This window comes from Pseudomonas sp. Hz4, assembly GCF_054898165.1.
Map to the genome: position 1 here is coordinate 4,185,687 of NZ_CM142719.1, position 115,343 is coordinate 4,301,029.

A 115,343-nucleotide genomic window follows, 5' to 3' on the forward strand; every position below is an offset into this window, starting at 1 on the left:
CGGTGAAACGAGTATCGGCGATGCGTTGATTCATTTGCAGCAATGGCCGCTGCCGCCAGCACTGAAACCGGGTCAACCATTCGAGGGCTGGCAAGTCGAAGGCATACTCGCTCAGAGCCAGCAGTCGTTGCTCTATCGGGTACGCGACGGGCAACAGCAACCCTGGCTGCTGAAAACCTTGCCCGGCGCTCTGCGCGACGATCACTTGGCCGGACAGGCGTTGCTGTCGGAGGAATGGTTTCTCAAACGCGTGGCCGGCCGGCATTTCCCGGAAGTCCATGCCGCCAGTCTGCGTCAGCATTTGTACTACGTGATGCGCGAATATTCCGGATCTACGTTGGCTGCGTTGCACGCAGATGTCGGACCGCTACCTTTGCCGCAATGGCAGGATCTGGCCGAACGTCTGCTGCGAGCCGTTGGCATGCTGCATCGACGGCAGATTCTCCATCGCGACATTAAACCGGAAAACCTGCTGCTGGGGGACGACGGCGAATTACGCCTACTGGACTTCGGCCTCGCCTACTGCCCCGGCCTGTCCGAAGATCAGCCTTCTGCCCTGCCCGGAACGCCCAGCTATATCGCGCCGGAAGCCTTTCGCGGGGAAACACCGACACCGCAACAGGACCTGTATGCCGTCGGCGTGACCTTGTACTTCCTGCTCACCGGGCATTATCCCTACGGCGAAATCGAAGCCTTCCAACGCCCGCGGTTTGGAATTCCTGTCAGCGCCAATCGCTATCGACCCGACCTGCCGGAATGGATCGCGCAAAGTCTGGAGCGCGCCGTGACGGTGGATCCGGGTCAACGATTTGAAACGGCGGAAGAATGGTTGTTGCTGCTGGAACAGGGTGAGCGACACAGTTTGAGCGTGCGACCCAGGCCGTTGCTTGAGCGCGAGCCATTGAAGGTCTGGCGGACTTTGGCGCTGGTGTCATTGCTGATGAATCTGGTGCTGCTGGTTGTGGCGCTCCATTAACGGGCAAGGCGCTTTGATTCGGTGCAATAAATCACACCCTTCGCTTTGAGACCGCGACCAAACCCAACAAACTCGGGGCTCTGAGGAACTTGGCACAACCACTGCATTACCTCTCTCATCAACTATAAAGCCCAGCCTTCAACGACGAAGGATGCGCTTCCCGAGAGAACGGGACCAGGACAAAGGCGTCCTCGCTAGGCAACTAGCGGGACGCCTTTTTTTGTTTGCGCAAAATGTGTCGAGCAAGACCTGAAAGCCCTGATGAGGCGGGTCTGAGCTCCCCGGAGAACCTGATGAAAAAACTAAAACTGGTGATGATCGGCAACGGCATGGCCGGGGTTCGTACCCTGGAAGAGCTGCTCAAGCTGAGCAATGAGCTGTACGACATCACGGTCTTCGGCGCCGAACCCCATACCAACTACAACCGCATCCTGCTGTCGCCCGTGCTGGCCGGTGAACAGTCCTTTGAAGACATCGTGCTGAACGATCTGGACTGGTACCTGGACAACAACATCAAGCTGATGTTGAACCGCAAAGTGGTGGAGATCGATCGGGTCAAACGCCGGGTCGTCGCCGAAGACGGCAGCGAGGCCGAATACGATCGCCTGCTGATCGCCACCGGCTCGACCCCGTTCATCCTGCCGATCCCCGGTAACACCTTGCACGGTGTGATCGGCTACCGCGACATCGCCGATACCCAGGCAATGATCGACACCGCGAAAACCCACAAGCACGCCGTTGTGATCGGTGGCGGCCTGCTCGGCCTGGAAGCCGCCAACGGCCTGATGCTGCGCGGCATGCACGTCACCGTCGTGCACATCGGCGAATGGTTGCTGGAACGGCAACTGGACAAAACCAGCGGCCAGTTACTGCAAACCGCCCTGGAAGCGCGCGGCCTGCACTTTCGTCTTTGCGAGCAAACCCAAGCCCTGCACGATGCCGGCAATGGCCGGGTCGGGTCGGTTGAGTTCAAGAATGGCGACATCATTCCCGCCGACCTGGTGGTAATGGCTGCCGGCATTCGCCCCAACACCGAACTCGCGGAAAAATCCGGCATCCCTTGCAACCGCGGAATTCTGGTCAACGACACCCTGCAAACCTACGACCCACGCATCTACGCCATCGGCGAATGCGCCAGCCACCGCGGCATCGCCTACGGCCTGGTGGCGCCGCTGTTCGAACAGGCCAAGGTCTGCGCCAACCACCTCGCCCAACTGGGCTTCGCCACCTACAAGGGCTCGGTGACGTCGACCAAATTAAAAGTCACCGGCATCGACCTGTTCTCCGCCGGCGACTTCATGGGCGGTGAAGGCACCGAAACCATCACCCTCTCCGACCCGATCGGCGGGGTCTACAAAAAATTGGTGATCAAGGATGACGTGCTGGTCGGGGCCTGTCTGTACGGCGATACGGCAGACGGTGGCTGGTATTTCCGGCAGATCCGTGAGAATCACGACATCGCGCAGATCCGCGATCACTTGATGTTCGGCGGCTCTTCATCCATGGAGCTGGCTTTAGGCGACGTAGGACATCAAGGCCAGGACAAAGCCATGAGCATGGCCGACACCGCCGAAGTCTGCGGCTGCAACGGCGTGTGCAAAGGCACCATCGTCAAGGCGATTCAGGAACACGGATTGTTCAGCGTCGACGACGTCAAGAAACACACCAAGGCGGCCAGCTCCTGCGGTTCCTGCGCAGGGCTGGTGGAACAGATTCTGATCAACACCGTGGGCGGCGCGGCGGACGTTAAACCGAAAAGCGAAAAAGCCATCTGCGGTTGCAGCGACCTGAACCACGGGCACATTCGCCAGGCCATCCGCGAGCAGCATTTGCTGACCATCGCTGGCACCCTGAGCTATCTGAACTGGCGCACCCCGAACGGCTGCGCCACGTGCCGCCCGGCGCTCAACTATTACCTGATTTCCACTTGGCCCGGCGAAGCCAAGGACGACCCGCAATCGCGCCTGATCAACGAACGGGCCCACGCCAACATTCAGAAAGACGGCACTTACTCTGTAGTCCCACGGATGTGGGGCGGTGTGACCAATCCCTCGGAACTGCGGCGCATTGCCGACGTAGCCGACAAATACAACGTGCCAATGGTCAAGGTTACCGGTGGCCAGCGTATCGATTTGCTGGGGATCAAAAAGCACGACCTGCCGGGCGTCTGGAAGGATCTCGACATGCCGTCCGGCCACGCCTACGGCAAATCCATCCGCACCGTGAAGACTTGCGTCGGCAGTGAGTTCTGCCGCTTTGGCACCCAGAATTCCACGCAATTGGGCATCGAGCTTGAGCACGACCTGTTCAACATGTGGTCGCCGCACAAAGTGAAGCTGGCCGTCTCCGGTTGCCCACGCAACTGTTCGGAAGCAGGTATCAAGGACGTCGGAATTATCGGCGTGGATTCCGGCTGGGAGATGTACATCGGCGGCAACGGAGGGATCAAAACCGAAGTCGCGGAATTCTTCGTCAAGCTCAAGACTGCCGAAGAAGTGCGCGAGTACAACGGCGCCTTCCTGCAGCTCTATCGCGAAGAAGCCTTCTACCTCGAACGCACCGTGCATTACCTGCAACGGGTCGGCATGGAGCACATCAAGAAAGCCGTGCTGGAAGACCCGGAGCGGCGCAAGGCGCTCAACGATCGCCTGCAATTCTCCCTGTCGTTCGAACAGGATCCGTGGAAGGAACGCCTGGAGCAGCCGCTGCTGAAAAAAGAATTCGACGTCATCTCGGTGAAGAATCTGGAGGTGCCGGCATGAACTGGCTGGATATCTGCGCACTGGAAGAAATCAATGCCCTCGGCTCGCGGATCATCGCGGGGCCGACAGGTGACATCGCGATTTTTCGTACAAGCGACGATGAGGTTTTCGCACTCGACGACCGCTGCCCGCACAAGGGCGGCCCGCTGTCCCAGGGTTTGATCTACGGCAAACGGGTCGCCTGCCCGCTGCATAATTGGCAGATCGATCTGGAAACCGGCGAAGCACAGGCTCCGGACATCGGTTGCGCTCACCACCATTGCGCACGGGTCGAAAATGGCCGGGTGCTGCTGGCTCTGCGGGAAGCAAGCTGATGAACAGCCAGATCACCGCTTCCACCTGCTGCTACTGCGGGGTCGGCTGCGGCGTGCTGATCGAGCATGACGGCGAGCGCATTCTCGGCGTCAGCGGCGATCCGGCCCACCCGGCCAACTTCGGCAAACTGTGCAGCAAAGGATCGACCCTGCACCTGACCGGTGACCTGACGGCTCGGGCGCTATACCCCGAACTGCGCCTCGGCAAAGGCTTGGCCCGCAGCCGCACCGATTGGGACACCGCCCTCGATCACGCCGCCAGCGTTTTTGCCGAGACCATCGCCGAACACGGCCCGGACAGCGTGGCGTTCTACATCTCCGGGCAATTGCTGACCGAGGATTACTACGCGTTCAACAAACTGGCACGAGCGCTGGTGGGCACCAACAACATCGACAGCAATTCGCGCCTGTGCATGTCTTCGGCAGTGGTCGGCTACAAGCGCAGTCTGGGTGCCGACGCACCGCCGTGCAACTACGAAGACTTGGAGCTGAGCGATTGCGTGATGATCGTCGGCAGTAACATGGCCTACGCCCACCCGATACTTTTCCGTCGACTGGAGGAAGCTAAATCCCGTCGGCCGCAGATGAAAGTCATCGTCATCGACCCGCGTCGTACCGACACCTGCGATTTGGCTGACCTGCACCTGGCCCTTCTGCCGGGTACCGATGTCGCGTTGTTCCATGGGATTTTGCACCTGCTGTTGTGGGAAGACTGGGTCGACCGCGACTTCATCAAGGCCCACACCGAAGGCTTGGCCGAACTGAAAAACCTGGTGCGCGATTACACGCCGCAGATGGTTTCGCAGCTCTGTGGAATCAGCGTCGGGCAACTGCAGCAATGCGCCAAATGGGTCGGCACCTCGAAGAGTTTTCTATCGCTGTGGTGCATGGGGCTTAACCAGTCCACCGCTGGCAGCGCAAAGAACAGTGCACTGATCAACCTGCACCTGGCCACTGGGCAAATCGGCCGCGCCGGTGCAGGACCTTTCTCACTGACCGGTCAGCCGAATGCCATGGGGGGACGGGAAACCGGCAGTTTGTCGAACCTGCTGCCAGGTCATCGCGAAGCCGCCAATGCTGAACATCGCGCGGAAGTGGCCGCCTATTGGGGCGTTGAACAACTTCCCGAGAACACCGGATTAACCGCCATTGAACTGTTCGAGCAGGTGCGTAGCGGGAAAATCAAGGCGCTGTGGATCGCATGCACCAACCCCGCGCAGTCAATGCCGGATCAAACCGCCGTGCGCGCGGCACTGCAAGCCTGCCCGTTCGTGGTGTTGCAAGAAGCTTTCCGCACCACCGAAACCGCAGCGTTCGCTGACCTGTTACTGCCGGCCGCCAGTTGGGGTGAAAAGGACGGCACGGTGACGAACTCCGAGCGGCGCATTTCCCACGTCCGTCGAGCCATCGTCGCACCGGGCGAAGCCCGCTCCGACTGGGAGATCACCGTAGATTTCGCACAACGCCTGGAAAAAAATCTGCGTCCGGGGCAAACCAGCCTGTTTACCTTTGAAACGCCGGCACAAATCTTCGATGAGTACAAACAACTGACCCGCGGGCGTGATCTGGACTTGTCCGGCATCAGTCACGAGGTGATCGACCGCCTCGGCCCTCAGCAATGGCCCTTCCCCACGGGCGCCAGTGAAGGCACGGCTCGGCTGTACCTGGACGGGATTTTCCCGACTGCCAGTGGACGTGCGCAATTCGTGGCCGACCCGTATCGCGCCGCCAAGGAACAACGCGACGCACGCTTCCCGCTGACCCTGATCACCGGCCGCCTGCGGGATCAATGGCACGGCATGAGCCGCACTGGCACAGCCGCGCAGTTATTCGGCCACGTCAGCGAAGCACTGTTGAGTTTGCACCCGGATGAACTGCGTCGGCATCGGCTGCAATCGGGCGACCTGGTCAGCCTGAAAAGTCGCCGTGGCGCGGTGATTGTCGCCGTCGGCAGCGACGCCAGCGTGCGCCCGGGCCAGGCCTTTCTGCCGATGCATTGGGGTGACCGCTTCCTCAAGGGTGGCGTAAATGCGCTCACCCAACCGGCTTTCGACCCGTTGTCGAAACAACCCGAACTCAAGCACAGCGGCGTGCGCCTCGAACCTGTGCAACTGCCGTGGAACCTATTCGCCCTGATAGAGGGCAATGTTCAACAGCATTTTGAGACGCTACGACCGCTCTGTGAGGCGTTTTCCTACATCAGCCTCAGCTTGGCCGGCCGTGAACGTCCCGCGCTGCTGATACGCGCTGCCAGCGCCAGCGCGCCAGATCCACAATTGCTGCGTGATATCGATCATTGCCTGGGGCTCAACGACGGCCCGGTTTTGGCTTACGACGACCCACGACGCTCCATCGGCAAACGCGTGCGGATCGAGAACGGTCGGATCACCGCGATTCGTCTGGCCGGCGAAACCCTCGCCCAACACTGGCTGCAAAGTCTGTGGCTCGAGGGTCGCGCCGATGAACAACTGCGGCGCTGGCTGCTGGCACCGCTGAGCGCACCACCGGGCGCCAATACACCGGCCGTCGGTAACAAAATCCTGTGCAACTGCAAAAACGTCAGCCAGAGCGCGGTCTGCGCAGGCATTAGTCGCGGCCTGGATCTGCAGGGTTTGAAACAAGAATTGGGCTGCGGCACGCAATGCGGCTCCTGCGTCCCGGAAATCAAGCGTTTGCTGGCCGCCACTGCGCAGCCGGTCGCCGTCATCTCGTGAGGAAAACACTATGAGCGCAAAAGTCTGGCTGGTGGGTGCAGGCCCGGGGGATCCGGAATTGTTGACCCTCAAGGCAGTGCGAGCGTTGAGAGAGGCGGATGTGGTGCTGATTGATGACCTGGTCAACGGCGCGGTGCTGGAGCATTGCCCGCAGGCGCGGATCATTCCCGTGGGCAAGCGCGGCGGGTGTCGCTCTACGCCTCAGGCGTTCATTCATCGCCTGATGCTGCGTTATACCCGCCACGGTAAATGCGTGGTGCGGTTAAAGGGCGGTGATCCGTGCATTTTCGGCCGTGGCGGTGAAGAGGCACAGTGGCTGCGTGAACGCGGTGTCGAGGTTGAGCTGGTCAACGGCATCACAGCCGGGCTTGCCGGCGCTACGCAATGCGATATTCCCTTGACCCTGCGGGGCGTCGCGCGTGGCGTGACGCTGGTCACCGCCCACACTCAGGATGGCAGCAGTTTGAACTGGCAAGCCCTGGCGCAAGGTGGCACGACGCTGGTGGTGTATATGGGTGTCGCAAAACTGAGCGAGATTCGTGAGCAACTGCTGGCCGGTGGAATGGCGGCGGATACACCGGTGGCGATGATTGAAAATGCTTCCCTGCCACACCAACGGGAATGTCGGAGCGATCTGACAGCGATGGAAGAAGATGCCTACGCCTTTGAGTTGAAGAGTCCGGCAATCCTGGTTATCGGCGCGGTCGTGGCCTGTACAGAAGTATCCCTGTCGACAGCTGATTTCCCCGCGAATGCAGTCAATCAGTCAGCCTGACCCTCCCTGCTTCAACCTTGCCCTCACCAAATCGTAGACAAAGAAAAGCCCGGCCTAAGCCGGGCTTTTCAGAGCTGCGAGCTAATTACTTAGCGTTAGCTTCAACCTGCGCTTCTACGCGACGGTTTACAGCTTGGCCAGCTTTAGTAGCGTTGTCCGCAACTGGGCGGGATTCGCCGTAGCCAACAGACTGAACGCGGGTCGATTCAACACCGTACTGGTTGGTCAGAACTTGCTTAACGGCGTTTGCACGACGCTCGGACAGTTTCTGGTTGTAAGCGTCAGGACCGACGGAGTCAGTGTGACCTTCAACAGTAGTGCTGGTGGATGGGTACTGCTTCATGAAGTCAGCGAGGTTTTTGATGTCGCCGTAGCTGTTAGGCTTGACTACCGACTTGTCGAAGTCGAATTTCACGTCCAGCTCAACACGAACAACTTCAGCAACTGCTGGGCAGCCATCAGCGTCAACAGTTACGTTGGCTGGGGTGTCCGGGCACTTGTCAACGTTGTCGCACACGCCATCGTTGTCGCTGTCGGAGCAGACTTCAGCTGGTGCTGGAACTGGAGCAGCAGCAGGCTTGGAGCCGCCACCGAAGTTCACACCGATACCGACGCTTGGAGCCCACTCGGTGTCGCCCTGGTCAATGTTGTACTGAGCTTCAACGCCAGCACGGGCGTAGAAGTTCTCGGTGAAGTACAACTTGGCACCGCCGCCAACGTTGGCGAAGGTGGAACGGTCACGACCGCCGGAGCCGTTCTGACCGATGCTCTGATCGGAGAAGCCAGCCGATACGTACGGACGCAACATGTCGCCCGGGTTGTTGAAGTGGTACAGAGCGTCCAGAGCGGTGTTAGCGCCCTTGATGTTACGACCGTCGTCGGAACGCACGTTGTGCACTTCGTCGTAAGCCAGACGCAGTTCAACGTCGTCGGTCAGGAAGTAACCAACCGAACCACCGAACAGGTTGCCGTTGTTCTTGAAGTTACGAGCGCTGTCGAATTGTTCTTTCTTTGCGAAGCCTTCGATTTCAACTGCGCCTTGGCCTTGTGCCAGAGCGCCGAAAGAAGTGGCGGCAATCAAAGAACCAATGGCCAAGCCCAAGGTGTTTTTCAGTTTCATCCGTTAAATCCCCATCTGGTGATTGTGAAGCAGTCCCGCAAACCGGGGGACAACTCGGCGGCAAGTCTATCAGAACTTGCCTACACGTAAGAGATATTTGCGCCGAACTAAGTTTCAGCAATGCCTGCAAATTTCTCACGCAATTTATCTAGAGCACGTTTGTATCGCATTTTTGTCGCACTCAAACCCATGTGCATGATGTCTGCGATCTCCTGAAACTCCAGCTCTGCGACAAATCGTAGCACCAGAATTTCACGGTCAATCGGGTTCACATACACCAACCAGCGATCAAGTCCACCCGCTTCCTCAGGTTTCGGCGTCTTTTCTTCAGACGCTTCCTCGAGGGGGTCCAGACTCAAAGCATCCATCAAGCGACGCTTTCGCCGTTCTTTCCGATACTGCGTGATGCATTCGTTGTACGTGATGCTGTATAGCCACGTCTTGAACTTCGATTTACCTTCGAAGTTCTTCAGGCCATACAGCACCTTCAACATCACTTCCTGACAGACATCGTCTGCGTCACGATCGTTCCCAAGATATCGCGCACAGACGTTAAATAATGTTCGCTGGTAACGCCGCATCAGTTCTTCATAGGCGCGCGTTACGTGAAACAGCTCGGTATGCGAGCGCGCGACCAACTCCTCATCAGAGAGCTCGCGGGGGTCGTAGCGCGTGGACAGCGATTGAGCTTTATTCAAAACAAGTCGGGCCGACAGTCAGGTCAATGTCCGCCGCGCCCTTTCAGGGCACTTTGCGGCGGCATACATTAGCAGGGTTTGCCGGATTAGCGGCTACTCACATGCTGCTCCAGGAGAATCCGATTGGAGAGAGAGACTAGCTCACCCTCATCGGTCAGCAATGTGGTTTTAACCGTGCCGATCTCTTCGATCTGACCTTCGACCTCGCCAACACGCACTTGTTGCCCAACCTGATATAACTCACGCACATAGATTCCCGCAAGAATCTGACCGGCAATTTCCCGGCTTCCCAACCCCATGGCCAGCGCAACCGCCAGACCAACGGTAATCAATACGATCACAATCACATGGTTGAGCAGGTCAGTCTTGACCTCCAACTGGCTGATTGCGACCGAAATACTGATGATAATCACCAGGCCCTGGGCAATTCGCCCCAGACCCGCAGCGTAATCCAGCCCTACGCCCTCTGCCGCCCCACGTACCAGCCCATTGGCCAGTTGCGCGAGCAGGACACCCACCAGCAGCACCAGCGCGGCGCCGAATACTTTCGGCAAATACAGCGCAAGCATGTCAAGCGTAGCCGAAACTCGCTCAAGTCCAAGGGATTCTGCGGCAGAAACCAGAAAAATCAGCAGCACGAACCAATAGACGATCTTGCCGATCAATGTCGAGATCGGCACTTGAAGGCCGGCCCGGGACAGCAATTTAGTCAGACCGGTGCCACCCATCAGGCGATCAAGTCCCAGCTTGGCGAGCAACTTGGACAACAAAGTATCCAAAAGTTTCGCCACGACGAAACCCAACAGCAGCACAACCAGTGCGCCGAACAGGTTCGGGATGAAATTCGCAACCTTGGTCCATAACGCAGTCATTGCAGTGACGAGGCTCTGAGTCCAGAGATCAAGTTCCATATTCAATCAGCCTTATCAGCAGTGCGAACGGTAGATTTACGGTGGCGGGATACCGGCGAGACGTGGGCCGAGCCGTTGTTGAGGGCAATCATCAGCGCGGGCAGCCAACGGCCCAGCAGACTGAACAGATCACCGGCGCCGACCTGACGGTTGGCGGTTTTCAGTACACGCCCCAGGCACGCATCGTCGTCCCGGGTAGACGGTGATGCCTTGAGCATGTCACGCAAAGACTGTTCAAACGGATCGTGCATACGCACCTCTCGTGATGTCTGTGAAAGACGCGATCAAATTTGGTCGGGTCACATGACTCACCATCAGACCCAGCGCAAACGTCGGAATAACCACCACTGCCCCAGTGCCACCGAGACCATCATCAGGCAGGCAATCGGGAAGCCATAAGGGCTTGCGGAGAACGGAATCCCGCCGACGTTGATACCCAAGAGACCTGCCAGAAAACTCATCGGCAAGAAGATCCCGGTGATGATCCCGAAGCGGTACATCGTGCGGTTCATGCGCACGCTCAAACGTCTATCTTCGGCCTCTAGGACCAACCCCACCCGCTCTCGGGTCAATTCAAGCTCCTCGAGATACCGGGTCAGGCTATTGTTCAATTCGTTCCAGTAATCGCCATCGTCTTCGACGAACCAGGGCAGTTTTATCCGTGTCAGCTGATCGAAAATATCCCGCTGCGGCGCAAGAAAACGTTTCAGCGCGGCAGCCCTGCGACGGATCTGCAAAACGGCTCCGTGCTCGGGTGTATACCGTTCGTCGGTATCCAGTTTTTCTTCTTCCTCATCGACCACTTCCGAGAGGCAACTGACCAGATCCTGCACCTTGTTGGTCAGGTATTGCGCCATATAAAGGATGAGTTCTGACGCAGTTTTCGGTCCTTTACCTTCGGAGAGCTGCACCAGCAACTCATCGGTGGCGCGCAACGGACGCAAACGCAGAGAAATAACCCGCTGGGCCGACGCAAAAATCCGTACTGAGACCATGTCTTCCGGCTCGGCGCCCGGGTTCAGATTGACTCCACGCAAAAATAGCAGCAGTTCGCTGTCCGAAAGCTGTACAAGACGCGGCCGGGTGTTTTCTTCAAGCAACAGGTCACAGCTGAATTCACTCAGACCGCTGGATTTGCGCAGCCAGGTCTGGGTTTGTGGGTGACTTCGATCCCAGTGCAGCCACAGGCTTTCATGGGCCAGCAGCTGCAAGTCATCGAGTTCAGTCCGGGCTATCGAACGCGCACCGCCTTTACCGTCCAGTACCAGGGCATGCACCAGGCCCCACTGCGCGTTTTCTTCCTCGAACATCCTTACCCCTAGTCTTGAAACAAAAAGCCAGCAGTGCTTTATTCAGGCATCTCAAGCGGGCTCGGCGAAATGATCACGCCGTTGTTGTCCGCATAGATGTAGTGCCCTGGATGGAAGGTCACGCCAGCAAAGGTCACGGCCACGTTGAGATCACCGATACCGCGCTTGTCGGTTTTCATCGGGTGACTGGCCAGGGCCTGAACCCCCAGATCGGTTTGCGCGATGACGTCGACGTCGCGGATACAACCGTAGACCACCAGCCCTTCCCAACCGTTTTTCGCGGCTTTCTCGGCCAGCATGTCGCCCAGCAGCGCGCGGCGCAGGGAACCGCCGCCGTCGACCACCAGCACCTTGCCATTACCTTTGAGCTCGACCTGCTCCTTGACCAACGAGTTGTCTTCGAAGCACTTGATGGTCACGATTTCGCCGCCGAAGGAATCTCGACCGCCGAAATTGCTGAACATCGGTTCAAGCACCTGCACCAGTTCCGGATAGGCGTCGCACAGGTCAGGCGTGAGGTAATGGTTCATCGAGAAACTCCTGTAAAGAGGAAGACAACACGAACATCACTGATAGCTCAGCAACCGAAAATGACCAGAACAGCTCAATGCGTCGTATCTTAGCCGCAAGCCGAACGGAGCGAAATGCCCTTGTTAGAGCATCAGGCTCAGACCGTCCTGGCCAGATCCGGTTTTTCACCCAGCAATGGCGTCTGCTGATCTACCAACCAGCGCGCCACCAACGGCCAGACTTCAGTCTGGGCGGCTTTGCTGACGAGCATTTCCACATGACCGAAATTTTCGCCAAAGCCCTGGTCGCGACCCAGGTTGATAAATTGCTTCTGCTCGGAACCGAGCTGATCGAACAGTTTGCGACAGGCCCAGGTCGGGTCCTGATGGTCGCCCACTGCGCTCACGGCCAATACCGGCAAACGAACCTCGGCCAATCCGGCCCACCAATCCTTGTCGGCATCACCAAAGCGCCCGAACAGGCCATACCAGCGCATGCTTTCCAGGGCCAGGCCAATCGGCTCGTCCTCCGGGCCGCGCTTAAGCCGTGAACCGGACAACTGGGCAAAGCGTTTAAGAATGAAGCGCCCGCTCCACTCCACCGGCGGAATCTTCAACGGCCAATAGGTGCGACTGACTTGCGTACCAAAAAACGCCGCGGAAGCCACGACCGGCTCGCCGATGTACTCGCCACCCAGCGCCGCCGCCAGCGTAATCCCGCCCAGTGAATGACCGATCCAGTGCGGGACCTGGCCGCTCTGCTCACGCACGAACGCGCCAATGGCCGGCAGATCGTAACGCGCGTAGTCGGCGACGCGGTTCTTGCGGTAGTTCTGGTTGCGCTGGGACAGGCCATGGCCGCGCATTTCCGCAATCCATACGTCGAATCCCAGGCGCGCCAGATAGGCGCCCAGACCGAGGCCTTTTGGCGAAAACCAGAACCGGCGATTGGAAAAGCTGCCGTGCAACAGGATTACCGGCACGCCACGCACCGCCGGCTCGTCGGCCATGCCGAGACGTGTCACAGCCAGTTCGACGGTGCCATCAGGGCTGTTGCCGGGTTTCAGACGATAGACGTCTTCGCTCAGATCGCCGCGCCGCTCGGCGCTGATCAGGGCGACAGGAAATAGGTTGCTGCTGCTTTGCATAATGCTCTTGCACAAAAAAGGGCGGCTTCCAGAGGAGCCCGCCCTACTTGATTCTTAAAGCCTCGGCCACTTGACCGAGGCTTCATTCACATCAGGCCGGAGCTTGACCTTCAGCCAGGAAGAACCAAGTTTCCAGTACGGAATCGGGGTTCAACGAAACGCTTTCAATGCCCTGTTCCATCAGCCATTTGGCCAGATCAGGGTGGTCCGAAGGGCCCTGACCGCAAATGCCGATGTACTTGCCAGCCTTGTTGCACGCCTGAATCGCGTTGGCCAACAGCTTCTTGACCGCCGGATTACGCTCGTCGAACAAGTGAGCGATGATCCCGGAGTCACGGTCCAGACCCAGCGTGAGCTGAGTCAGGTCGTTGGAGCCGATGGAGAAACCGTCGAAGAACTCGAGGAACTCTTCAGCCAGAATCGCGTTGGACGGCAGTTCGCACATCATGATGATGCGCAGGCCGTTTTCGCCGCGCTTCAGACCGTTCTCCGCCAACAGATCGATGACCTGACTGGCTTCGCCCAGGGTGCGGACGAATGGCACCATGATTTCGACGTTGGTCAGACCCATCTCGTTGCGCACGCGCTTGAGGGCACGGCATTCGAGTTCGAAGCAGTCACGGAACGCTTCGCTGATGTAACGCGAGGCGCCACGGAAGCCCAGCATCGGGTTTTCTTCTTCCGGCTCGTAGAGCTTGCCGCCGATCAGGTTCGCGTATTCGTTGGACTTGAAGTCCGACAGACGCACGATGACCTTTTTCGGCGTGAACGCAGCGGCCAGGGTGCTGATGCCTTCAACCAGCTTCTCAACATAGAAACCGACCGGATCGTCGTAGCCGGCAATGCGCTTGTCGACGCTGTCTTTGATTTCCTGCGGCAGCCCGGCGTAGTTTAGCAGCGCCTTAGGGTGAACACCGATCATGCGGTTGATGATGAACTCCAGACGGGCGAGGCCCACACCAGCGTTCGGCAGTTGCGCGAAGTCGAAGGCGCGGTCCGGGTTGCCGACGTTCATCATGATCTTGAACGGCAGATCAGGCATGGCGTCCACGGAGTTTTTCTTGATGTCGAAGCCCAGTTCGCCTTCGAAGATGTAACCGGTGTCGCCTTCAGCGCAGGAAACGGTCACGCCCTGGCCGTCTTTCAACAGCTGGGTGGCGTTGCCGCAACCGACCACGGCCGGGATGCCCAGCTCGCGAGCGATGATCGCCGCGTGGCAGGTACGACCGCCACGGTTGGTGACGATGGCACTGGCGCGCTTCATGACCGGTTCCCAGTCCGGGTCGGTCATGTCGGAGACCAGAACGTCGCCTGGCTGGACTTTGTCCATCTCGGACACGTCCTTGATGATCCGCACCTTGCCGGCGCCGATGCGCTGGCCGATGGCGCGACCTTCAACCAGCACGGTGCCGGTTTCTTTCAACAGGTAGCGTTCCATGACGTTGGCCGAGGTACGGCTCTTCACGGTTTCAGGACGGGCCTGAACGATGTAGAGCTTGCCGTCGTCGCCGTCTTTGGCCCATTCGATGTCCATCGGGCACTTGTAGTGCTTCTCGATGATCATCGCTTGCTTGGCCAGTTCGCTGACTTCGGCGTCGCTCAGGCAGAAACGTGCGCGATCAGCTTTGTCCACGTCGATGGTCTTGACCGACTTGCCGGCCGTGGCCACTTCGCCGTAGATCATCTTAATGGCCTTGCTGCCCAGGTTGCGACGCAGGATGGCCGGACGACCGGCTGCCAGCGTGCCTTTGTGGACGTAGAACTCATCCGGGTTCACCGCGCCTTGTACGACGGTTTCACCCAGGCCATAGGCGCCGGTGATGAACACCACGTCACGGAAGCCCGACTCGGTATCGAGGGTAAACATCACGCCGGCGGTGCCGGTTTCGGAGCGGACCATGCGCTGCACGCCGGCCGACAGGGCCACCAGCTTGTGGTCGAAGCCCTGGTGCACGCGATAGGAAATGGCGCGGTCGTTAAACAGGGACGCGAACACCTCTTTGGCGGCGCGAATAACGTTTTCGACACCACGGATGTTCAGGAAGGTTTCCTGCTGACCGGCGAAGGAAGCATCCGGCAAGTCTTCGGCGGTAGCGGAAGAGCGCACGGCCACGGCCATGTCAGGGTTGCCGGCCGACAGCGTAGCGAACGCAGTGCGGATCTCGGCGTTGAGCTTCTCGGGAAATTCGGCTTCCATGATCCATTGGCGGATCTGGGCGCCGGTCTTGGCCAAGGCGTTGACATCATCGACGTCCAGGGCGTCGAGGGCGGCATGGATCTGACCGTTCAGGCCGCTCAGTTCCAGAAAATCACGATAAGCCTGAGCTGTCGTGGCGAAGCCACCGGGCACCGATACACCGGCACCTGCAAGGTTACTGATCATCTCGCCGAGGGATGCGTTCTTGCCCCCTACGTGCTCTACATCATGGACGCCGAGCTTATCGAGGGAAACTACGTACTCTACCAAGGTGATCTCTCCACTAACTGTGTTGGAAAAGCTCAGAAGCCGGCTGCTACAGGGAGCGTTTGCCGGCTGTATGGCCTGGACCTGGAAAATAAGTGAGAATGCGGGCCACTGGCGGCCGGCAAATCGCGCCTATCATATCCAAGAATGATCATTAGCTTAAGGCCCAAGGTGCAAATGAAACGATCTGCTTTCTTTATTTCCGACGGCACCGGCATCACAGCCGAGACCCTCGGCCAAAGCCTCCTGGCGCAGTTCGAAAACATTACCTTCAGCAAATTCACGCGGCCCTACATCGACAACGTGGATAAAGCGCGGGCCATGGTACAACAAATCAACAAAGCCGCCGAAAACGACGGCTTTCGGCCGATCATCTTCGACACCATTGTCAATCAGGACATTCGTGAGATCCTCGCAACGTCCAATGGTTTCATGATCGACATTTTCTCGACCTTTCTGGCGCCGCTTGAACAGGAATTGACCGAGCATTCTTCCTACACCGTCGGCAAGTCCCACTCGATTGGCAGCAACTCCAATTACATGGAGCGCATCGAGGCGGTGAACTTCGCCCTCGACAACGACGACGGTGCGCGCACGCATTATTACGACAAGGCGGACCTGATCCTAGTGGGCGTGTCGCGTTGTGGTAAGACGCCGACGTGCCTGTACATGGCCATGCAATTTGGCATCCGTGCGGCCAACTATCCGCTGACCGAAGACGACATGGAGCGCCTGCAACTGCCAGGTACCCTGCGCGCCCACCAGCACAAACTGTTCGGCCTGACCATCGACCCGGACCGCCTCACCGCGATCCGCAACGAGCGCAAGCCCAACAGCCGCTATTCGAGCTACGCCCAATGCGAATTCGAAGTGCGCGAGGTGGAAAATCTGTTCCGCCGCGAGAACATTCCGCACATCAATTCCACGCATTTTTCGGTGGAAGAGATTTCGGCGAAGATCCTGGTGGAGAAAGGTGTGGAGCGGCGGTTCAAGTAGTTCTTTAGCGGCTGCCAGACCAGCTTCGCGGGCAAGCCTCGCTCCTACAAGGGCACCTACATCCAAGGAGCGAGGCTTGCCCGCGAAGAACGATTACACGGTTTCAGTTAATGCCCCCACCAACGCCTCAAACCCGTTCAGCAACAACCGATCATCCCCCGCCGAATTGCAAACACTCGCCCGAACATACTGCGGCACCGCCCCCTGCCCGACCGCAAACGCCTCGGCGGTGGCGATCAGATAATTATTCTCCTTGAGCTCGGCCGCAATCTGCGATGCCCGCCAAGGCTCAGGCACTTCAATCCAGAAGTGCGGACTATGGGGATGGGTTTTGTACACCAAACCCTCCAACAGCCCACTGACCAACGCCTTGCGCCGACTGATCTCAACAATCTGCTGGCCCAGCAACTGCTTGGCAATCCCGTTTTCTATCCACAGACTCGCCACCTCCAGCGACAGCGGGCTGGCCATCCAGCACGTCCCGCGCACTGCTGCGCTCAAACGTCCGATCAACGGTTGCGGCGCATGCAGGTAACCGACCCGCAAACCCGCCGATACGGCCTTGCTCAAACTGCCGATCAGCACCGAGCGCTCCGGGGCGAAATGACTGAGCGGTAACGGGCGCTGTTGCGCCAGCACGGCATGGGCTTCGTCTTCAAAGATCAGCAAATTGTGCTGACGACACAGCTCTGCAATCGCCTCGCGTCGTGCGACGGACATCACTGCAGCCGTAGGATTCTGGATCGTCGGCGTGCAATACAGCGCTGAGACACGATGGTTGCGGCAAACCTCCTCCAGGGCATCGGGCATCAGCCCTTCATCATCCATCCCGACGCCGATGAGTTTTATCCCGAGTTGGCGTGCGACGCTGATCAGCCCCGGGTAGGTCAAGTGCTCCGTCACCAACGTATCGCCCGCCTTGAGCAACCCCATCAAGGCACACAACAGACCGTGCTGGCCGCCGTTCACGCAAACGATCTGCTCGGCGCTCGGGACAAACGCTTGATGCCTGAGCCATTTCGCGCCCGCCGCACGATAGCGTGGCAAACCGACATCGGCGGTGTAGCCGCTGATGTGTTGCAACGCCTCAGGATCAAGGGACAACGCTTGCAGGCTCTGACTCAAAAACAGCGCTTCCTGCCCCGGAATCGGTTGAATGCGGCTCATGTCGAAAAACGCCTGCGGTTCATCGCTGACATTACGAAAGCCACGGTCCCGCGGTCGTTCCATCCCGCGCTGACGCACATACGTGCCATCTCCTACGCGAGCGACTACCAAACCCACACGTTCGAGTTCCCCGTAAGCACGGCTGATGGTGCCGATGGTCACTTGGAGGCTGTCGGCCAACAGTCGATGAGGCGGCAATTTGCAGCCGGGCTCGATCAGCCCCTCGGCAATGCCTTTTTCGACAGCTTCAGCAAGGCGTTTGTATTTCACACCCAGACCGTTGACGAGGCCGTCGCGCAGGATTGACACCATGGCAATACTTGTTTTGACAGTCATTCAAGTCCCGAATAGCGTGCTTAAAACAGGTTCAATGAGGGATAGACCTTTTGCAGATGAAGGTCAATTTCGACAATAACAGGAGCTTGATCATGTCCATTGCCGTCAGCGCGCCTTCAAGTCTTTTAAAACCCTGGCTGGCCGCCCTGGTCACCAGCGTGTTGTTCCTGATCGTTTGCTTGAGCTGGGGCACGACGTGGCTCGGGATCAAGATTGCCGTTGAAAGTGTGCCGCCGCTAACCGCCGCCGGGCTGCGGTTCCTCATCGCCTTTCCGTTGTTCCTCAGCTTTGCCCTGCTGCGCCGCGAGCCGCTGCTGTTTCCGAGGGGAAGCCGCGGGTTCTTTGTCTTCGTCACGCTGTCGTACTTCAGCCTGCCGTACTACTTGCTCAACTACGGCGAGATGCACGTTTCGTCTGGCCTGACGGCGCTGCTGTTCAGCTGCATGCCGGTGTTCATCCTGATGTTTTCGGCGCTGTTTCTGCGGGAGAAAATCTACCCCTCACAACTGCTCGGCATCGCCATCGGGTTCGGCTCCCTGTTCATGATTATCCGCAGTCAGGGGCTGCATCTGGACCACGCCGAATTGTTCGGGGTGCTGGCGATTCTCTGTGCCGCAGTGATGCATGCGCTGTGTTACGTGGTGACCAAGAAACACGGCAGCGCGATCAGCGTGATCACCTACAACACCCTGCCGATCGGCATCGCCGGGTTGTTGCTGTTTAGCGCGGGATTGACTGTCGAAGCACCGGTGTTCGACGCCATCACCGCACGGTCGTGGAGCGCCCTGCTCTATCTGGGGCTGGTGGCGTCGGTGGGCGGGTTTATCGTTTACTTCCTGCTGCTCAAGCGACTGAGCCCGATCATTCTGTCGTTTGTGTTCATCATTTTTCCGGTGTTCGCGGTGATCCTCGGTGCCTGGTATGAGGGGCAGAGTCTTTCGCCGCAGCTGATGGTTTACTCGGCAGTTCTGCTGACAGGGTTTGCCATTACCAAGCTGCCGGTGGAGAAGTGGCTGGCGCCCGCCCTCGGACGTACGCCAGCGCCGTAGGCTCAGATCACAAACAAATCCACAAACCGATTCACCGGTGTCGCCTCAAGCGCCGCCTGGTCCTTGCACAACGCAAAGATCTCAGCGCTGCGCTGAGCGTTGAAGCGGGTCGCCAGGTTGCCCTTGAACTTGTCTTCCAGTAACGGAATGCCGTCGCTGCGGCGACGGCGATGGCCGATGGGGTACTCCACCAACACGTTCTCGGTACTGGAGCCATCCTTGAAGAACACCTGTATCGCGTTGGCAATGGAGCGCTTATCGGCCTCCAGGTATTCGCGGGTGTAGCGCGGGTCTTCGACGATGACCATTTTTTCGCGCAGCACGTCGATGATCGGATGCGCCGCGTGGAAGTCGTCCTCGTACTGCTCGGCCACCAGATTACCGAACGCCAGCGGCACGGCAGTCATGTACTGAAGGCAATGGTCACGGTCCGCAGCGTTGGCCAGCGGGCCGACCTTGGAGATGATGCGGATCGCCGATTCGTGGGTGGTGATGACGATTTTGTCGATTTCGTGCAGGCGATTTCTGACTTGCGGGTGCAGGGTCACCGCCGCTTCGCAAGCGGTTTGTGCGTGGAACTCGGCTGGAAAGCTGATCTTGAACAGTACGTTTTCCATTACGTAACTGCCGTACGGCCGGGAGAAGCTGAACACGCGTTTGTCTTCAGGCTTGAGCGCCAAGTCGTTGTTGGTGTGGCTGAACAGCACGTCGTAGAAACCCCATTGCCTGGCAGTCAGCACGCCGGGAATGCCCATCTCACCACGCATCGCAATGTCCGCCAGCCGCACGCCGCGACTGGACGCATCGCCTGCCGCCCAGGATTTACGCGATCCGGCATTCGGCGCATGACGGTAAGTGCGCAGCGCCTGACCGTCGGCAAAAGCGTGGGATAACGCTGACAACAACTGCTCGCGATTGGCGCCCATGAGTTTGGCGGTGACTGCCGTGGAGGCAACTTTCACCAGCAGCACATGATCGAGGCCTACGCGATTGAAGGAGTTTTCCAGCGCGATGACGCCCTGAATCTCATGGGCCAAGATCATCGCTTCGAGCACTGCGCGAATCGTCAGCGGCGCGTCGCCATTCGCTAGGTGTTTTTGCGACAGGTGATCGGCCACCGCGAGAATGCCGCCGAGGTTATCGGACGGATGGCCCCACTCGGCCGCAAGCCAAGTATCGTTGTAGTCGAGCCAGCGGACGATGCAACCGATGTCCCACGCAGCTTTGACTGGATCGAGACGGTAAGGGGTGCCGGGCACGCGAGCGCCGAACGGAACGACGGTGCCTTCGACGATCGGGCCAAGGTGTTTGGTGCATTCGGGGAAACGCAGGGCCAGGAGACCGCAGCCGAGGGTGTCCATCAGGCAGTTGCGGGCAGTGTCCAACGCTTCTTGGGATTCAATTTTGAAGGTCAGGACGTAATCGGCAATATCCTGCAGGACCGTGTCGTAGTCGGGGCGGTTGTTCAGGTCGACGTTGGCGCTCATGTTCGATTCACTCTTGAAGTGGTTCGTTGATGGGACCTCGGCTCAGGGATCAATCTCAGTCGGTTACAACATTCTTATTTTGGAGCGCGGTCCTGTAGGAGCCAGCGGTGCGGCGATCCGACTTGCCGGCGAAGGCGATCTTGAGGACGCCTTCGCCGGCAAGCCGTGCTCCTACAGGGGATAGGTGTGGGTCAGAAAGAATCGCCCGGCACACGGATGTAACCTTCCATCAACACCCGCGCACTGCGGCTCATGATGGCTTTGTTCACGGTCCATTCGCCGTTCACCTGGCTGGCTTCAGCACCCACGCGCAACGTGCCGGACGGATGCCCAAAGCGCACAGCATTGCGTTCGATGCCGCCCGCCGCAAGATTCACCAACGTGCCGGAAATCGCCGCCGCCGTACCGATCGCCACCGCCGCCGTGCCCATCATTGCGTGATGCAACTTACCCATCGACAACGCGCGCACCAGCAGGTCGACATCACCCGCCGCAATCGCCTTGCCACTGGAGGCAATGTAGTCTGCCGGCATGGCAACAAAGGCAACCTTCGGCGTGTGCTGACGCTTGGCCGCTTCGTCCAGATCCTTGATCAGGCCCATGCGCAACGCGCCGTAAGCCCGAATAGATTCGAACATCGCCAACGCTTTCGGATCGCTATTGATCGCGCCTTGCAGCTCAGTGCCGGTGTAGCCGATGTCTTCGGCGTTGACGAAGATGGTCGGAATACCGGCATTGATCATGGTCGCCTTGAAGGTCCCGACACCCGGCACCTCCAGGTCATCCACCAGGTTGCCGGTGGGAAACATCGAACCGCCACCGCCCTCTTCTTCCGCTGCCGGGCTCATGAATTCGACCTGCACTTCCGCGGCCGGAAAGGTCACGCCATCGAGTTCGAAGTCGCCGGTTTCCTGTACCTCACCCTGGGTGATCGGCACGTGGGCGATGATGGTCTTGCCAATGTTGACCTGCCACACGCGAACCACCGCAACGCCGTTCTGCGGAATGCGGCTGGCGTCCACCAGACCGTTGCTGATAGCGAACGAACCCACCGCTGCCGACAGGTTGCCGCAGTTGCCGCTCCAGTCGACGAAGGGCTTGTCGATGGAGACCTGACCGAACAGGTAATCGACGTCGTGATCGGCCTTGATGCTTTTCGACAGGATCACGGTTTTGCTGGTGCTGGAGGTCGCACCGCCCATGCCGTCGATTTGCTTGTCGTACGGGTCGGGGCTGCCGATCACCCGCAGCAATAAAGCATCGCGAGCCGGGCCGGGAATCTGTGCCGCTTCGGGCAGGTCTTTCAGGCTGAAAAACACGCCTTTGCTGGTGCCGCCACGCATGTAGGTGGCGGCGATTTTAATTTGAGGGGCGATCTGAGGTGCGTGAGCCATTGGTGCTCCTACTGCTTATCCTAAAAGCATGCAGACACGGGACTGAAATCCCGTGCCCGCACAGCATTCGTTAAACGGCAACCGCCGACTCTTCGAGGAAGTCCTGGGCGAAGCGTTGCAACACGCCGCCCGCCTCGTAGATCGACACTTCTTCGGCGGTGTCGAGGCGGCAGGTCACCGGCACTTCGACGCGCTCGCCGTTCTTGCGGTTGATCACCAGCGTCAGCTCGGCACGCGGGGTGCGCTCGCCAATCACGTCGTAGGTTTCGCTGCCATCGATGCCCAACGTCTTGCGGTCGGTGCCCGGTTTGAATTCCAGCGGCAACACGCCCATGCCCACCAGGTTGGTGCGGTGAATGCGCTCGAAGCCTTCGGCCGCAATCGCTTCCACACCCGCCAGACGCACACCTTTGGCTGCCCAGTCGCGGGACGAACCCTGACCGTAGTCGGCGCCGGCGATGATGATCAGCGGCTGCTTGCGTTCCATGTAGGTTTCGATGGCTTCCCACATGCGCATGACTTGGCCTTCCGGCTCGACGCGAGCCAAAGAACCCTGTTTGACCTTGCCGTTTTCCTGAACCATTTCGTTGAACAGTTTCGGGTTGGCGAAGGTGGCACGCTGTGCGGTCAAGTGGTCGCCTCGATGGGTCGCGTAAGAGTTGAAGTCCTCTTCCGGCAGGCCCATTTTCGCCAGGTATTCGCCGGCGGCGCTGTCGAGCATGATCGCGTTCGACGGCGACAGGTGATCGGTGGTGATGTTGTCCGGCAGCACTGCCAGCGGGCGCATGCCCTTGAGCGGACGAGCGCCAGCCAACGCGCCTTCCCAGTACGGCGGACGGCGGATGTAAGTGCTCATCTCGCGCCAGTCGTACAGCGGCGTCACTTTCGGACCGGTGTCTTCGTGGATGGCGAACATCGGGATGTAGACCTGACGGAACTGCTCCGGTTTGACCGACGCCTTGACCACTGCGTCGATTTCTTCGTCGCTCGGCCAGATGTCTTTCAGGCGGATTTCCTTGCCCTCGGCGTCCAGGCCCAGCACATCTTTTTCGATGTCGAAACGGATGGTCCCGGCGATGGCGTAAGCCACCACCAACGGCGGCGAAGCGAGGAACGCGTTCTTGGCGTACGGGTGAATCCGGCCGTCAAAGTTGCGGTTGCCGGACAAGACCGCCGTGGCGTACAGGTCGCGGTCGATGATCTCTTGCTGAATCACCGGGTCCAGCGCGCCGGACATGCCGTTGCACGTGGTGCAGGCAAAAGCGACGATGCCGAAACCGAGTTGCTCCAGCTCGCTGGTCAGGCCGGCCTCGTCAAGGTACAGCGCCACGGTTTTGGAACCCGGCGCCAGGGAAGATTTCACCCACGGTTTGCGGGTCAGCCCGAGCTTGTTGGCATTGCGCGCCAGCAGGCCGGCGGCGATGACGTTGCGCGGGTTGCTGGTGTTGGTGCAACTGGTGATGGCGGCGATGATCACCGCACCGTCCGGCATCTGGCCGGGTACTTCGGTCCACTGGCCGGAGATGCCTTGGGCGGCGAGGTCCGAGGTCGCAACGCGCGCGTGCGGGTTGCTCGGGCCGGCCATGTTGCGCACCACCGAGGACAGGTCGAAGCTCAACCCACGCTCGTATTGCGCATTCTTCAAGCTGTCAGCCCACAGACCTGTGGTCTTGGCATATTGCTCTACAAGCTGCACCTGCTCGTCTTCACGGCCGGTGAGTTTCAGGTAGTCGATGGTCTGCTGGTCGATGTAGAACATCGCCGCCGTGGCGCCGTATTCCGGGGCCATGTTGGAAATGGTCGCGCGGTCGCCGAGGGTCAAAGCGCAGGCGCCTTCGCCAAAGAACTCCAGCCACGCACCGACCACTTTTTGCTGACGCAGGAACTCGGTCAGCGCCAGCACCATGTCGGTGGCGGTGATGCCCGGCTGCAGCTTGCCGGTCAGTTCGACGCCGACGCTTTCCGGCAGACGCATCCACGACGCGCGGCCGAGCATCACGCTTTCAGCTTCCAGACCACCGACACCGATGGCGATCACGCCCAGTGCATCGACGTGCGGGGTGTGGCTGTCGGTACCGACGCAGGTGTCGGGGAACGCCACGCCGTCGCGCACCTGGATCACCGGAGACATTTTCTCCAGGTTGATCTGGTGCATGATCCCGTTGCCCGGCGGGATCACGTCGACGTTTTTGAACGCCTTCTTGGTCCAGTTGATGAAGTGGAAACGGTCTTCGTTGCGACGGTCTTCGATGGCGCGGTTTTTCTCGAACGCCTCCGGATCAAAACCACCGCGCTCGACGGCCAGGGAGTGGTCGACGATCAGTTGCGTCGGCACCACCGGGTTCACTTGCGCCGGATCGCCACCTTGCAGAGCGATAGCGTCACGCAGGCCGGCGAGATCGACCAACGCGGTCTGGCCAAGAATGTCGTGGCACACCACGCGGGCCGGGAACCACGGGAAATCGAGGTCGCGTTTGCGCTCGATGAATTGCTTCAGGGAATCGGTGAGCGTGGCCGGGTCGCAGCGACGCACCAGGTTTTCCGCCAGCACGCGGGAGGTGTACGGCAGAGTGTCGTAGGCGCCGGGCTGGATGGCCTCGACAGCCGCGCGGACGTCGAAGTAATCCAGATGGCTGCCGGGCAGCGGTTTGCGGAATTCAGTGTTCATCGTCAAGACTCGGTCACGGTGGTTACAAAAGGTGGGGCCTGGCGCTAGCTCTGAAATTCACACGATCCACTGTGGGAGCGAGCTTGCTCGCGATGACTGAGTCACATCCGACATTGATGTCGACTGACCCGACGCTATCGCGAGCAAGCTCGCTCCCACAGGGATCTTCATTCAATTCAGATCCCGGCTTCGGCCCCCACCGATCAGCGTTGTTCGATTGGCACGAACTTGCGCTGTTCGACGCCGACGTACTCGGCGCTCGGGCGGATGATGCGGTTGTTGGCACGTTGTTCGAACACGTGCGCCGCCCAGCCGGTCAGGCGCGAGCAGACGAAAATCGGTGTGAACAACTTGGTCGGAATGCCCATGAAGTGGTACGTCGATGCATGGTAGAAGTCGGCGTTCGGAAACAGTTTTTTCTGCTCCCACATGGTCTTGTCGATGGCTTCGGAGACCGGGAACAACACCGTGTCGCCCACTTCGTCAGCGAGTTTTTTCGACCAGCCCTTGATCACCTCGTTGCGCGGATCGTTGTCCTTATAGATCGCGTGGCCGAAGCCCATGATCTTGTCCTTGCGCTCAAGCATGCCGAGGGTGCCTTTGATCGCCTCTTCCGGCGAGCTGAAGCGCTCGATCATTTCCATTGCCGCTTCGTTGGCGCCGCCGTGCAGCGGACCACGCAGCGAGCCAATGGCCGCCGTGACGCAGGAATACATGTCCGACAGAGTCGAGGCGCACACCCGTGCGGTGAACGTCGACGCGTTGAACTCGTGTTCCGCGTAGAGGATCAGCGAAACGTTCATCACTTTGACGTGCAACTCGCTCGGCTTCTTGTCGTGCAGCAGGTGCAGGAAGTGGCCGCCGATGGATTGCTCGTCGCTCACGCAGCTGATGCGTTTGCCGTCGTGGCTGAAGCGATACCAGTAGCACATGATCGCCGGGAACGCGGCCAGCAGGCGGTCGGTAATGTCGTGTTGTTCGGAGAAGTCTTTCTCCGGCTCGATGTTGCCCAGGAACGAGCAACCGGTGCGCATCACGTCCATCGGATGGGCGTCGGCGGGGATGCGTTCCAGCACTTCTTTGAGCGCTTGCGGCAGGTCGCGCAGCTTGCTCAATTTGCTCACGTAAGCCGCGAGTTGTGTTTTGGTCGGCAGTTCGCCGTAAAGCAGCAGGTACGCCACTTCTTCGAACTGTGCGTCAGCCGCCAGGTCGCGAACGTCGTAGCCGCGATAGGTCAGGCCTGCGCCCGACTGGCCCACGGTGGACAGTGCGGTTTGCCCGGCAACCTGGCCACGGAGCCCGGCGCCACTGAGTACTTTTGCTTCGGCCATTGTCTTCTCCTTTCTTGAATTTATTAGGGACAGGCTATTTTCAGTAGCAGCGCCTTACTTCTTCGCGGCAAACAACGCATCGAGCTTCTGCTCGAAGATGTGGTAGTCGATGCGATCGTAAAGCTCCATGCGCGTCTGCATGGTGTCGATGACGTTCTGTTGCGTGCCGTCGCGGCGGATCGCGGTGTAGACGTTTTCCGCCGCCTTGTTCATCGCGCGGAACGCGGACAATGGGTATAGCACCAGGGACACATCGGCGGCGGCGAGCTGCTCGGTGGTGTACAGCGGCGTCGCGCCGAACTCGGTGATGTTGGCCAGGATCGGCGCTTTCACGCGGCTGGCGAACAGCTTGTACATGTCCAGTTCAGTGATGGCTTCCGGGAAGATCATGTCGGCGCCAGCCTCGATGCACGCCGCGGCGCGATCCAGCGCAGATTCCAGACCTTCCACCGCGAGGGCGTCGGTGCGGGCCATGATCACGAAGCTGTCATCGGTGCGCGCATCGACGGCAGCCTTGATGCGATCGACCATTTCCTGCAGGGACACGATCTCTTTATTAGGACGGTGACCGCAGCGCTTGGCGCCGACCTGATCTTCGATGTGAATCGCCGCCGCGCCGAACTTGATCATCGACTTGACGGTGCGCGCGACGTTGAACGCCGAGGAACCGAAGCCGGTGTCCACATCCACCAACAGCGGCAGGTCGCAGACGTCAGTGATGCGGCGCACGTCGGTCAGCACGTCGTCCAGGCCGGTGATGCCCAGGTCTGGCACGCCGAGGGAGCCAGCAGCCACCCCGCCACCGGACAGATAAATAGCCTTGAAACCGGCGCGCTTGGCCAGCAGTGCGTGGTTGGCGTTGATCGCGCCGACCACCTGCAAAGGATGCTCGCTGGCGACCGCATCGCGAAAACGCTGACCTGGAGTGCTCTTGTTGGAACTCATGACTCACCTCGTTGAGTGGCTGTCGGGTTAGCGCCGTCCTGGTAGTGACGGGCAATATTGCGTTTGGAGGCGCCGATATGACGGCGCATCAACAATTCGGCCAGTTCACCGTCACGGTCGGCAATGGCATCGAGAATTCGGTGGTGCTCGGCAAAGGCCTGACGCGGGCGATTGGGCGTGGTGGAAAACTGGATGCGGTACATGCGCACCAGTTGATAAAGCTCGCCGCAAAGCATCTGCGTCAGGGTGCGGTTGCCGCTGCCCTGGATAATTCGGTAGTGGAAGTCGAAATCGCCTTCCTGCTGGTAGTAACCGACACCGGCCTGAAACGCCGCATCACGCTCATGGGTTTCGAGGACTCGGCGCAGTTCGTCGATTTCTTCGAGGGTCATGCGCTCGGCCGCCAGACGGCAGGCCATGCCTTCGAGGGATTCGCGAATTTCGTAGAGTTCCAGCAGTTCGGCATGGCTCAACGAAACCACCCGCGCCCCGACGTGCGGCACGCGAACCAGCAGGCGCTGGCCTTCCAGACGGTGGATCGCCTCGCGCAGCGGCCCGCGGCTGATGCCATAGGTGCGCGCCAGCTCCGGCTCGGAGATCTTGCTGCCTGGGGCGATCTCGCCCTTGACGATGGCCGCCTGAATGCGTCGGAAGACGTTCTCGGAAAGTGTCTCGGAATCGTCTTGAGCAATGACCGGGGGATCGAGTTGATCCAGCATATTGTCGACACCTTGAAAGCCAATGCCGCAAAAACTAGCGAATACAGACCTATTAGTCAAAGGATAAATAGGTATTGTCGACAATCGTCTAATAACCAGGGCGAATTGCTGATCATTCCCACGCTCTGCGTGGGAATGCATCCCGTGACGCTCCGCGTCACCATTGCGCAGGACTCGAGCCTTGCGTCGTCAGCGGAACGCGGAGCGTCCCCGGCGGCATTCCCACGCAGAGCGTGGGAACGATCAGCGATCAGCGCAGGGTGTGCGGTGTGCGGCGTGCTTGAAGCCCAGGTCGGCTGGCAGGCCGCCTCGCCGTTGCTTTTGCGGTAGTCGCCCCCTCACGCCCTGAGCCTCTCCGTCAACCCGGCATGGATGACGGGTTAGCCGCCCCCGGCCATGGCCCACGGAGCAGGACCGGAGCGAGGGCATGCCGAGCCCCCAGCGCGTGAACACCAAACCCAAGCGCCCAGCGCTGGCGCCATAAAACCACCGTGCTAGAATGCCGGCCGCATTTGTTTGTAACATCTGCACTGCTTGTCATAAACAGTTGGTAGGCATACGAGGGAGCTTGCGCAGCGATGCCAGGACCTTGAATAGAAGTACGGACCGCTGCGCACCAGGATTTATGAGACTCAAGCCCTTCCCCACCTTCCTTTATCTTCTTTGCCTGCCAGGTGTCGCCGCGGCGGGGGAAAAGACCGTGTACGGCCTTAACGAGTACGCCTCCCTGGGGGGCATCGACCTGGAAGTCGCCGCCAAACTCGACACCGGGGCGAAAACCGCATCCCTGAGTGCCCGCGACATCAAACGCTTCAAACGCAATGGCGAGTCCTGGGTGCGCTTCTATCTGGCGATCGACGCGGCGCACTCGCATCCAATCGAACGGCCACTGGCCCGGGTCAGCAAGATCAAGCGCCGGGCCGGTGACTTCGACCCGGAAGAAGGCAAGAAGTACACCGCCCGTCCGGTAATCGAGCTGGATATCTGCATGGGCTCGGCTTTGCGCAGTATCGAAGTGAACCTGACCGACCGCAGCGCTTTCCAATATCCGCTCCTGATCGGCTCCGAAGCACTGAAACGCTTCGATGCGCTGGTCGACCCCAGTCTTAAATACGCTGCTGGCAAACCCGCCTGCGCCACCGACGCTCATACCGCAGAGTAATTCCAATGCGCTCTCTTACCCTCCATTTGAAATTCCTGATCGCCATCCTGGTGGTGCTGGGTATTTCAGTCACGGCCTATCAAATCTTCGTGCTCGGCATCCCCGTGACCGAAGACGCCACCGACGACTTATGGAACATCGACGCCAAAGTCGAGTTCGTCGCCAGCGCCAAGGACCCGGTCAAGATCCAGATGTTCGTGCCGCCGCTGAGCCGCGATTACGTGAGCCTCAACGAGAGTTTCATTTCCAATAACTACGGCGTGGCCGTGAACCGCGTCGACGGCAACCGCAAGGTCACCTGGTCGGCGCGCCGAGCCAAGGGCAATCAGACGCTTTATTACCGCTTGGTGCTGACCAAGCGTTACACCGGCGAAAAATCCAAGATCAAAGGCCCGACCTTCCGCGACAGCATTGCGGTTGAAGGCGCGGAAAAAGTCGCCGCCGAAGCCTTGCTCGCGCCGATTCGCCAACACTCGGCCGACGTCGAAACCTTCATCGGCGAAGCCATCAAGCGGGTGAATAACCTCAACGACGACAACGTTAAACTGCTGCTGGGCGGCGATCCGTCCGCGGGCCACAAGGCGAAAATCGTCGAGCTGGTGCTGTCCATCGCCCACGTGCCGGTGGAAAAGGTCCACACCATTCGTCTGGTGGCCGACCAGCCGCAAATGCCGGAACTCTGGCTGCGCAGTTTCAACGGCACCGACTGGCTGTATTTCAACCCGGAAACCGGTGAACAGGGCCTGCCGACCGACCGCCTGCTGTGGTGGACCGGTGACGAAAACCTGATCACTGTCGATGGCGGCAAGAAAGCCAACGTGACCTTCAGCCTGAACAACAGCGAGATGAATGCGATTCGCCTGGCCAAGCTGACCGACGAAAACACCGATGCCAACTTCCTCGAATACTCGCTGTACGGCCTGCCGCTACAAACCCAGCAGACCTTCATGATCATGGTGATGATCCCGATCGGCGTGCTGGTGATTTTGATCCTGCGCAACCTGATCGGTATTCAAACCCTCGGCACCTTTACTCCCGTGCTGATCGCCCTGGCGTTCCGGGAAACCCAGCTCGGCTTCGGTATCGTGCTGTTTACCATCATCACGGCGTTGGGCCTGTCGCTGCGGTCCTACCTTGAACACTTGAAGCTGCAAATGCTGCCGAGGCTGTCGGTGGTGCTGACCTTCGTGGTGGTGCTGATCGCGGCGATCAGCCTGCTCAGCCATAAACTCGGTCTGGAGCGCGGATTGTCGGTGGCATTGTTCCCGATGGTGATTCTGACCATGACCATCGAACGCCTGTCGATTACCTGGGAAGAACGCGGTTCCGGCCACGCCATGAAAGTGGCGATCGGTACGCTGTTCGCCGCGTCGTTGGCGCACCTGATCATGAGCGTTCCGGAGCTGGTTTACTTCGTGTTCACCTTCCCGGCGATCCTGCTGATCCTGGTCGGCTTCATGCTGGCGATGGGTCGCTATCGCGGCTACCGCCTGACCGAACTGGTGCGTTTCAAGGCTTTCCTGAAGAAGGCTGACGCCTGATGTTCGGCTTCTGGAAGACCTGGAAGGCCCTGGAAGCCCGAGGCATCATGGGGATCAATCGGCGTAACGCCGACTACGTGCTCAAGTACAACAAGCGCAGCCTGTACCCGATCGTCGATGACAAGATCATCACCAAGGAGCGCGCCATTGCCGCCGGCATTCATGTGCCGGAACTGTATGGCGTGATCTCCACCGAGAAAGAAATCGACAACCTCGGCAACATCATTGGCGGGCGCAACGACTTCGTGATCAAACCGGCCCAGGGCGCGGGCGGTGACGGCATCATTGTGATTGCCGACCGTTTTGAGGGCCGCTATCGCACGGTGTCCGGCAAGATCATCAGTCATGAGGAAATCGAGCACCATATCTCCAGCATCCTCACTGGCCTCTACTCCTTGGGCGGTCACCGGGATCGGGCGCTGATCGAGTACCGCGTGACCCCGGACCAAATCTTCAAGAGCATCAGCTATGAAGGCGTGCCAGACATTCGGATCATTGTGCTGATGGGCTACCCGGTGATGGCCATGCTGCGACTGCCCACCCGCCAGTCCGGCGGCAAGGCCAACCTGCATCAGGGCGCCATCGGCGTCGGTGTCGACCTCGCCACCGGTCTGACCTTGCGCGGCACGTGGCTGAACAACATCATCACCAAACACCCGGACACCACCAACGCGGTGGATGGCGTGCAACTGCCCTACTGGGACGGTTTCATGAAACTCGCCGCAGGCTGCTATGAGCTGTGCGGGCTGGGTTACATCGGTGTCGACATGGTGCTGGACCAGGACCAAGGGCCGCTGATTCTTGAGCTCAATGCCCGGCCTGGGCTGAACATTCAGATTGCCAACGATTGTGGATTGACGTTGCGCACCCATGCGGTTGAAGCGCGGCTGGAAGCGTTGAAGGCTCGCGGGGTGACCGAGACGGTTGAAGAACGCGTGGCGTTTGTGCAGGAGATGTTTGGGCATATTCCGGCCGTCGAAGGCTGACCTGTGGCGAGGGGATTTATCGGAATGCCGCACCACCCCGCTGGGCAGCGAAGCGGCCCCAGAATCAGGCCTGCTGCGCAGTCCAACGGGGATAAATCCCCTCGCCACAGGTTTCGTGTAGCCGCTGCTAATCGGTCAGTTCCCGACATCCCCTCTAGGAGCAAATCCTGCAGAGGACTACAATCGCCCCCCCGCCTCGTTGGCTGATCTGCCCCGCCCATGTTGACCTGTTCCGTACACCCGCTCCCCTATCGCGCCAACCCCGCCGAGTACTTCGCGGCGATTCGTCATGCTCCCGGTGCTGTGCTGCTCGACAGTGGCCGGCCGACTGCCGAGCGTGGGCGTTATGACCTGCTCAGTGCCTGGCCGCTGGAACAACAGGCGGTGTTGCCTGACGAAAGTGGCAGCGATTTCCTGCAACGCCTTCGCGACAATCTGACACGGCTCGGTGAAGCGACGGTGCCTGTTGACCTGCCCTTCGCGGGTGGCTTGATCGGCTACCTGAGCTACGACTTCGGCCGGCATCTGGAGAATTTGCCGACTCAGGCGCACGACGACCTGCAATTGCCCGACGCACGTTTCGGCCTGTATGACTGGGCACTGATCAGCGATCACCAACTGAGTACCAGTCAGTTGGTCTTCCACCCCTCGCTGGTCGACAGCGCACGTCAGCGTCTGATCGCCCTGTTCAGTGAGCCTTCGGCTGAAGCGCTCGAGCCTTTCAAGTTGAAAGCCCCGATGAAGGCCGACCTGAGCGTCGACGAGTATCGCCACGCGCTGGAGCGCATTCAGCAGTACATCCAGGCCGGTGACTGCTACCAGGTCAACTTCGCCCAGCGTTTCCGCGCGCAGTGCCAGGGCGATCCATGGGCTGCGTATTGCGCGCTGCGGGCGGCGTGCCCGACGCCGTTCTCCGGTTTTCAGAGCCTGCCCGACGGCGGCGCGGTGCTGAGTCTGTCGCCGGAGCGTTTCGTCAAAGTCAGCGAACGCCATGTGGAAACCCGCCCGATCAAAGGCACCCGCCCTCGCGGGTTGACCGCTGCCGAAGATGCGGCAAACGCCGCGGAACTGCTGGCCAGCCCCAAGGACCGCGCAGAAAACCTGATGATCGTCGACCTGCTGCGCAATGACCTCGGCCGCACTTGCCGTATCGGTTCGGTGCGGGTGCCGGAGTTGTTCAGCCTGGAAAGCTACCCGAACGTGCATCACCTGGTGAGCAGCGTGACCGGGGAACTGGCGGATGACCGGGATGCGCTGGACCTGATCGCCGGCAGCTTCCCCGGCGGTTCGATTACCGGTGCGCCGAAAATTCGCGCGATGCAGATCATCGACGAACTGGAGCCGACGCGGCGCGGATTGTACTGCGGCTCGTTGCTGTATCTGGACGTGCGCGGCGAGATGGACAGCTCCATCGCGATCCGCAGTTTGCTGGTCAAGGATGGGCAGGTGTGTTGCTGGGGCGGTGGCGGAATCGTCGCGGACTCGGAGTGGCAGGCCGAGTATCAGGAATCGATTACGAAAGTGAAGGTGCTGCTCGATACCTTGCAAGACCTCTGACACCACACTATTTGTGGCGAGGGAGCTTGCTCCCGCTGGAGTGCGAAGCGCCCCAAAACTAGACACCGCATATCGTCGGATAGAACGCATATACCGGTTTACGACTGCTTCGCAGCCGAGCGGGAGCAAGCTCCCTCGCCACAATGTAGTGTTTACAGGCTCAACGCCCGATTCGAAGCCTTGATGAATTCCTGCTTCAAATCCGCAAAGCTGTGCACCGCCGGGAACTGTGGAAACTCGCGAATCACATTGTCCGGCGCATGGAACAGAATCCCCGCATCCGCCTCACCCAGCATCGTGGTGTCGTTGTAGGAATCCCCCGCCGCGATCACCCGGTAGTAAAGGCTCTTGAAGGCCAAAACCGACTGGCGCTTGGGATCTTTCTGACGCAATTGATAGTGGGTCACCCGCCCTGAATCATCAGTAATCAGACGATGGCAAAGCAAGGTCGGGAAGCCCAGTTGACGCATCAGCGGCTGGGAGAACTCGTAGAATGTGTCCGACAGAATCACCACCTGAAAGCGTTCTCGCAGCCAGTTGACGAACTCGATGGCACCGTCCAGCGGCTGGAGCGTGGCAATCACTTCTTGGATATCAGCGAGTTTCAGACCGTGCTCGTCGAGAATCCGCAGGCGCTGCTTCATCAGCACATCGTAGTCGGGGATGTCCCGGGTGGTAGCCCTCAAGGATTCAATCCCGGTTTTTTCGGCGAAGGCGATCCAGATTTCCGGAACCAGTACACCTTCAAGATCCAGACAGGCAATTTCCACAAGACACTCCCATTGGTATTGATTATTGAGTCGAGCGAACAAAAAGACTGCCGAACTCTAGCGACTCAGGCAGGCCTGCGCAACGCAGAGTGCGCACCAGCGGCTGCAGGATTTTGTTACCATCAGGGCCATATAGAGCGCCCAGCGCCACCGACCTGTAGGAAGCCGCCCTGATGAGCCCAACGTTCGATGTCGTGGAACTCGCCACGACTTATGCCAACAAATCCGCCCAGGACATCTTGAAACTCGCATTCGCCGAGTTTGGCGATGACCTGTGGATATCTTTCAGCGGCGCCGAAGACGTGGTGCTGGTGGACATGGCCTGGAAGCTGAACAAGAACGTCAAGGTGTTCAGCCTCGACACCGGTCGCTTGCACCCCGAGACCTACCGTTTCATCGATCAGGTGCGCGAGCACTACAAGATCGACATCGAACTGGTGTCGCCGGACTACACCAGACTCGAACCTTTTGTGAAGGAAAAGGGCCTGTTCAGTTTCTACAAGGATGGCCATGGCGAATGCTGCGGCATCCGCAAGATTGAGCCGCTTCGTCGTAAGCTCTCGGGCGTGACGGCCTGGGCCACCGGACAGCGTCGGGATCAGAGCCCTGGAACTCGAAGCGCCGTCGCGGTGCTGGAAATCGACACCGCGTTCTCTACCCCGGAACGCACCCTGTACAAATTCAACCCCTTGGCACAAATGACCAGCGAAGAAATCTGGGGTTACATCCGCATGCTGGAGCTGCCGTACAACAGCTTGCACGAACGCGGGTTCATCAGCATCGGCTGCGAACCATGCACCCGTCCGGTGTTGCCGAACCAGCACGAGCGCGAAGGTCGTTGGTGGTGGGAGGAAGCGACACAGAAAGAATGCGGCTTGCATGCCGGTAACATCATCAGCAAATCCAAGGCCTGACTTTCAGCCTGGTGAGATCCCTTGTGGGAGCGAGCTCGCTCGCGATGGCGGACGGACATTCAACATCTATGTCGACTGCTATACCGCTATCGCGAGCAAGCTCGCTCCCACAGGTTTGATGTACGCCTTACAAAATGTGTACACATGAATGTCACCATAGGTGCCGTTTGTGTGTGTGTGTGTGTGCGTGTGCGTGTGCGGACAGGCCGAAAATTACGCTGCGTAGCGGTTAGGCCGATGATTCATCGCGATGATCAGGTTCAACACCACCGCTCCCGCGATTGAAATGATGAGCGCTGGCACAGTCACTACGTACAGCGAAGCGAACATGACCATAACGTCCACCATCAATTGCAGTTTGCCCGCACGTATACCGAATTGGTCCTGCAGGTAGAGTGCGAGAATGTTGACCCCTCCCAGGCTCGCCTTGTGCCTGAACAGCACAATGAACCCCAACCCCATGATCAGATTGCCGAACAAGGTGGCATAGATCGGCTGGAGTTGATCGATATGGATAAAGCGCAAATGCAGGTCAGTGAACAGCGACACCAATGCGACGGCACAAAAGGTCTTGAGGGTGAACGCCCAGCCCATGCGCCGGATGGCGAGGTAATAGAACGGCAGATTGATGAAGAAGAAGGCCGTACCGAATGAGACACCCGACGCGTAATGAATGAGGAAGGCTATCCCTGCCGTACCGCCGGTGAGTGCACCCGCCTGGCGTAGCAACATGATCCCGAACGAGACCATCAGCGTGCCGACCAGCACGGCCAGAACATCTTCTAGCAGGGTGTGTTGCACACAGGGAATTGGAGTGACTTGGACCATACAGAATGCTCAATCGCAGGGAGTTTCGCGGCAAAATTGATCCTCAGCATCCGAAACAGAATCCGGCCTCGGATGGCTGATTCACGGCACTCAAAATCAACAACTCACGCAAGAACAATAAAAGCGAAGGCAATGGGACACATATAATTATTATCGATACACCATTAACGCACACATAAGTAAACAATACCCACATCAAACATTGTCAGCACGCAAGCGACGATGCCCGCCCGTTGCAGGCCGGCCATCGACCAGGAATCCTTCTGATCTGAACGAGTACCGTCCCCGTCGAACGAGCGTTTAGAGTCAGCACGATAGGCCGCAAAACACTCGGCACTTTGTTCAAGGTTGCCACCGAAAACTTCAAACACAAGAATCACCCATGGGTGCGGGATGGCCCTCAGCGAAAGACGATTTTGATTCGTTTCGCTGAAGGAAGGCTTAATTGAAATAGGTCATTATTCATGCCAAACATTAACTGGCTATTTATCAATAGCTTGAAATTTGCAGGGTGATTTTAACTACAACATGAAGGGTTAAATTAACCCTGTATCAGGGTAGTAATGACCTTGTCATAGCCTGCAGCGGGCAACCGAATCGATACTAGACTCCTTCAACCGAGACATTTTGCCTCGGGACTTTGGAGATCGATATGACTACTCAGAACCTCAGCGGCAAAGTGGCTTTGATTCAAGGCGGATCCCGCGGTATCGGCGCCGCCATTGTCCAACGCCTGGCTGCTGAAGGCGCGACAGTCGCCTTCACCTACGTCAGCTCCACGGCCAAAGCCGAAGAATTGCAAAACAGCATCACCGGTAACGGCGGAAAAGCCCTCGCCATCAAGGCTGACAGCGCCGACGCCGAGGCCATCCGCAACGCCGTGACCGCCACCGTTAAAGCCTTTGGTCGCCTGGACATTCTGGTCAACAACGCAGGCGTGCTGGCCGTTGCACCCTTGGAAGAGTTCAAACTTGAAGACTTCGACCACACCCTCGCGATCAACGTGCGCAGCGTATTCATCGCCACCCAGGCCGCTGCCAAACACATGACCGAAGGCGGCCGCATCATCAACATCGGCAGCACAAACGCCGACCGCATGCCCTTCGCCGGTGGTGGCCCCTACGCCATGAGCAAATCGGCGCTGGTCGGCCTGACCAAAGGCCTGGCTCGCGACCTCGGCCCGCGCGGGATCACCATCAACAACGTGCAACCGGGCCCGGTCGACACTGATATGAACCCGGCCAGTGGTGACTTCGCCGAAAGCCTGATCCCGTTGATGGCCGTGGGTCGCTACGGCAAAGCGGAAGAAATCGCCAGTTTCGTCGCCTACCTCGTCGGCCCAGAAGCCGGTTACATTACCGGTGCCAGTCTGACCATCGACGGTGGTTTCGGCGCCTGATGTTCTGAATCACGCATAAAAAAACGCCGGTAACCCTGATCAGGTTGCCGGCGTTTTTATGTACGCAGCTTTAAGCCCATTCAAGCGCCGGCAGGCCGAAGGCGCTCGGGTTGAACGCTGTCAGCGTACGAAGAATGCCATCGGCGTGTGCGTATTTTTCGTCAGCCATCGCCGCATCCGGGATCGCAATCGCCGTCATCCCCGCCGCTTTCGCCGCTGTGACACCGAACGGCGAATCCTCGAACACCAGGCAATCCTCGGGCGCGACACCCAGGCGCCGCGCCGCCGTGAGGAAGATGTCCGGCGCCGGTTTGGCCGCGCCTACTTCCGGATCATCGGCCGTCACAATGAAATCGAACAGCGCGAACCAGTCGCGGTGCAAGGTGGTTTTCTGGCCGAACGACTGACGCGAAGAACTGGTGCCCACCGCGATCGGAATGTTGTTGGCCTTCAAGTGCCGAACCAGCTCCTGTGCGCCAGGCATCGCCAACGCTGTAGGAAAACGCTCGCGCATCAGCGGTTCGCGGATCACCAGAAACTCTTCGGCGGTGATCGGCAGCTCCAACGCCTCGACCACATAACGCGCCAGATCACCCGCGCCACGGCCGATGATGTTCTGTTTGACGCTCCAGTCGAAGACTCGACCGTAACGCGCAGCAATCATGGACGTGACCTCGGTGTAAATGCCCTCGGTGTCCAGCAACAGGCCGTCCATATCGAAAATCACGGCCTTGATCGGGCCGAATTCATTCAGCGGTGCATTCATCGCATCTGTCCGTTTTCTGATGACATCCCAGAGGCGGCTCAGGTACGGCCGGGTCCGCGATCGATTAAAGGATTCAGCAGCATACCGAGCGCGACTGGCATAGGGCAACGGGCAATACCTGATCGGTACTAACACCTGCGCCAAAGTGCTCTCCGTCAGTTAGCGATTCCCCCTACACCAAACACCTACTTTCCCGACTTCTTTCCACGCCGATCCCCCGCAAAGTCCCGCGTTCTGAATTGATCTGCGCGAGAAACTGCGAATGTTCGTACCTGACAAGGTCCTGGCCTTGAATAACACCATCGGGCTGCTGGTGGTCGCGGCCATGGACCCTGAGCAGCCGAATGTCGACGCGCTGCTCGGTGATTTTCGGCTGTGTCTCAATGACTACGACGCCTGGGCTGAAAGTTTCTGGACCGACAGGGCACTGGATGTCGAGCAGGTGTTCAAGGTCGGCAATGAAGTCCGTCTTAGCGCGCCGAAGAATTCCACCACGCCAGTCAGCTCGACAGTCGCTTCGTGCTCGGCCAGTGGTTCTTTGACCCTGGTGCACATGTTCGATGCCGCGCGGTTTGTGCCGATCGGCAATACGCCGGTGATGCTTGAACCTTACCTCTCTGAAGGCATGTTTGGCGAACCGATCTACCGCGAGGTCGGTCCCAGCGGCATTCTGGAAATCCCCGATTGCGAACGCAGCCAGCGTTATCGCATCACCTTCTTTCCGAATGTTTCCACGGCGCATGTCAAAGCGCTGTACGACTCGTATCAGGGCGTGATCGGCGAACTGGAAGGCTGGCTGCGCAACGAATGGACCACCGAGTTCCAACCGCTGTGGGCGGAGTTTTCCGAGGCCGGTTTCACCGAACGCTACGGCATGCTGCAACAGGCTGATTGGCGCGGTTTCGAGAGTTCGCTGAACGGTTTGTGGGATGACGTGAAGCAGGTTTACGCCTTGATCGCGGACCTGCAAACCAATAGCAAAAAGCTCCTTGAGTACCTGACCGAGGTCGAACTTGAAGCGCTGCTGGACGCTTCGGCCGAGACCATTGCCAATGTGTTGCTGATGCTGAGCGACGAGCCGTTGATGTTCATTCATCTCGCGGCGATCACCAGTTGGCTGAGGATGTTGCCGCCGCAGCATATCGCTGAGGTCCTGGCGGAAATTCGTACAGGAATATTGATCGGATTGCTGTTGGCGCGCTTCACAGGTTCTACAGGACTGAAACTTGGCATAAGCGCCAAGGTGCTGAACAAGGTCAAGTCGGAGCGAGCACGTAACTGGCTGGCGGCCGCGAGTTTGCGGCTGGCCGAACTGACCGCCAGGTCCGACCTGACCGCCCACGCTGGCGTACTCAAACCCCTCGCCGTCAGCGCCCGGAATGTTCCGCTGAAACCCGCACCCGCGGTGTCGCTGCAGATCAGCGCGGGGGCTGCACCGGTTGTGCTGGTAAAGAATCCGGTCGCCATCGCTCGCGAAAAGTCCGAGGCCATGACCCGCCTGGTTCGTCAGGAGCATCGCGACGATGCTCCCGATCAGGCAAAAAACCCCAACGGCGACAGCGCCGATTGCGGACCGTTGACCTGTACCAACGGCTGTCCGGTATCGATGGTCACGGGCGAAGAACTGCTGACCCTCACCGACGGTTCGCTGGACGGGATTTTGCCGTTCGACTTCACCCGGCTTTATCGCACCAGTGCTGTGGAGATCGATTGCGGGCTCGGATTCGGCTGGAGTCATTCCCTCGCTCATCGGCTGGACATCGACGAAGCACAGGTTGTCTGGACCGACCACGAAAACCGTCGTACGACTTTTCCTCTTCCGAGTGTCGAGCGCCCGGCGATTCATAACAGCCTGTCGCGCGCGGCGATTTATCTAGGTGATGAGCCCGAAGAACTGATCCTCGCTCTGGCTGGCGAGACAGCGCGGTTTTACCACTTTCGTACAGGGCGGCTGATGGCCGTCAGCGATGCCTATGGCAATCAGCTGACGGTGCAGCGGGACACTTCTGACAGGATCAAGCGCCTCGACAACGGCGCCGGGCGTTCCCTGCTGTTGCGCTATGACCGCCGACACATAGTTGCCGTCGAGTATCAAAGTTTTCATCCGGCCGACACCCTGGAAGACGCCTGGCGCACCGAGCAAACACTGGTTGCCTACCGCTATGACGCTTGTCAGTGCTTGATCGAGGCGACCAATGCCGCCGGCGAAAGCGAACGGTACGACTACGACGAGCAGCACGTGATCCTGCAACGGCAATTGGCCGCTGGAGCAAGTTTCTACTGGGAGTGGGAAAGGTCCGGTAAGGCTGCCCGATGCGTCCGCCATTGGGCGTCGTTTTCCCAGATGGACACGCGGTATGTCTGGGATGACAACGGCAGTGTGGTGGTTAAAAACGCCGACGGCAGCGAGGAGATTTACGAGCACGACGAACAGGCGCGACTGGTGCATCGGGTCGAACCCAATGGCGCAGAACACCTTAAGGCTTACGACAACAACGGTCGGTTGCTGACCGAACAGGATCCGCTGGGGGCAATTACCCAATACCGCTATGACGAGATCGGACGACTGATTGCGCTGATCCCGCCCGAAGACGAGCCGACGTCCTACGAATATCGCAATGGATTCCTACACGCGCGGTATTGCGGTCAAGCGGTATGGAAGTATCAGCGCAATGTTCAGGGTGACGTCACGGAAGCGACCGATCCTGACGGTCATGTCACTCACCATCACTACGACGCTCAAGGACGGGTGCTGTCGATCCGTTATCCAGACAACAGTCGGCATGTCTTCGGGTGGAGCGCCTTAGGGCAACTGCTAGAAGAGACCTTGCCGGACGGTAGCCAGCGACGGTTTTCCTACGACGCTTTGGGTCGGCAGATCACCCGTCAGGACGAACAGGGTGCTGTCACTCAATACCAATGGGACGCTGTCGGGCGTCTGATCCAGACGATTCTTCCCACGGGCGCCAGCCGCGCTTTCAGCTACAACGCCTACGGCAAGATCACCGCCGAACGCAATGAACTGGGGCGCGTCACCCGTTTTGAGTACGACGATGACCTGCATCTGGTCAGTCGCCGGATCAACCCTGACGGAACGCAACTGCGTTATCGCTACGACAATGCGCAGCTACTGCTGACGGAAATCGAAAATGAATCCGGCGAACACTATCGACTGGACTACACACCCAACGGATTGATCCGACAGGAAACCGGTTTCGATGGCCGACGCACGGCGTATGCCTACGACCTCAATGGCCACCTGTTGGAGAAAATCGAGTTCGGCGATAACGGCTCAGAGCTGTTCACGAATTACCAACGGGATTGCGCTGGACGTCTGCTGGTCAAAAACCTGCCCGATGGCGTTAACGTCGAGTATCGCTATGACAGCCTCGGCCGATTGGTCAGCGTCGATGACAGCAACGATCACCCGCTGGAGTTCGAGTACGACAAACAGAATCGCCTGATCACCGAGCATCAGGGCTGGGGCACTTTACGCTATGCCTACAACGCCTGCGGCCAGCTCAACCACCTGCGCCTGCCGGACAACAGCAAACTCGATTACCACCACGCCAAGGGCGGTGCGCTGACGGCGATCGACCTCAATGGCGCCCGGCTCACCACCCACCACTTCGCCTCCGGCCGCGAACAGCAACGCGAGCAAGGCCTGTTGCTCAGCGAATATGCCTACGACGATCAGGGTCGCCTGAAAGCCCACGCCGTCAGCCAACAGCAACAACCGCTGTATCGCCGCGACTATGCCTACAGCGCCAACGGCAATCTCGACAGCATTGCCGACACTCGTCACGGCCAACGCCGCTACGACTACGACCCACTGAACCGCCTGATCCGCGTCCGCCACTCCCGCGACCAACAGCCCGAAAGCTTCGCCCATGACCCGGCCGGAAACCTGGTGATGCAAGATTGTCCAGGCCCGACCACCGTCAAAGGCAATCGCCTATTGATACAAGGCGACCGCCATTACGATTACGACGCCTTTGGAAACCTGATCCGCGAGCGCCGCGGCACCGCACAAAAACTGGTCACCGAGTATCGTTACGACTGCCAGCACCAGTTAGTAGGCGTCACGCTGCCGGATGGACGTAGTGCCAGTTATCGCTACGACGCCTTCGGCCGCCGCATCGCCAAAACTGTCGATAGCAACACCACCGAATTCTTCTGGCAGGGCGACAACCTCGTCGCTGAAAGTAGTCGAGAACATTACCGCAGCTATGTCTACGAGCCGGGCAGCTTCCGCCCACTGGCGATGCTCGACGGCAAAGGCCCACGCCAGGCTTGTCCGTTCTACTACCAACTCGACCACCTCGGTACGCCACAAGAACTCACCGACTACAGCGGCGACATCATCTGGGCCGCCCGATACACAGCGTATGGCCGCCTGACCCGCCTCAACCGCGACACTCATCAAGTGCTTGATCAGCCGTTGAGGTTTCAGGGACAGTATTTCGATGCGGAAACGGGCCTGCATTACAACCGGCATCGCTACTACAATCCGGATGTTGGACGGTATCTGACACCGGATCCGAGCAAGTTGGCGGGTGGGTTAAACGGCTATCAGTACACGCGGAACCCTACGGGGTGGGTTGATCCGTTGGGGTTGAGTGAGTGTCCTGGGGGGGATGGGTGTAAGAGGCCGGCGTTTGGGGATGAGGATCCGGTTGGGAAGGTTAAAGTTGATGAGGGGGAAGCTCAACTCCCATCATACCCAGAGGAATTATATTTATATCGTGGAGACGGTCGCCACCCAGATGAGATATTTGAACAAGGATTTAAAACCAAGGGCGACAGCAATGACTTGCTGCTCCATTCCCTAGACAGTAACAAGCCTCCGAGCAATTTTGTAAGCACTACCCCAGTTAGAGAGGTTGGAATCGATTTCGCGACTAAATTCAACATGAGAAGCGGTTTTTTGTACACCATACGGATGATCCCTGGACGAGATTTGACGTCAGAGCTTGGTAAAAAATATAAGTTTGGTAGCGAGCGAGAGTTAGCAATTCAAGGCGGAGTCAAAAGGGAAGACATTCTCGGTGCAACCCCTATCGGCGCTGATGGTCGCTCATCTGGTCAAACCACCTTAAATCCGAACAGGAAATAGATCGTGGACAGCGTAAAAATTTTTATAATCAATAATGGTGTGCGTCAATCCGCTGAGCTTCTCTGTAACTCAGAAAACCTAACCATTACTTTCGTTATGGAGGATGGTTATCGAAACTCATACTCTGGTGACGATTTTTACAAATGCCTGGGTCATGTCAGGGAAGACCATCGTGATGTAACTTTTTTGTGTAAAGGAGCAAAAATAAACGTACACCCCTCTAGTATGTCCTCACAGATGTCGTTAGGCGTAAAGGCATATGAACTGACACTGGGAAAACAAGCATTAAGAAGTGATTTAGTGAGTATCTTTGATTATGAGGAAAGCAACCTGACAAACGACCCTGAGGTTCAGGAAGAGTTTTTCATGCGATGGGTTGAGTCTGATATCTCCGACGAGTAGCTAGCGCGAAGATACCGTATCCGGAAAAAGCCCAGTTAGAACTGGGCTCATCATCCGGAAAGAATTCGGACCTAACCATCCGAGGGTGTCCCTGATTTTGTGTAAACGGGATTTCTATTAAACCGTTAACAGCCGATCTTTAAACTGGATACTGAAGCGATTCAAAGCCGCTCTCCATCGAACCTCCACCATCCCCGCTTCCCGCCTTCGGGCTGGTACTACTCCCGTTTGCATCACCACCATTCCCACCGTCAATGGTGCCAGGTGGCAGTGCATTTCCGTCCGTAGAGCCCGCATTCATTTCAGAGTACGGGGGTATCCCGCCCTATCCACAGGTGCATCGGTGCCGGAAGACTGAGCAAACGGCGACATTGAGCTGGCCGACAACACGCCGATCACCGTCAGGGTCGTGAGTTTTGAACTGTTCATGGTGCATCTCCTTTAAGGATGCGAACCTGAACTCTGGCAGCGATCGCATTTTAAAAGTACCGCACAATCGACGAGCGGCGATGTACCAAAGCATATATTCAGCTCGATTCGTTTGAGCCGTCATCACCAGCAATATCCGGGTCTTCAGGGTCAGCTTCCACGTCCCCACGCTTCACTTCCTCAGACGGCAATTGCTCCACAGCAGTGTCATCATCAGGCGGACGTTGATCTCGACTCAGGGAATCGGTCGGTGAAGGCAATGGATATTCGGGAGTTTCGTCGATGTCGGCGTCTTTCGGATCAGTGTTCATATAGCACCTCTCGAGGGGCCTGAAAAGCAGGCCCTGACATTTCGAGGATTGCGCCATGCATGCGTTCGATCAGAGAGACGATCGGTCGAGCCTGTCGCAAAGCACGGTCAATCGTCGTCCTGGTCTTCTTCCTCGTCTTCAAACTCGATATTTCCGACATCGCCTGCATCATCTGAATCGTTGAGCGGCACCGTTGCGTCATCCATCAGCGAGCCAGGGTCTTCGTTTCCGGGATCGTTAATGAACGGAAGCCCGCTCGGGCCTTTTTCTTCCTTGCCTTCGGTTTTAGGAGTCATGGCATGCCTCACAACGTTCTGGGGTGTATGAAGTTCGAGGCAACCTACGACCAAACGTTCCAGAGTCCTACTACCAGAAACGAAAAACCCGGCGCTGGGCCGGGTTCCTGGTGTAGCTGATGTCGAATCAGTGATGTTTGTTTTTGTGCTTGTTTTTATGCTTATGCTTTTGGCCGCTACCGGAGTGCGAACTGCCGCTGTCGCTACCCAGGTTGTTGCCGACTGCCCCACCCGCCGCGCCGCCAAGGCCTGCGCCAATGGTCGAACCGGTAGAACCGCCAATGCTATTGCCGATCACCGAGCCACCAGCCGACCCCAAACCACCACCAATCGCCGCTTCTGTGCGGCTGCCTTTGTTTGCGCCGACCGCGCTACCTGCCGCGCCACCCAAACCGGCGCCAATCGCTGCACCCGTGCTGCCGCCCATTTGCTGGCCGACCACGTTACCTAGCGCACCGCCAATACCACCGCCAACTGCAGCGGTGCCGTCACCGGCTGCCATTGCACCTTGAGCGACCAAAAGTCCCAGAAACAACGTGGACAATGTCAAACGCATGATATGAACCTCTAAATTCCGTATCGGGGGTAAGAGAACGCGTTACGGATGCCGTGAGTCTATCTTCTTCCCCACGTCAGCGCTGATTGTTGGACAGCTGTAGTCCCGAAGAATATGAAGAAGAAACATCTCGATACGAAAAGCCCGGCATGAAGCCGGGCGTTTTGAACTTATAGATCAGGATCAGTGGCGCTTGTGACCTTTGGCCAGGTTGCTGCCCACGCCGCCGCCCAATGCGCCGCCCAAGCCTGCGCCAATGGTGGAACCGGTCTTGCCGCCCAGGCTGTTGCCGATCACCGAACCGCCAGCCGCGCCGACACCACCACCAATGGCTGCTTTAGTGCGGCTGCCTTTGCGTGCGGCAACAGCGCTGCCGGCCGCGCCCGCGACACCCGCACCAATCGCTGCACCGGTGCTGCCGCCCATACTCTGGCCGACCACATTACCCAGCGCGCCACCCAAACCACCACCGATCGCGGCAGTGCCATCACCAGCAGCCATCGCACCTTGAGCACCCAAAAGCCCTAAAACCAGAGCAGGCAGTGTTAAACGCATGACAAGAACCTCAAAAAAAGGGGGTAACCGAAAGGGGCGAGATTGAATGCTTTAGAGGAGTAAAAGTCCAGACACGCACGGGTTCAACCTCGCTATAGGCGACGGTTGGACAACGTTTATAGAAAAGGTTTTATGACAGGCGAAAAAAAGCCCGCTGGGGAACGGGCCAGGTACTGCTTTCTAACGGATGAGTTGAGCCTACGTAGGTAGGTGTGAAAAGTTTGTGAAAAGAAGTTACCAACAGCCAGTGATGTGCCTGTTGTCAAAATCCCAAGCGCCAACCTCATGAAAATGAAAACCCCGCTCGATGGCGGGGGTCTGTACGGTTGATAGTTACTTCCTGGCAGGCGCCGCCACCTTGGGCATAAACTTCGCCTTGGGCCCTCGGCGCACCGCAGATTTCAATTTTTTGTTTTGGACCGGGTCTTCACCAAAGCCTGCCACATACTCCGTTTGGCCACACTGGACGCAATTGTTGATCGGAAACTCCGCCCCTTCCTCTTCGATATACGGATCAGTCATACCTTTCCCCTCTCAAAAGGATCGACACCGGCAAGCCCAATTTGCCAAAAAAATATCGACCACCCAGGATTTTGAGACTAGCCGGTCATTACTGGACTTGTGATTCAGATTGTTGCATCCCCGACGAATGGCCCCTTGCTTCACTCACCGCAGTTTTACCGCCGTCCCGGTCACAAACACCACCACCATCCCGCCCTTCCCGGCAGGCACGCAGATCTCAAAATCCAGCCCCACAACCGCATCGGCCTGAAGCGCCTGTGCCTGCTCCTTGAGCTCGTCGGTTGCCTGAATTCGTGCGTCCTTCAACGCCCGCTCCATTGTCGGAGAGCGTCCACCGAAAAAATCCCGCATCCCGGCGAACATATCGCGCATAGCGTTGACACCCCTGCACCGACTCGGCACTGGGCGAATGCCTGTTTTTCCGCCGCCGCGGCGGATATCGTCGACCACCGCTTTGTGTACGATTTGCTGACCGTTGAACGTGCCCTAACGTGCCGATCACGGACTTGGTCACCGACATTGCCTCGGTGTAAGTGGCCGCGAGATTGATCGGGGAAAGTCTTAGGCGTGGATGCGGTGGCGAAAAAGGAGACGGTGCTCATCAACACGGCAGTGATGGAAATAGCTATGCGGCGGGAAGCGGCGCGAGGATGAGACATGGTGTCGATTCCATTCGAGGGGGTTGGGCAGTCCGTCAGGTGGACGGCCCAAAGTATTAGAGCAGCTTGACCAACACTGCTGTGACAGTGGCCACCGTGCCAATCAACCCAGTCGCCACAGCCACCGGATACCAAAAAGTTTCACGGGTCATCTTCCCGGCTTCGGCGTTCAGCTTGCGCTGCTCAGCCATCAGCTTGACGATCTCCACGTGAACCTTTTCCAGTTCGGCCTGTTTCATGGTGAATGCCTGCATAACGTGCGTGCGTCCATCCAGATAATGGGCCGCGTCATGTGCCTTGCCCGTTGATTCATTTTGTACCCTAAAGGCGCAAACCGAGTACCCCTTCCGAAACGAGTCATGTCAGGAAATCCAGACACCAGAAACCACAAAACCCCTGACTTCTCTCGAAATCAGGGGTTTTGGTTACATCGAATTTGGCGGTGAAGGAGAGATTCGAACTCTCGATACAATTTCTTGTATACACACTTTCCAGGCGTGCTCCTTAAGCCACTCGGACACTTCACCGTATCTCTTCAAACATGTTCTGTCTGTCGAGGCGCGCTAATGTAGTCGAAAGCTTTTCCGATGGCAAATATTTTTTTCAGAATTTTCATGCGGTTAGCGATTTAGTCGTTCCGGTGAGTTCCGGGCCATGGCAAACCGGCCAATCTCCGGCGTCGCGCCCCGCTTCTATATAGAGGGGAATACGCGGCTGGCGTGGCGGGCGATGCTCGCCGGGCGGGAAAAGGATGACTGGGTGGTCAGTCACAGCGCTTTACCTGGCCTACGGCGGTGGGTAACGTCTGCCCTACTTTATTCAAAGGAATAGCGTCATGAGTGAGTTGATTTCCTACCATCTCGAAGACGGTATCGCGACCCTGACCTTGAGCAATGGCAAGGTCAATGCCATCTCCCCGGACGTGATTGCTGCGTTTAACGCTGCGCTGGATCAGGCGGTGACTGATCGTGCGGTGGTGATCATTACCGGTACGCCCGGGATTCTGTCGGGCGGTTATGACTTGAAGGTGATGACCTCCGGTCCTAAAGAGGCCGTGGCGCTCGTGACTGCCGGTTCGACGCTGGCTCGTCGTCTGTTGTCGCACCCGTTCCCGGTGATCGTGGCGTGCCCTGGGCATGCGGTGGCCAAGGGCGCGTTCCTACTGTTGTCGGTGGATTACCGCATTGGTGTCGACGGCCCGTTCAGCATTGGTCTGAACGAAGTGCAGATCGGCATGACCATGCACCACGCCGGGATCGAACTGGCCCGTGATCGTCTGCGCAAGTCGGCGTTCCACCGCTCCGTCATCAACGGTGAGATGTTTAATCCGCAGAACGCCGTGGATGCCGGTTTCCTCGACCTGGTGGTGTCGGCCGAAGAGTTGCAGGGCGCGGCGCTGGCGGCGGCTCGTCAGTTGAAGAAGATCAACATGACGGCTCACAAAAACACCAAGCTGAAAGTGCGCAAAGCGCTGCTGGAGACGCTGGACAACGCGATCATCCAGGATCAGGAACATTTGGTTTAAGCAAAACCTGAAAAATCGAAAAGCCCGACCGTCGTGTCGGGCTTTTTCTTACGTATTCTGTTGAAAAGCCTACAACCGCTCTAGGTTGCGTCTGACCCATAAGTCGGAAACATGCGCTCAAACATCGCCTATCTCCCACCTCTATAGTGGCAATTGCCGAAAACAGTGCACATCCGTACACTGCGCCACCTTTTTGTCTCGGTGGGGCCTGTAAATGCTCTTTGTGTTTCGTATGTTATTGATGGTCCTGCACTTTATTCTGGCCGGTGTGCTCGGGGTGGTGCTCGGTCTGTGCCGACCGTTCAATCCGGACAACAGCCGTTTGTGCGCGCGTCTTTATGCATGGCCGGCAATGTGCATTTTGCGTCTGCGGGTGAAGGCCGACGTTGGACCGTTGATGGATAAACCCGACAGTTGCGTGATCATCGCCAACCACCAGTCCAACTACGATCTGTTTGTGTTCGGCAACGTCGTGCCCCACCGCACCGTGTGTATCGGCAAGAAGAGCCTGAAGTGGGTGCCGCTGTTTGGTCAGTTGTTCTGGCTGGCAGGCAACGTGCTGATCGATCGCGGCAATGCGCAGAAAGCGCGCCAGTCGATGTTAACCACGACTCACACGCTGCAAAATGAAGACACCTCGATCTGGGTCTTCCCGGAAGGCACGCGCAACCTGGGCGAAGAGTTGCTGCCGTTCAAGAAAGGCGCCTTTCAAATGGCCATCGCCGCTGGGGTGCCGATCGTTCCGGTGTGTGTCAGCAGTTACGTTAAACACATGCGATTGAACCGCTGGCGCAGTGGGAAGATTCTGATCCGCTCGCTACCGGCGATTCCTACGGCTGGATTGAGCCTGGATGATATGCCGCTGCTGATCGCCCAATGCCGCGAGCAGATGCGCGAGTGCATCGCGTCAATGGATCGGCAACTGCAAGCCGCGTAAAAGAAACCCGCCCAGTGCGGGTTTTCTTTTGCCTGCGAACTCTGCAGACTTTGCTGACTCTCAAGCAGCAGACAAGGCGAAGCTGAGCACTGCCTGGCACTGCCATTCTTTACCAATAGAAGCTGCCAATAAACAGCTGCCACTAAGAAGTGAACCACCATCATGGGTAGAGTTGTTGCTGCTGCGGTTTATAGCGCCGGTAAGAAAGTCACCAATATCACCCTCGACGAAGGCGCTGCCTGGGCTGCCAAGCCTGACCACTTTGTGTGGATCGGCATGGAAGAGCCGGACGCGCAGGAGCTGGCCAACCTGCAACGCCAGTTCAACCTGCACGAACTGGCCATCGAAGACGCCCTGGAAAAACACAGTCGACCGAAGCTGGAAACCTTCGGCGATGCGCTGTTTATCGTCACCTATTCGCCGATCCGGCATGAAGGCAAACTGGAGTTCATCGAGACTCATATCTTTGCCGGCAACGGTTACATCATTACCGCACGCAATGGTCACTCGGCGTCCTACGCTCATGTCCGACAGCGTTGTGAGGCGCGACCGCTGTTGCTCGAACATGGGGAGGATTTCGTTCTTTATGCCCTCCTCGACTTCGTGATCGAAAACTACCAGCCGGTGGGCGAAGCGATCCATGCCGAGATCGATGCGCTGGAGATCAACGTGCTTTATAGCCACCTGAATGAACACGACATCCAGAAGCTCCACAGCTTGCGCCGCGATGTACTGCGTTTGCGCCGGTATGCGGCGCCGATGGTGGAGATCAGTGAGGAACTGCAGAGGCTGAGCTTTCCGTTCATCGACAAGAACATGCGGCCGTACTTTCGCGATGTGCAGATCCATGTGACGCGGCAGATGGAAGACTTGACGACCCTGGCGGATATTGCCAGCCAGACCATTGAGGTTGGGGTGTTGCTGGAGGCGTCACGCCAAAGCCTGGTGCAGCGCAAGTTTGCGGCGTGGGCGGCGATTCTGGCGTTTCCGACGGCGGTGGCCGGGATATACGGGATGAACTTCCAGAACATGCCGGAATTGACGTGGCATTACGGGTATTTCGCGGTGTTGGGGTTTATTGCGGTGGGATGTGTGGGTTTGTGGGCGAGTTTCAAGAAATCCGGGTGGCTGTGACGCGGAGCGTCGGGGGATGCATTCCCACGCAGAGCGTGGGAACGATCAGTTTCAGACACTCTGAGGTTTGTGGGCCACAAACCGCATCATCCATTCCGCAACCGTAGTGCCGTGATGCTCGTGCTCAAGGCTCGCCATACCTTTCGAATAAATCTGCTCGCCCAGCGCTTGCTGACGAATATCCAACAGCGCGCGCGAGTAATCGTGAATGAATTCCGGATGCCCCTGGAAGCACAGCACCTGATCGTTGATGTGATACGCAGCAAACGGGCAGAATTCGCTGGAAGCGATAACCGTGGCATTTTCCGGTAGCGCGGTGACCTGATCCTGGTGGCTGATCAGCAAGGTCAGCTCTTCCCTCAGCGGGCTCATCCACGGTGCCTTGGCGGCGAGTTTGTAGCTGTGGGTGCCGACGCCCCAGCCTTGGGGGGCACGTTCGCTCTTGCCGCCCAGCAGCAGCGCCAACAGTTGATGGCCGAAGCACACGCCCAACAGTTTGTCGCCGCGCTCGTAGCGGGCCAGCAGGTAAGTCCTGAGGGTTTCAATCCACGGGTCGGTGCCGAAGGAATCGGCCTTGCTGCCGGTGACGAGGTAGGCGTCGAAGGTCAGATCATCGCTCGGGTACTCGCCCTGCATCACGTTGTAGACGGTGAATTCGGCAGCGATGGGTTGCTGCGAAAACAGACGCTGGAACATCTGCCCGTAACCCTGATATTGATCGACCAGTTCTGGACGCAGGATGTCGGTTTCCAGAATGCAGATGCGTAACGACATAAAAAATACCTGACACGTGATGGGAATAATGCACACCTCAGAGCCTGCCTCGAAACACCCTGACAAGGCAAGCCCCGGAAGGCGTCATACGTCCCTTAGAAGACCTCCCCTTTGACCGCTTTTTCCAGCAGCAGCGCAGGGGGTGCGAATCGCTCGCCATACTGCTCCGCCAGGTATTGGGCTCGGGCGACGAAGTCTTTCGCCCCGTACTGGTTGATGAACTGCAGCGCGCCGCCGGTCCAGGCGGCGAAGCCGATACCGAAGATAGAACCGACGTTGGCGTCCGCCGTCGAGGTCAGCACACCTTCCTCCACGCAACGCACGGTTTCGATAGCTTGCACGAACAGCAGCCGATCACGCACGTCCTTCGGCGAAATCTGCCCGTCAGCCTTCTCGAAGCGAGTTTTCAATTCCGGCCACAAGTGCCGCTGGCCACCGGCTGGGTAATCGTAGAAACCGCCTCCTGCGGCTTTACCGGGCCGTTTGTATTCGTTGAGCAGCAAGTCAATCACGGCGAACGCCGGGTGCTCAATCAGCGGTTTCCCTTCTGCTTGCAGGTCTTTGGCGGTTTGCTGGCGGATATGGCTCATGAGGCTGAGGGAAACTTCGTCGGAGATCGCCAGAGGTCCGATCGGCATGCCCGCCTTGCGCGCTTCGGTCTCGATCATCGGCGCGCTCACGCCTTCGCCCAGCATGGCGATGCCTTCGTTGGTGAACGTGCCGAACACCCGCGAGGTGAAGAAACCGCGACTGTCGTTGACCACAATCGGCGTTTTCTTGATTTGCAGGACGAAATCGAACCCGCGAGCCAGGGTTTCGTCGCTGGTGTGGGCGCCTTTGATGATTTCCACCAGCGGCATTTTTTCCACGGGGCTGAAGAAATGCAGACCGATGAACTTGCTCTGATCCGGCACGGCGGTAGCGAGGCCGCTGATCGGCAAAGTCGACGTGTTGGAAGCAATCACCGCGTCCGGGCCAACGACTTTTTGCGCAGCCGAAGAGACGTTGGCTTTCAGATCGCGATCCTCAAACACCGCTTCAATGATCAGATCGCAACCCTCCAGATCGGCGTCGCTTTCTGTGGGGTGAATGCGCGCCAGCGTTGCATCGCGCTGATCAGCACTCAATTGGCCACGAGCAACCTTCTTGTCCAGCAGCGCCGCCGAATGCGCCTTGCCCTTCTGCGCTGCCGCAAGATTGATGTCCTTGAGCACCACGTCGATGCCGGCCGACGCGCTGACAAAGGCGATACCGGCGCCCATCATGCCGGCGCCCAGCACACCCACGCGACACGTCACGTAAGGCGCAAAGCCCTGGGGCCGCGAGCCACCGGCATTGATCTCGTTGAGCTGAAACCAGAAGGTGCCAATCAGGTTTTTCGCCACCTGCCCGGTGGTCAACTCGGTGAAGTAACGGGTTTCGATCAGGTGCGCAGTGTCGAAATCCACCTGAGCACCTTCCACCGCGGCGCAGAGGATTTTCTCTGGCGCGGGCATGCAGCCATGGGTTTTGCTGCGCAGGATCGACGGCGCGATGGCCAGCATTTGCGCGACGTTCGGGTTCGACGGCGTACCACCCGGAATCCGGTAACCCTTCACGTCCCAGCGCTGCACAACCGCAGGATTGGCGATAATCCAGGCACGAGCCTTGGCCAGCAGTTCATCACGATCCGTCGCCAGCTCATCAATCAACCCTGCCCGCAACGCCTGCTGCGGCCGGATTTTCTTGCCCTCGAGCAGGTACGGTAAGGCTTTTTCAATGCCGAGCATCCGCACCATGCGCACCACCCCGCCGCCACCCGGCAGCAGGCCGAGGGTCACTTCCGGCAAGCCGAGTTGCACCGAAGCATCGTCCAGCGCAACCCGGTGATGGCACGCCAGGCAGATTTCCCAACCGCCGCCCAACGCGGCGCCGTTGATGGCCGCGACCACCGGTTTACCAAGGGTTTCCAGGGTACGCAGCTGCCCTTTGAGGGACAGCACCCTGTCATAGAAGGCTTTGGCTTCGGGCTTGCCGACCTTGATCAACTCATTGAGGTCGCCACCGGCGAAGAAGGTTTTTTTGGCCGAGGTGATGATCACGCCGGCGATGGCATCTTTGTCGGCAACGAGTCTGGCGACACAAGCGGCCATGGCTTCGCGGTAGACCGCGTTCATGGTGTTGGCGCTCTGCCCCGGCATGTCGATGGTCAGGACGACGATCTGGTCCTGACCTTTTTCGTAACGAATGGCTTCGGTCATGTCACTTGTTCCTTAAGTCGGGGCTCAGAGGCGTTCGATGATGGTGGCAATGCCCATGCCGCCGCCGACACACAGCGTCGCGAGGCCATAGCGCAGGCGCCGGGTTTCCAGTTCATCGAGCAACGTGCCGAGGATCGCGCAGCCGGTGGCACCCAGCGGGTGGCCCATGGCGATGGAGCCGCCGTTGACGTTGACCTTGTCCGGGTCGATCGCCATGTCCTTGATGAATTTCAGCACCACCGAGGCGAAGGCTTCGTTGACCTCGAACAGGTCGATGTCTTCGACCCGCAACCCGGCCTTGGCCAATGCCTTGCGGGTAGCCGGTGCGGGGCCGGTGAGCATGATGGTCGGATCGGTACTGGTAACTGCGGTGGCGACGATCCGCGCCCGTGGCTGTAAGCCCAACGCCCGCCCCTTGGCCTCGGAACCGATCAGCATCAGCGCCGCGCCATCGACGATGCCGGAGCTGTTGCCCGGGGTGTGCACGTGGTTGATCCGCTCGACATGGCTGTAGACCCGAATCGCGGTGGCGTCGAAGCCCATTTGCCCCATCATTTCGAAGCTCGGCTTGAGCTTGCCCAAGCCTTCCAGGGTCGATTCGGCGCGGATGAATTCATCGTGATCGAGCAGGATGATGCCGTTCTGGTCCTGCACCGGCACCAGCGACTTGTTGAACGAACCGTCGGCCCTTGCCCGCGCAGCCTTTTGCTGGGAGCGCAGCGCATAGGCATCGACGTCCTGACGGCTGAAGCCCTCCAGCGTCGCGATCAGGTCAGCGCCCACGCCCTGAGGGGCGAAATGGCTGTGAAGATTGGTTTGCGGGTCCAGTGCCCAAGCGCCGCCATCGCTGCCCATCGGCACGCGGGACATGGACTCGACGCCGCCGACCACCACCAGGTCTTCGAAGCCGGAACGCACTTTCATCGCCCCGAGGTTCACCGCCTCCAGCCCCGATGCGCAGAAGCGATTGATCTGTAAACCCGACACACTGACGTCCCAATCGGCCACCTGGGTCGCGCTTTTGGCAATGTCTGAGCCTTGGTCGCCGATGGGCGTCACGCAGCCAAGCACCACATCGTCGACCTGACTTGTGTCGAGGGAAGTGCGCTGTTGCAGCGCCGTTAGCAGCCCGGCTACCAGGTTCACCGGTTTGACGCTGTGCAAGGCGCCATTCGCCTTGCCTTTGCCGCGGGGCGTGCGTAACGCGTCGAAAATCAAAGCTTGGGTCATGACGTCCTCGAACCTGGGCGGGGAGTAAATACAGAGTCCCCACTCTTAGGCCGAGCGCCCATGGTTTCAATGACCGCAACGCTCACTGACATTGACGGTCACGCTCAGACGGACGGTAGTCAACCTCCGGTTTAACCGATTCAGTACACCAAGCTGTCTAGCAAACGGGCGTCCAAGAAGCTGGCAATAGGCCTCATGCCTTTTTAAGCGCAAATTATATGAAGTCCATACGAAATGGATCTAAACCAAGCGTGACGCGGGCTCTAAGGTGAACTTGTACGAAGTTGTCGTCGGGTTTTGCCGAGGCGCTCGTCAAACAGGAAGTGCAACGCTCTGCCGTCATGGAGAAATGCAGGCAGGCATCGGGAAATAACAATAAAGGCGGTCAAGCCATGTTCAAACAATCGAAAGTACGTCAAGCCGGGCTCATTCTATTCGCCACTACGCTGTTGTTGATTTTGCCGAACCTGACCAAGGTGATCGGCTGACTTAGCGACAGATTTTATATCGTCCTCTTTAAAATGTGACTGGCTCGCTACCCGGGCCAGCGTGGGTGTGCCAACCTTTGCGGCACTTCCACGACATGGACGGCGATCACTTGAAAACACTCATTCTGTTCGGGGCCTTGCTGCTCAGCACGCCTCTGTCTGCCGCACAGCTGAACCTTGAGCTGGGCTGGAGCAGTCGCACCTGGCAAACCGAGGAGTTGCTCAAGCATTCTCAGGTTCAGACCATCACGATCAGTAACGACGTGTCTTACAAACGGGACATGAGCTATCGCGCTGTTCCGGTGGCTGCGTTGTTGACCGGCATCAAGCCTGAAGATCATTTACAGGCAGTTGCCCTGGATGGCTTTGCCGCAGAACTGTCGGCTGCGCCGTTGCTCAATACCCAGGGTGCGCGCGCATGGTTGGCAATTGAAGAGTCCACCAAGCCGTGGCCAACGCTGGCGGAAGGCAAGCCCGGCGCCGGACCGTTCTATCTGGTCTGGACCGATCCGCAGGCGGGCGACATCAGCCCCGAGCAATGGCCATTTCAGGTGGCGAGCATCAAGCGCATGGCACCGGTGGCCGAGCGCTTCCCTGCCCTGTTGCCCGATCCGGCGCTTAAGGCCGACGATCCGGTGAACAAGGGCTTTGCGCTGTTCCAGAAAAATTGCCTGGCGTGTCATCGATTGAATGGTGCCGGGGATGCGCAGTTCGGCCCTGATCTGAATATTCCGTTTAACCCGACCGAGTATTTCGGTGCGGATTTCCTTAAGCGCTACATTCGTGATCCGCAGAGTTTGCGTCAATGGCCGCAGGCGAAAATGCCCGGGTTCTCGGCGACGGTGTTGCCGGATGGGGATCTGGAGATGTTGGTGGGGTATTTGAAGCATATGGCTGGGCGCAAAGTTAAACCCTAGTCGATCGCCGATCGTTCCCACGCTCTGCGTGGGAATGCGTCAATGGACGCTCTGCGTCCGGCTTCGGTAGGGACGCGGAGCGTCCCGGGCTGCATTCCCACGCGGAGCGTGGGAACGATCAGGTGAGGGACTACTGTTGTTGCGCCGAAATCACCGGCGCAGGCATCGGCGTTGGCGACACAAACACCTTTTTTTGCGCCGGATTCTTGTTTCAGGGTTTTGCCAGGTACGTTTTCTGCCCCGCGAAAACGAAAACGGCCAACCCTGAGGTCAGCCGTTGCTGAGTGTTGTTACTGTTCATAACGTTATGCGAGTAGCCCTCGTACCTCCTGCTTGACGCCCCATCCTTCGATGATGCCGCCCAAAGGCTCGACCACCGCCTCGAAATCCTGCTCAAAGTCGCCGATGCCGTCATAGGTGGCGTACATCACTTTGCTCAGTTCCAGGTACCACGCGCCGTCGTCACGCACGCTGATTTGTGCATTCAAGGATTCACCACAGTAATGCCCCGCCGCCCTGCGCGCCCGCTCCTCGTCCGGGAAAATGGCGTAGAACTCGATGGGATGAAATCGTGAAAAGTCAAAGCCGCCTTCTTTCATGCGGCGCAACACGCTGCTGCTGATGTCTTCTTGATAGGCTGTGCTCATGAATCGTCCCCCTCAGATTGATGGATAGACTTTCCGTATTCCCGGCACTCGCAACCGAATGGGGCGAGCGATGCGGCAACAACATTGCCGGTGGGAAGCAAGCATGTAGCTGACAAGACCAGACCTTAGCGATCCGTTCGCTGATCTTGCTTGCAGAGTAGCCCCAAGATAGAGCCGCTGCCAAGGCCTGGTTGCGAATGTGAAGGGAGAGGTATCAGACGGGAGTAATGCCGAGGATTTGTATGCTGTTCTGGGTTTTAAGATTTTTGACGCTTGCATCAGCGGTTCGCCCTTCCAGATCATTCAGATCCAGTTCGGCGGCGACAGGAAGGAGCCGGGCCTTGATGAGCTTGGCGGCTTGTTCGTTGTCCGGGCACTCGTCGCACTCAAAGACTTCGTCGACTGTTTCGCCGTGATCATCCACGAAAGTGATTTTCCACTTTTGCATCAGTGCCTCCTCGATCAAACCCGCAAATGGGCTTACATCTATCTGGACTTTTGCCCTGACTGATCGTTCAAATCGATTACGGCGTAGAAGCATGAAAAACGCAGATCCTGTGGGAGCTGGCTTGCCTGCGATGGGATCGCCGCGGTATGCCTGACAGACCGTGCCGCCTGAATCGCAGGCAAGCCAGCTCCCACAGGTTCGGTGTCGTTTTCGGGAATGCAATCAGATTCGGACGTTACCCCGCGGCCCGGCGATGGCCCAGATGATCAGGCCCAGGACCGGCAGCAGCAGGATCAACAGCACCCAGACGATTTTCATCCCGGTGGTGGCGCCACTTTTCAGCACGTTGATGATGGCCCAGATGTCCAGGGCGAGAATAATCAGGCCAATCAGACCGTTGAACGTGGAACCCATGGTGACGCTCCCTAAGAGTGGTATGCACTCTTAGGATAGCCGGCCATTGCGACGGTTCCGTTTTATTAGCGTCTTGTGGGCTTCAGACGTGGATCGCCACTTTCAGGGCTTCCAGGGACGGTGCGGCAGTGATGCCGACTTCGGCGCATAACTCGAGCACGCGCGGCACGTCGCTGCCGTAGACCAGTACCACTTGCAGCCCATCGTCGAGCAGCTGACTGAAGTTCATCAGCACGTAGCCGCCGTTTTCCTTGTTCATGCTGCTCATCTGCACTTGAATGCGATTGAGCGCGGTCAGGGCTTCGGTCTTGGCCAGTTGCTTGGGTTTGATGTTGAAATCAACGCCGGGCCCGAACGAGGCGACGATCTGGGCGAACAGGTCCATGTAGGTGTCAGCCTGGAACAGCACGGTTTCCGGCAGGCTGCCCACGACCACCCACTCACCCAGCGGAATCGGGAACGTGTCGTCGTAGTTGATGTCCGGATTGGCCGTCAGAAAAGCCTCGGGATCGGCGTAGGCCTGGGCCGCTTCGTCAGCGACTTTCAGGATTTCGTCATCGCTCATGCACCCGGAGCTTATTTTGCTGATGAGTTCGACGAGTGCGGCTTTCATGGGGCGGAATCCTGTAGCGAGGGAATTTTGAAGCCGCGAAGGATAGCGCATTACGCCCCGCAATTCCTGTGTGCGAGCAGGGTCTGGATTGTTGACACACATCAAGGTCCGACCCACTGAGTAGCGGCAAAATACTGGCACCTTGCCGAAACTGTTTCCGCTATCAGAGAAGACCTCCATGGGTGCCTGGCTTAGCAATATCTCACTGAAATACAAATTCTGGGCGGTCAACGCCGTCGCCTTCGTCACGACCTTGTTGCTGGTGATCTATGCCGTGCAACTCGAACAACAGGCCCGCAGCCATGCCGCCCAGGCATCGGCACAAGCCCAGGCGCGACTGCTCGGCGCCTGGCCCGCCGGGCAGCCGCTACCCAAAGCCGATAACGTGCTGACCTTCAGTCGCGGGCAGGCACCGTTGCTGAACGGGCAGCCGGTACTGGAACTGACCGATACCAACGGCTGGATCGGGATCAATGCCATGCCGCTGTTCGGCGCCAACCCGTTGATGGGGGCCGAAGTGTTTACGCGCACGGATGGCAATCAGGTCGCGGTGATTGCCCATGGCCCGAGCCTGACCCAGGTATTTGGCGAGCGTTTTCCCAACTATGCAGTGGCGGTAGCGATCCTGATGCTGGCGATGCTCGGCGCTTCGCAGTTGTTGATCCGCTTCCTGCTCAGCCAGCTCAATACGCTGAAGGACGTCATGCTTCACGTCGAGAAAACCGGTGACCTGTCGGCCCGTGTGCCGCTGGCCTGCACTGATGAAGTCGGGCAGATGGCCAATGCTTTCAACGCCATGCAGGCCGGTTACCAGCGGGTGGTCAACACCGTCGCCAGTACCGCCCGGCAACTGGATGTCGGCGCGGCGCGGCTGGCGTCGAGCATGAACGAGGTGCGTCACGGCATGCTCGGTCAGCAAAGTGAAACCGACCAGGCCGCCACGGCGATCAACGAAATGACCGCCACGGTCTATCACATTGCCCAGCACGCCGGCTCCACTCGCGACCTTTCGCAAACCGCCGACACCCTGGCCGGCAGCGGGCAGCAAGTGGTGAGTCGGGTGCAGAAGTCGATTGCCGGGTTGTCCAGCGGGGTGCAGCAGACTGCCGAGATGATTCAGCGTCTGGCCGAGGACAGTCAGAAGATCAACGGCGTGGTCAGTGTGATTCACAGCATCGCCGAGCAGACCAATCTGCTGGCGCTGAATGCGGCCATCGAAGCGGCCCGTGCCGGTGAAATGGGTCGTGGCTTTGCGGTTGTCGCTGATGAAGTACGCAACCTGGCCAAGCGTGTCCAGACGTCCACTGACGAGATCACGATCATGGTTTCGGCGTTGCAGGCCGGGACTCGGGACGCAGTGGACTTCATGCAGGAAAGCTCGTTCAAGGCCGACGATTGCGTGCAGCAGGCTCAGGAAGCGGGCGCAGCGTTGGCGGAAATCACCAGCGCAGTGGCGCAGATGCGCGAAAGCAATACGCAGATCGCCGTGGCGGCCGAGCAGCAGAACCACGTGGCGGAGGAGATGAATCGGTCGATCGTGAGCATTCGGGATGTGACCGAGACCACGGTGCAGCAGACTGTGAACTCGGCGACCACCAGTCATGAACTGGCGGCGTTGGCTGGGGAATTGAGCAAGGCTATCGGGCAGCTGAAGCTGTGATAACGCCATCGCGAGCAAGCTCGCTCCCACAGTGGATCTCTTTTGTACCAAAAATCAATGGTCACTGAAGATCCCATGTGGGAGCGAGCTTGCTCGCGATAGCGTCAGCCCGGTCACCATCAATATTGACCATGACACCTATCACTTCGATAGCCAACCTTGATTCGCCGCCCGTAAGTGCCACGCCTATTCTTCAATCATGTGTTCAACATGGATCGAGGAGTACCATCATGGGCAAACGTCACCCCAACCTGCCCGCCTGGCAATGGCGAGCGCACCCGAACAATCACCAGCACCCGACCAATCGGGTGCTGCACCTGATTGCCGTGCCGCTGTTCATCGTGGCGTTTCTGCTGATTGTCTCGGGGGTATTCAGTCTGAGCTTCGCAAATGTCGCGATCGGTGTGATCGGCCTGCTCGCAGCGCTCGGCCTGCAACGCCACGGTCGCCGTGAGCGCCACCGTCGTCACTGATCAGGCGAAAATCGTCACCGTCTGCCGGCTCATGGCAATCAACTGACCGTCCGCGCTCCACAGCTTCGCGGCCGCATGACCGTAGCCGTCAGCGGCATGCTCGATGTCGACGAGGTATTTGCACCAGTCCAGCGTGCTCAGTTCAAGCAATGGCTGAGCGAATTCGATGGTCCAGGTCAGCGTACTGCCCATCGCCGGTTTCTTCAGGTGCGGTAACAGCGCCGGTGGCCAGGCGTCGACCAACGCCAGGATATGCGACTCGCTGACCGCCTCTTCCTTCACGTCCCCGCGCAAGCGCACCCAACCGCCCATCTCGCGGGATGTGTTGCCAGTGAACGGCAAACCGCCGACGCTCCAGCGCATCGCCAGATGGCGCATGAATTCCGGGGTCACACCTTTGATGTAAGGCAGTTCCTGGCAATCGTCCCAGTGCTTCATCTCGGGTGCCGGTTCGGCGGTTACCGCCACTTCCGACGGTCGCGAGGCGCCGAAGCTACCCTGGACCAACGTCACCACTTGGCCCTTCTGCATCGCCCGGCCCAGCACCTGACTGACCGCTTTGCCCTCGCGCAGCACATCGACTTCAAAGCTGACCGGCACATCAGGCTCGACAGGGCCGACAAAGGTGATCGCCAGCGAACGCACCGGACGATCCGACGGGACTTTTGCGCGCATCGCTTCGTATTGCAAGGCGGCCACCAGGCCACCGAAACTGGCACGCCCCTGAGCCCATTCGGCCGGGATAGACAGTTCCAGCGGCTGGCTGCGAACAGCGTCAAGCAGATCGGAAAAACGCATGGAAACCTCGGGGCGGGAAAAAGATGAAGAGATCTTAACCAGCCTGCGAGGACGGCACAGCGCTTATTCCGGCCAAAAGTACTGACAGATGAGCCGCACTTGGCTTGAACACATATTCCATGTTCAACACTAAACCAATGTGGTGGGGTCAGGATTTGAAACAGGCGGCGCTGAATTTGTCGAGGACGCGGTCGGCGCGGTCTTCGGCCTTGGCCATGGTGGTTTTCCAGACGGCCACACAAGGCTGCAAATCGGCTTCCTGTTCGGACCGGGCCAACCATTGCCAGCAATCATGCCAATCGCCCAACGCACCCTGGGCCGATTTGAGTCCGGGCAGCGCCGGTTTCGGCAATCGATCAAGCTCGGGATAAGCTTCGATCCCATAGCGCACACGCTTGATCAGCAAGCGCAAACGATGACGATCATGGGCAGGATCGTGCAGGGCCTTATCGAGTTTTTTCCATTGGTTGGCCAGGCGTTTTTCGATGCGCTGACGCAAGCCCTTGAGCAAGCCCTGACGCTGGGAGGCCCGTAAAAAACGCGGAAAGGCGTCGAGGATCATCAGCAGCTGCGCCACTTCAGGACTTGCCGCCACCGCCGGATAAGCTTTGGCCATTTGCGCCATGCGCCGATGGGCAGCCTCGGGTTGATCATGCTGCAGCAAGTACGCCGCCAGCACTTCGCGATCGCGCAACGGCGTGGTCAGGTCGCCGACCCGGGACGCCGCCGCTTCCAGCTGTTCGACCCCGGGCAAGCCGCGCAATGGCCGCAGCAGACTGCGCAAACGGCGAACCGTGGTGCGCAGATCGTGCAACGCTTCAGGGTCGGTGCGGGCACTCAAGCGGGCCTGACAGGCCAGCAGACGAACTTCCAGGCCCAGGACATGAGCCACCAACCGATCAATCAAGGCAGACATCGCTTGCTCCCTGAATCGAATGTTCCACTATTGCCTGCATCATGCCTTAACGGCCAGCGCGTGACTCACGAATATAGAAGCGCGCCTTTTCGGCCTTCTTGGTGCAGCCTTCGAACGCTTCGAATTGCTGCTGGGTCTTGGCGCCGGTCAACAGCGACAGGGCCTTGGAGTAGCTGACGTTGCCAGCGAAACCCTCGGCCTTGGCCAAGTCCAGTTCACGCCACGCCGCATCGATCCCGCTGGCGCAGCTGTCACGGTAAGCGGTTTTGCCGGCGCAACCGGCGAGGGCCAGGGCAATCAATGGCACACAGATCCAGGCTTTCATCACTCACACCTCAAAAATAGGTAACAGTCGTGCAGTTAAGACGGTCTGGCGCGTGAAAAGTGCCTTGGTCCCACCGCGGAAAATTTAGCGCTCGCGAGAATACCCATCTGCCGCCATGGAGTGTCGAAAAAACGACGCACTCGCCTCACGAAACGACCTTAGCGATTGAAGCGCGCCCCTCGATGGGTGCATTGTTGAACCTTGTCAGACGAGGGCGATTCATGAAAAAGCGTGTCGCACTGGTGCTGGGCTCAGGTGGAGCCCGGGGCTATGCCCATATCGGTGTCATTGAAGAGATCGAGCGGCGTGGCTACGACATCGCCTGCATCGCCGGTTGCTCCATGGGCGCGGTGGTCGGCGGGATCTATGCGGCCGGCAAACTCGACGAGTATCGCGACTGGATCGAAAGCCTGGACTACCTCGACGTCTTGCGTCTGGTGGACGTCAGTTTTCGTCTGGGGGCGATTCGCGGGGAGAAGGTCTTCGGGCAGATCCGCAAGATCGTCGGCGAGATCAATATCGAAGACCTGCGCATCCCTTACACGGCGGTGGCGACCGACCTGACCAACCAGCAGGAAATCTGGTTTCAGGAAGGCTGCCTGCACCAGGCCATGCGCGCCTCGGCGGCGATTCCCAGCCTGTTCACCCCGGTGATGCAGGGCAATCGCATGCTGGTGGACGGCGGCATCCTCAACCCTTTGCCGATCGTGCCGGTGGTGTCGAGTCATTGCGACCTGATCATCGCGGTCAACCTCAACTCCACCAACCAGCGCCACTATCAATTGCCGGTGATCCAGCGCCCGGCGGCGTTCAAGAGCCGTTTCGACAGCCTGATCAACTCGCTCGGTTCGAAATTACCATTTCGCCGCAAACAGGCGGAACAATTGCTGCTGCTGGAGAAGGAAGCGTTGATGGCAGAAGCGGCCGAGATCAACCCGTGGATCGAATCCGCCGAACCCGAAGCCCAGCAACCGGCAGCCGCCCCTGAACGCGCCGGCGCCCCGAAGTCCGCCACAGGTTCGTTCATCATCGACAACGTCGGCCCGGCCTCTTTGCTGGACCTGATTAACCAGAGTTTCGAGGTGATGCAAACCTCATTGGCGCAGTACAAGATCGCCGGTTATCCGCCGGATATTTTGATCAACGTGCCAAAGCGGGTGTGCCGGTTTTTCGAGTTTTACAAGGCGCCGGAGCTGATCGCGCTGGGGCGGGAGATTGCGCGGGATACGATGGATCGGTATGAGAATGAGCGGGATGCCTGAATCTGACGCTCCGCGTCCGCTGTGACGCGGAGCGTCACGGGATGCGTTACCACGCAGAGCGTGGGAACGATCAGGCATCAAGCAACCGATACCCGACCCCCGCCTCGGTGACGATGAACCGCGGCTGCGTCGGGTCGTCTACCAGTTTCTGGCGCAAGTGCCCGACCACAATCCGCAAATAGTGAGTGTCCTCGGTATGGGTCGGCCCCCAGATGTCCTTCAGCAGTTGCTGCTGGGTGATGACCCGCCCCGGATGCCGCGACAGTTGCGCCAGCACCGCGTACTCCTTGCGGGTCAGCGCGACTTCGGTGCCATCGAGCAGTACCCGGCGATAAGCCAGATCGACAGTCAACGGGCCGAACGTCAGCGCCGCCGTTTGAGCTTCTCCCGCCGGTGCCTGACGCAACAACGCACGAACCCGGGCCAGAAATTCCTGAATACCAAACGGTTTGGTCACGTAGTCGTTGGCGCCGCCATCGAGCGCTTCGACTTTCTGCCCTTCACTGGCACGCACCGAGAGCACCAGCACCGGCACCGTCGACCACTCGCGAAACTCGCGCAGCACGTGCTGGCCGTCCATGTCCGGCAACCCGAGGTCGAGCACCAGCAGGTCCGGTTTATTCAGTGCAGCCTGGGCCAGACCTTCGGTTCCGGTACCGGCTTCGAGCACTTTGTAGCCCTGGGAGGCGAGGCTGATGCGCAGGAATTTGCGGATCTGCGGTTCGTCGTCGATGACCAAAATGGTCGCAGTCTGGCTCATGAATTCACATCAACACAAAGAAATGGCAAGAGAGTAGCGCAAACGTGATCAGGCTTCACTTTCGGCTCTTAATTTTCAAAAGCCGGCTGAGCCTGCAACGGCAGGTGCAAAGTGATGCAGGTGCCTCGCCCGTCGATGCCATCGGCGACGCTGATCCGCCCGCCATGGGCACCGACCATGCCCTGACAGATCGCCAGCCCCAACCCGGTGCCCTGCCCGCCACGATCACCGCGCGCGGCGGTGTAGAACATGTCGAAAATCTTCGCCCGCTCTTCCAGCGGAATCCCCGGCCCTTCATCGCTCACTGAAAAAAACAGCTCGCTGTCATCGGCTCCGGCGCGCAATTGCAGGCGACCGTGAGACGGTGAAAACCGCGCGGCGTTTTCCAGCACGTTGACCAGCGCCTGTTCGATCAGCGCGGCGTGGACGTAAAGCAGCGGCAACTCCGGCGGTACTTCGGTGGTCACCTGCAACGGCGCCAGCACTGCGCGCAGACGATTGAGTGAACTGCCGATGATGTCGGCCGGCGACACCCAGTCCCGCGCAAGCTTCAGGGCGCCGTGCCCGAGCCGGGTCATGTCCAACAGGTTTTGAATGTAGCGGTCGAGGCGTTCGGCTTCATCGCGAGTGCCTTCGAGCAGTTCGCGGCGATCCTCCAGCGGGATCGCTTCACCGAGGGCCAACAGGCTGTCGATGCTGCCGCGCATGGAGGTCAGCGGCGTGCGCAAATCGTGGGACACCGAGGCCAGCAAGGCACTGCGCAGTTGCTCGGTTTCGCCGTGCAACCGAGCGGCTTCCAGGTCCTCGGCCAATTGCGCACGCGCCAGCGCCTGGGCCAGCGGTTGGCTCAACGCGGTCAACAAACGGCGACGCTGCCCGCTCAAGGTCTGGCCCTCTTTGGCACACACACCGAGCAATGCCAGCGGCCCGTCTTCCACCGACAATGGCCACCACCACCAGCGTCCGAACGGCAGCGTGCCGGTGCCCGCGCCGGCCGGTTGATCATGTTGCCAGGCCCAATCAGCGGCAGCGCGCTCGGCTTCGGAAAACTCCAGCGGCCCACCGGTTTCGACTTTCCAGCCGCCCTGCCCGTCTTGATTGAGCAGGCACAGTTGCAGATCACTCCAGCCGTTGAGGTGCTGGGCCGCTGCGCTGACCACCGCCTGACGGTCGGTGGCGGCAGTGAGTTTGCGTGACAGGTCGAGCAGTTCGGTGGTTTCTTCCTGAGTGTCGCGCAGGGCTTGTAACTGCCGCCGCTGTCGGGCCGCGAGGTTACCGGTGAGCGCCGCCATCAGCAGGAAGAACAGCAAGGTCAGCACGTCTTCCTCGCGCTGGATGCTGAATGAGAAAGTCGGCGGAATGAACAAAAAGTCGTAGGTCAGAAACGACAACGCCGCACAGGCCAGCGCCGGGCCAAGGCTGCTGCGCACCGCCACCAGCAACACCGCGGCGAGAAACACCAGCGAGATATTGGGCAGCGGCAAGACACTCGCCACCGCCCAGGCCAAGGCGCTGGCGAGCACCGTCGCCATCAGCGCCAGCGCGTAGTCGAACCACACCAGCGTCTGCGCCGAACGCTGACGCGGCTGATGCTGTTCGTGATCACTGTCGAGGACGTTGATTTCCAGCCCGCGCGCATCGCGCAGCAAACGTGACGCCAGACCGCCACCGAACCAGCGCCGACGCAACCGCTGCCGGGACTGCCCCACCAACACCAGACTGGCGCGACGTTCGGCGGCGTGCTGGATCAAGGTTTTCGCCACCTCACCGGCGCGCAACAACACCACTTCGCCGCCGAGGCGTTCGGCCAATTGCTGGGCACTTTGCAGACGCAGCCGCGACTGCTCGTCACGCACGCTGCCGTTGTCCACATGCACCAGGCTCCACGGCAAATGCCGACGCTGGGCGACGCGACTGGCGTGACGCACCAGACGCTCGGCCTGAGCATCGCCATCGACGCCGACCAACAGGCGACCGCGTACCGCTGGCGCCGCTTGGCCGAGTTGGCGATAGCCCTGAGCCAGATCATCATCGACCTGAGCGGCGGCGGTTTGCATCGCCAGTTCGCGCAGGGCCGTGAGGTTGGTCTGGGTGAAAAAAGCGTCGATGGCCGCCCTTGCCTGCTCCGGCACGTAGACCTTGCCATCGCGCAGACGCTCGAGCAGCTCGCGCGGCGGCAGGTCGATCAGCAGCAGTTCGTAGGCCTCCTGCAGGACCCAGTCCGGCAGGGTTTCGCGCACCTGCACGCCGGTGATGCCACGCACTTTGTCGTTCAGACTTTCCAGGTGCTGGACGTTGACCGTGGTGAACACGTCAATGCCGGCAGCGAGCAGTTCCTGGATGTCTTGCCAGCGTTTGGTGTGGCGACTGCCGGGCGCGTTGCTGTGGGCCAGTTCGTCCACCAGCACCAGTTTCGGTTTGGCCGCGAGCAAGCCGTCGAGGTCCATTTCTTCGAGCATCACGCCACGGTATTCCGAACGCAGCAACGGCTGCTGCGGCAAGCCGCCGAGCAGCGCTTCGGTTTCGGCGCGGCCATGGGTTTCGACCACGCCGGCGATGACTTTCACACCCTGGCGCAGTTGGGTGTGGGCCGCTTGCAGCATGGCGTAGGTTTTGCCGACACCGGGTGCGGCGCCGAGAAAAACCTTGAGCCGGCCACGGCCATCCCGGGGCAGGTCTGCTAACAACGCGTCGGCGCGGCCGGAGTCACTCATGCTTGAAGCTCTCTCTGATTAATCGTTCCCACGCTCTGCGTGGGAATGCAGCCCGGGACGCTCCGCGTCCCATCCAGAAGCGGACGCAGAGCGTCCATTGATGCATTCCCACGCGGACGGTTCGACGCCTCGACGTGGGAACGATCATCTGCTACAGGTTTTCCAGCGCCAGGTTCAGCGCCAGCACATTCACCACTGGCGGGCCAACGAGCGGTTGCTCGATATGCGCGTCCAGCAGTTGCTGAAGGGTCGCCACCGGCAGATTGCGCGCGGCCGCAACACGCGCCAGTTGATAGGTAATCGCTGCCGGTGGCAAGTGTGGATCGAGACCGCTGCCCGAGGTGGTCAACAGGGCCAATGGCACTGGACCCTGGCCTGGCACCAACAGTTTATTGGCATCGTCAATCACCCGAGTGGCCAGGGCCGGGTTGCTCGGCGAGAGGTTGCTGGCACTGCTCGACACGGTGGCAAATGCACCGGCCGATGGCCGTGGATGGAACCAGGCGTCACCGACAAAATCCTGCGCAATCAGCGACGAGCCGCGGACCTTGCCATCGGCGTCGTGTATGAGGCTGCCGTTGGCCTGGTCCGGAAATGCGACCTGGGCGACACCAGTGACAACCAGTGGATAGGCGACGCCGGTGATCAAGGTCATCAGGACGAGCAGGCTCAGGGCCGGGCGTATCATTGTGGACATTTCAGAATCCTCGAATTCAGTGAAAACAAACACATGTTCTGGAGTCGCCATCAACTCTGTGGCGAGGAGATTTATCGGAACGCCGCACCGCCCCGTTGGGCTGCGCAGCAGCCCCAAAACCTGCAACTTCATTTCTTCTGGCGCACCGCGTGTATCGGGTTGGCGACTGCTTCGCAGTCGTACGGGGATAAATCCCCTCGCCACAGAGCCCGCGCCACCCGATAGATTGTCAAACCAAATGCAACGCAGTGAGCAGCATGTCGATCGCCTTGATCCCCACAAACGGCACCACTATCCCGCCCAACCCATAGATCAGCAGATTGCGACGCAGCAACGCCGCCGCACTCGCCGCCTGCACTCGCACACCGCGCAGCGCGAGCGGAATCAGCACCACAATGATCAAGGCGTTGAACACAATCGCCGACAGAATCGCGCTCTGCGGACTGCTCAGGTGCATGACGTTCAGCACGCCCAGTTGCGGGTAGATCGAGGCAAACAACGCCGGCAAAATCGCGAAGTACTTGGCCACGTCGTTGGCGATGGAAAACGTCGTCAGCGCGCCGCGGGTCACCAGCAGTTCTTTACCAATCTGCACCACGTCCAACAGTTTGGTTGGGTCGCTGTCGAGGTCGACCATGTTCGCCGCCTCGCGCGCCGCTTGCGTCCCGTCGTTCATCGCCATGCCTACGTCCGCCTGGGCCAGGGCCGGCGCATCGTTGGCGCCGTCGCCGCACATGGCGACCAGGCGACCGTCGTTCTGCTCGTGGCGAATGCGCGCCAGTTTCTTCTCCGGTGTGGCCTCGGCCAGCACGTCATCCACGCCCGCCTCGGCCGCAATCGCGGCGGCGGTCAGCGGGTTGTCGCCGGTCACCATGACCGTGCGAATCCCCAGTTTGCGCAGCTCGGCGAAACGCTCGCGGATGCCGGGCTTGACCACGTCCTTGAGGTGGATCGCGCCGAGCAATTTACCGTCGGCGCAAACCAGCAACGGCGTGCCGCCGCTCTGGGCGATCTTGTCGATTTCCCGGGACAGCGGCGCGGCCAGGTCAGCGCGTTTCAGGCCTACGAAGGCCAGCAACGAATCCACCGCGCCTTTGCGATAGACGCGGCCCTGATAGTCGACACCGGACAGGCGCGTCTCGGCACTGAATGGCACGGCAGTCAGCAGTTCGGTGGCCGGCTCTGGTTGAGGCTGAGTGCTGCGCAGGTACTCGACGATGGATTTACCTTCAGCCGTGTCATCGGCCAGCGAGGCGAACAACGCACCCTCGGCGAGTTCCTTGGCGGTGACGCCAGGCGCCGCGTAAACCGCGGTGCAACGACGGTTACCGAAGGTGATGGTGCCAGTCTTGTCCAGCAGCAGGACGTGCACGTCCCCCGCCGCTTCCACGGCGCGACCAGATTTGGCGATCACATTCAGGCGCACCAGACGGTCCATCCCGGCGATACCAATGGCCGACAACAGACCGCCAATGGTGGTCGGAATCAACGTGACCAATAACGCCACCAGGAACACCAGCGGCAGGCTGCCGTTGGCGAAGTGGGCGAACGGTTGCAGCGTGACGACCACCAGCAGAAAGATCAGGGTCAGGCCGATCAGCAAGATGTCGAGCGCCACTTCGTTCGGGGTTTTCTGGCGTTTGGCGCCTTCGACCAGGGCGATCATGCGGTCCAGCGTCGACTCGCCAGGGTTGGCGGTGATCCGCACCAGCAGCCAGTCTGAGACCAGGCGGGTGTTGCCGGTGACGGCGGAACGATCGCCGCCGGACTCGCGAATCACCGGCGCGGATTCACCGGTAATCGCCGCTTCGTTGACCGCTGCGATACCTTCGATCACCTCGCCGTCACCGGGGATCATTTCCCCGGCTTCAACGCGCACCACATCGTCCTTGCGCAGGCTGGTGGCCGGCACCACTTGAAAGGCACCGTTGCTGGTTTTGCGTCGAGCGCTCAAGCCTTCGCTGCCGGCCTTGAGGCTGTCGGCGCGGGCCTTGCCGCGACCTTCGGCCAAGGCTTCGGCGAAGTTGGCGAAGAGCACGGTGAACCACAGCCACAAGGCGATTTGCGCGGCGACAAAGGTCGGCACGCTGCTGTCGGGAATGAAGCACAGCACGGTGGTCAGGATCGCGGTCAGTTCGACCACCAGCATCACCGGCGCACGCTGCAATTGCCGTGGGTCGAGCTTGACGAAGGCTTGCACCAGCGCCGGGCGCCAGAGGGCCGAGATAGCGGTTTTCGGTTGTTCCGGCGCCTTGACGGTGGCGGTTTTGGTTACGGGCATATTCATCATTAACTCCTTAGAAGCCCATGCTCAAGTGTTCAGCAATCGGACCAAGCGCCAGCGACGGCAGGAAGGTCAAACCACCCACCAGCAAAATGGTCACGGTCAGCAAGGTCACGAACAGCGGGCCATGAGTCGGGAAGCTGTTCTGGCCAATCGGTGCGGTTTTCTTCATCGCCAGGCTGCCGGCCAGGGCCAGAACCGGGAGGATGTAACCGAAGCGACCGATCAACATGCCCAGGCCGAGCATCAAGTTGTGGAACGCAGTGTTGGCCCCGAAGCCGCCGAACGCCGAACCATTGTTGGCACTGGCCGAGGTGTAGGCGTACAGCAACTGGCTGAAACCGTGAGCACCGGGGTTGCTGACTGCTGCGACCGGACCGGGCAGGCTCGCGGCAATCGCGCCGAGCACCAGCACGCCGACCGGCATCACCAGCAAGGTCACCACCAGCAACTGGACTTCCTTGGCCTGCAGTTTCTTGCCGAGGTATTCCGGGGTGCGGCCGATCATCAGGCCAGCGAGAAACACGGCAATCAACACGTTCAACAACATGCCGTAGAGCCCGGCACCGACGCCGCCGAAGATCACTTCGCCGACCATCATGTTGACCATCGCGACCATGCCACTCAGCGGGTTAAGGCTGTCGTGCATGCCGTTGACCGAACCGTTGGACGCCGCGGTGGTGGTGACCGACCACAGCACCGTGGCGGTGGTGCCGAACCGTGCTTCCTTGCCTTCCAGCGGCGCGGTCTGTTCGACGGCGACGTTGTTCAGGGTCGGGTTCGGCTGGGATTCAGCCCACAACGACGTCGCGCCGCCGATCAGGAACAACGCCAGCATGCAGGCGATGATCGCGCGGCTCTGACGCAGGTCTTTCACGTAGTGGCCGAAGGTGAACACCAACGCCACCGGGATCAGAATGATCGAGCCGACTTCAAACAGGTTGCTCCACGCCGTCGGGTTCTCGAACGGGTGCGCCGAGTTGACGCCGAAGAAGCCACCACCGTTGGTGCCCAGTTGCTTGATCGCAATCTGACTGGCGGCCGGACCAAGCGGAATCACCTGATCGACGCCTTGCATCGTCACGGCATTCACGTAGTGCGCGAAGGTTTGCGGCACGCCCTGCCAGACCAGATACAGCGCCAGCAGCAGGCACAGCGGCAACAAGCCGTAGAGGGTGGCGCGGGTCATGTCGACCCAGAAGTTGCCGAGGGTTTTGCTCGACTTGCGGCCGATCCCGCGACACAGGGCAACCAACACGGCGAGGCCGGTGGCGGCGCTGACAAAGTTCTGCACGGTGAGGCCGACCATCTGACTCAGGTAGCTCAGGGTCGCTTCGCCACTGTACGACTGCCAGTTGGTATTGGTCATAAAGCTGACGGCGGTATTGAACGCTTGCGTCCACTCTTGACCCGGCAGGTTCTGCGGGTTCAGTGGCAAGTGGTCCTGGAACAACAGGATCGCGAACAACAGCAAAAAGCCCGCGAGGTTGAAGGCGAGCAAGGCCAGGGTGTATTTCTGCCAGCTCTGTTCGGCCTGCGGATCAACGCCGGCCACCCGATAACATCCACGCTCCACCGGTCCGAGGATCGGTGACAGCCACGTGCGCTGCCCCTCCATCACCTTGTAGTAAAAGCGCCCCAGGAACGGTGCCGGAATCAGCACCACAGCGAAGAAGGCGAGGATCAGCCAATAGTCATAACTGTGCATAGCCGCTCCTAGTTCCGGTCCGCGCGCAACAGCGCAACCAACAGATAAATGAACAGCCCCACTGCCAATAGCAGTGACACCCCGTCCAGAACGCTCATGGAAATTCTCCGTGTTACGGCGTATTGCCGCGTGTGGAGCCATTGTCGGCAGGGAGGCTGTAAAGGAACGAGATCGAGGGTGTTGGCGGGGCATAAAAAAAGCGTAAAGAGTGGGTTTATGGGTTTGTTACAGCTTGGTCTTGTGGCGTCTGGGCTGGCCTCATCGCGAGCAAGCTCGCTCCCACAGGGGATCGGTGTTGTCTGAGCAGACGCATTCCAACTGTGGGAGCGAGCTTGCTCGCGATGGCGGCATAACTGACAACGATGCTCTCATCTGGCGCAAAAAAAGCAGCCATCCAGCAGCGATCATCCCCGATACGACAGTTTTCAGCGCTTTACGACGCGCAAATACAAAATGGCACGCCCACTGCAAACGCCCTCCCCCGAGCTTTCCAAACCGTTCAGGGAGCAAACGCATGAACACACAACTCAAACCCACGCTGGGCACGCTGCACCTGTGGGGCATTGCGGTCGGGCTGGTGATTTCCGGTGAGTACTTTGGCTGGAGTTACGGCTGGGGCGTGGCGGGCACACTCGGTTTTCTGGTGACGTCCTTTATGGTCGCCACCCTGTACACCTGCTTCATCTTCAGTTTCACCGAGCTGACCACGGCGATTCCCCATGCCGGCGTCGCACCATTCCGAAGGCCTACATCAGCGGCATTCTGACGTTGGTGCTGTTGGCCATGGGTGTAATGTTCTTTGCCGGCGGCGTCGGTGACTGGCGCACCCTGTCGAACATCAACGATCCGCTGCCGCAAGCGATGAAAACCGTGGTGGGCGAAAGCTCGGGCTGGTTGCACATGCTGGTGTGGATTGGCCTGTTCGGCGATCTACAGCGATGGTTTGATCAACCTGGGCGGCATGACGCTGACGGCAGCGATGATCACGATGGCGGTATTCGGGGCGATCGTGATGTACATCATGAGCATGCTCAGCCTGTTTAAACTGCGCAAAACCGAACCGAATCTGGAGCGCACCTTTCGCGCGCCCTGCTACCCATTGGTGCCGATGATTGCGCTGGTGCTGGCGGTGGTCTGCCTGGTGGCGATAGCCTGGTTCAACACCTTGATCGGGTTGATCTTCCTGGGCTTCATGGCGGTGGGCTTCGTGTACTTCATGCTCACGGCGCAACTGCGTGCCGATGCGCCGGCGGACGCGATGCTGACCGGTCTTTAAACAGGCGAAGTGTTGCTGTCATATCAGGCATAGAATGGAATGACTGCGATGGAACCAGTGCGAAATTCCATCGCTCAAAGTGGTATGCACGATCGATTGGCGAAGCCCGCCAATCGGCCTGCCCTTAAGGAGAGCCCTATGCCCTGGTATGCCTGGTTAATTCTGATCGTTGCAATCGGCTCGATCGTTGGTGGTTTGATGATGTTGCGTGACACCGCCAACAAGGTCGAACTGACCGATGAACAACGCAAACGCGTCGCTGAACGCAACGCGGAAGCGGATGCCAAGGATGCGCAGGACCGCTAAACCAAAAACCCTGTCATTCTCATTGAATGACAGGGTTTTGCGTGACTACTTCTCCCACTCCGCCTTGGCGATGTGCAGGCCATGCAGCCCTTTATAGGCCGCTCGTTCCGGCTGGCTCCAGCCTTCAAGCAACGAATCCTCCAAACGATAAACCTCTACCCCGAGCGGGCGACACACGCTCAGCGGATCCTGCGCATCCGGCCCCCACATGGCCAGCGACAGATCACCGCCCGGGCAGGTCGAGAGCGCACACAACAGATCGATTTCGGCAAAAAACTCCAGGTAATCGCCCTTCTGCGCCGGGCAGGCTTTCATGAAGTACATGTCGTCATGGTTCAGGCCCGTGCACTGGAAAATGTTCAACACGTCATGCACGTCAAACTCGGTCAGGCCATGGGGCAGCACCGCGCGGGTCAGGTTCGAATGGCAGTGATGATGGAAGTCTTCGCCGGTGAGCATTTTGTTCACATAAGGATCGCAGCGTGTGCCGAGCAAATCATGCAGGCGACCGCCATGTTCGTCGATGCCGTAACCGGCCAGGCTATCATCGGTGATGGTCACCAGCGGACGTAGAAACGGCAGGTTCGACCAGAGCCGGTCATGGGTGCTGACGTGAGCGCCCTGTAACTGCCGAGTCCGTGCCGCCCACAAACGCTCCCGCGGATCGTTGGCATTCCAGACGTTGAAGTCGCCCACTTGCGGCCCGACGGGTGTGGTCACCCGGAACACATGCCCGGCCGGCACTTTCCAGGCGCGACCGGTGCGGATCGGCACCTCGAATGCCTCGATCAGCGTGCGCCCGTCCTTCGCATCGCGAATCCGTTCGTAGAAGGCTTTATCCACCTGCAAGGCTGAGCCTTTGCTGACTTGATAGGCCGCCGGATAGTCTTTGTACATGGCACGAATCCTCGATCAGTGATGGGAAGAACGGGTAAGCATCTGCAACGCCATGCCGGGCAGCAAACGACCGCCAATAATATCGGCGCGCAACTCAAGTGTGATGTGGTCGGCGAGGGACAGTCCGCTGTTCAAACTCATTGCCTCGTGATTGTTCAACAATCGTCAATTAATGAGTAATCACTATTCGTGCCAGTTAATTCGAAACAGCAGAATGAAGTTGGACGCATCTGCATGCTTTTTAGAAGTAGAAGTACAGTCACCATCCCATTTTCATTGGTTAAGATGGCGCATCGTTGCGGAGATACCCGATGCGTTACTCGCAGAACCATAAAGCCCAGACCCACGAACGCATCATTAAGGAGGCTTCAGCACGTTTTCGCCGCGATGGCATTGGCGCGACAGGTCTGCAACCGCTGATGAAAGCACTGGGCCTGACTCACGGTGGCTTCTACTCGCATTTCAAGTCCAAGGACGAACTGGTTGAAAAGGCGTTGCAAGCCGCAGGCGAGCAGGTCGATATCATTTGCGCCGAGCTCTTCGCTCAGGATCGCCCGCTGGAAGCGTTCATCGACGCCTATTTATCCGAATGGCACCAGACTTCACCCGATCAAGGTTGCCCGCTGCCGACCATGTCATCGGAACTCGGGCTGCGCGGGCAGCAGAGCCCGACCACTGACGTGGTGCTCAACGCCCGGCTCGACCAAGTGCAAGGCACCCTTGAGGATGAAGACGTCGCCGCCGACCAAAGCATCGTCATCATGTCGACGCTGGTCGGGGCGTTACTGCTGTCACGCAGTGTCGAGAATCCTGAGCTGGCTCAGCGGATTCTCGACGTGACTCGCGCCTACCTCAAACAAACTCGGGACTAACCCTCCCAACGCTTGAAGAGCACGCTGGCATTCACCCCACCAAACCCGAAACCGTTGGACAGCGCGTATTCGATTGCCATCGGCCGCGCCTGACCGTGGACGATGTCGACGCCTTGGGTGGCGGGGTCCGGGTTATCGAAGTTGAGGGTGGCCGGCACGACCTGATCGCGAATCGCCAACAGCGTGAAGATCGCCTCGATACCGCCCGCTGCGCCGAGCAAATGCCCGGTGGCCGACTTGGTCGACGTCACCGCGATTTTGTTGTCAGTGCCGAACAACGCCTTGATGGCAGCCAACTCCCCCAGATCGCCGACCGGCGTCGAGGTTGCGTGAGCATTGAGATGTTGCACCTGCGCCGGCGAAATGCCCGCCTGGGCCAACGCCAGCGACATCGCCCGTCGCGCACCGTTGCCATCCTCGGGCCCCGCCGTCAGGTGATAGGCGTCGGCACTGGTGCCGTAACCGACCAGTTCCGCCAGCGGTTGAGCACCGCGGGCCAAGGCATGCTCCAGGGATTCAATCACCAGAAGGCCTGCGCCTTCCCCCATGACAAAGCCATCGCGGCCACTGTCGAACGGCCGCGAGGCACGCTCGGGGGTTTCGTTGTAACCGCTGGACAAGGCGCGAGCCGCGGCAAACCCGGCAAGACTGACGCGATCAATCGCCGCTTCCGCGCCGCCACACACCGCAATGTCCGCCTCGCCACACCGAATCAACCGCGCAGCATCGCCAATCGCCTGGACCCCGGCCGCGCACGCCGTTACCGGAGCACCCAACGGGCCCTTGAAACCGTGCTGGATCGAGACATGACCCGCGGCCAGATTGACCAGGAATGAAGGAATGGTGAACGGCGACAAGCGTCGCGGCCCACGGCTGTCCGTGGTGCGCACCGCGTCGGCAATCGCGCCGAACCCCCCCACACCAGAACCAATAATGGTTGCAGTGCGCTCCTGGGCATTAGCGTCCGCCGCTTGCCAACCAGCCTGCTCCAGCGCCTGACGCGCCGCTTCCATGGCGAACATAATGAAGCGGTCCATCTTCTTCTGCTCTTTAGGCGGCGTCGCCCGATCCGGGTCAAAACCCGCCTCGGCATCGTCAGCCATGGTCGGCACTGCACCACCGACCTTGGCCGGCAAATCGGCAACCACCTCGTCCGGCAAATTGCGCAACCCGGAACGCCCTGCCAACAGACGCGCCCAGACGGCTTCGACTCCAGAACCCAATGGAGACACCAGGCCCATGCCCGTTACAACTACTCGACGATCACTCATACCGCAAATACCTCAAGCCGATTCATGACGCCTCACGTGTAACGCGCGGCGGCCTTACTTTTGGAAAGATTCGGCGCCATCACATGACGCGCCGCAACGAAGGCATCCCAGTCGGCCGCCTCCGGCAACGAAGGAATGGTGATCAACTCACCCTGATCCAGACCTGACAACGCCGCATCGACCATCTCCCCGGCTTCCATCACCATGTCCGCCGGAATCTGGGTAGCATCGATACCGGAGCGCTCCCAGATTTCGGTGCGTGTTACGCCTGGCAACACGGCCTGCACCTTGACCCCGGTGCCCTCCAGTTCGGCACTCAGCGACTGCGTCAGACTTAAAACATAGGCCTTGCTGGCGCTGTAAGTCGCGTTGAAGCGCTCTGGAAACAACGCCACCACTGATCCGATGTTGATGATCGTCCCCCGGCCCGCCTTGGCAAAACTGGCGGCCGCGGCCGATGCCAGCCGCGTGACCGTCGTAACGTTCAATTGAATCAAGCATTCCAGCTGATCCATGTCGGAATTGGCCAACAACCCATCAGCGGCAACACCGGCGTTGTTCAGCAACAGGCTGAGACTCGAATCGCTGCGAAGACGCTGTTCGAGCTTCAGCACATCATCCTTTTGCGTCAGATCCGCCTTGAGCACCTCGACCTGAACACTATGTGCAGCGCGCAACTTGGTTGCCGCCGCTTCCAGCCGCTCTTGATCACGGGCGACCAACAACAAATCAAAACCACGCGCCGCCAACCGCTCGGCGTAAATCGCACCGATACCGGAAGAAGCACCGGTGACGAGGGCCGTACCTTGGGACTGGACAGAATTCATGACACTGCTCCTGGAGATGCCTAAGGGAAAGACAAGCGCCTGAGGCTCAGAACGCTATGAGGGAAAGCCTTTTATTATAGGCATAATCTGAACCGCATATGATAGGCGTAATTTTTCACGTGCCGACGAAAGGCGCACCATTACAGCGTTCGCCACATAGCAAAAAGGCCGGTCAAATGACCGGCCCCTAGCGCTGACGTATAAGCTTAGTTCACCTCAAGCTTCTCGCGATTCTTATCCAGAATGGCTTTACCTATTCCCTTCACTTCGAGCAACTCGTCCACGGACGCAAACGGCCCATTACTCTCACGATAGGCAACAATCGCCTTGGCCTTGGCCTCGCCTACACCGGACAACTCGCGCTGAAGCGTTGGCGCATCGGCCTGATTCAGATCGACCTTGCCGGACTGTGCCTTGGGAGAAACTTCCAGCACCAAGGGTGCATTGCCAGCCTCAGGCTTGGCCGTCGGGGCAGCAATGGCGCCAATAGAAGCGCTGGTGAGCAGGGCAAAAATCAGAGAGTAGAAATAGCCAGTACGCATAAATGACGCTCCATGACATCGATTGAGAAAGCAGCTTTTCCGAAGCTGCCTCCCAAACTTAGGCGATGTCTGGAGCCTGTCAAAAATGTGTCCGTTACAGGATGTGAGGGATCTATCCAGACATCCATCCACCGAGTGCAATTTGATCTACGGAGAGCTCGAAGAGCACAAAGAATGCGGATTGTGCTATCGAAAAATCATGAATCCAACACGGTGACAGCGATGAAATATTTGGTTGGTCATGTTACTTGCGTGCCGCCAGATTTACCGTGAGCAACCTGCACGTCCAGCCACTCAATTCAACGCTCACGAACTGAAAAACCAAAAAAAGCGAGAGTAACTTATGGATGACAGGTCTGAAATATTAAGAAATGAATATCAAGCTCGAGTTTAAGGCAATGAGATCTATCGTGATACCGTTTGGAGCCTCCTTTGCTCAGAAATTTTCTCAAAGTACGTTAAGCCAGAACATACCGTACTTGACCTTGGTGCCGGGTGGGGAGAGTTCAAGAGAAATATTAGAGCCCATAAAAAATACTCAACGGACTTAAATCCGGAGTGCGGAAAACGTATTTCTGATATCTCTGAACTCTTACAACAAGATTGTTCATCTATCCCAGCGGCTCCTCGATTGGCTTTCACACGCTAATAGGCCTCCCCAAACTGCAATTTGGAAATGCTGTGAGACGTTGCTTTGTGAACGAGCCCCATGAAAGACAGGACACCGTTTCCCCCTTACGATAAGGGATAGGCAAACGGTTATGTTTATGACTAATAGCAACGATAAGAGTGGTGAGCTTTTGGGCCAGGAGCGGCGGCGCCGCTGGAGCCCAGAGCAAAAACTGGCCATGGTTCGAGAGAGCCTTGAGCCCGGACAAAGCGTTTCGGTGGTGGCCCGGCGCAACGGCATTAATGCCAACCAGTTGTTCCTGTGGCGCAAGCTTTACCAGGACGGCAGCCTGTCGGCGGTCAGTGCTGGCGAGGTCGTGGTGCCGGCCTCCGAGCTGAGTGATGCGCTCAAGCAGATCCGTGAACTGCAACGGATGCTGGGCAAGAAAACGATGGAAGCAGAAATCCTCAAAGAGGCCGTGGAGATTGCCCGGTCGCGAAAATGGATTGCGCACTCACCCTTGTTGCCAGGGGACGACCAGTGAAGCTGGTCAGCGAATGTCTCGGTGTGGCGCGCTCGCAATTAACGGTTCGAATCAAACAATCGGTATCGCCCAAAGTACGGCGAAGCAGACCTGTGGACGATGCTGAATTGGTGGTTGAGATCCAGCAACAGGTGAGCGAGTTGCCCAGCTATGGCTACCGTCGTGTCTGGGGATTACTGCGACGCGAACGTGAAACCCAGTCGCTGCCGGCGATCAATGTGAAGCGGGTTTACCGGGTCATGCGTGATCACAACTTGTTGCTTGAGCGGCGGATCAAACAGCCCGGTGTGCCGCGTCGGCACGAAGGCCGTATTGCCGTGAAGACCAGCAATACGCGTTGGTGCTCGGACGGCTTTGAGTTCCGCTGCGAGGACGGCGCCAAACTGAGCGTGACCTTCGCCCTGGATTGCTGTGATCGCGAGGCCATCGGCTGGGTCGCGAGCCCGACCGGGTACAGCGGCGATGACATCCGCGATTTGATGCTGGAAAGCGTGGAGAAGCGTTTTGGTGATCAGCTGCCGACAACGCCGGTGCAGTGGCTAAGCGATAACGGCTCGGCATACACGGCCGAACAGACGCGCCTTTTTGCTCGGCAGATCGGCTTGCAACCGGTGACCACACCCGTGCGCAGCCCGCAGAGCAACGGTATGGCTGAGAGCTTCGTGAAGACGATCAAGCGCGACTACGTGGCGCACATGCCCAAGCCGGATCGAGAAACGGCGCTGCGTAACCTGGCAATTGCCTTTGAGCATTACAACGAGCAGCATCCGCACAGTGCCTTGAACTATCGCTCGCCGAGGGAGTTCAGGCGCTTGGCAGCTGCATCAATTTAACGGGGAGTTGGTGTCCGGTTTTGTAGGGGCAAATCCACTTTGCTCATGACACTCTTCCCTGCCGAAACAAGTTGATGACATCATCCAGCTGGGCAATGCCACCCCTTCGCTCCATTCTCATTACAAAAACTTCATCACTACTACGAATGGCTCCGCCCCTCAGCCTTTGCATCGGAATTCTTCCTCGCGGTGGTAGCCGCTTGTCATTTCCCTTGGCATCAAAGGCGAGGTTCTCACGTTCCATATCAAAGCCTGTATTGAGCTCATGCCGCCTATACACGGCAGCCATCTGGACAGTAGACAGGTATCCTCCAGACTGGTCCTGAGGCTACTGGGCCTCGGTTTTGACAGCGCTTGAATCCTTAACGATGCGTCTTCGGACGGTTTGCTTTCGCTCATCTTCTCAATACGTACCTGACGCCGTTATCGGCGCCTTTTCCAACGGTCGCTCACCACCACGCCTTTTGAACGCAGCAGCACCGGGTGGTTTGGAGCCAGCTCCTGCAAGCAGACTCCGGGAGGCCTACTCCCATCTTTGATACAGCATCGCTGGCTTACGCCAACGTTCGTGACACACTCAATACAAATCTTCACTTGGTTTCGAGTCTTTATTGAAGAACACGAAAAAGCACCAGGTCAAACACCGCGACCTTGATGTCCAGTTCGACCAGAGCTGCGAGGGCCATCGATGGATTTTGGGAAGTCGACGGGCTTGTGGTACAGCTAGACTTTTTCGACTTTTGCGTCGGGACGTATTATGAGCGGCTGGCTCCAAAAAGGAATCGGGAGCCCAGCTTCTGGGATCAAGTGGTGACTTTGAATGTGGGGTTTATGGCGCGTTTACCGGGCATCCTTGAACGCTCGAGTCAAATACCGCCCTTCAACCTTCGTCAGTGGTCGTTGGTCTACCCCTGCTTTTGCTTCAGGTGATCGGGTTTGCGGTGCACTAGGTACGGCGAGGCGGCATTGTCGCGGCACCGGCTTATGACCGTCTGTTTTGGCGTCACCGGATAGCGATTCCATGCCGCGTCACTGGCCATGGTCGTTTTCTTCTGCACCACATATAAGTGGCCCTCCCGTATAGGCGTCAGAGTTTTGTTGGTGGAACCACGGGGTACCGGGCATCGCCTCTTTGGCTGCCTTCGCCGCCGCTTCGATGGCGACCAGATGCAGCTTAATTTCTTTACGCATGAGTATCCGTGCCGCCCTGAGGGCAGACCAGGAGTAAACCATAGATGTTTGCCGCTGAAATACTGCACGTTTTTACCGAATAACCGAATAACCGAATTAAGTGAGCGCGTGCAAAAAACCTGTTGCAGAGCATTATTGTGGCCTATACATTGCCACCACTAAAATATTCTCATCCTCTTTTTGTACCGCGCTTCTGTCAGCGCATAAAATCCTGTTTGAGAATAGTCAAGCCAATATTAAATTTACGATGTGATGCGAAAGCAGGGACTGTGTAATGCGTAGGAAAGCTTGGTATCTAGTTGCATTTGTGGGATTATTTTTGGGATTGTTTTATTTCTTCGCAAGGGCTCAGGAAGAAAACGCAAGGATTGTTTTTATTGCCGACACGCATGCATCAGTGGACAGCAAAGACAGATCCGAAGTTTGGGGAAAAAATACCTTTACGCGGCTTCAGGAAGTTTTTTCCGAAAAGGGAGTGCATCCGACGCACTTGGTTTGGGTCGGTGATTTAGTGGATTTTCTGCCGTCTGAATGGAATATTGTCCGAGACTGGGTCAACTGGGTCTCGTCAACCCATTCTGACGTTGCTCAGTATGCCGTGATGGGCAACCATGAGTATATCTACTATGACTACCCCGAAATACAAGGGGTTTTCAATAATCCTCTACGCGATGGGTATAGGCGTGATGAAGTTGAAAGCTTCCTTGCTGCAAGCGCTCAGCCGGGAGACTTTCAAATTATGGTAAAAAGTGCCGAAAACTTTGTGGTGGGCAGCCAGGTTCTCTTGCTGGAGACACCGCCACGCGACACTGCCGAGCACTTTTACATAGGACTAGTGCGCCACGTTGACAAGGTTCGTGGCACGCTGGAGCTCGCGGAGCCTGTGCCTACCATGTTCCTATCCGACACCACTGCTGTGCGGCAAGGTTTCACGGAAAAACGAGGAATTAAGAGCTTTCTAGCCACATTTGAAGGAACTGAAACAACAAGCACGAAAAGCGTCTTCACGATCGGCAACACTTGCTTTGTCCTGATCTCAATGGATCGTTTTTTTGATTTCGACGACCATAGTAAGCGAACTAAAGCGCTGTCAGAGGACGATTTCCATTGGCTTGAAACTCAGCTGGCGAAACATCAGCCCACCCACAACATCGTCGTCGTCAGCCACGAAATGCCAAATAGCGGCAGCGCTCTCGGCGGACTATTCGATCCTACCGATACAGTTGATTACAACGACGAAACCCGAGCCCGGCTAATGGCGTTAGCTACGAAATATGAAGTTTCAGCTTGGATCTCGGGACATACGCACCCGGACGCGCGTAAGGACGTAGTCCACTCCATAGTTGAACAAACCCATTTCCTTCTTGTGCCTAGTTTTGGGATGGGGGCAGAAGGACAGGCGCTTGTTTTGACGCCCCGTGATGGCAGCAATTCACTTGACTTCGAGTACTGGTCAACCGACCAAAAATCCAACTTCGGGAAAATAAGCGTCCCAACCCGCCTTCGCGTCAATGGCGGTTAAGCCTGAAGCCCTATGCTTGCGATTGTCACGGGCACGGTGATGCGCAAGTTATTAGTTCAAACGAGCGCGAGAATTGGCAAAATTTTATGACGCAGATAGTGGTACGGGCAGCCCAACTTTTAGCTCGAAAAGCGTTAGTGTGTTTGGCATTAAATGAGCAAAATCTATTTTGATTAGGGGGCTCGCCCCCGTGTCAGGGTAGTTGTCGCACCTCCGGTTTTATCCAAGGTATTCTGGGGGCGGCAAGAGTACAGTCATGCCTTTCTACTCACCTGAACGAAAAGCCGCACAGCTGAAATGATGCTTCCGCCACTTAGTTTTTCAGCGGCTGAGTTCGCGCGCCGCGAGGGGTGTAGCTACATGTCTCTCTTTTATTGGCGCGAACAAGCTGCCAGGGGAACTCAATTGTCTGACGCCAAGCAACCAGTAGAGAATTGATCAGCCGAATCGAAGCTGTCGATCATCATCGAAACGTCAGCGTTGTCAGAGCTGGACATCGTTGATATTGCAGGGACAAAGGTATTTTCCTGAGCAGATCACTGATTGGCGTAACGCACTTATCGCCAACAGCACTAAGCAATCGCCTGTTAAACATGTAAATGCTGGCCAATCACGAGACGAAGGCATCGTGACGCTTTCCAACAGCAAAGCCTATGCGCGTCTCCCACCGAGCCAGATCGTGCCGCACTTGGACAACGAGGGACGATATGTCGCCTCGGAGTCGACTTTTTATCGCGTGCTGCATGCGGCAGGTCAGCAGCATCATCGCTCCCGAGCCAAGCGACCGCATCCCTATGAGGCACCGACCACTTACGCAGCGCCATCGGCAAATCAGGTGTGGTCATGGGATATCACCTATCTTCCATCGCCGGCTCGCGCGAAGTTTTACTACCTCTATTTGATCGAGGATATCTACAGTTGCAAGGCCGTGTGCAGGGTAGTCTACGAAGCCGAGAGCGGCGAAAACGCAGCAGCGTTACTACAGAGAAGCGTAACGCTTGAAAAATGCTGGCGTCAGCCTCTGGTGTGCTGACTGTTGTCGTAAAAGTCGCGTAGCGAGACGGCTGACGCGACAACTACCTTAAAAAACGCTGACAGTTAGTGCCGAAGCCTATTCCATCCTGGCGTACAGCCGAATGGGCACGACGGTGAATTTGCCCCCCTGACGCAGGTAGATCCATTGCTTCATGGTGATGGGACATACATCTCTGGCGATGCCGGCTACACAATATAGAAAAGCGTCGCGCATCAGGCTCCCACTACGACCTAGTCGATTCCCGCACGACCCAGCTTGTATAAAAGTACGCAACAAAAAGCCTGATTGGGCGCTTGCGAGATAAAATCGATACGCAAAAGCCACGCTCCGGGGCAAGGTTGAGCCCCACGATCTGGGGCATCAACCGTCAGCTTGACGCCACGAGGATTTGCGGCCCAAGGAAAAACGCTCTGGAACTGTCCACGCTTTTTGACCTGTAAAACCAGAGGTCGGCGCAAAAAGGCTTCTGAACTTGGGAGAGATTCTTCCTGTAATCGGGCTAATCGCCCCGAATGGCGCTGGGAGAGAAAAAATTGAATCAAAGACAGGAAAGGTGATCTTCGACCCCGTCAGTTTTTTGAATCCGACGCACATAAGGCATAAAAAATTGGCTGATCCCTTCACATCAGGCCCTCCCTAAGGCTGGCAAATGAGGTGACGCACTCCCCCCCATAGATTAAAATGGCATTTTTCGAGGCGGCAGGTACCAATGCATCCATCAACAAATAAAGATAACCTTTTACCCATTCAAGTTTTAGCCTTAACCATATTTATGGTTTTTGCGCTTTTTATATGGCAAGGCAATGAAGGCTTCAACTTGTGGGATGAAGGCTTTCTTTGGTATGGCGCTCAGCGTGTGATGCTTGGTGATGTGCCAATTCGCGACTTTATGGCTTACGATCCAGGTCGTTACTATTGGTCGGCTGCACTCATGAGTTTGTGGGGTGATAACGGCATCATGGCCTTGCGTGGTAGTGTGGCCATATTTCAGACGATGGGTTTATTTGTCGGCGTATTAATGATCGCCCGCGCTGTAAAGAAACAAAATTTTCTTTATTTACTTCTGTCAGTCATAACGTTGTCGATTTGGATGTTTCCCCGCCACAAGCTGTTTGATATTTCACTATCTATTCTAATGATCGGCGTGTTGACTCTTCTCGTCCAAAACCCGACAAATCGGCGTTACTTCTTTGTAGGTGTATGCGTCGGCTTGACCGCCATTTTTGGACGCAACCATGGCATATATGCTGTTGCAGGCAGCCTTGGGGTTATGCTCTGGTTAAGCATCAAACAAATCGAAGGACCAGGATTAATCAAGGGATTTTCGCTGTGGGCCGGCGGAGTTACTACCGGTTTTAGCCCCTTACTTTTAATGGCTTTATTGGTTCCAGGTTTTTTCGCCGCTTTTTTAGACAGCATCCGATTTTTGTTTGAAGTTAAAGCGACAAACCTTCCTCTCCCCGTTCCATGGCCTTGGCTTGTGGACTTTAACTCCTTGCCGCTTGGTGACGCGATTCGAGGCATGTTGATTGGCGTGTTTTTTATCGCCACTATTGTTTTTGGGGCGCTGTCTATTTTATGGGTGCTCTTGCAAAGATTTCAGAGTAAAAAAGTTTCACCCGCACTGGTGGCCGCGTCATTTTTGGCGCTTCCCTATTCCCACTATGCATATTCCCGCGCGGATGTTGGTCACCTGGCACAGGGTATCTTTCCGTTGCTAGTCGGTTGCCTTGTTCTGCTGGCCACACAGCCTGCCAAAATAAAATGGCCTCTGGCACTCATGTTCTGCACGGCAAGCCTTTGGGTTTCGCTCGTATTTCATCCGGGATGGCAGTGTCATATTAACAAACAGTGTGTAAATGTCGAAATATCTGGTAGTAATCTCCAAGTTGATCCTGCTACGGAAAGCGCCATAGGACTACTCCGGAGTTTGGCTAATCAATACGCCCAAGATGGCCAGCATTTTATCGTCACACCTTTCTGGCCCGGTGCCTATGCACTATTAGAACGCAAATCCCCAATGTGGGAAATTTATGCGCTATTTCCACGTCCTCAAGCCTTCGAGCAAGCGGAGATCAAGCGTATAAAAGCAGAAAAACCTGGTTTTGCTTTGGTCCTCGATCTTCCGTTAGATGGACGTGAAGATTTGCGCTTCCGAAACACACACCCGTTAATTCATCAATATATATTGGATAATTTCGACCCCCTCCCCTACTCGCCTAATTCGAATTACCAAATTTTCAAGGCAAAAGGAAGGATCCAATGAAGAAAGTAGCGATACTTCAATCCAACTACATCCCATGGAAAGGATATTTCGACATGATCGCTGCCGTAGATGAATTCATCCTCTACGACGATATGCAATATACACGGCGTGATTGGCGCAACCGAAACCAAATTAAAACACCGCAAGGTGTGCAGTGGTTGACGGTTCCAGTGCAAGTCAAGGGGAAATACGACCAGAAGATCAAAGATACTTTGATCGATGGCTCTGACTGGAGCATAGCGCATTGGAAAGCGCTGGTGCAGAACTATCGCCGCGCTCAACATTTTGATGATATTGCAGCATGGCTAGAGCCGCTATATTTAGATAAGTCTTACACCCACATTTCGCAACTGAATCACCACTTCATCGAGGCGGTATGTCATTACCTAGGTATAAAAACTACCATTACCCATTCATGGGATTACACCCTACTTGATGGCAAGACAGAACGTTTAGCCGATCTTTGTAAGCAGGCCGGCGGGACGGAATACATCTCAGGCCCTTCCGCCAAAGATTATGTAGAAGAAAGTATATTTACTGACATGAATATCAAGCTAAGCTGGTTTGATTACACGGACTACCCAAAATACCCCCAACTCTGGGGTGAATTCACTCACGGGGTCACGATTCTCGACTTATTATTTAATTGCGGTATAGAGGCGCCAAAATACATGAGGTATGTGCGCTCATGAAGATTTCCATAGTTGCAACACTCTACCAATCGGCCCCGTACATTTCGGAGTTTTATCAGAGGGCAAGTGCTGCTGCTCGGCAACTCGTAGACGAAGATTATGAAATCGTTTTGGTGAACGATGGTTCGCCCGACATCAGCCTTGACCTTGCAGTACAACTCACTGAGAGCGACTGCCATGTCGTCGTTATCGATCTTTCGCGCAACTTCGGACATCACAAAGCAATGATGACTGGGCTTGCCCATGCGAAAGGAGAGCGAGTGTTGCTCATTGACAGTGACTTAGAAGAAGACCCGGAATGCTTGATTGCCTTCGCCGAAGAGATGCAAAGTCAACGGTGCGACGTGGTGTATGGGGTCCAAGTGCGACGTAAGGGTAACTGGTTTGAACGCTGGAGTGGCCAGTGGTTCTATCGTTTATTCAAAGCCCTCACGGGTTTGGCACTTCCCGAAAACATTGTCACCGCACGACTAATGACTCGTCGTTACGTAGATGCTTTACTGCGCCATAAAGAACGAGAAGTATTCATGGCAGGGCTATGGCACATCACTGGATTTGATCAGCGATCGCTGGCTATCAAAAAGCACAGCACCAGCGAAACCACATATACCCTCCGAAAAAAGATGTCCCTGCTCGTCAATTCAGTGACTTCTTTCAGCAATGTACCCTTGGTGGGCATTTTCTATATTGGCGTATCGATCTCACTGGTTGCAGCTCTTTATATCGGGTACTTGGCAATTCAATGGCTGTTCCTTGCAAAACCTTTAAGTGGTTGGACGTCAGTAATGGCGTCGATCTGGCTACTGGGCGGGATGATTATTTCCTTTATCGGTGTGGTTGGCATTTATCTTTCAAAAATATTTTCTGAAACCAAGCAGCGCCCCTACACTATCGTGAGGCAGATTCATGCAAAACAACAAGATTGACCTGCTCAGCGAGGTTGCTAGCTATTATTCAGAAAAGCTGGCTCAGCATGGCGAAACACCTAAAGGCGTTGATTGGAATGGCGTAGAGAGTCAGGCCCTGCGCTTCGAACAACTGTGCAAGATAATCAAAGGCCCACAAGCTTTCTCTATCAGTGACCTTGGCTGTGGTTACGGCGCGCTGGTCGATTACCTGAAAAACAAGAATCTGTCGTTTTCCTATCTTGGCATAGATGTTTCAAACGAAATGATCCAGGTCGCGAAGCAGCGCTACATGGGAGCACCTGAAACTCGATTCATTTCTGCCTCCGAACCCGACTCCGTGACGGACTACGGCCTTGCTAGCGGCATATTCAATGTGCGCCTGGGTCGTTCGAACGCCGAATGGCTGACCTACCTTGAAAACACTCTTGACGTTTTGGACCGAACAAGCCGTCTGGGATTTGCCTTCAATTGCCTCACTTCCTACTCTGACGCAAATAAAAAACGGGATGATCTGTACTACGCCGACCCTTGTTTATTATTTGATTTATGCAAGCGACGTTACTCCCGACAAGTTGCCCTTCTTCACGACTACGGCCTTTATGAGTTCACCATTCTTGTAAGGAAGATGTGATGAAAAAAAAATTAGTGATATTTGGTTCTGGCGATATCGCGCAGCTGGCTTACTTCTACTTCAATACAGACTCCGCTTATGAAATTGTGGCTTTCACTGTAGACGGTAGTTATATCGAAGACTCCACCTTTTGCGGGCTGCCCGTCGTCGCATTTGAAAATATCGCCGACAACTATGCTACAGATAGCCACGATATGTTTATCGCCCTGAGTTATTCCAAACTCAATGCCGTGCGAAAAGAAAAGTATCTTGCCGCAAAAACACTTGGGTACACCCTTGCCAACTACATCAGCAGTCATGCCACCGTGCTGAACGAAGGTCAGATTGGAGACAACTGCTTCATCCTTGAAGACAATACCATCCAACCCTTTGTGACTATTGGCAATAACATCACCTTGTGGAGCGGTAACCATATTGGCCATCACTCAACGATCCAGGACCATACCTTTATTGCATCTCAGGTCGTTATCTCCGGGGGAGTTCACATCGGCGAACAGTGTTTTATCGGGGTCAATGCCACGCTGCGCGACCACATTAAAATTGGCGACAAGTGCGTCATTGGAGCCGGAGCATTGCTTCTCGCGGACGCCGAACCGGAGGGAGTGTATATTGGTGCAACCACAGACCGCTCAAAGGTAGCCAGCACAAGATTGAGGGGTATATGACAACTCAATGGAAAAAACTCGGCTTGGTTTTTTGCCCATCGGGCGAACAAGATTGGTTGCATTCCCATGCTGCTGTTCCTGTCGCAGAATGTATTGGCGGTGATCTTTTCAAAATTTACTTCAGCTCAAGAGACAGAAATAATAGAAGCTTTACTAGCTATGTAGTTATAGATTTAAATATCCCAAATCAAGTTATTGAGTTATCAACTACACCAACCCTTTCCCCCGGCAATCTTGGCGAATTTGACGACAGTGGTGCGATGGCGACATGGGTAACGGAACATGAGGATAAAAAGTATCTCTACTATATAGGATGGAATCTAGGAGCAACTGTTCCATTTAGAAACTCTATAGGATTGGCTACCAGCCTAGATGGAAATAAATACACTAGATATGCAAGCGGCCCAATACTTGATCGCTCGATGAGAGAGCCTCACTTCTGTGCAAGCTGCTGTGTTCTTCCAGGAGAGGATACGTGGCGAATGTGGTATTTATCCTGCACGGGATGGCATACGAAAAACGGCAAGCCAGAACATCGTTATCACATTAAATACGCCGAATCGCAGGATGGAATTACGTGGGAACGGGAAGGTACTGTTTCCATAGACTATGCGAACGATGATGAATATGCAATTTCAAGGCCTTCTGTAATTCGTGATAACGACTGTTGGCGGATGTGGTACTCGTATCGAGGAGACTCATATCGCATAGGATACGCTGAGTCGCGTGACGGGCACCATTGGAGTCGGCTTGACACTAAAGCAGGCATTGACGTCTCTCCAACCGGATGGGACTCCGAAATGATTGAATACCCGTTTGTATTTGATCACAATGGGCAGCGATACATGCTTTATAACGGTAATGACTATGGAAAAACCGGGTTTGGTCTAGCCATTTTGGAGCAATTTTGATGCCTCGTGCTATTGACTATGTCTACATTTTCGCCACGATACTCTTTACCGTATATGGTCAACTAATTCTTAAATGGCGCATTTCAAGTTTTGGTTCACTCCCTGCAGATAGTATGGGGAAGTTGAAATTTCTCCTTTTACTCCTTTTCGACCCTGCAATTTTTTCAGGGTTTGCAGCTGCCTTTCTTGCCTCACTGGCATGGATGGCGGCGATGACCAAGTTTGATCTAAGTCACGCCTATCCATTCATGAGCCTCAATTTCGTCATCGTCTTACTGCTGAGTGGTTGGATATTAACTGAGCCATTATCACCTCAAAAAGCGTTAGGAGTTATTTTGATTGTTGTTGGCACCGTTGTCGCAGCCCGTGGGTAACTAAGCAATCATCAATCAAAGGATATTATAAGATGAATCGACGCATCCCCTTCAACTGGCCACACATGACGGGTAAAGAGCTTTATTACATCGCCGAGTCCCACTTCAATGGACGCTTGGCAGGTGATGGTCCGTTCACCAAGCACTGCCATAACTGGTTGGAAGAGCGTACCGGTTGTAGCAAGGCGCTGCTTACACACTCATGTACGGCGGCCCTGGAAATGTCTGCACTGCTGCTCGACATTGAGCCGGGCGATGAAATCATCATGCCCTCTTATACCTTTGTTTCCACGGCCAATGCTTTTGTATTGAGAGGGGGAATTCCGGTTTTTGTGGATATTCGCGAAGACACGCTAAACCTCAATGAAGAGCTCATCGAGTCAGCAATCACTGATCGAACTAGGGCTATTGCGCCAGTTCACTATGCGGGTGTCGCCTGCGAAATGGACAGCATCATGGCCCTCGCCAGACGTCACAATCTCAAAGTTGTGGAAGATGCTGCCCAAGGGGTTATGGCTACCTACAAAGGGCGAGCACTAGGAAGCATCGGTGACTTGGGCGCCTATAGTTTCCATGAAACCAAGAATGTGATTTCCGGTGAAGGTGGCGCCCTTTTAGTCAATGATCCAGACCTGGCCCTGCGCGCCGAAACCATCCGGGAAAAGGGTACCGATCGCACCCGATTCTTCAGAGGCGAAGTTGATAAATATACCTGGCAAGAAGTTGGCTCTTCTTTTCTTCCTGGAGAACTGATTGCTGCTTTTCTCTGGGCGCAACTGGAAGAAGCAGATCGAATCACTCAAGCGCGTCTGGCCAGTTGGGACCGATATCATAAACTGCTGGAACCACTGGAGTCTCGCGGCATTCTCCGCCGCCCTATAATCCCTAAAGAATGCCAACACAACGCTCATATGTATTACGTACTTCTAGCCCCTGATATCGACCGACAAGTAGTTCTCGACAAATTCAAAAGGCAGGAAATCAGTTCGGTCTTCCACTATGTTCCCCTGCATTCGTCTCCTGCAGGGCAACGGTATGGTCGCACTCATGGTGATCTCGAAGTCACCAATTACCAGTCCGAGCGCCTAGTTCGCCTGCCACTATGGGTCGGTATTACTGAAGAACAACAACTCAGAGTGGTTGAGATACTTTCATGCTGAACCGTTGGACTATACCAAGCCAGCAGGCACTCGAAGTCATCCACGAACCACGAACACGAACTGACCTGCGCCTGCGGTTGTCGTAAACACAGCGTTGGCGAGGGAATCAGCGAGCGGCTCGAGATCGTGCCGATGCAAATCCGCGTGATCAAACATGTGCGCAAGGTCTACGCCTGCCGTGGCTGTGAAAACCGCGCTGGTCACGGCCGACAAGCCGGCGCAGCTGATCGAAAAGAGCATGGCCAGCCCCAGCGTTTTGGCGATGTTGCTGACGACCAAATACGTCGATGGCCTGCCACTGCATCGGTTCGAAAACGTACTCGGTCGCCACGGGGCGTCGATATTCCACGGCAAACCTTGGCGCGCTGGGTTATCCAGTGCGGCGAACACCTGCAACCCTTGCTCAACTTAATGCGGGCTCGACTGCTGGAAAGTCGTCATCCACTGCGATGAAATTTTGGTAGCGGTCAGGGGTGGGTGCTGAGCGGACGGTTACCCCTATCTCACCACCGTGGGCATCAATATCGCGAGTCATAGCGTGAAGCAGAGTTTCGGAGCCACCCTCTAGATAATTAAGCTGGAGCCTGTCAAAAATGTGTCCGTTACAGGATGTGAAACAATCAGGGTTCTAGGCGACGTTGCTGGTAGATCCAGTCAACGATATCGCCGTCGGGGGTGTAGCCGCTGACGGTTTCGCGCAGGAGCTGACGGACGCGAGTGTAATCGTCATGATCGACTGCAATCAGCAACTCCCTCAAACGACCCTTTAGCACATCCCAGGGCAGATGATCTTCATTGGCGCTCATGATCATCGGATGTTGCGTCGCTGCCACGTTGTCGCCGATCAGCAACTCCTCGTAAAGCTTCTCGCCGGGACGCAGCCCGGTGAATTCGATGGAAATGTCGCCTTGCACATTCTTGTCCGAACGAACGCTCAAACCGGACAGGTGAATCATCTTCTCTGCCAGCTCGACAATCTTCACCGGCTCGCCCATGTCCAGAACGAACACATCACCGCCCTGCCCCATGGAACCCGCCTGGATCACCAGTTGCGCGGCTTCGGGAATGGTCATGAAGTAGCGAGTGATTTTCGGGTGGGTGACCGTCAACGGGCCACCGGATTTGATCTGGCTGTGAAACAGCGGGATCACCGAGCCGGAAGACCCCAGCACATTGCCAAAGCGCACCATGGTGAACCGGGTCTTGTTGACCCGGGATACATTGGCATTGTCACCGAACAGCACTGGAGCAATCTCACGACTGAGGGCTTGCAAGGTCAGCTCGGCCAAACGCTTGGTGCTGCCCATGACATTGGTCGGGCGTACGGCCTTATCTGTGGAGATCAACACAAAGTTCGCGACACCCGACTGCAACGCAGCCTGAGCGGTGTTGAGCGTGCCGATAACGTTATTAAGCACGCCTTCGGCAATGTTGTGCTCGACCATCGGGACGTGCTTATAAGCGGCAGCATGGTAGACGGTGTCCACGCCCCAGGTTTTCATCACATCCAGAAGTTTGTCCTGGTGACGAATGGAACCGAGAATTGGCAACAATCTGACCGTAACAGACTTACGAGAAGCGCGTTGCTCCAGTTCCGAGAGAATGCTGTAGAGGTTGAATTCGCTGTGCTCGAACAGCAAAAGCGTAGTCGGGCCCAGTGCGAAAATTTGCCGGCACAGTTCTGCACCGATCGATCCACCGGCTCCAGTAACCATCACTGTCTTGCCTTTGATACAGCGTTCTAGCAAGTCCGGTTGCGCGGGCACCGAGTCGCGACCCAGGAGGTCCGCGATATCCACTTCCTGGATGTCTTCGACCTTTACCCGACCGCTGGCCAGATCGGTGAAGTTGGGTACGCTTCGGATGTGTAGGGGGAAACGTTCCAAGATAGTGAGAATTTCCCGACGTCGTGCGCGGGTTGATGACGGTAGAGCCAAGAGAATTTCTTGCGCACCGGTTTCGTCGATCATCTGTTGGATGTGTTTGGGTTTGTAAACTTGCAACCCGGCAATCGAACGATCCGCAATGCTTGGATCATCATCAATAAACGCTACGGGACGCATGACTCGGCCCATGCGAAGTGCCGCTACAAGCTGGTTGCCGGCCACGCCAGCACCATAGATGGCGACTTTGGTGAGGCCATCATCGCGGTTGGTGAAAGGTACGTGCTGGACGGCATTGAACCAGTCGCCCATAAAGTATTGACGCATGCATAGGCGTAAACCGCCGATGATGACGAGGCTAAGCCACCAATAGTTAAAGATAATGGAGCGAGGGACGACGGTTTGGTGGTTGCTGTACCAGTAGACGACGAGTGCCAGGATCAAAGAGGACAAGCTGACAGCTTTGATGATAGTGACCAGAGCATCATTGCCGAAATAGCGCATGACGGCGCGGTACATCCCAAAGCGAATAAATAGCGGAATGGCAACCGCTGGGGCGCTGGCAAAAAGCCAAAAATGAACTCGGAGGGGATTGTACATATCGTCGATGCCAAGACGAACCATGAAGGCCAGCCATAAGGCGACCCACACTAAAACCACATCAGTCGCGACTTGGATAAGTCGCTTGTTCCGCCGGGGAAGCCCCAACAAGTAAGCTCTTACTTTGTCCATAAAACCATCAGTCACCTCAACCTGCCCCTATTCAGTATTCAGCCGCCCGCTTCGATACCTGAGACCGATGAATACACCTTAAACCAAAAAACAACGCAGCTACTCAGCTTTTTATGAATCGACCTCTTGAGCACCGGCTTTGAATTTGACTGCCAGCCATATCAAAGGAGCATAAGCCAAAACGAGTCCGATACCGCCGTCTAGCCCATACTTTGTCACACACAACGCAACGGGTAGCAACCAGAAGACGTTAATGAGTGCGACGCCAGCAGTGACGGGGAGGTGCTTACCGAAAGCACGCGAAGCGAACTGATAGGCGTGACTACGATGAGCCTCGTAGATTTTTTCGCCGCGCAGCATTCGACGTAGCAACGTGAATGTTGCGTCTACGATAAACACCCCGAGCAAAATCAGCCAAGCCCAAATTAGTTGTGGTGATGCCCAAACAGCTTGCAGGGAGAGTACACCAAGGGAGATTCCTAAAAAGCCGCTACCTGCATCGCCCATAAAAATCCTCGCTGGAGGAAAATTCCAGTACAGAAAACCTCCAACCGACAATGCCAGGAGCAAAGGGATGGGAATCAGATTGTTTAAACCAATCACCCAGTACAGCGTACAGGCACCAAGGCAAACGCTGATAGCCTCTACACCTGCTATGCCATCAATACCATCCATGAAATTGTAAAGATTTAGCATCCATACCAGATAAATGACTCCAAAGCCGTACCCTGCCCAACCAATGTCGAAAGAAGCACCCAGAAAACTGACAGGTGGTATCCCTCCCAGCCAGAACAAGGCCCACCCTGCAGCAACAAAGTGCCCCAGCAGCCTCCAACGCGCCGCAATGTGTTTATGATCATCCATGAAGCCAATTGCAGCAGTTAAAATACCTGAGCCTGCACTGGCAAAAAAAACAGGTAAAGAGATCATACCTACAAAAACTAACAGAACTAATGCCAGCAAAAATGCAACAACAATCGCAACCCCTCCTCCACTGGGAGTGGGAACTGTATGTGAACTGCGGAAATTCGGGATATCCAAAAGACTTCGTGCAACTGCGTACTGACGAAGAGACACAGTGAGAAAGAAAGAAACAGTCACCACTACGGGTATAATCCACCAGTGATCCATAGTTTGCGATTTCCTAGAACGTAGTTTCGTGAATTTATTCAGGCCGGGGGAAACGACCACCCGAAGATAGTTTACAGCAAATGAATCCCCTTAGAGCAAAGGGAAACAGCAGGAGTGTCAAAAGCGACATTCCTGCTCTCAAAACAGCTAGACTTCAAGTTCAACCCAATACGGCAAGAAGCGAGCATTGGGGTAAAAACATATACCTTTAGATCCCGTAACTCCTCCACAGCCAATACATATTCCTAAACCTTTCTTCGGAGAACAGATCAGGTGATTCCGTAACTATAGAAAGTTTATCGCTGAGCTCTTGTGCACTTTCATCCTTCCACTTAGGCACGTTGATACCTTTAATTTTCTTCGAAAGATACTCTTTCGGTATATCTCGCTGAAAATGACCTGTACGGGAATGATCTTTGATCTTAAGTCGAGCCACAAATGCATCGGTCAAACCGACTTTATCCAATAAATAAGTTTGTCTAGGCATCCAATAGCCGCGCTGCCCCACTACACCAACCAAACGAGGTGCATCACCCAATGAGAGAGCCTTAACAGCCCATGGATGCATCGTATAGTTCTGCTGCGGGTCCAGATTTAAGCCAAGTTGCCCTTTATAGTAATTTCGCTCATTTGTAACACTCATAGGCCACAAGTAATATTCTTTAGCTCCGATCCACGCCGCGTTCGTGAAAGCAACTGCACAAACGACGACTGTTACGACCTGCTTCCACACCTTAACTTCAAACCTAACAAACAAAAGAGCTATTACAGCAAAAAGCAATGCAACGGTAAAAAACCTACCGCGCATAAAATCACCGCCTGCGACCAGCAAGACATACACAACGTGCAAATAAATACCGGCAACCACTGCCGCAAACACAATTCTAAAGTCATTAGATAGAATTTTTTTCCGCAAAGCATAAAATGAAATCAGCGGAAGCACTGCGATTATCATCCAAACATGCCATTCAGACTGGACACTATCTAAAAGATAATCCATACCTGAAACTGCATTCTCCATTAATGTACGACCGCCGACTTTTGCATATTTCGTATTTGGGAAAAGAAACCCATAGTAAATTAGAGAGGTTATATGCCAAGCAACAAGAGGCAGAAACGCAAAAGCGGCCGTCCAAAATCTAAATCTGGCCAACCTTATATCACAATAGGCAATCACACAAACAAGTGGAGTCAATATAAAAATATTGTCAAACCGATTTAGAATCGCCAGCGAGACAAAAAAATAAAACCAAAACCGCTTAAACCCATCAACAAGACTTAAAACTACCATTGACACGAGAAAGTATGTCGCAGAGTTTTCCAACCCCGAAGTTGCGAACGAAACAAATGACTCTGACGCGCCCAACACACCCAAAGCAACCAAGAGTGACAGATTGTTATTTTGACTGCCAACAGCGCAATGAATCCTGAACAGCACCAACAATGTTAAAAGACTAAATCCAAGCCCAAGAATAATTGAAAAAAAATACAAATTAAGGTCTAAAAAACCTCCCACGGAAAGCAGCATAAACCATAGCGGATGCGTATAACTTTGAACACGTTCACCTATATTGAAAACAGCTCCATCACCGTTTACAAAATTTAAAACAGATCTAAACGTAATAAACGCATCATCTGTAACCCAACCATACTGAAGGATCCTGACAAACACCACGGACGCTACAACATAGCATAAATACTTGCTAACATTTCGGCCTCTATCAAGCCCTAAACTAGCTTTATTAGAAACGCTCAAAACTCACCCCCCTAAAAAAAAACGCATAATGACACGATGTGCTGCATCCCCAAACACCAAGAAAACAATAGTGACTAAAGACACATCCATTGAAACCTTCTATTTCCTCACCACAACGCTTAAGCTCTAGCCAGTCCAAACCTCATAAAACCAAAACAACTACCCTGTTTCTTTTATAGAGTCAACGGGTTTATAGATAAGCGTCGCACCCAACGCCACGGCGAACCACAGTGTAGCTAATCTAATTACCACCGTTGCAGCGACTGCATCAGCGTTTGGCATCCCCTTCCATACTAACAAGGCAACCATTACAGCTTCAGCGCCCCCAAGACCTCCTGGCATAAAACTTAGAGCACCAGCCAGCATCGAAACTGCATATACAAATATTGCGAAAGCAAACGGTACATCAGCCCCCATCCATCCCAATATCCAGTAAAACGCCAACGCTTCTGCAGTCCAAGCTATCACACTCAAAGAGGTCGCCAATCCAAGCACTTTCAACACATTGCAACACTGCGCCTCAAGCAATATCTGAGACAGCTGTCGAACAATGGTGGATATTTTCCCCGGATACTTAGCGACAAATTCAATGACACGTTCGACTAAACTACGCTGAGATAGCATTAAAAAACCTATCGCTACCAAAGCAGCACCTAAAACAACTATCGCCTTGGCATCTGGATACAATGTCAAACCGAAGAGCGTCAGCAGAAGGACGCCAAAAAGGTCGGATAAACGTTCACTGAAAAACGCAGCAAAGCTTTTAGAGTATGGAACACCCCAAGGTTTGAGGAGAACGCCGCGCATAGCTTCACCCGCCTTTCCTGGCGTCGTAGTTAAAGCAAAACCAGCCAAGTAAACTTTTAAGCTGGATCTCCACGGGATTGAGTGCCCCATCATATGTAAGTAGACTTGCCAACGTAAAAAGCGAAGACCGTAATTTAGCAACGACATTAGCAATGCGATGACAATTCCTAAAATACCAACCTTACCGACTGCATTACTGACCGCTTGCCACCCTCCCCACAGCGAGAAACCTAAGTAACCTAACGCGGAAATAACTATCGAAAGGATGACCACTCGATACTGCCAACTAGATAGTTTTAGAACCCCACTCACAAACTAAGCCTCTTAAATACAAACTGAGGAATACAGCGAATAATCAGCATGATGACAGCCCAAAAACCAGGAACGTAAAGCGTGGCAACTTTGCGATCAATTCCACTCAGGACTCTTTTTGCAACCGATTCTGGGCTAGCGACAAGTACCGCGGGCAACCCGAGACCTTGGGTCATAGGTGTATCAACAAAGCCAGGTTTTATTGTAATCACATGAACTCCAGACTTATAAAGCCGTGCACGCAGCCCCTCGCAAAATGTTGAAACTGCCGCCTTCGCAGTACCATATAAATAATTTGAAGGACGGCCGCGGTCCGCGGCAACGGAAGAAATCACCGCCAAAGTTCCACAACACTGTAGTTCAAATTGATTAGCAAGCAGTGTCAAAAGCGCAATAACCGACGTCCCATTATTATTAAGCTCGCGCAACGCAACATCTACGTTCAACTGACAGGCTGCCTGATCTGGGAGTGTTCCGTGAGCGATAAGCGCAATATCAATCTGACGCATAGCGTCCAAACAACTTTCAAGCATCAACGGATGTGCTGGTAGATCGGTTGAATCCATGCAATAAAAGTTGACTGCACTGGCTCCGCGCGCAAGTAAATCGGCAGCTGCTTGTTCCAACTTCTCTTTATTTCTTGCGACCAGGAAAAACTCACTCCCTTGCTCTACCCATAGCCGTGCGCAAGCGGTTGCAATGGCAGAGGTAGCGCCAATAATCAATACTCGTTTCATGAGGTAACTCGTTTCCAAAAGCGGGACATAAGAATGGGGTCGCGAAGTTTTTCAAGCTGCTCCCAAGCGGGATAGAAATGGCGAAAATCTGAGCCGCTCATATGAGCGTCTTTAGCCGGATACAAGCGGCCACCTGCCTCACGAACAATAGCGTCCAACTTTAAAAATAAAGGCTCCAGATTACTTTTCTGTTGGAAATCCAACGCTAGCGAGATTCCTGGTAGCGGAAACGAAAGGAGACCTGGGGATGAGATATTGCCACAACGCTTAAGGACGACCAAAAAAGAACCCTGTTGCGCATTCGCGATAACCTTCAACAACTCAACCATAGCTAACTCGGCCGCACTCTCAGGTATCACACATTGATATTGTTGAAAGCCCTTTCGGCCGTAAATTCTATTCCAATTGAGAATGCGGTCCAGAGGATAAAAAAAAGGTTCGTAGCTTGACCGAAAGCGCTTTGACTTCGAAGGCTTAGACCGCCAGTACATCTCATTGAATACTTTAATAGACAGAGAATTTACAAGTGATATGGGCGGAGTCAGGGATAGCTGTAATTTTACTGGTGATTTTTTCTCGAAAGAACCGTAGCGAGCATGATCCCCAACGATGAATACACCACGCCCTAACTGGGCTCCTTTGGCGAGGCAATCAATCCACGCAACACTGTATTCGTGTTGATAATCTAGTTCGGCGGATAAAACAAAAAAATCTTTTAAGTTATCAAACCTTATTGCAGAACTCTCGATCGCATTTGACCGAATAGGGATAAGTTGGATCTCAGCCCATAGGATAACCCCGGTCAACCCAAGACCACCTATACTGGCACAGAACAAATCAACATTTTCTGCAGGAGAACATATCACCTCCTCCCCTTCACGCAGTAGAGCAAAGCGCGTGACATGATTTCCAAACGTCCCACGGACATGATGATTTTTCCCGTGGACGTCATTAGCGATTGCCCCGCCAAGAGTTGCAAATTGGGTCCCTGGTGTTACCGATAAGAACCAACCGTTCGGAACAGACAAAGACAAGATCTCGGCCAAACTAACCCCTGCCTCCGCGAGCACGATACCGCGAAGCCAATCAACCTTTATAAAACGATCCAATGAGCGCATGTAAAGGACTTGATCAGTCTCTGCCAAGCAGCTGTCCCCATAACTACGGCCATTTCCAAAGGGCAAGGTGGTACCGAAGGCGCCCGTTATATAGCCGATTTGGCGCGGTAACTCAGAAGTCCAGTTACACACATGCCCTACCTGCGGAAAATCAGGGTATCTAGCCCATGAATAAAGAGCTCTTTTCACGCAGCCACCCAAAAAACAATTCCAAATAGAGCACCGACAACGAGACTGACGCGGTCACGTATAGCGAATACTACTGGGTCATCATGCATATGCCCGCGGTGGGTTAACATCCATACCCTAGTGACCCAGAAAAGTAGTAGTGGGCACGCCAGCCAAATCACCTGAGGATGCGCATAAAGTCCTGAAGACGCTTGGTCATGGATGTACAAAGCCAATACCATTACTGATAGGTAACCAGAAGAGGCCCCCAATGAGGAAATCATCTCTAAATCATCAGGATAATAACCACGTCCACGAGTTTTCTCTGTGTGTCCCTTACGCCGAGCATCACGCAATTCAGCATAGCGTTTGACCAGTGCCAGACTAAGGAATATAAACATTGAGAACGCTAAAATCCAGAACGTCAGTTCTAGTTCAAAAGCAGCAGCACCCGCTATGATACGAAGTGTATACAATGCAGCCAATGCAATTACATCAACTGCCATCCTCCGCTTTAATACCAGTGAATACGCAAGCGTGAGGCAATAATAACCAACCAGCGTAATCAAAAACCCTAACGGTAAAAACCAGAAAGCCCCAAAAAAAGAAGCCATTAGCAATAGAGGAAAAGCTATCAAGCCAGACTTTATTGTTAGCCTACCAGCTGCAAAAGGGCGGTGTCGCTTTGACTTATGATGCCGATCATCCGCCAAATCTAAAAGATCGTTAAGCAAATAAACACTTGAAGCACATAATCCAAATAATAAAAAAGCAAAAATACCTTGGGACAGCAACAGGGGGTTAGTCAATTGGTGTGCGGCGAGCAGCGGCACAAAAATAAGGGCATTCTTCATCCATTGATGAACTCGGAGCGCTTTCATCCAATCTTTGAGTGCAGTCTGACTGGTGCGCATCACCCGCTGAACGTTACCATGAGCATTCGCACGACGCTCCACCCCTGAATCCGGATTCACAACGTACGCGTTTCGTGCGGCCCTCCAAACAGGAATATCATCATGAGAATTACCTGCGTAGTCGAAGCCCCCCTCACCAAAATGCTCAACAAGTAAGTCGCGCTTGCGGTGAGCTGAAAGGTTTGTTTCAGCATCCGAAGCTAAAACCCTATCAAAAAGTTTAAGATGATCGGCGATTCGTTGGGCCAATGAATGATGGCTTGCCGTGGCTAATACCACGGTTCTACCGGCATCGCGCTCAAGTTCAATAAACTCTATTACTGCCGCATCGTAAGGTAAGACACCGACATCGATATTTGTGGCCTCAGCAAGGCCGGCCTTCAATTTCGCCTTTCCTGTTGCCAACCAACCAAAAAGCTTGAAAAAACTAAGAGGTCGATGGCACAAAAAAGCCATGCCAGTCTCCATCAAGAGGTCCGACCGGAGCAGCGTACCGTCGAGATCAATAACGAGAGGGGTATTCAAACTGTAACTTCCTTGAGTATGACTCTGGATGCGCCTGTTTTTAGCGATTTTGAGTGAGCGATCCATCAGCCACTGATGAAACACCCAAAGTAAATCAATTCGCCATCATGACTACCATTTTGGCGGGAGAAATTACCACAAGAGCTAGTCTTTTTCACGACTCAACGCCTTCTGCGCCCAAAGAAAGGCACCTTTCGGTGCCTTCTGGTCAACTTCATAGACGCCGGCCTGATCTTGCAGCAAATGGCGAAGCCTTTTGGCATGCTAAATGGGTGAGCTATTACGCTGCCTGTTTTCCAACCGCTTTCCTTGCTTCAGTCAACTCCAGATCCACTTGCGGGAACCTTAATCAATCGAAATAGCTCGTCGGTAAGCAGATCCAAGGCCTAACCTTATAACGCACCGCAAATCTGTTGATCTGAGGCCAGTTGGGCGCCGGTCAAAGAGACTCACCTCTTCGAAAAAATCCGGAACATTGAATGCAACCGGCCTGCAATCTTCCAGGTTCTCGAAGTTTTTATCGAAACGACTTCTTCCGACAACCGTAGAACGCTTTGCTCGCCTTCTGCTACGGTCACTTGCATTTGCTCAAGCTGCTCCCGACCTTCGGCTACGGTCGCTTGCATTTGCTCAAGCTGCTCCCGACGCGAGTCATTCTGGCCCTCAAGCCACTTTATCTGTGCCAGATATGTATCAGACAGATTCTGCAACTGTTCGACAAATTCAACCAATGGCTTGGTGAGGGATCGGGCTCGATCAAGGAAAGTGGGTAATTTATGCACTGACCAATCTGCATATCCAATCGGAGTATTCACCACTCCGGAAGCGAACGTCATAAACTCCGCCTCTTGACAGGTATACTCTTCGAATAGCACTTCGGTGAAGTCGAATCCTAAGTGAGCGAAAACCTCACAAAATAGCTTGCCCTGATTTAACCAGCGCATATCCGAAGGAACAGCGAAACTGGAGACCATTCGAATCAACGTAGTCAACGAGCGGAAGGTCAAGTACCCCAGAGAAATATCATTTGTGATCGACCATTCTTGATCGATGATCGCATAACTAGGTTCAGACAAAATAATATTCTGTGGAACGGTATCCAGAAAGCGACCAGGTACTTTCTGAGTGAGATCCAGATCAGATCGACTTGAAGCCCGATTGCCCGTCTCGCTCAACAAGACTTGAAGATAATCGAAAAGAAACTGTCCTATCTGCTTTGCAGTCCAGCCTGCCGTCTGCACAATCCGGATAAAATCGGCACTCATTGCTCGACCAGAAGAAAACACCTCAGCAGGTAATACATGACGATAGGAGCTTTCCGAACTCAACGACAAGGCGTCAGGACAGAGACGCTGATGCTTAACGCTAACGCCATCTGTGCCCTGAGTGAATTCTGCGAACTTACAGAACGCCGGTTGCCTTTCACTGGAATAATGAATTGCAATAGTCTCGGCATCGAAGATCGGATTGTCATTGGCTGAACCAGGTGAAACGGCAAACAAGAAAGAGTTCGCAAGATCGGGAAGCAACCGATTCCGACCGATGACCGTCCATGCACATTCGAGAGAGAACGTCAATTGATCGGAGGAAGTTTGAACATCTCGCGAAGCAGTCTGAGCGGCAAGGACCGAGCCATCGAAGGGACAACACTCTGCGTTGGCCGCAGGTAGAACCACACTCGTCGCAAGCTTATAGTCCGGGAAAGGAAGAGCCAGTTCAATGTGCTGAAATCCCGCTTGACGGAATCGACGGGTGAGTTCCACTCGACCGAAAGTTTCGACGCCAGGACGCTCGTAAAGCCCTTGAATACCGACCATAGGAACACTCAAGTGATCTTCCGGCGCACCAGCAAAATACTTTAGCCCCAACTGGTTTTCAATAGCAACTAGCAAAATCCCGTCGGGCTTTAACAACCGCTTGGCTGATTCCAGCATGGACTGAACCGGATCTTCGCCATCGCCAAAGACACCGGAATACTCTAGAACACCGATTAACGTAATGACGTCAAAACGAAAGGTGGTGTCGAATCGATCGAAGTGGTCGTTAATAACCGTCACATTCGTCAAGTCTCGCGTCCGCTCCGCCGCAATCATTGCACGACGGCTACTTCCTTCAATAGCAACGATTTCACCGCCATTTTCACCAAGAAAGCGGGTTATTGCACCACATCCGGCGCCGATCTCAAGCACACTGCCTTTTAGACGCTGTGCGAGAGGCCTGAGAAGGTTGCCGCGCGACGCACCTAAGTGATAACGGGTCGGCCAATCGGTGCAGGCATCACGAAGTTCCTTTGAGAAAATAGAAACATCTGAGGCCTCGTGAATAATGCGATATAAGGTATTTTCCGTTCCGTCACCATCGCTGTAATTGAATGCGGCTGGCGTAGTTCGTGCCCAAATCCGCTGAACCGACTGGTACGAATACCCCAACTCAGAGAAATCAAGAGATGAACTGCTCATTCTATACTCATCCCCATATTCAAATTTGTAAGTCCAAAAAAACGAGAATCTGTGTTTACCGCAAAATGGATTGAGTCATATCGCCGATCATGCGGGATTATCTCCTCGCCTTCGCGAGTGGCGAGCCCTAACGAGATAAAGAAGTCCCCTTCCCCCAAGTTGCAATCAAACTTAACGACCGCAGTGAAGGTCCTACCACTTTCATATACGGTTTGAACACCGTCGCACTGCAGAAGCTCAGAATTGCTACCAAAAATGGTGACACCGTCTTTAGTCTTTATGGTCATACCAAGGATAGGACGCATCAAGGGTAGTAAAATTCTGACGGCGACCTTCAACGTGACTTGTGCGCCGTTATTAATAAGTGCCGGATACTCAGCTCCCTCACTAAACAGGGAGAAGTCGGTAATTTTTGCACTACCGTCCCCCCAGCGGTACTCATACGGATTGTATAGTGGGCGTCCGGCGAAGCTCTCATCGTCAAATAACAATTGCGTCGTGTCTAAAATCACAGACTCAACCAATTCGATTTGTTCCTCAACAGCAGCTACCTTTTCAGCAGAAACAGAAACTTCAGCTTGCTTTTTCTGCTCCCGCCCAAACAGTAAATCCAGATAACAATTGATCACATCACGTGGATTACCCTGTTTCACCATTTGCCCTTGGTCAAGTAATACGGCACTTGAGCAATGGGTAACCACCTGTTCACTACTGTGTGTCACCAACAAGATGCTGGTTCCGTTCTCTTTCAGCCTTTTCAGCCGGTCGAAGCATTTCGCCTGAAACTTTGCGTCCCCGACCGCCAATGCCTCATCAACGATCAAAATCTCTGGATCAATTTGTGCTTGGACTGCAAATGCAAGTCGAACCAGCATGCCACTCGAATATGTTTTTACTGGTTGATCAATGAAATGACCAATATCTGCAAAAGCAGCGATACTATCAAAACGATTATCTATCTCCTCTTGAGTCAGGCCAAGAAGAGCAGCGTTCAAATAAACGTTTTCCCGCCCGGTAAAATCTGCGTTAAATCCAGACCCTAGCTCAAGCAAAGCGGCGACGCGACCATAGCTGGAAACCGAGCCACTGGATGGCGTCAAGGTACCCGCGATGATCTGCAGAAGGGTGGATTTACCAGAGCCATTACGCCCTACAATACCGACTGTCTCTCCGCGCGGCACTTCGAACGATATATTTTTCAACGCCCAAAACTCCCTGAAGAGATTTTGACGTCCACGCATTATCATTTGCTTTAGACGATCCTGAGGATTGTCGTAAATGTGGTAACACTTACTGATATCTGAAATGATGATCGCGCTATCTGATGACATTACAAAACCTATAGTGTTTTGGGAGCGGCAATACCACGCTCAAATAAAACAACCGGCACTTGGGCCAGTTGAAAGCAAACTTTTTATCCACAACTCTAACTATGCTTTCATGTTCTGCTTTAGCCACATCTTCAACAGCGAAAATAACGATATTCGCCTCATATCAGGATCAGTGCCTGTAGCAGCCACTACCGGCTCACTCACCACATGCTCGATAAACCCGGCTCGCAACTCCGCATTATCCAGCAGGAGAAGCTCCGGCTCAAGCACGCCTTGGGCTTCCTGTGCACGAACAAACTGCAAGATCATCCAATAGACTTTGTCGTTACCCTGCAGATTTACGGAGTTATGAACACGATCCACATCCGACAGCCAGCTCTCGACTCCTGCTCCAGCGTATAGACGACGGCCTTCGAAGCGACGCATGCCCATAGCCATCACCCAACAAATCTCAAACAACATCCATGCGCGATTCGACGAGATAGTGTTACTTCCATGGATACGATATTTCATAAGCGCTTCAGGCAGCACAATACACTTATATGCATCCGCGGCTCGAAACATAAAGTCCCAATCATGAGCAAACCTGAGATTGCGCATCCCGCCTATTTCATCGTAAAGCTGACGAGTGAAAACGATATTGCTGGTGGTCGATACAAAATTCGACACCAGCAAATTCAAAGCAAAATCATTAGTAGCTGAAAACGACTTTTCGATATTAGGCACCGACCAAGGCAACATGTTTTGCCATGCCTGTTTCACACCTAATGGTTTGCCGTCAGCATTGATAACTTCGATCCAGGTGGTCACCAGATCTGCATTATCTTGCTGGAGCGCCTCAATACACCGCCGCAACCTGTCCGGATGAAATATGTCATCAGAGTTCAGGATGGCCAGGTAGTCGCCCTTTGCCAATTCGAGCCCGCGATTAATAGCGTTATGAGCACCCGCGTTCGCTTGCTCGACAAGTGTGAATCTTGGATCATTAATTTGACGTAAATAAGTCAGCGAATCATCTGTTGAGCCATCGTCAATAACGATCAGCTCAAGATCTCGCTCACTTTGATTCAAAACGCTGTCGACAGCCTTCTCAATATAGTGGCGATGATTATAACTAGGAATTACTACTGAAATCTTGGTCATCAATTACGACTCAGGTGGTTCTGAACCCAGTCCCAGCTGCCAGGTAAACCGACAGACAAGGTAATAGGTGAAAAATTAATGCAGCGACTTAGCTTTTTAACATCAAGCACGTTGTAAGCAACATCAATCGCTCGAGCGTCCTTTCTCTCTAACTGTAGGTCAAACCCAGACTGTTTGACGATTGGCAGGATGTGCTTTTGAACAAGTTCCAGTACCGAAGTTCCTACTCCGCTGCCTATATTATAAACTTCGCCAACTTGACCATCATCGAGAAGACTTGTGATGGCGTAGGCGATATCGTCGACATGCACGTAATCTCGTACCGCGCCCCCATCACCAAAGATTGTTATGGATTTGCCTTGCATCGCAGATGCGAAGGCCGTCGCCACTAGCCCTTGTCCTTTAAAAGGAATTTGGCCGGGCCCATATGCATTTGCGGGGCGCACTATAATACCTGGCAATCCACGCTGCTTGCTGTACAAATGAACCATATGCTCAATGCAAAGCTTGGATGTTCCGTAAAGAGAAATGGGAAGCGGTGCCGCATCTTCTTTTAACGGTTTACTAAAAGCCGGATCGCCGTACACGGTGCCCCCGGACGATACAAAAACAAACTTATCGATCCCGGCTACAAGACATTCCTCCATCAGCTGTATAGCCGGTGCAATATTTCGCTGGTACTCGGCCGCCATATCGCAAATCTGATTCAATTGCAAACTATCGTGGGCCAGATGAACAACTGCATTGGCTCCAGCCAAAACGCCGCGCAGAAATTCACGATCACCATAATCGCCATAATGAACATCAATACTTGGATCGATAGCCACTGAATCGACGTTGATATGTCGAGACAACATGACAACCTTGTTGCCGTCATTTAGTAAAAAACGCGCAACATGTTGGCCGATAAATCCGCCGCCGCCGACCAGAACTACTTTGTTCATGACGCTGACTCAACGTAAGCGAGACTAGCCTGATTAAAGCAGTCCACGTATTGCTGTGCAATCTGAGCGCTGGAGAATCGTTGCAAGATAGCATCCTCAAAACCTAGTAGCGACGCCCTGTAATTTGGTAGTAAAGCCAGCCACTCCGAATATGCAATGTTGCGTGGCTCACCATAGAGTTCTACCGGAACCGTGCATCCCCCAGTGAAGTCCTCCAGGACACTTTGAATATCACCGGTGTCCGTAGCAAAAACAGGAACCGCAAAATTCAGTACTTCGATCATCGCAATCGGCAGACCTTCGTATGCCGAAGTGATAATCAGGCCTTCCGTAACACTTGCAAGTTCAAGAGTATTTTCGACGTATGGGATGCGCAAAACATTATCCAGCGCCTCTTTTCGTATGAAATCGACGCACTCTTTCGCGAGTTCGCCATCACCGACAAGCACATAGCATTCGTCGACATAATCCTTGCGAGACTGAGCAATTTTGAGAAACTCAAGAGGGCGTTTTTGCCCAGTCAATCGCCCAACAAATGTAAAAAGCTTTTTACTTACTGGCAGCCCCAATTTTTGCCGGATTGACTCAGGCGAGCGGCGAGAAGCTTTGAAATCAATAATCCGTTGAATATCGACAGCCGAATAGATCAAGTCAACTTTATTAGCCGGAAGATTTAAATCCCCAACAAAACGCTGACGAATTTTCTGATTGACAGCAATAAAGCGATCAAAGGAACGGATACCAGGTTCATGGTATCGATTTATCCACCCTTCCTTGGCGTCATAGACTTCTTGATCGATAATCGGGACATCGCAAAATAGCGCTCGCAGGTTTAACGCATTGTCACAGAGCCAGGGCGATCCGTTGCAAATCCAAACCAAATCCGGCGACAACCAGTTTTTCAGACGCAACAGAATGCGGAGATACTCGGAGTGCGGCGCAATTTCCGACATTTCTATCATGCGCGCGCCCGCATCCTGGAACTGACTGGCCAAGCTGCCCTGCTCGTGGCGCAAGCGCTCCATCGTGACGATGACAAAATCGTAAGAGTCTTTGAGCCGTCTTATAATTTCGACTGTATTTCGCTCAACTCCGCCTACCGCGACAAATACCGGGAAAACGAAAACAATCGGTCGATTCTTTATGGTTTTAGTCAGCGAAGGCGCTGAAAGCCCGACAATCCGTGGTTTGAATTGACTGGTTTGAAACCAGGAGTTGTATTCATTGAAAACCACATCTCTATTCAGGAGTACGGAGATGGATGAACTATTCTGTGCACTGACTTGCTTGCATTCGGTTCTATACAGTTTTCCGCAAAACTCTATGTCTTTTAAATCCTGAAGAAGCACACTGCCACGTACGGCTTCAGAAAAAACCATTTGATTGCGTAGGTCGCCGTAAATCACATTCCCGTCATTGGTCAACCCATAGGAAATCAACGCAATGTCACAGGCGTTTTCGACTAGCGCTAGCCAAGCGCCCATCAGGTGGTCTCTGTGCGGGAAGTCAGCAATAGTACTGGGCCAGAAGTAACAAAAAACTTGCGCAGGGTCTTCGCCGCCTATCTGCTCGGCAGACAGTTGCCCGTCGCGCTCCAGCCAGGACACCCGTGTGTCGGCCCCCATAATCCCTTTGAAACGCTCAACAATCTGCTGAGATTGCGCGCCATCACGATCAACGACCAGGCGCAACGAGATACGTGACGCCGATGCAGGCAGGCTTATCACCTTTGCTTGCGATACGGCATTGCGTCGCTTCACAGCCTCATGCAGACGCCTGAAAAGATAGCGAGGATCCTTCGCCAAATAATAAAGCGCGCGACCAGCCTGTTGCTGTAGACGAACGCGCTTGTTGTTGTCGGCAGTTGGCTGATTAGACATCGCAAACAGCATCTCGAGTTCATCAAAAGCCCGGCGCTGCTCCAGAGGCTGAACCAGTTCCGAGACATCACGACTGATATGAGCGGCAAGAAGATTCGAGGTCAGGCCCGCTTCGACGTCCAGGGAGTCCACCTTATTCTTTTTGAGCAGCTCCCAGTAGCCATCCCATACCGAGCCAAAATGCCGGGACATTGCCAAAGATAGAACCTGATCACTGCCCGCAATCTTCTGCAGAACACCGTATTCGTACATGGCACGAAACAGAGTCGTATAGATGAAGCTCAAATAAGCGCCAAGTACTTTTTTACCCTTTTTGCCACCATTCTGGATTAATTTTTCCAGGTAGTTACAACGGTCGACAAGCCCGTCAAGGCGCGCCTGCCATTCGGCTTGATTGACGCTTTGGCGCTCCGTTTTCGATTTCTTGAATGCCACTTCAAGAGTGTCAATCCCGAGAATCCTGCCGACCCCAGGGTGGGCATCTCTGAACACTACCGCCATACGTCCAGAACAAATCTGGCGTTTGCAGAACCCTTCAACGACGTAAGGATGATAGTGATCGCCCTTTGCGCTAGTACTGTAATAAATCTTCATACCCATCAGGGACAGTCGATATCCCAATTCGATATCTTCAAAACCATACTGATCGAAGCGACCATCGAAAATGGTCTCTTGACTGGCGACAAGCTCCCTGTCGATACAAATGTTGCACGTATAAAAATGTCTGAAATCTACAAAAGACTCATCCGGTAAGCGATTGTAACTAAATTGCTCATTTCCGATTTCGGTAATGTGCTCCATCAAATGATTGACCGTCAGATCAGAAGCCCAATCAACGATGCCCAATGTGGCGACATTCCGGCCCAATCGCTTCGCCAGACGAGCATGGACGTTCAACAGATCCGGAGCGGGGAAAATATCATCGCCAATAATAAGCAGGCGCTCACCCGAGGCCGCGCGTATCGCTGCGTTTCGGGCTTTTGAAGCACCCCCGTGATCGTTTTTCAGAACCCTGATAGGAAGGTCAAAGATCTGCTCCAGAAACTCCACACTCCCATCCTCCGACCCATCGTCAGAGAAAATAATTTCATATGGAAAATTCGTATGCCTATCGACAATACGCCATGCCTCAATAACGGTGGGCAACAGCCGCAGCCTGTTATAGGTCGGGATGATAACGCTGATATAAGGGGCAGAGGTCGACGAGGACTGCGAATTTTGCGGAGCCGGTGAATCTCCGGTTTTTTGTTCAGCAAGATGCTTGGCGTTTATCCACTCCAGATCCAGCGACGGATTAAGATGACGACCTTCATGACGCCCATGCAGCCAATAGTGCACCAGTGGAGGAACATCCAAAGCAGCTACGTCCGGATAGCGGGTGAGATAGTAAATACCGTCAAACTCCGCACAGGGATCACGCATCTCTCTCCAGCCGATGCTCAAGTAATGACGTAACGGATCCACACCCGCTAATGCCACATCGGTATTTTGCGCCAGATACCAAGGTGCGTTGAAGAGGGAACTCGTCTCCAACATAGCTTGCCATCGTCGCTGCTCCATTTTTTTTCCAAGTCTGGAAGGGAGCGCTTTGAAGAGTCGTTTCATGGCATGTTCTCTACGAATGCATTTATCAAGCGGCTTGCCCATCCTTAAAGGACGTCGGCAAAACCTTTGCGAGTTTTTTGAAACCACCAAAAGCCCGCCCAAGCGACGACGATGCTCAACAAATAGTAGCTAGCCAATGGAACTATCGATGGCAGAGTTCCCCAGATCAAAACCCCGCGGGATGTCTCAATAATGAATGTCAGGGGATTTAGATAGAGAAGGTACCGATACTGTTCGGAAATAGCGGTCATTGGATAAAACATTGGTGACAAAAACATCAAGACAGTGGTGATAATACCCGTGAGCTGGGAAATATCACGAAAGTAAACTCCGGTAGCAGCGAGAAACCAGGAAAAGCCCATGGTGAGTAAAATAAGCGGAAATATGACGATCGGAAACAATACTGCAGTCCAAGGGATCGAACCCTTGAGTAATAGTTCTGCCACCAATAAAACGAACCAGCTGATTGCAGTGTGAAACAGCGCAGCCCCCATCGAGATCCAAGGCAGGATTTCTAGCGGGAAAATGATTTTTTTGACGTAATTTGGATTACCAACAATTTGTGTAGGAGCCCGATTGAAGCATTCGGCGAATAGTCCATGCACAATCATTCCCGAAAAGATGATGATGGCGAACTCACCGGTATCATGAGTTTCGGTATTACCCCATCGGGACTTGAAAATCACACCAAAAATAAATGTGTACACAACCAAGAGTAGGATCGGGTTGAAAAAGGACCAAGCCAGGCCCATGACTGAACCGCGGTACCTGCCGATGACCTCTCGGACTGTCATTTTTTTGATAATGGATCGACGCTCCCAAAAGGTGCGGACCATATCGAGCATGCTGGAGGGTGAAGGTGTATGAGGGTTCATTAGCGAATCCGAGGAAAAGCGAAGTTTGAAATGAAGAACATCGTCAGTGACGCCCAGCGATGCGCCGGATCAATGAGCCGCCGCGCATGAATGACCGCAAAGGTTCTTCTCTGTACGTCCTGGTCGCGAAGTAAATGGATATTCGCTCGCACCAGATCTTTGGAAACAAAAAAAGCACAGGAAAAATCGAATCTATACCTTGGTTCCTGTTGGCTTTCACCGCCTAAAAACCAGATAGCTGCAGTTTCGGACTTGAGCGCTCTTACGCAAAACCGGCAACGACATCAAAATCTTCTCCACTACTGAACGATTGCACTCTTGAGTGATACGCATACGAAAACCAGGCTCGATCGGTCCTGATAGCTCAGAGGCCCCGGCGCCAGCCACGCATACTCTTCAAATCCCGTTGAAAATAGCCGCGAGGATCAGGCCAAGATTACCCAAAAAAGTCTGCCGGTAGACTCCCGACCGCCTTAACCACTGAAAACGCTTCACACCTCGATGCGCCCTCGCCGCTTTGAAGCTATTCAATATGCTACGATTTTCTTCGCTCAATCGATAGTCGATCGACTCCAACGCACGGATATTCGATTGATTCCAGCTTCTGAAACGCCCTTCGAAAACCATGCGAAGCCGATTGATCCTTGAGGGCAGGCTGGAGTTCGAACCGACTATATTATCATCATGTTGCCGGTAAAGGATCGTGGGAACAGCGTCATAAAAGACGCGTCCGCCCACGCCGGTAACCACCAGATACGCCCACCAATCGTGGGAGACGACGGACAGTTCCTTCCCCGTTCCTTGAATGAGTTTGCAGGCAGCATCATTAAACACCATCGTATTGCCCCCCCCAATGCTCTGCACCAATGCGTTGGAGAAAGTGGCTGGGCGGTTGAATAAAGGTGAAAACCCAATTGATTGGCAGGTTTCGTTGAAAAGCTCGGTTCTGCCACAGTAAAGCGCAGGCACATCTCCGGATATGGTCTGCAGCCAATCGAGAGCTGTCTGGAGCTTGTTGTCGCGCCAGATATCATCCTGATCTGCCCACGCGTAGAAGTCGGACTCAACCTCGGCATGGCAAGTGAGCGACATGAAATTCGCGGCGAAGCCGCGCTTCGGCCCCTGGTGAACGGTTAGTTTCCCCTCGCCCCAGGATTCACTGTATTGACTGAGGATTTCCAGTGTCGAGTCGGTTGAGCCGTCATCAGACACCACAACATTCCACGCTGGGTAAGTTTGACGAGCGATCGAGTCAAGCTGCTCAGCCAAGAAGCGCTCGCCATTATAGGTACACATCAGTACCGTAACACGCTCCAATCGTGCGACGCAGGGGCTTGAATCGTCGTTCTGAACAACTAGCGGAAGAGGGGCTACCACCGAGCACTCCATTGCGTTAAAGATAAAAAAAGACGATGCTGGTTCGTTCAACATAGAGATGCGCTCGACTCGCAGGATCGACCTCACATGCTCTTCTCATGTGGCGCGCTCGACCGCGCAAAATTTGTCATTATAACGACTAGCCATTGCTATTTGATAGCCCGGTGAAATCATCGCTTCAGGCAGCCTAAGCGAGATAACGGAAGGTAAAGAGAATCCGTATGCAAGGCCGTATTCAGTAGAGTTGAAAATCCAGCCTGTGAGATCTGACGGCGTGCTTGTATAGGGTAGCAAGCGCTCCCGATTGGCAAAAGGGTGGCAATATGCCAATGAGTAGAGCCAAAAAAAATTTGGACTCTGCCTCACTTGAGTTACTCCGAAGACGCTCCGTACAAGCCCAGACTTCACCCCCCCACCACACTCAACGCTAATACTTTGCAGCGTAATGAGAAGCAGTGATCTGTAATGCCCGGTCCACACTCACTGGTGGCGACCACCCCAGAAACGAACATGTCTTCTCGATATCTACCTGCAATGAACCACACAATCTTTGCGCCATTGCTTGCTTGCCTAGTAGTGATGTGCCGAGACGCAACACCGATTCCGGCACAGGCAATAAATAAGCGCGCACCTTAAGCGCACCAGCCATGCGTCGAAGCAACTGCGTTGTAGACAAGTCCTCACCATCACTCACCAGAAACGTCTGGTTTGCGGCAGCAGGATGAGTAATGCAAGTGACAGCCAGATCCACCAGATTGCCAATTGCCACCAGACTGCGGCGGTTATTTAGCGCACCCAACGGCAGCGGCACTCCCTTTTCCAGCCAACGCATCATGTTTAGAAAGTTGGCTTTAACACCGGGACCATACACCAGTGGCGGCCGGATAATAACAACCTCCATCGCGGTATCCCGACTGAGCTGTCGCAGAGCGTCTTCAGCCTCCATCTTCGACACTCCGTACGGATCAACGGGGGAAGGTTGATCGTCAGCCTTGAACGGCACACCCGGCAAGGTCCCCTCACCGTTGACTTTGATCGAACTGATGAAGATGAACCGCTTAACACCCGATTCGGCAGCCTTGCGAGCCAGTCGAACGGTCCCCTCCACATTGATCTTACGAAACTGCGCAAGCGGATCTGTCGCCGCGTCATTCATCACGTGCACCCGAGCCGCGCAATGAATAACTACCTGAACCCTGGTCAAGGAAGGCAGCGCGACTTTGTCACTCAGCTCGAAGGGCACAACACTACACAGCCCACTCAATCGGGTCTCGCCACGCACAGCAGCGACAGGGGTGAACACCTTGTCGAGCAACAACCGAAACACAATGGCTTCGCCCACAAACCCGGTGGCTCCCGTTACCAAAACCCGAGAACCTTTCATTTGGCTTTTTTCCCAATCACCGCGGTGGCGCAACAAATACAAAAAAAGAACACCTTATCCCGGGTTCGCCGGCGACATTTCCAGGCACTCATTGACAGCTTCAGCAATTGCAAGCGCCCTAGCGACAACCACTGTCGTACAAAGGGGTCAGCGCCCCGCCCTACCAGACAAGCAATCATCCGCACTTGGGAAAACCACCAGCCGTCATGGATCATCTTGTAGCGCGCGATCAACGGGCTGATGCCAGTATTGGCCCCAACCTGATTTCGCTCATGCTGGCGGTACTGCATGGACGGCTGCGGATCGATAAACCAGCTAAAGCCATGGCTGCGCGCAAAGGCGTAGCAGTACCAGTCATGCAGGCTGACACATTGCAGGTCGACCCAATTAACCAACATGGACGCCTTTAAAGGAGCCACCATTTTCTGGCTCATCACATACGTGCAACCCGGCCCAGCAGCTTCAAACAGGAAGTCCCAGGCAACCTGAGGTTGAGCCTTGTCCAGCAACTGCGACCTGCCGTTCGGCCAGAAAGCGGTGATATTGCTGGAGTACGCGTCTACTTTACGGGCCTGAATCGCATGGGTCGCACGCTGAAGCTTATCCGTATGCCAGATGTCATCCTGGTCGGCAAAGGCAACGAAGTCGTAACCTTCAAAGTCAACATCGCGGATGAGTCGGAAGAAGTTACGAGATGCTCCACCAAAACTGCCGGCAGCCGGCAAGACCAGAACTTCGGGGTGTTTCGCTGCGTAAGCCGCACACCAAGCTTCGGTGCCGTCAGTAGAGGGGTCGACACTGATGTAAACGGTTACGTCGACAGCTGACTGGCCGATGATCGAGGCCAACTGCTCCTCGATCCACTGCATGCCATTGTAGGCAGCCAGCAAAACCGCAACCTTAGGATGTTTTACTGGCATGCCATTCCTGCTTGCACCGGTTAAACGCTACTGCTCGAAAAGATTGAGCGTTCGAATCAGTGGGAAGGCGAGTCCAGCAGCTTCTGCAGGTACTGACCGTAGCCAGTCTTCTTCAGGGCGTCGGCTTGAGCACCCAACTGCTCGGCGTTAATCCAACCGTTGTGGTAGGCAATCTCTTCCAGGCAAGCCACTTTCAGGCCTTGGCGCTGTTCGATGGTATGCACGAAGTGACTGGCTTCCAGCAGAGAATCATGGGTACCGGTATCGAGCCAGGCGAAACCACGGCCCAGCATTTCGACATTGAGCGTCTTGCGCTCCAGGTACGCACGGTTAACGTCGGTAATTTCCAGCTCGCCGCGCTCGGACGGCTTGATGCTCTTGGCGATCTCGACAACATCGTTGTCGTAGAAGTACAGGCCGGTCACTGCATAGTTGGATTTTGGTTTCAGCGGTTTCTCTTCAATACTTAGCGCCCGACCGGT

97 protein-coding genes, 1 tRNA gene and 6 pseudogenes (2 of these 104 cut by a window edge) are annotated in these 115,343 nt (G+C 55.9%); 37 read left to right on the plus strand and 67 right to left on the minus strand.

Annotated elements, in window-relative coordinates:
• The 5 genes from ACYZTR_RS19075 to cobA form a co-directional block, all read left to right on the plus strand.
• Positions 1 to 976, plus strand: the 3' portion of a protein-coding gene (locus ACYZTR_RS19075; protein ID WP_461973289.1) for a protein kinase domain-containing protein. Its footprint begins 692 nt before the window's first position; only the last 976 of its 1,668 coding nucleotides appear in the window; its start codon lies beyond the left edge, outside the window; it ends in the stop codon at positions 974 to 976.
• 293 nt (positions 977 to 1,269) lie between these two features.
• On the plus strand, positions 1,270 to 3,738 hold the full coding sequence (gene nirB / locus ACYZTR_RS19080) for a nitrite reductase large subunit NirB (protein ID WP_461973291.1): 2,469 nt from the start codon (positions 1,270 to 1,272) through the stop codon (positions 3,736 to 3,738).
• A complete protein-coding gene (nirD, locus tag ACYZTR_RS19085; protein ID WP_282378730.1) occupies positions 3,735 to 4,052 on the plus strand; it encodes a nitrite reductase small subunit NirD in 318 nt (105 codons plus the stop codon). Before nirB ends, nirD begins: the two co-directional genes overlap by 4 nt.
• A complete protein-coding gene (locus tag ACYZTR_RS19090; protein WP_461973293.1) occupies positions 4,052 to 6,766 on the plus strand; it encodes a nitrate reductase in 2,715 nt (904 codons plus the stop codon). Before nirD ends, ACYZTR_RS19090 begins: the two co-directional genes overlap by 1 nt.
• Before the next feature lie 10 nt (positions 6,767 to 6,776).
• The gene (cobA, locus tag ACYZTR_RS19095) at positions 6,777 to 7,541 is read left to right on the plus strand and encodes a uroporphyrinogen-III C-methyltransferase (RefSeq protein ID WP_461973295.1); all 765 of its coding nucleotides are present in this window, start codon (positions 6,777 to 6,779) and stop codon (positions 7,539 to 7,541) included.
• An 85-nt stretch (positions 7,542 to 7,626) separates the two neighbouring features.
• Here the strand turns inward: cobA and ACYZTR_RS19100 are convergent, their stop codons facing one another.
• From ACYZTR_RS19100 to ppsA, 8 genes are all read right to left on the minus strand, one after another.
• Complete coding sequence (locus ACYZTR_RS19100; RefSeq protein WP_461973297.1) at positions 7,627 to 8,661, minus strand: OmpA family protein; 1,035 nt, start codon at positions 8,659 to 8,661, stop codon at positions 7,627 to 7,629.
• A 107-nt stretch (positions 8,662 to 8,768) separates the two neighbouring features.
• Entirely contained in the window at positions 8,769 to 9,359 is a 591-nt protein-coding gene (gene sigX / locus ACYZTR_RS19105) for an RNA polymerase sigma factor SigX (protein ID WP_461973299.1), read from the minus strand.
• A gap of 86 nt (positions 9,360 to 9,445) precedes the next feature.
• Entirely contained in the window at positions 9,446 to 10,270 is an 825-nt protein-coding gene (locus tag ACYZTR_RS19110) for a mechanosensitive ion channel family protein (protein WP_008027407.1), read from the minus strand.
• A 2-nt stretch (positions 10,271 to 10,272) separates the two neighbouring features.
• Positions 10,273 to 10,521 carry a CrfX protein gene (locus tag ACYZTR_RS19115; protein ID WP_149420190.1) on the minus strand — a complete coding sequence of 83 codons (249 nt, stop codon included), beginning with the start codon at positions 10,519 to 10,521 and terminating at the stop codon, positions 10,273 to 10,275.
• Between the two features lie 63 nt (positions 10,522 to 10,584).
• Positions 10,585 to 11,580, minus strand: coding sequence for a zinc transporter ZntB (locus ACYZTR_RS19120; RefSeq protein ID WP_461973302.1), 996 nt, complete (start codon positions 11,578 to 11,580; stop codon positions 10,585 to 10,587).
• A gap of 38 nt (positions 11,581 to 11,618) precedes the next feature.
• Positions 11,619 to 12,110 (minus strand): ribonuclease E activity regulator RraA, encoded by a 492-nt coding sequence (gene rraA, locus ACYZTR_RS19125; protein WP_461973304.1) that lies wholly within the window; start codon positions 12,108 to 12,110, stop codon positions 11,619 to 11,621.
• 137 nt (positions 12,111 to 12,247) lie between these two features.
• Complete coding sequence (locus tag ACYZTR_RS19130) at positions 12,248 to 13,237, minus strand: alpha/beta fold hydrolase (RefSeq protein WP_461973305.1); 990 nt, start codon at positions 13,235 to 13,237, stop codon at positions 12,248 to 12,250.
• Positions 13,238 to 13,328: 91 nt separating this feature from the next.
• Entirely contained in the window at positions 13,329 to 15,704 is a 2,376-nt protein-coding gene (ppsA, locus tag ACYZTR_RS19135; protein WP_461973307.1) for a phosphoenolpyruvate synthase, read from the minus strand.
• Between the two features lie 174 nt (positions 15,705 to 15,878).
• Between ppsA and ppsR the strand changes: the two genes are divergently transcribed.
• Entirely contained in the window at positions 15,879 to 16,697 is an 819-nt protein-coding gene (ppsR, locus tag ACYZTR_RS19140) for a posphoenolpyruvate synthetase regulatory kinase/phosphorylase PpsR (protein ID WP_131062994.1), read from the plus strand.
• 93 nt (positions 16,698 to 16,790) lie between these two features.
• Here ppsR and ACYZTR_RS19145 read toward each other — a convergent pair whose 3' ends face one another.
• Positions 16,791 to 18,200 carry an aminotransferase-like domain-containing protein gene (locus ACYZTR_RS19145; protein WP_461973309.1) on the minus strand — a complete coding sequence of 470 codons (1,410 nt, stop codon included), beginning with the start codon at positions 18,198 to 18,200 and terminating at the stop codon, positions 16,791 to 16,793.
• A gap of 137 nt (positions 18,201 to 18,337) precedes the next feature.
• Between ACYZTR_RS19145 and ACYZTR_RS19150 the strand changes: the two genes are divergently transcribed.
• Complete coding sequence (locus tag ACYZTR_RS19150) at positions 18,338 to 19,249, plus strand: DMT family transporter (RefSeq protein ID WP_461979798.1); 912 nt, start codon at positions 18,338 to 18,340, stop codon at positions 19,247 to 19,249.
• A 2-nt stretch (positions 19,250 to 19,251) separates the two neighbouring features.
• Here ACYZTR_RS19150 and prpD read toward each other — a convergent pair whose 3' ends face one another.
• The 6 genes from prpD to ACYZTR_RS19180 all read right to left on the minus strand — a co-directional run bounded on the left by prpD (position 19,252) and on the right by ACYZTR_RS19180 (position 27,790).
• A complete protein-coding gene (gene prpD, locus ACYZTR_RS19155; protein WP_461973311.1) occupies positions 19,252 to 20,736 on the minus strand; it encodes a 2-methylcitrate dehydratase in 1,485 nt (494 codons plus the stop codon).
• A 191-nt stretch (positions 20,737 to 20,927) separates the two neighbouring features.
• Positions 20,928 to 22,130, minus strand: a complete 1,203-nt coding sequence (prpF, locus tag ACYZTR_RS19160) for a 2-methylaconitate cis-trans isomerase PrpF (RefSeq protein ID WP_461973313.1) — start codon at positions 22,128 to 22,130, stop codon at positions 20,928 to 20,930.
• A 70-nt stretch (positions 22,131 to 22,200) separates the two neighbouring features.
• A complete protein-coding gene (acnD, locus tag ACYZTR_RS19165; protein ID WP_461973315.1) occupies positions 22,201 to 24,798 on the minus strand; it encodes a Fe/S-dependent 2-methylisocitrate dehydratase AcnD in 2,598 nt (865 codons plus the stop codon).
• Positions 24,799 to 25,001: 203 nt separating this feature from the next.
• Entirely contained in the window at positions 25,002 to 26,129 is a 1,128-nt protein-coding gene (gene prpC / locus ACYZTR_RS19170; RefSeq protein WP_449644337.1) for a bifunctional 2-methylcitrate synthase/citrate synthase, read from the minus strand.
• A gap of 54 nt (positions 26,130 to 26,183) precedes the next feature.
• Positions 26,184 to 27,074: a methylisocitrate lyase gene (gene prpB / locus ACYZTR_RS19175; protein WP_461973317.1), complete on the minus strand. Its 891-nt coding sequence runs from the start codon at positions 27,072 to 27,074 to the stop codon at positions 26,184 to 26,186.
• A complete protein-coding gene (locus tag ACYZTR_RS19180; RefSeq protein ID WP_461979800.1) occupies positions 27,071 to 27,790 on the minus strand; it encodes a GntR family transcriptional regulator in 720 nt (239 codons plus the stop codon). The genes prpB and ACYZTR_RS19180 overlap by 4 nt, the downstream gene beginning before the upstream one ends.
• A 628-nt stretch (positions 27,791 to 28,418) precedes the next feature.
• On the opposite strand from ACYZTR_RS19180, the gene rloA reads away from it, so the two are divergent.
• The 4 genes from rloA to pabB all read left to right on the plus strand — a co-directional run bounded on the left by rloA (position 28,419) and on the right by pabB (position 33,039).
• Positions 28,419 to 28,955, plus strand: coding sequence for a retropepsin-like aspartic peptidase RloA (rloA, locus tag ACYZTR_RS19185; protein WP_461964873.1), 537 nt, complete (start codon positions 28,419 to 28,421; stop codon positions 28,953 to 28,955).
• A 5-nt stretch (positions 28,956 to 28,960) separates the two neighbouring features.
• Entirely contained in the window at positions 28,961 to 30,496 is a 1,536-nt protein-coding gene (gene rloB / locus ACYZTR_RS19190) for an osmotic stress tolerance membrane protein RloB (protein ID WP_461973319.1), read from the plus strand.
• Positions 30,496 to 31,482, plus strand: a complete 987-nt coding sequence (locus ACYZTR_RS19195) for an alpha-L-glutamate ligase-like protein (protein WP_461973320.1) — start codon at positions 30,496 to 30,498, stop codon at positions 31,480 to 31,482. The genes rloB and ACYZTR_RS19195 overlap by 1 nt, the downstream gene beginning before the upstream one ends.
• A 219-nt stretch (positions 31,483 to 31,701) precedes the next feature.
• On the plus strand, positions 31,702 to 33,039 hold the full coding sequence (gene pabB, locus ACYZTR_RS19200) for an aminodeoxychorismate synthase component I (RefSeq protein WP_461973321.1): 1,338 nt from the start codon (positions 31,702 to 31,704) through the stop codon (positions 33,037 to 33,039).
• Positions 33,040 to 33,191: 152 nt separating this feature from the next.
• Here the strand turns inward: pabB and thrH are convergent, their stop codons facing one another.
• Entirely contained in the window at positions 33,192 to 33,809 is a 618-nt protein-coding gene (thrH, locus tag ACYZTR_RS19205; RefSeq protein ID WP_461973322.1) for a bifunctional phosphoserine phosphatase/homoserine phosphotransferase ThrH, read from the minus strand.
• A gap of 173 nt (positions 33,810 to 33,982) precedes the next feature.
• Between thrH and ACYZTR_RS19210 the strand changes: the two genes are divergently transcribed.
• Positions 33,983 to 34,723: a phosphoadenylyl-sulfate reductase gene (locus ACYZTR_RS19210; RefSeq protein WP_461973323.1), complete on the plus strand. Its 741-nt coding sequence runs from the start codon at positions 33,983 to 33,985 to the stop codon at positions 34,721 to 34,723.
• Positions 34,724 to 34,936: 213 nt separating this feature from the next.
• Here ACYZTR_RS19210 and ACYZTR_RS19215 read toward each other — a convergent pair whose 3' ends face one another.
• Both ACYZTR_RS19215 and ACYZTR_RS19220 read right to left on the minus strand, forming a co-directional pair.
• Positions 34,937 to 35,551 carry a YitT family protein gene (locus tag ACYZTR_RS19215; RefSeq protein ID WP_461973324.1) on the minus strand — a complete coding sequence of 205 codons (615 nt, stop codon included), beginning with the start codon at positions 35,549 to 35,551 and terminating at the stop codon, positions 34,937 to 34,939.
• 164 nt (positions 35,552 to 35,715) lie between these two features.
• On the minus strand, positions 35,716 to 35,922 hold the full coding sequence (locus tag ACYZTR_RS19220; protein WP_461973325.1) for a hypothetical protein: 207 nt from the start codon (positions 35,920 to 35,922) through the stop codon (positions 35,716 to 35,718).
• A gap of 281 nt (positions 35,923 to 36,203) precedes the next feature.
• Between ACYZTR_RS19220 and ACYZTR_RS19225 the strand changes: the two genes are divergently transcribed.
• Complete coding sequence (locus tag ACYZTR_RS19225) at positions 36,204 to 36,950, plus strand: 3-oxoacyl-ACP reductase family protein (RefSeq protein WP_461973326.1); 747 nt, start codon at positions 36,204 to 36,206, stop codon at positions 36,948 to 36,950.
• A gap of 70 nt (positions 36,951 to 37,020) precedes the next feature.
• Here the strand turns inward: ACYZTR_RS19225 and ACYZTR_RS19230 are convergent, their stop codons facing one another.
• A complete protein-coding gene (locus ACYZTR_RS19230) occupies positions 37,021 to 37,716 on the minus strand; it encodes an HAD-IA family hydrolase (RefSeq protein WP_461973327.1) in 696 nt (231 codons plus the stop codon).
• A 262-nt stretch (positions 37,717 to 37,978) separates the two neighbouring features.
• Here ACYZTR_RS19230 and ACYZTR_RS19235 point away from each other — a divergent pair, with 262 nt between their 5' ends.
• Together ACYZTR_RS19235 and ACYZTR_RS19240 are read left to right on the plus strand one after the other, a co-directional pair.
• Positions 37,979 to 42,832 carry an RHS repeat-associated core domain-containing protein gene (locus tag ACYZTR_RS19235; RefSeq protein WP_461973328.1) on the plus strand — a complete coding sequence of 1,618 codons (4,854 nt, stop codon included), beginning with the start codon at positions 37,979 to 37,981 and terminating at the stop codon, positions 42,830 to 42,832.
• 3 nt (positions 42,833 to 42,835) lie between these two features.
• Positions 42,836 to 43,234, plus strand: a complete 399-nt coding sequence (locus ACYZTR_RS19240; protein ID WP_461973329.1) for a hypothetical protein — start codon at positions 42,836 to 42,838, stop codon at positions 43,232 to 43,234.
• Between the two features lie 297 nt (positions 43,235 to 43,531).
• On the opposite strand, the gene ACYZTR_RS19245 is transcribed toward ACYZTR_RS19240, so the two are convergent.
• The 9 genes and pseudogenes from ACYZTR_RS19245 to ACYZTR_RS19285 all read right to left on the minus strand — a co-directional run bounded on the left by ACYZTR_RS19245 (position 43,532) and on the right by ACYZTR_RS19285 (position 47,089).
• A complete protein-coding gene (locus tag ACYZTR_RS19245; RefSeq protein WP_461973330.1) occupies positions 43,532 to 43,663 on the minus strand; it encodes a hypothetical protein in 132 nt (43 codons plus the stop codon).
• A 98-nt stretch (positions 43,664 to 43,761) separates the two neighbouring features.
• Positions 43,762 to 43,974, minus strand: coding sequence for a hypothetical protein (locus ACYZTR_RS19250; protein WP_461973331.1), 213 nt, complete (start codon positions 43,972 to 43,974; stop codon positions 43,762 to 43,764).
• A 107-nt stretch (positions 43,975 to 44,081) separates the two neighbouring features.
• On the minus strand, positions 44,082 to 44,270 hold the full coding sequence (locus ACYZTR_RS19255) for a hypothetical protein (protein ID WP_461973332.1): 189 nt from the start codon (positions 44,268 to 44,270) through the stop codon (positions 44,082 to 44,084).
• A 127-nt stretch (positions 44,271 to 44,397) separates the two neighbouring features.
• Positions 44,398 to 44,826 carry a glycine zipper domain-containing protein gene (locus ACYZTR_RS19260; RefSeq protein ID WP_461973333.1) on the minus strand — a complete coding sequence of 143 codons (429 nt, stop codon included), beginning with the start codon at positions 44,824 to 44,826 and terminating at the stop codon, positions 44,398 to 44,400.
• A 183-nt stretch (positions 44,827 to 45,009) separates the two neighbouring features.
• Entirely contained in the window at positions 45,010 to 45,381 is a 372-nt protein-coding gene (locus tag ACYZTR_RS19265; protein WP_461973334.1) for a bacteriocin, read from the minus strand.
• Between the two features lie 333 nt (positions 45,382 to 45,714).
• Positions 45,715 to 45,903: a hypothetical protein gene (locus ACYZTR_RS19270; RefSeq protein ID WP_461973335.1), complete on the minus strand. Its 189-nt coding sequence runs from the start codon at positions 45,901 to 45,903 to the stop codon at positions 45,715 to 45,717.
• A 144-nt stretch (positions 45,904 to 46,047) separates the two neighbouring features.
• Positions 46,048 to 46,306, minus strand: a pseudogene (locus ACYZTR_RS19275) (YbjQ family protein); the annotation flags it as partial.
• 312 nt (positions 46,307 to 46,618) lie between these two features.
• Entirely contained in the window at positions 46,619 to 46,801 is a 183-nt protein-coding gene (locus ACYZTR_RS19280) for a hypothetical protein (RefSeq protein ID WP_274073285.1), read from the minus strand.
• Positions 46,802 to 46,999: 198 nt separating this feature from the next.
• Positions 47,000 to 47,089, minus strand: a tRNA-Ser gene (locus tag ACYZTR_RS19285).
• A gap of 308 nt (positions 47,090 to 47,397) precedes the next feature.
• Here ACYZTR_RS19285 and ACYZTR_RS19290 point away from each other — a divergent pair.
• The 3 genes from ACYZTR_RS19290 (at position 47,398) to ACYZTR_RS19300 (ending at position 50,158) form a co-directional block, all read left to right on the plus strand.
• Positions 47,398 to 48,087 carry a crotonase/enoyl-CoA hydratase family protein gene (locus ACYZTR_RS19290; protein WP_461973336.1) on the plus strand — a complete coding sequence of 230 codons (690 nt, stop codon included), beginning with the start codon at positions 47,398 to 47,400 and terminating at the stop codon, positions 48,085 to 48,087.
• 214 nt (positions 48,088 to 48,301) lie between these two features.
• Positions 48,302 to 49,024, plus strand: coding sequence for a 1-acylglycerol-3-phosphate O-acyltransferase (locus ACYZTR_RS19295; protein WP_461973337.1), 723 nt, complete (start codon positions 48,302 to 48,304; stop codon positions 49,022 to 49,024).
• A gap of 162 nt (positions 49,025 to 49,186) precedes the next feature.
• Entirely contained in the window at positions 49,187 to 50,158 is a 972-nt protein-coding gene (locus tag ACYZTR_RS19300) for a magnesium and cobalt transport protein CorA (protein WP_461973338.1), read from the plus strand.
• A 51-nt stretch (positions 50,159 to 50,209) separates the two neighbouring features.
• Here the strand turns inward: ACYZTR_RS19300 and ACYZTR_RS19305 are convergent, their stop codons facing one another.
• The 3 genes from ACYZTR_RS19305 to ACYZTR_RS19315 form a co-directional block, all read right to left on the minus strand.
• The gene (locus ACYZTR_RS19305) at positions 50,210 to 50,932 is read right to left on the minus strand and encodes an amidotransferase (RefSeq protein ID WP_461973339.1); all 723 of its coding nucleotides are present in this window, start codon (positions 50,930 to 50,932) and stop codon (positions 50,210 to 50,212) included.
• Between the two features lie 95 nt (positions 50,933 to 51,027).
• A complete protein-coding gene (locus ACYZTR_RS19310) occupies positions 51,028 to 53,172 on the minus strand; it encodes a 3-hydroxyacyl-CoA dehydrogenase NAD-binding domain-containing protein (RefSeq protein ID WP_461973340.1) in 2,145 nt (714 codons plus the stop codon).
• Positions 53,173 to 53,196: 24 nt separating this feature from the next.
• Complete coding sequence (locus tag ACYZTR_RS19315) at positions 53,197 to 54,402, minus strand: acetyl-CoA C-acetyltransferase (protein WP_461973341.1); 1,206 nt, start codon at positions 54,400 to 54,402, stop codon at positions 53,197 to 53,199.
• A 583-nt stretch (positions 54,403 to 54,985) separates the two neighbouring features.
• On the opposite strand from ACYZTR_RS19315, the gene ACYZTR_RS19320 reads away from it, so the two are divergent.
• Complete coding sequence (locus tag ACYZTR_RS19320; protein WP_461979802.1) at positions 54,986 to 55,807, plus strand: c-type cytochrome; 822 nt, start codon at positions 54,986 to 54,988, stop codon at positions 55,805 to 55,807.
• A gap of 305 nt (positions 55,808 to 56,112) precedes the next feature.
• Here the strand turns inward: ACYZTR_RS19320 and ACYZTR_RS19325 are convergent, their stop codons facing one another.
• The 4 genes from ACYZTR_RS19325 to ACYZTR_RS19340 all read right to left on the minus strand — a co-directional run bounded on the left by ACYZTR_RS19325 (position 56,113) and on the right by ACYZTR_RS19340 (position 57,929).
• Positions 56,113 to 56,454 (minus strand): ribonuclease E inhibitor RraB, encoded by a 342-nt coding sequence (locus ACYZTR_RS19325; protein WP_059404670.1) that lies wholly within the window; start codon positions 56,452 to 56,454, stop codon positions 56,113 to 56,115.
• Positions 56,455 to 56,668: 214 nt separating this feature from the next.
• The gene (locus tag ACYZTR_RS19330; protein WP_461973342.1) at positions 56,669 to 56,902 is read right to left on the minus strand and encodes a hypothetical protein; all 234 of its coding nucleotides are present in this window, start codon (positions 56,900 to 56,902) and stop codon (positions 56,669 to 56,671) included.
• A gap of 222 nt (positions 56,903 to 57,124) precedes the next feature.
• Positions 57,125 to 57,316, minus strand: coding sequence for a PLDc N-terminal domain-containing protein (locus ACYZTR_RS19335; protein WP_262169451.1), 192 nt, complete (start codon positions 57,314 to 57,316; stop codon positions 57,125 to 57,127).
• A gap of 82 nt (positions 57,317 to 57,398) precedes the next feature.
• The gene (locus ACYZTR_RS19340; RefSeq protein ID WP_461973343.1) at positions 57,399 to 57,929 is read right to left on the minus strand and encodes a hypothetical protein; all 531 of its coding nucleotides are present in this window, start codon (positions 57,927 to 57,929) and stop codon (positions 57,399 to 57,401) included.
• 178 nt (positions 57,930 to 58,107) lie between these two features.
• On the opposite strand from ACYZTR_RS19340, the gene ACYZTR_RS19345 reads away from it, so the two are divergent.
• Both ACYZTR_RS19345 and ACYZTR_RS19350 read left to right on the plus strand, forming a co-directional pair.
• Entirely contained in the window at positions 58,108 to 59,589 is a 1,482-nt protein-coding gene (locus ACYZTR_RS19345) for a methyl-accepting chemotaxis protein (protein ID WP_461973344.1), read from the plus strand.
• A gap of 230 nt (positions 59,590 to 59,819) precedes the next feature.
• Positions 59,820 to 60,035, plus strand: a pseudogene (locus ACYZTR_RS19350) (DUF962 domain-containing protein); the annotation flags it as partial.
• Positions 60,036 to 60,062: 27 nt separating this feature from the next.
• Here the strand turns inward: ACYZTR_RS19350 and ACYZTR_RS19355 are convergent.
• From ACYZTR_RS19355 to ACYZTR_RS19365, 3 genes are all read right to left on the minus strand, one after another.
• Positions 60,063 to 60,860: an acyl-CoA thioesterase gene (locus ACYZTR_RS19355; RefSeq protein WP_461973345.1), complete on the minus strand. Its 798-nt coding sequence runs from the start codon at positions 60,858 to 60,860 to the stop codon at positions 60,063 to 60,065.
• A 148-nt stretch (positions 60,861 to 61,008) separates the two neighbouring features.
• A complete protein-coding gene (locus ACYZTR_RS19360) occupies positions 61,009 to 61,776 on the minus strand; it encodes a CHAD domain-containing protein (RefSeq protein WP_461973346.1) in 768 nt (255 codons plus the stop codon).
• 46 nt (positions 61,777 to 61,822) lie between these two features.
• Positions 61,823 to 62,101 carry a hypothetical protein gene (locus tag ACYZTR_RS19365; protein ID WP_154851320.1) on the minus strand — a complete coding sequence of 93 codons (279 nt, stop codon included), beginning with the start codon at positions 62,099 to 62,101 and terminating at the stop codon, positions 61,823 to 61,825.
• Positions 62,102 to 62,322: 221 nt separating this feature from the next.
• Here ACYZTR_RS19365 and ACYZTR_RS19370 point away from each other — a divergent pair, with 221 nt between their 5' ends.
• Positions 62,323 to 63,363, plus strand: a complete 1,041-nt coding sequence (locus tag ACYZTR_RS19370; RefSeq protein WP_461973347.1) for a patatin-like phospholipase family protein — start codon at positions 62,323 to 62,325, stop codon at positions 63,361 to 63,363.
• Between the two features lie 70 nt (positions 63,364 to 63,433).
• Here the strand turns inward: ACYZTR_RS19370 and ACYZTR_RS19375 are convergent, their stop codons facing one another.
• The 6 genes from ACYZTR_RS19375 to kdpF form a co-directional block, all read right to left on the minus strand.
• Positions 63,434 to 64,123, minus strand: a complete 690-nt coding sequence (locus tag ACYZTR_RS19375) for a response regulator (RefSeq protein WP_461973348.1) — start codon at positions 64,121 to 64,123, stop codon at positions 63,434 to 63,436.
• Between the two features lie 68 nt (positions 64,124 to 64,191).
• A complete protein-coding gene (locus ACYZTR_RS19380; protein WP_461973349.1) occupies positions 64,192 to 66,837 on the minus strand; it encodes a DUF4118 domain-containing protein in 2,646 nt (881 codons plus the stop codon).
• 151 nt (positions 66,838 to 66,988) lie between these two features.
• The gene (kdpC, locus tag ACYZTR_RS19385) at positions 66,989 to 67,534 is read right to left on the minus strand and encodes a potassium-transporting ATPase subunit KdpC (protein ID WP_461973350.1); all 546 of its coding nucleotides are present in this window, start codon (positions 67,532 to 67,534) and stop codon (positions 66,989 to 66,991) included.
• 229 nt (positions 67,535 to 67,763) lie between these two features.
• Complete coding sequence (gene kdpB, locus ACYZTR_RS19390) at positions 67,764 to 69,821, minus strand: potassium-transporting ATPase subunit KdpB (protein ID WP_461973351.1); 2,058 nt, start codon at positions 69,819 to 69,821, stop codon at positions 67,764 to 67,766.
• Between the two features lie 10 nt (positions 69,822 to 69,831).
• Positions 69,832 to 71,526, minus strand: a complete 1,695-nt coding sequence (gene kdpA / locus ACYZTR_RS19395; RefSeq protein WP_461973352.1) for a potassium-transporting ATPase subunit KdpA — start codon at positions 71,524 to 71,526, stop codon at positions 69,832 to 69,834.
• Positions 71,527 to 71,534: 8 nt separating this feature from the next.
• Positions 71,535 to 71,624 carry a K(+)-transporting ATPase subunit F gene (kdpF, locus tag ACYZTR_RS19400; RefSeq protein WP_007899818.1) on the minus strand — a complete coding sequence of 30 codons (90 nt, stop codon included), beginning with the start codon at positions 71,622 to 71,624 and terminating at the stop codon, positions 71,535 to 71,537.
• Positions 71,625 to 72,040: 416 nt separating this feature from the next.
• Here kdpF and ACYZTR_RS19405 point away from each other — a divergent pair.
• Both ACYZTR_RS19405 and ACYZTR_RS19410 read left to right on the plus strand, forming a co-directional pair.
• Positions 72,041 to 72,802: pseudogene (locus ACYZTR_RS19405) on the plus strand (permease).
• Between the two features lie 138 nt (positions 72,803 to 72,940).
• Positions 72,941 to 73,108, plus strand: a complete 168-nt coding sequence (locus ACYZTR_RS19410) for a DUF2897 family protein (protein ID WP_009050155.1) — start codon at positions 72,941 to 72,943, stop codon at positions 73,106 to 73,108.
• 45 nt (positions 73,109 to 73,153) lie between these two features.
• Here the strand turns inward: ACYZTR_RS19410 and ACYZTR_RS19415 are convergent, their stop codons facing one another.
• Together ACYZTR_RS19415 and ACYZTR_RS19420 are read right to left on the minus strand one after the other, a co-directional pair.
• Positions 73,154 to 74,005: an urea carboxylase-associated family protein gene (locus ACYZTR_RS19415; RefSeq protein WP_461973353.1), complete on the minus strand. Its 852-nt coding sequence runs from the start codon at positions 74,003 to 74,005 to the stop codon at positions 73,154 to 73,156.
• A gap of 45 nt (positions 74,006 to 74,050) precedes the next feature.
• A pseudogene (locus tag ACYZTR_RS19420) lies at positions 74,051 to 74,140 on the minus strand (GntR family transcriptional regulator); the annotation flags it as partial.
• Positions 74,141 to 74,316: 176 nt separating this feature from the next.
• Here ACYZTR_RS19420 and ACYZTR_RS19425 point away from each other — a divergent pair.
• Positions 74,317 to 74,877, plus strand: coding sequence for a TetR/AcrR family transcriptional regulator (locus tag ACYZTR_RS19425; RefSeq protein ID WP_461973354.1), 561 nt, complete (start codon positions 74,317 to 74,319; stop codon positions 74,875 to 74,877).
• On the opposite strand, the gene fabF is transcribed toward ACYZTR_RS19425, so the two are convergent.
• From fabF to ACYZTR_RS19440, 3 genes are all read right to left on the minus strand, one after another.
• Positions 74,874 to 76,148, minus strand: coding sequence for a beta-ketoacyl-ACP synthase II (gene fabF, locus ACYZTR_RS19430; RefSeq protein ID WP_461973355.1), 1,275 nt, complete (start codon positions 76,146 to 76,148; stop codon positions 74,874 to 74,876). The two genes, ACYZTR_RS19425 and fabF, sit on opposite strands and share 4 nt — an antisense overlap.
• Before the next feature lie 32 nt (positions 76,149 to 76,180).
• Positions 76,181 to 76,975 carry an SDR family NAD(P)-dependent oxidoreductase gene (locus ACYZTR_RS19435; RefSeq protein ID WP_461973356.1) on the minus strand — a complete coding sequence of 265 codons (795 nt, stop codon included), beginning with the start codon at positions 76,973 to 76,975 and terminating at the stop codon, positions 76,181 to 76,183.
• A 206-nt stretch (positions 76,976 to 77,181) separates the two neighbouring features.
• A complete protein-coding gene (locus ACYZTR_RS19440; RefSeq protein ID WP_461973357.1) occupies positions 77,182 to 77,517 on the minus strand; it encodes a ComEA family DNA-binding protein in 336 nt (111 codons plus the stop codon).
• Between the two features lie 767 nt (positions 77,518 to 78,284).
• Between ACYZTR_RS19440 and ACYZTR_RS19445 the strand changes: the two genes are divergently transcribed.
• Positions 78,285 to 79,504 (plus strand): IS3 family transposase gene (locus ACYZTR_RS19445; RefSeq protein WP_461973358.1). Its coding sequence is split into 2 segments (ribosomal slippage): positions 78,285 to 78,630 and positions 78,630 to 79,504, totalling 1,221 coding nucleotides; the frame shifts between segments, so codons are not numbered across the junction.
• Positions 79,505 to 80,533: 1,029 nt separating this feature from the next.
• Here ACYZTR_RS19445 and ACYZTR_RS19450 read toward each other — a convergent pair.
• Positions 80,534 to 80,695 (minus strand): hypothetical protein, encoded by a 162-nt coding sequence (locus ACYZTR_RS19450; RefSeq protein WP_461973359.1) that lies wholly within the window; start codon positions 80,693 to 80,695, stop codon positions 80,534 to 80,536.
• Positions 80,696 to 80,969: 274 nt separating this feature from the next.
• Between ACYZTR_RS19450 and ACYZTR_RS19455 the strand changes: the two genes are divergently transcribed.
• The 11 genes and pseudogenes from ACYZTR_RS19455 to ACYZTR_RS19505 form a co-directional block, all read left to right on the plus strand.
• Positions 80,970 to 82,217, plus strand: coding sequence for a metallophosphoesterase (locus tag ACYZTR_RS19455; RefSeq protein WP_461973360.1), 1,248 nt, complete (start codon positions 80,970 to 80,972; stop codon positions 82,215 to 82,217).
• A gap of 562 nt (positions 82,218 to 82,779) precedes the next feature.
• Positions 82,780 to 83,244: pseudogene (locus ACYZTR_RS19460) on the plus strand (IS3 family transposase); the annotation flags it as partial.
• 718 nt (positions 83,245 to 83,962) lie between these two features.
• Positions 83,963 to 85,519 carry a hypothetical protein gene (locus tag ACYZTR_RS19465; RefSeq protein ID WP_461973361.1) on the plus strand — a complete coding sequence of 519 codons (1,557 nt, stop codon included), beginning with the start codon at positions 83,963 to 83,965 and terminating at the stop codon, positions 85,517 to 85,519.
• Positions 85,516 to 86,211 (plus strand): WbqC family protein, encoded by a 696-nt coding sequence (locus ACYZTR_RS19470; RefSeq protein WP_461973362.1) that lies wholly within the window; start codon positions 85,516 to 85,518, stop codon positions 86,209 to 86,211. The genes ACYZTR_RS19465 and ACYZTR_RS19470 overlap by 4 nt, the downstream gene beginning before the upstream one ends.
• Positions 86,208 to 87,137: a glycosyltransferase family 2 protein gene (locus ACYZTR_RS19475; protein ID WP_461973363.1), complete on the plus strand. Its 930-nt coding sequence runs from the start codon at positions 86,208 to 86,210 to the stop codon at positions 87,135 to 87,137. The genes ACYZTR_RS19470 and ACYZTR_RS19475 overlap by 4 nt, the downstream gene beginning before the upstream one ends.
• The gene (locus ACYZTR_RS19480) at positions 87,118 to 87,750 is read left to right on the plus strand and encodes a methyltransferase domain-containing protein (protein ID WP_461973364.1); all 633 of its coding nucleotides are present in this window, start codon (positions 87,118 to 87,120) and stop codon (positions 87,748 to 87,750) included. The genes ACYZTR_RS19475 and ACYZTR_RS19480 overlap by 20 nt, the downstream gene beginning before the upstream one ends.
• Positions 87,750 to 88,415, plus strand: coding sequence for an acetyltransferase (locus ACYZTR_RS19485; RefSeq protein WP_461973365.1), 666 nt, complete (start codon positions 87,750 to 87,752; stop codon positions 88,413 to 88,415). Before ACYZTR_RS19480 ends, ACYZTR_RS19485 begins: the two co-directional genes overlap by 1 nt.
• On the plus strand, positions 88,412 to 89,326 hold the full coding sequence (locus ACYZTR_RS19490; protein WP_461973366.1) for a glycoside hydrolase family protein: 915 nt from the start codon (positions 88,412 to 88,414) through the stop codon (positions 89,324 to 89,326). Before ACYZTR_RS19485 ends, ACYZTR_RS19490 begins: the two co-directional genes overlap by 4 nt.
• Complete coding sequence (locus ACYZTR_RS19495; RefSeq protein ID WP_461973367.1) at positions 89,326 to 89,700, plus strand: EamA family transporter; 375 nt, start codon at positions 89,326 to 89,328, stop codon at positions 89,698 to 89,700. The genes ACYZTR_RS19490 and ACYZTR_RS19495 overlap by 1 nt, the downstream gene beginning before the upstream one ends.
• A gap of 32 nt (positions 89,701 to 89,732) precedes the next feature.
• Positions 89,733 to 90,860 (plus strand): dTDP-4-amino-4,6-dideoxygalactose transaminase, encoded by a 1,128-nt coding sequence (gene rffA, locus ACYZTR_RS19500; RefSeq protein WP_461973368.1) that lies wholly within the window; start codon positions 89,733 to 89,735, stop codon positions 90,858 to 90,860.
• Positions 90,861 to 90,889: 29 nt separating this feature from the next.
• Positions 90,890 to 91,329, plus strand: a pseudogene (locus ACYZTR_RS19505) (transposase); the annotation flags it as partial.
• 151 nt (positions 91,330 to 91,480) lie between these two features.
• Here ACYZTR_RS19505 and ACYZTR_RS19510 read toward each other — a convergent pair.
• From ACYZTR_RS19510 to rfbA, 17 genes are all read right to left on the minus strand, one after another.
• Entirely contained in the window at positions 91,481 to 93,475 is a 1,995-nt protein-coding gene (locus ACYZTR_RS19510; protein ID WP_461973369.1) for a polysaccharide biosynthesis protein, read from the minus strand.
• Between the two features lie 111 nt (positions 93,476 to 93,586).
• Positions 93,587 to 94,606, minus strand: coding sequence for an MraY family glycosyltransferase (locus tag ACYZTR_RS19515; RefSeq protein ID WP_461973370.1), 1,020 nt, complete (start codon positions 94,604 to 94,606; stop codon positions 93,587 to 93,589).
• A 208-nt stretch (positions 94,607 to 94,814) separates the two neighbouring features.
• The gene (locus ACYZTR_RS19520; RefSeq protein ID WP_461973371.1) at positions 94,815 to 96,362 is read right to left on the minus strand and encodes a hypothetical protein; all 1,548 of its coding nucleotides are present in this window, start codon (positions 96,360 to 96,362) and stop codon (positions 94,815 to 94,817) included.
• Between the two features lie 159 nt (positions 96,363 to 96,521).
• On the minus strand, positions 96,522 to 97,481 hold the full coding sequence (locus ACYZTR_RS19525; protein WP_461973372.1) for a lysylphosphatidylglycerol synthase transmembrane domain-containing protein: 960 nt from the start codon (positions 97,479 to 97,481) through the stop codon (positions 96,522 to 96,524).
• Positions 97,478 to 98,218 (minus strand): SDR family oxidoreductase, encoded by a 741-nt coding sequence (locus ACYZTR_RS19530; protein WP_461973373.1) that lies wholly within the window; start codon positions 98,216 to 98,218, stop codon positions 97,478 to 97,480. The genes ACYZTR_RS19525 and ACYZTR_RS19530 overlap by 4 nt, the downstream gene beginning before the upstream one ends.
• Entirely contained in the window at positions 98,215 to 99,525 is a 1,311-nt protein-coding gene (locus ACYZTR_RS19535; RefSeq protein WP_461973374.1) for an FAD-binding oxidoreductase, read from the minus strand. Before ACYZTR_RS19535 ends, ACYZTR_RS19530 begins: the two co-directional genes overlap by 4 nt.
• The gene (locus tag ACYZTR_RS19540; protein ID WP_461973375.1) at positions 99,522 to 101,009 is read right to left on the minus strand and encodes a UbiA family prenyltransferase; all 1,488 of its coding nucleotides are present in this window, start codon (positions 101,007 to 101,009) and stop codon (positions 99,522 to 99,524) included. The genes ACYZTR_RS19535 and ACYZTR_RS19540 overlap by 4 nt, the downstream gene beginning before the upstream one ends.
• 383 nt (positions 101,010 to 101,392) lie before the next feature.
• The gene (locus ACYZTR_RS19545) at positions 101,393 to 103,402 is read right to left on the minus strand and encodes a class I SAM-dependent methyltransferase (RefSeq protein WP_461973376.1); all 2,010 of its coding nucleotides are present in this window, start codon (positions 103,400 to 103,402) and stop codon (positions 101,393 to 101,395) included.
• A complete protein-coding gene (locus ACYZTR_RS19550) occupies positions 103,399 to 104,733 on the minus strand; it encodes an ABC transporter ATP-binding protein (RefSeq protein ID WP_461973377.1) in 1,335 nt (444 codons plus the stop codon). The genes ACYZTR_RS19545 and ACYZTR_RS19550 overlap by 4 nt, the downstream gene beginning before the upstream one ends.
• A 99-nt stretch (positions 104,734 to 104,832) precedes the next feature.
• Positions 104,833 to 105,876 (minus strand): glycosyltransferase family 2 protein, encoded by a 1,044-nt coding sequence (locus ACYZTR_RS19555; protein WP_461973378.1) that lies wholly within the window; start codon positions 105,874 to 105,876, stop codon positions 104,833 to 104,835.
• Complete coding sequence (locus tag ACYZTR_RS19560; RefSeq protein ID WP_461973379.1) at positions 105,876 to 106,820, minus strand: NAD-dependent epimerase/dehydratase family protein; 945 nt, start codon at positions 106,818 to 106,820, stop codon at positions 105,876 to 105,878. The genes ACYZTR_RS19555 and ACYZTR_RS19560 overlap by 1 nt, the downstream gene beginning before the upstream one ends.
• Positions 106,817 to 110,305: a glycosyltransferase gene (locus ACYZTR_RS19565; protein WP_461973380.1), complete on the minus strand. Its 3,489-nt coding sequence runs from the start codon at positions 110,303 to 110,305 to the stop codon at positions 106,817 to 106,819. The genes ACYZTR_RS19560 and ACYZTR_RS19565 overlap by 4 nt, the downstream gene beginning before the upstream one ends.
• Positions 110,306 to 110,349: 44 nt before the next feature.
• Positions 110,350 to 111,180, minus strand: coding sequence for an ABC transporter permease (locus ACYZTR_RS19570; RefSeq protein WP_461973381.1), 831 nt, complete (start codon positions 111,178 to 111,180; stop codon positions 110,350 to 110,352).
• A 396-nt stretch (positions 111,181 to 111,576) separates the two neighbouring features.
• A complete protein-coding gene (locus tag ACYZTR_RS19575) occupies positions 111,577 to 112,611 on the minus strand; it encodes a glycosyltransferase family 2 protein (protein WP_461973382.1) in 1,035 nt (344 codons plus the stop codon).
• A gap of 373 nt (positions 112,612 to 112,984) precedes the next feature.
• Positions 112,985 to 113,941, minus strand: coding sequence for a UDP-glucose 4-epimerase family protein (locus ACYZTR_RS19580; protein WP_461979804.1), 957 nt, complete (start codon positions 113,939 to 113,941; stop codon positions 112,985 to 112,987).
• Complete coding sequence (locus ACYZTR_RS19585; RefSeq protein ID WP_461973383.1) at positions 113,938 to 114,861, minus strand: glycosyltransferase; 924 nt, start codon at positions 114,859 to 114,861, stop codon at positions 113,938 to 113,940. The genes ACYZTR_RS19580 and ACYZTR_RS19585 overlap by 4 nt, the downstream gene beginning before the upstream one ends.
• A 56-nt stretch (positions 114,862 to 114,917) precedes the next feature.
• A protein-coding gene (gene rfbA, locus ACYZTR_RS19590) for a glucose-1-phosphate thymidylyltransferase RfbA (protein WP_461973384.1) crosses the window boundary here: on the minus strand, positions 114,918 to 115,343 show its 3' portion. The gene runs 465 nt beyond the window's last position; only the last 426 of its 891 coding nucleotides appear in the window; the start codon falls outside the window, past its right edge — the gene reads right to left on this strand; it ends in the stop codon at positions 114,918 to 114,920.

What these genes read in the sequence shown, in the direction of transcription:
- ACYZTR_RS19130 (WP_461973305.1), bottom strand. Translation starts at nt 13,237, where the DNA reads ATGCAAAGCAGCAGCAACCTATTTCCTGTCGCCCTGATCAGCGCCGAG.
- ACYZTR_RS19330 (WP_461973342.1), bottom strand. Translation starts at nt 56,902, where the DNA reads ATGCAAAAGTGGAAAATCACTTTCGTGGATGATCACGGCGAAACAGTC.
- ACYZTR_RS19210 (WP_461973323.1), top strand. Translation starts at nt 33,983, where the DNA reads ATGAGCCCAACGTTCGATGTCGTGGAACTCGCCACGACTTATGCCAAC.
- ACYZTR_RS19555 (WP_461973378.1), bottom strand. Translation starts at nt 105,876, where the DNA reads ATGACCAAGATTTCAGTAGTAATTCCTAGTTATAATCATCGCCACTAT.
- ACYZTR_RS19440 (WP_461973357.1), bottom strand. Translation starts at nt 77,517, where the DNA reads ATGCGTACTGGCTATTTCTACTCTCTGATTTTTGCCCTGCTCACCAGC.
- fabF (WP_461973355.1), bottom strand. Translation starts at nt 76,148, where the DNA reads ATGAGTGATCGTCGAGTAGTTGTAACGGGCATGGGCCTGGTGTCTCCA.
- ACYZTR_RS19360 (WP_461973346.1), bottom strand. Translation starts at nt 61,776, where the DNA reads ATGTCTGCCTTGATTGATCGGTTGGTGGCTCATGTCCTGGGCCTGGAA.
- prpB (WP_461973317.1), bottom strand. Translation starts at nt 27,074, where the DNA reads ATGAGTTCCAACAAGAGCACTCCAGGTCAGCGTTTTCGCGATGCGGTC.
- kdpB (WP_461973351.1), bottom strand. Translation starts at nt 69,821, where the DNA reads ATGAATATGCCCGTAACCAAAACCGCCACCGTCAAGGCGCCGGAACAA.
- ACYZTR_RS19335 (WP_262169451.1), bottom strand. Translation starts at nt 57,316, where the DNA reads ATGGGTTCCACGTTCAACGGTCTGATTGGCCTGATTATTCTCGCCCTG.
- kdpC (WP_461973350.1), bottom strand. Translation starts at nt 67,534, where the DNA reads ATGTCCACAATGATACGCCCGGCCCTGAGCCTGCTCGTCCTGATGACC.
- ACYZTR_RS19355 (WP_461973345.1), bottom strand. Translation starts at nt 60,860, where the DNA reads ATGCGTTTTTCCGATCTGCTTGACGCTGTTCGCAGCCAGCCGCTGGAA.
- ACYZTR_RS19345 (WP_461973344.1), top strand. Translation starts at nt 58,108, where the DNA reads ATGGGTGCCTGGCTTAGCAATATCTCACTGAAATACAAATTCTGGGCG.
- ACYZTR_RS19485 (WP_461973365.1), top strand. Translation starts at nt 87,750, where the DNA reads ATGAAAAAAAAATTAGTGATATTTGGTTCTGGCGATATCGCGCAGCTG.
- ACYZTR_RS19305 (WP_461973339.1), bottom strand. Translation starts at nt 50,932, where the DNA reads ATGTCGTTACGCATCTGCATTCTGGAAACCGACATCCTGCGTCCAGAA.
- ACYZTR_RS19280 (WP_274073285.1), bottom strand. Translation starts at nt 46,801, where the DNA reads ATGAAACAGGCCGAACTGGAAAAGGTTCACGTGGAGATCGTCAAGCTG.
- ACYZTR_RS19545 (WP_461973376.1), bottom strand. Translation starts at nt 103,402, where the DNA reads ATGAGCAGTTCATCTCTTGATTTCTCTGAGTTGGGGTATTCGTACCAG.
- ACYZTR_RS19425 (WP_461973354.1), top strand. Translation starts at nt 74,317, where the DNA reads ATGCGTTACTCGCAGAACCATAAAGCCCAGACCCACGAACGCATCATT.
- ACYZTR_RS19265 (WP_461973334.1), bottom strand. Translation starts at nt 45,381, where the DNA reads ATGCGTTTAACACTGCCTGCTCTGGTTTTAGGGCTTTTGGGTGCTCAA.
- nirD (WP_282378730.1), top strand. Translation starts at nt 3,735, where the DNA reads ATGAACTGGCTGGATATCTGCGCACTGGAAGAAATCAATGCCCTCGGC.
- ACYZTR_RS19580 (WP_461979804.1), bottom strand. Translation starts at nt 113,941, where the DNA reads ATGAAAGGTTCTCGGGTTTTGGTAACGGGAGCCACCGGGTTTGTGGGC.
- rffA (WP_461973368.1), top strand. Translation starts at nt 89,733, where the DNA reads ATGAATCGACGCATCCCCTTCAACTGGCCACACATGACGGGTAAAGAG.
- ACYZTR_RS19565 (WP_461973380.1), bottom strand. Translation starts at nt 110,305, where the DNA reads ATGAAACGACTCTTCAAAGCGCTCCCTTCCAGACTTGGAAAAAAAATG.
- ACYZTR_RS19575 (WP_461973382.1), bottom strand. Translation starts at nt 112,611, where the DNA reads ATGTTGAACGAACCAGCATCGTCTTTTTTTATCTTTAACGCAATGGAG.
- ACYZTR_RS19340 (WP_461973343.1), bottom strand. Translation starts at nt 57,929, where the DNA reads ATGAAAGCCGCACTCGTCGAACTCATCAGCAAAATAAGCTCCGGGTGC.
- prpF (WP_461973313.1), bottom strand. Translation starts at nt 22,130, where the DNA reads ATGGCTCACGCACCTCAGATCGCCCCTCAAATTAAAATCGCCGCCACC.
- ACYZTR_RS19195 (WP_461973320.1), top strand. Translation starts at nt 30,496, where the DNA reads ATGTTCGGCTTCTGGAAGACCTGGAAGGCCCTGGAAGCCCGAGGCATC.
- ACYZTR_RS19325 (WP_059404670.1), bottom strand. Translation starts at nt 56,454, where the DNA reads ATGAGCACAGCCTATCAAGAAGACATCAGCAGCAGCGTGTTGCGCCGC.
- ACYZTR_RS19225 (WP_461973326.1), top strand. Translation starts at nt 36,204, where the DNA reads ATGACTACTCAGAACCTCAGCGGCAAAGTGGCTTTGATTCAAGGCGGA.
- ACYZTR_RS19495 (WP_461973367.1), top strand. Translation starts at nt 89,326, where the DNA reads ATGCCTCGTGCTATTGACTATGTCTACATTTTCGCCACGATACTCTTT.
- ACYZTR_RS19475 (WP_461973363.1), top strand. Translation starts at nt 86,208, where the DNA reads ATGAAGATTTCCATAGTTGCAACACTCTACCAATCGGCCCCGTACATT.
- ACYZTR_RS19465 (WP_461973361.1), top strand. Translation starts at nt 83,963, where the DNA reads ATGCATCCATCAACAAATAAAGATAACCTTTTACCCATTCAAGTTTTA.
- ACYZTR_RS19410 (WP_009050155.1), top strand. Translation starts at nt 72,941, where the DNA reads ATGCCCTGGTATGCCTGGTTAATTCTGATCGTTGCAATCGGCTCGATC.
- rloB (WP_461973319.1), top strand. Translation starts at nt 28,961, where the DNA reads ATGCGCTCTCTTACCCTCCATTTGAAATTCCTGATCGCCATCCTGGTG.
- ACYZTR_RS19585 (WP_461973383.1), bottom strand. Translation starts at nt 114,861, where the DNA reads ATGCCAGTAAAACATCCTAAGGTTGCGGTTTTGCTGGCTGCCTACAAT.
- ACYZTR_RS19090 (WP_461973293.1), top strand. Translation starts at nt 4,052, where the DNA reads ATGAACAGCCAGATCACCGCTTCCACCTGCTGCTACTGCGGGGTCGGC.
- ACYZTR_RS19120 (WP_461973302.1), bottom strand. Translation starts at nt 11,580, where the DNA reads ATGTTCGAGGAAGAAAACGCGCAGTGGGGCCTGGTGCATGCCCTGGTA.
- ACYZTR_RS19235 (WP_461973328.1), top strand. Translation starts at nt 37,979, where the DNA reads ATGTTCGTACCTGACAAGGTCCTGGCCTTGAATAACACCATCGGGCTG.
- ACYZTR_RS19230 (WP_461973327.1), bottom strand. Translation starts at nt 37,716, where the DNA reads ATGAATGCACCGCTGAATGAATTCGGCCCGATCAAGGCCGTGATTTTC.
- ACYZTR_RS19270 (WP_461973335.1), bottom strand. Translation starts at nt 45,903, where the DNA reads ATGACTGATCCGTATATCGAAGAGGAAGGGGCGGAGTTTCCGATCAAC.
- ACYZTR_RS19320 (WP_461979802.1), top strand. Translation starts at nt 54,986, where the DNA reads ATGGACGGCGATCACTTGAAAACACTCATTCTGTTCGGGGCCTTGCTG.
- ACYZTR_RS19415 (WP_461973353.1), bottom strand. Translation starts at nt 74,005, where the DNA reads ATGTACAAAGACTATCCGGCGGCCTATCAAGTCAGCAAAGGCTCAGCC.
- cobA (WP_461973295.1), top strand. Translation starts at nt 6,777, where the DNA reads ATGAGCGCAAAAGTCTGGCTGGTGGGTGCAGGCCCGGGGGATCCGGAA.
- ACYZTR_RS19530 (WP_461973373.1), bottom strand. Translation starts at nt 98,218, where the DNA reads ATGAAACGAGTATTGATTATTGGCGCTACCTCTGCCATTGCAACCGCT.
- ACYZTR_RS19145 (WP_461973309.1), bottom strand. Translation starts at nt 18,200, where the DNA reads ATGACTGTCAAAACAAGTATTGCCATGGTGTCAATCCTGCGCGACGGC.
- ACYZTR_RS19380 (WP_461973349.1), bottom strand. Translation starts at nt 66,837, where the DNA reads ATGAGTGACTCCGGCCGCGCCGACGCGTTGTTAGCAGACCTGCCCCGG.
- ACYZTR_RS19300 (WP_461973338.1), top strand. Translation starts at nt 49,187, where the DNA reads ATGGGTAGAGTTGTTGCTGCTGCGGTTTATAGCGCCGGTAAGAAAGTC.
- ACYZTR_RS19250 (WP_461973331.1), bottom strand. Translation starts at nt 43,974, where the DNA reads ATGAACACTGATCCGAAAGACGCCGACATCGACGAAACTCCCGAATAT.
- ppsR (WP_131062994.1), top strand. Translation starts at nt 15,879, where the DNA reads ATGAAACGATCTGCTTTCTTTATTTCCGACGGCACCGGCATCACAGCC.
- ACYZTR_RS19510 (WP_461973369.1), bottom strand. Translation starts at nt 93,475, where the DNA reads ATGGACAAAGTAAGAGCTTACTTGTTGGGGCTTCCCCGGCGGAACAAG.
- ACYZTR_RS19560 (WP_461973379.1), bottom strand. Translation starts at nt 106,820, where the DNA reads ATGAACAAAGTAGTTCTGGTCGGCGGCGGCGGATTTATCGGCCAACAT.
- ACYZTR_RS19215 (WP_461973324.1), bottom strand. Translation starts at nt 35,551, where the DNA reads ATGGTCCAAGTCACTCCAATTCCCTGTGTGCAACACACCCTGCTAGAA.
- prpC (WP_449644337.1), bottom strand. Translation starts at nt 26,129, where the DNA reads ATGGCCGAAGCAAAAGTACTCAGTGGCGCCGGGCTCCGTGGCCAGGTT.
- ACYZTR_RS19515 (WP_461973370.1), bottom strand. Translation starts at nt 94,606, where the DNA reads ATGGATCACTGGTGGATTATACCCGTAGTGGTGACTGTTTCTTTCTTT.
- ACYZTR_RS19550 (WP_461973377.1), bottom strand. Translation starts at nt 104,733, where the DNA reads ATGTCATCAGATAGCGCGATCATCATTTCAGATATCAGTAAGTGTTAC.
- ACYZTR_RS19310 (WP_461973340.1), bottom strand. Translation starts at nt 53,172, where the DNA reads ATGACCGAAGCCATTCGTTACGAAAAAGGTCAGGACCAGATCGTCGTC.
- ACYZTR_RS19295 (WP_461973337.1), top strand. Translation starts at nt 48,302, where the DNA reads ATGCTCTTTGTGTTTCGTATGTTATTGATGGTCCTGCACTTTATTCTG.
- ACYZTR_RS19365 (WP_154851320.1), bottom strand. Translation starts at nt 62,101, where the DNA reads ATGAAAGCCTGGATCTGTGTGCCATTGATTGCCCTGGCCCTCGCCGGT.
- pabB (WP_461973321.1), top strand. Translation starts at nt 31,702, where the DNA reads ATGTTGACCTGTTCCGTACACCCGCTCCCCTATCGCGCCAACCCCGCC.
- ACYZTR_RS19315 (WP_461973341.1), bottom strand. Translation starts at nt 54,402, where the DNA reads ATGACCCAAGCTTTGATTTTCGACGCGTTACGCACGCCCCGCGGCAAA.
- ACYZTR_RS19290 (WP_461973336.1), top strand. Translation starts at nt 47,398, where the DNA reads ATGAGTGAGTTGATTTCCTACCATCTCGAAGACGGTATCGCGACCCTG.
- kdpA (WP_461973352.1), bottom strand. Translation starts at nt 71,526, where the DNA reads ATGCACAGTTATGACTATTGGCTGATCCTCGCCTTCTTCGCTGTGGTG.
- ACYZTR_RS19110 (WP_008027407.1), bottom strand. Translation starts at nt 10,270, where the DNA reads ATGGAACTTGATCTCTGGACTCAGAGCCTCGTCACTGCAATGACTGCG.
- rraA (WP_461973304.1), bottom strand. Translation starts at nt 12,110, where the DNA reads ATGAACCATTACCTCACGCCTGACCTGTGCGACGCCTATCCGGAACTG.
- ACYZTR_RS19540 (WP_461973375.1), bottom strand. Translation starts at nt 101,009, where the DNA reads ATGGATCGCTCACTCAAAATCGCTAAAAACAGGCGCATCCAGAGTCAT.
- ACYZTR_RS19570 (WP_461973381.1), bottom strand. Translation starts at nt 111,180, where the DNA reads ATGAACCCTCATACACCTTCACCCTCCAGCATGCTCGATATGGTCCGC.
- ACYZTR_RS19115 (WP_149420190.1), bottom strand. Translation starts at nt 10,521, where the DNA reads ATGCACGATCCGTTTGAACAGTCTTTGCGTGACATGCTCAAGGCATCA.
- prpD (WP_461973311.1), bottom strand. Translation starts at nt 20,736, where the DNA reads ATGAGCGCCAACGTCGACCTGAACAACCGCCCCGACTACGACACGGTC.
- ACYZTR_RS19255 (WP_461973332.1), bottom strand. Translation starts at nt 44,270, where the DNA reads ATGACTCCTAAAACCGAAGGCAAGGAAGAAAAAGGCCCGAGCGGGCTT.
- ACYZTR_RS19490 (WP_461973366.1), top strand. Translation starts at nt 88,412, where the DNA reads ATGACAACTCAATGGAAAAAACTCGGCTTGGTTTTTTGCCCATCGGGC.
- ACYZTR_RS19100 (WP_461973297.1), bottom strand. Translation starts at nt 8,661, where the DNA reads ATGAAACTGAAAAACACCTTGGGCTTGGCCATTGGTTCTTTGATTGCC.
- nirB (WP_461973291.1), top strand. Translation starts at nt 1,270, where the DNA reads ATGAAAAAACTAAAACTGGTGATGATCGGCAACGGCATGGCCGGGGTT.
- ACYZTR_RS19245 (WP_461973330.1), bottom strand. Translation starts at nt 43,663, where the DNA reads ATGAACAGTTCAAAACTCACGACCCTGACGGTGATCGGCGTGTTGTCG.
- ACYZTR_RS19450 (WP_461973359.1), bottom strand. Translation starts at nt 80,695, where the DNA reads ATGCGTAAAGAAATTAAGCTGCATCTGGTCGCCATCGAAGCGGCGGCG.
- ACYZTR_RS19435 (WP_461973356.1), bottom strand. Translation starts at nt 76,975, where the DNA reads ATGAATTCTGTCCAGTCCCAAGGTACGGCCCTCGTCACCGGTGCTTCT.
- ACYZTR_RS19480 (WP_461973364.1), top strand. Translation starts at nt 87,118, where the DNA reads ATGCAAAACAACAAGATTGACCTGCTCAGCGAGGTTGCTAGCTATTAT.
- ACYZTR_RS19470 (WP_461973362.1), top strand. Translation starts at nt 85,516, where the DNA reads ATGAAGAAAGTAGCGATACTTCAATCCAACTACATCCCATGGAAAGGA.
- acnD (WP_461973315.1), bottom strand. Translation starts at nt 24,798, where the DNA reads ATGAACACTGAATTCCGCAAACCGCTGCCCGGCAGCCATCTGGATTAC.
- kdpF (WP_007899818.1), bottom strand. Translation starts at nt 71,624, where the DNA reads ATGAGCGTTCTGGACGGGGTGTCACTGCTATTGGCAGTGGGGCTGTTC.
- rloA (WP_461964873.1), top strand. Translation starts at nt 28,419, where the DNA reads ATGAGACTCAAGCCCTTCCCCACCTTCCTTTATCTTCTTTGCCTGCCA.
- ACYZTR_RS19260 (WP_461973333.1), bottom strand. Translation starts at nt 44,826, where the DNA reads ATGCGTTTGACATTGTCCACGTTGTTTCTGGGACTTTTGGTCGCTCAA.
- ACYZTR_RS19375 (WP_461973348.1), bottom strand. Translation starts at nt 64,123, where the DNA reads ATGAGCCAGACTGCGACCATTTTGGTCATCGACGACGAACCGCAGATC.
- ACYZTR_RS19455 (WP_461973360.1), top strand. Translation starts at nt 80,970, where the DNA reads ATGCGTAGGAAAGCTTGGTATCTAGTTGCATTTGTGGGATTATTTTTG.
- ACYZTR_RS19370 (WP_461973347.1), top strand. Translation starts at nt 62,323, where the DNA reads ATGAAAAAGCGTGTCGCACTGGTGCTGGGCTCAGGTGGAGCCCGGGGC.